This is a genomic window from Leptospira yasudae, from assembly GCF_003545925.1.
In the GTDB taxonomy this organism is placed as follows: domain Bacteria; phylum Spirochaetota; class Leptospiria; order Leptospirales; family Leptospiraceae; genus Leptospira; species Leptospira yasudae.
This window is the reverse complement of record NZ_QHCU01000004.1, coordinates 37,501-152,843: the sequence shown is the minus strand read 5'-3', so window position 1 is coordinate 152,843 and position 115,343 is coordinate 37,501. Positions and strand designations below refer to the sequence as shown.

110 protein-coding genes, 1 tRNA gene and 1 pseudogene (1 of these 112 running past the window's edge) are annotated in these 115,343 nt (G+C 46.7%); 59 read left to right on the top strand and 53 right to left on the bottom strand.

The features are described from left to right. The 4 genes and pseudogenes from DLM76_RS12340 to DLM76_RS12325 all read right to left on the bottom strand — a co-directional run. A protein-coding gene (locus tag DLM76_RS12340; protein ID WP_118965377.1) for a flagellar assembly protein A crosses the window boundary here: on the bottom strand, nucleotides 1-96 show its 5' portion. The gene continues 1,410 nt to the left of window position 1, outside the view; only the first 96 of its 1,506 coding nucleotides appear in the window; it begins with the start codon at nucleotides 94-96; its stop codon lies beyond the left edge, outside the window. A 299-nt stretch (nucleotides 97-395) separates the two neighbouring features. Next, nucleotides 396-1,436, bottom strand: coding sequence for an alpha/beta hydrolase family protein (locus DLM76_RS12335; protein ID WP_118965376.1), 1,041 nt, complete (start codon nucleotides 1,434-1,436; stop codon nucleotides 396-398). Between the two features lie 66 nt (nucleotides 1,437-1,502). Continuing rightward, nucleotides 1,503-2,015, bottom strand: a complete 513-nt coding sequence (locus DLM76_RS12330) for a chemotaxis protein CheX (RefSeq protein ID WP_118955990.1) — start codon at nucleotides 2,013-2,015, stop codon at nucleotides 1,503-1,505. Beyond that, nucleotides 2,006-2,791 (bottom strand): annotated as a pseudogene (locus DLM76_RS12325) (nucleotidyl cyclase domain-containing protein); the annotation flags it as partial. The pseudogene DLM76_RS12325 and the gene DLM76_RS12330, both read right to left, overlap by 10 nt. Before the next feature lie 447 nt (nucleotides 2,792-3,238). On the opposite strand from DLM76_RS12325, the gene DLM76_RS12320 reads away from it, so the two are divergent. Together DLM76_RS12320 and lpdA are read left to right on the top strand one after the other, a co-directional pair. Then, complete coding sequence (locus tag DLM76_RS12320; protein WP_118955992.1) at nucleotides 3,239-3,982, top strand: class I SAM-dependent DNA methyltransferase; 744 nt, start codon at nucleotides 3,239-3,241, stop codon at nucleotides 3,980-3,982. Between the two features lie 81 nt (nucleotides 3,983-4,063). After that, nucleotides 4,064-5,482: a dihydrolipoyl dehydrogenase gene (gene lpdA / locus DLM76_RS12315; protein WP_118965374.1), complete on the top strand. Its 1,419-nt coding sequence runs from the start codon at nucleotides 4,064-4,066 to the stop codon at nucleotides 5,480-5,482. Nucleotides 5,483-5,555: 73 nt separating this feature from the next. Here the strand turns inward: lpdA and perRB are convergent, their stop codons facing one another. Further along, complete coding sequence (gene perRB / locus DLM76_RS12310; protein ID WP_118955994.1) at nucleotides 5,556-6,005, bottom strand: peroxide-responsive transcriptional repressor PerRB; 450 nt, start codon at nucleotides 6,003-6,005, stop codon at nucleotides 5,556-5,558. A gap of 243 nt (nucleotides 6,006-6,248) precedes the next feature. On the opposite strand from perRB, the gene DLM76_RS12305 reads away from it, so the two are divergent. Beyond that, complete coding sequence (locus tag DLM76_RS12305) at nucleotides 6,249-7,721, top strand: sodium:proton antiporter (protein ID WP_118965592.1); 1,473 nt, start codon at nucleotides 6,249-6,251, stop codon at nucleotides 7,719-7,721. Between the two features lie 527 nt (nucleotides 7,722-8,248). Here the strand turns inward: DLM76_RS12305 and DLM76_RS12295 are convergent. Both DLM76_RS12295 and DLM76_RS12290 read right to left on the bottom strand, forming a co-directional pair. Next, complete coding sequence (locus DLM76_RS12295; protein WP_167450761.1) at nucleotides 8,249-9,286, bottom strand: hypothetical protein; 1,038 nt, start codon at nucleotides 9,284-9,286, stop codon at nucleotides 8,249-8,251. Between the two features lie 74 nt (nucleotides 9,287-9,360). Beyond that, nucleotides 9,361-9,975 carry a helix-turn-helix domain-containing protein gene (locus DLM76_RS12290; protein WP_118955996.1) on the bottom strand — a complete coding sequence of 205 codons (615 nt, stop codon included), beginning with the start codon at nucleotides 9,973-9,975 and terminating at the stop codon, nucleotides 9,361-9,363. 123 nt (nucleotides 9,976-10,098) lie between these two features. Between DLM76_RS12290 and DLM76_RS12285 the strand changes: the two genes are divergently transcribed. Continuing rightward, the gene (locus DLM76_RS12285) at nucleotides 10,099-10,515 is read left to right on the top strand and encodes an SRPBCC family protein (protein ID WP_118965372.1); all 417 of its coding nucleotides are present in this window, start codon (nucleotides 10,099-10,101) and stop codon (nucleotides 10,513-10,515) included. On the opposite strand, the gene DLM76_RS12280 is transcribed toward DLM76_RS12285, so the two are convergent. After that, nucleotides 10,512-11,678 carry a hypothetical protein gene (locus tag DLM76_RS12280; protein ID WP_135582194.1) on the bottom strand — a complete coding sequence of 389 codons (1,167 nt, stop codon included), beginning with the start codon at nucleotides 11,676-11,678 and terminating at the stop codon, nucleotides 10,512-10,514. The two genes, DLM76_RS12285 and DLM76_RS12280, sit on opposite strands and share 4 nt — an antisense overlap. 174 nt (nucleotides 11,679-11,852) lie before the next feature. Continuing rightward, on the bottom strand, nucleotides 11,853-13,040 hold the full coding sequence (locus tag DLM76_RS12275) for a hypothetical protein (RefSeq protein WP_118965370.1): 1,188 nt from the start codon (nucleotides 13,038-13,040) through the stop codon (nucleotides 11,853-11,855). 211 nt (nucleotides 13,041-13,251) lie between these two features. Between DLM76_RS12275 and DLM76_RS12265 the strand changes: the two genes are divergently transcribed. From DLM76_RS12265 to DLM76_RS12250, 4 genes are all read left to right on the top strand, one after another. Beyond that, nucleotides 13,252-13,704: a MarR family winged helix-turn-helix transcriptional regulator gene (locus DLM76_RS12265; RefSeq protein ID WP_118956001.1), complete on the top strand. Its 453-nt coding sequence runs from the start codon at nucleotides 13,252-13,254 to the stop codon at nucleotides 13,702-13,704. Beyond that, nucleotides 13,697-14,461 carry an RluA family pseudouridine synthase gene (locus DLM76_RS12260; protein ID WP_118965369.1) on the top strand — a complete coding sequence of 255 codons (765 nt, stop codon included), beginning with the start codon at nucleotides 13,697-13,699 and terminating at the stop codon, nucleotides 14,459-14,461. The genes DLM76_RS12265 and DLM76_RS12260 overlap by 8 nt, the downstream gene beginning before the upstream one ends. A gap of 52 nt (nucleotides 14,462-14,513) precedes the next feature. Then, nucleotides 14,514-15,362 carry an SDR family NAD(P)-dependent oxidoreductase gene (locus DLM76_RS12255; protein WP_118965368.1) on the top strand — a complete coding sequence of 283 codons (849 nt, stop codon included), beginning with the start codon at nucleotides 14,514-14,516 and terminating at the stop codon, nucleotides 15,360-15,362. A gap of 88 nt (nucleotides 15,363-15,450) precedes the next feature. Further along, nucleotides 15,451-16,476 carry a hypothetical protein gene (locus tag DLM76_RS12250; RefSeq protein WP_118965367.1) on the top strand — a complete coding sequence of 342 codons (1,026 nt, stop codon included), beginning with the start codon at nucleotides 15,451-15,453 and terminating at the stop codon, nucleotides 16,474-16,476. 133 nt (nucleotides 16,477-16,609) lie between these two features. Here the strand turns inward: DLM76_RS12250 and rsmI (DLM76_RS12245) are convergent, their stop codons facing one another. The 7 genes from rsmI (DLM76_RS12245) to DLM76_RS12215 form a co-directional block, all read right to left on the bottom strand. Beyond that, nucleotides 16,610-17,371, bottom strand: a complete 762-nt coding sequence (gene rsmI / locus DLM76_RS12245) for a 16S rRNA (cytidine(1402)-2'-O)-methyltransferase (RefSeq protein WP_118965366.1) — start codon at nucleotides 17,369-17,371, stop codon at nucleotides 16,610-16,612. Nucleotides 17,372-17,442: 71 nt separating this feature from the next. Then, nucleotides 17,443-18,264, bottom strand: coding sequence for an HAD family hydrolase (locus DLM76_RS12240; RefSeq protein WP_118965365.1), 822 nt, complete (start codon nucleotides 18,262-18,264; stop codon nucleotides 17,443-17,445). After that, a complete protein-coding gene (locus DLM76_RS12235) occupies nucleotides 18,265-19,053 on the bottom strand; it encodes a M23 family metallopeptidase (protein WP_118965364.1) in 789 nt (262 codons plus the stop codon). It abuts the gene before it with no gap. Nucleotides 19,054-19,541: 488 nt separating this feature from the next. After that, complete coding sequence (locus DLM76_RS12230; protein ID WP_118956008.1) at nucleotides 19,542-19,967, bottom strand: thiol-disulfide oxidoreductase DCC family protein; 426 nt, start codon at nucleotides 19,965-19,967, stop codon at nucleotides 19,542-19,544. 7 nt (nucleotides 19,968-19,974) lie between these two features. Beyond that, nucleotides 19,975-20,352, bottom strand: a complete 378-nt coding sequence (locus DLM76_RS12225) for a hypothetical protein (protein WP_206610257.1) — start codon at nucleotides 20,350-20,352, stop codon at nucleotides 19,975-19,977. A 96-nt stretch (nucleotides 20,353-20,448) separates the two neighbouring features. After that, nucleotides 20,449-22,608: an alpha-glucosidase gene (locus tag DLM76_RS12220; RefSeq protein WP_118965362.1), complete on the bottom strand. Its 2,160-nt coding sequence runs from the start codon at nucleotides 22,606-22,608 to the stop codon at nucleotides 20,449-20,451. Between the two features lie 87 nt (nucleotides 22,609-22,695). After that, nucleotides 22,696-23,544, bottom strand: coding sequence for a sulfurtransferase (locus DLM76_RS12215; RefSeq protein WP_118956011.1), 849 nt, complete (start codon nucleotides 23,542-23,544; stop codon nucleotides 22,696-22,698). 233 nt (nucleotides 23,545-23,777) lie between these two features. Here DLM76_RS12215 and DLM76_RS12210 point away from each other — a divergent pair, with 233 nt between their 5' ends. The 4 genes from DLM76_RS12210 to DLM76_RS12195 are packed head-to-tail and all read left to right on the top strand — an operon-like array spanning nucleotide 23,778 to nucleotide 28,536. Then, on the top strand, nucleotides 23,778-24,671 hold the full coding sequence (locus tag DLM76_RS12210; RefSeq protein ID WP_118956012.1) for an LIC11113 family protein: 894 nt from the start codon (nucleotides 23,778-23,780) through the stop codon (nucleotides 24,669-24,671). Then, nucleotides 24,664-26,136 (top strand): S1C family serine protease, encoded by a 1,473-nt coding sequence (locus DLM76_RS12205; RefSeq protein WP_118965361.1) that lies wholly within the window; start codon nucleotides 24,664-24,666, stop codon nucleotides 26,134-26,136. Before DLM76_RS12210 ends, DLM76_RS12205 begins: the two co-directional genes overlap by 8 nt. Beyond that, nucleotides 26,133-27,575, top strand: a complete 1,443-nt coding sequence (locus DLM76_RS12200; RefSeq protein WP_158586386.1) for a PDZ domain-containing protein — start codon at nucleotides 26,133-26,135, stop codon at nucleotides 27,573-27,575. The genes DLM76_RS12205 and DLM76_RS12200 overlap by 4 nt, the downstream gene beginning before the upstream one ends. A gap of 58 nt (nucleotides 27,576-27,633) precedes the next feature. Further along, on the top strand, nucleotides 27,634-28,536 hold the full coding sequence (locus DLM76_RS12195) for an ATP-binding response regulator (protein WP_118956014.1): 903 nt from the start codon (nucleotides 27,634-27,636) through the stop codon (nucleotides 28,534-28,536). On the opposite strand, the gene DLM76_RS12190 is transcribed toward DLM76_RS12195, so the two are convergent. From DLM76_RS12190 to DLM76_RS12180, 3 genes are all read right to left on the bottom strand, one after another. Beyond that, entirely contained in the window at nucleotides 28,527-30,119 is a 1,593-nt protein-coding gene (locus DLM76_RS12190; RefSeq protein ID WP_241548239.1) for a hypothetical protein, read from the bottom strand. The genes DLM76_RS12195 and DLM76_RS12190 overlap by 10 nt on opposite strands. A 198-nt stretch (nucleotides 30,120-30,317) precedes the next feature. Beyond that, a complete protein-coding gene (locus DLM76_RS12185) occupies nucleotides 30,318-31,604 on the bottom strand; it encodes an oligosaccharide flippase family protein (protein ID WP_118956015.1) in 1,287 nt (428 codons plus the stop codon). A gap of 14 nt (nucleotides 31,605-31,618) precedes the next feature. Then, nucleotides 31,619-32,578 carry a phosphatase PAP2 family protein gene (locus DLM76_RS12180; RefSeq protein ID WP_118956016.1) on the bottom strand — a complete coding sequence of 320 codons (960 nt, stop codon included), beginning with the start codon at nucleotides 32,576-32,578 and terminating at the stop codon, nucleotides 31,619-31,621. 218 nt (nucleotides 32,579-32,796) lie between these two features. On the opposite strand from DLM76_RS12180, the gene DLM76_RS12175 reads away from it, so the two are divergent. From DLM76_RS12175 to DLM76_RS12165, 3 genes are all read left to right on the top strand, one after another. Next, complete coding sequence (locus DLM76_RS12175; protein WP_118965360.1) at nucleotides 32,797-33,600, top strand: lysophospholipid acyltransferase family protein; 804 nt, start codon at nucleotides 32,797-32,799, stop codon at nucleotides 33,598-33,600. Between the two features lie 43 nt (nucleotides 33,601-33,643). Next, nucleotides 33,644-37,021, top strand: coding sequence for a methylmalonyl-CoA mutase family protein (locus tag DLM76_RS12170; protein ID WP_118965359.1), 3,378 nt, complete (start codon nucleotides 33,644-33,646; stop codon nucleotides 37,019-37,021). A gap of 170 nt (nucleotides 37,022-37,191) precedes the next feature. Next, the gene (locus tag DLM76_RS12165) at nucleotides 37,192-37,848 is read left to right on the top strand and encodes a toll/interleukin-1 receptor domain-containing protein (RefSeq protein ID WP_118965358.1); all 657 of its coding nucleotides are present in this window, start codon (nucleotides 37,192-37,194) and stop codon (nucleotides 37,846-37,848) included. Nucleotides 37,849-38,358: 510 nt separating this feature from the next. On the opposite strand, the gene DLM76_RS12160 is transcribed toward DLM76_RS12165, so the two are convergent. Next, complete coding sequence (locus tag DLM76_RS12160) at nucleotides 38,359-38,784, bottom strand: VOC family protein (protein ID WP_241548249.1); 426 nt, start codon at nucleotides 38,782-38,784, stop codon at nucleotides 38,359-38,361. Between the two features lie 454 nt (nucleotides 38,785-39,238). Between DLM76_RS12160 and DLM76_RS12155 the strand changes: the two genes are divergently transcribed. After that, nucleotides 39,239-39,835, top strand: coding sequence for a dihydrofolate reductase family protein (locus tag DLM76_RS12155; protein ID WP_118965356.1), 597 nt, complete (start codon nucleotides 39,239-39,241; stop codon nucleotides 39,833-39,835). Nucleotides 39,836-39,841: 6 nt separating this feature from the next. On the opposite strand, the gene DLM76_RS12150 is transcribed toward DLM76_RS12155, so the two are convergent. Then, entirely contained in the window at nucleotides 39,842-40,372 is a 531-nt protein-coding gene (locus DLM76_RS12150; protein ID WP_118965355.1) for a nucleoside 2-deoxyribosyltransferase, read from the bottom strand. Next, nucleotides 40,369-42,051 (bottom strand): dihydroxy-acid dehydratase, encoded by a 1,683-nt coding sequence (ilvD, locus tag DLM76_RS12145; RefSeq protein ID WP_118965354.1) that lies wholly within the window; start codon nucleotides 42,049-42,051, stop codon nucleotides 40,369-40,371. The genes DLM76_RS12150 and ilvD overlap by 4 nt, the downstream gene beginning before the upstream one ends. 215 nt (nucleotides 42,052-42,266) lie before the next feature. Between ilvD and DLM76_RS12140 the strand changes: the two genes are divergently transcribed. The 3 genes from DLM76_RS12140 (at nucleotide 42,267) to DLM76_RS12130 (ending at nucleotide 44,125) form a co-directional block, all read left to right on the top strand. After that, nucleotides 42,267-42,869: a glutathione S-transferase family protein gene (locus tag DLM76_RS12140; RefSeq protein WP_241548238.1), complete on the top strand. Its 603-nt coding sequence runs from the start codon at nucleotides 42,267-42,269 to the stop codon at nucleotides 42,867-42,869. A 52-nt stretch (nucleotides 42,870-42,921) separates the two neighbouring features. Further along, complete coding sequence (locus DLM76_RS12135) at nucleotides 42,922-43,491, top strand: metal-dependent hydrolase (RefSeq protein ID WP_118965352.1); 570 nt, start codon at nucleotides 42,922-42,924, stop codon at nucleotides 43,489-43,491. A gap of 343 nt (nucleotides 43,492-43,834) precedes the next feature. After that, nucleotides 43,835-44,125: a YciI family protein gene (locus DLM76_RS12130; RefSeq protein ID WP_118956026.1), complete on the top strand. Its 291-nt coding sequence runs from the start codon at nucleotides 43,835-43,837 to the stop codon at nucleotides 44,123-44,125. Nucleotides 44,126-44,131: 6 nt separating this feature from the next. Here the strand turns inward: DLM76_RS12130 and DLM76_RS12125 are convergent, their stop codons facing one another. The 3 genes from DLM76_RS12125 to DLM76_RS12115 form a co-directional block, all read right to left on the bottom strand. Continuing rightward, a complete protein-coding gene (locus DLM76_RS12125; RefSeq protein WP_118965351.1) occupies nucleotides 44,132-45,457 on the bottom strand; it encodes an adenylate/guanylate cyclase domain-containing protein in 1,326 nt (441 codons plus the stop codon). A gap of 131 nt (nucleotides 45,458-45,588) precedes the next feature. Further along, entirely contained in the window at nucleotides 45,589-46,503 is a 915-nt protein-coding gene (locus tag DLM76_RS12120; RefSeq protein WP_118965350.1) for a glycosyltransferase family 2 protein, read from the bottom strand. Further along, nucleotides 46,500-48,575 (bottom strand): O-antigen ligase family protein, encoded by a 2,076-nt coding sequence (locus tag DLM76_RS12115; protein WP_118965349.1) that lies wholly within the window; start codon nucleotides 48,573-48,575, stop codon nucleotides 46,500-46,502. Before DLM76_RS12115 ends, DLM76_RS12120 begins: the two co-directional genes overlap by 4 nt. 147 nt (nucleotides 48,576-48,722) lie before the next feature. Here DLM76_RS12115 and DLM76_RS12110 point away from each other — a divergent pair, with 147 nt between their 5' ends. The 6 genes from DLM76_RS12110 to DLM76_RS12085 all read left to right on the top strand — a co-directional run bounded on the left by DLM76_RS12110 (nucleotide 48,723) and on the right by DLM76_RS12085 (nucleotide 53,695). Continuing rightward, entirely contained in the window at nucleotides 48,723-49,025 is a 303-nt protein-coding gene (locus DLM76_RS12110; protein ID WP_118956030.1) for a sulfate transporter, read from the top strand. Then, entirely contained in the window at nucleotides 49,022-49,459 is a 438-nt protein-coding gene (locus DLM76_RS12105; RefSeq protein ID WP_118965348.1) for an LIC_11090 family protein, read from the top strand. Before DLM76_RS12110 ends, DLM76_RS12105 begins: the two co-directional genes overlap by 4 nt. A 142-nt stretch (nucleotides 49,460-49,601) precedes the next feature. Next, complete coding sequence (locus DLM76_RS12100; RefSeq protein WP_118965347.1) at nucleotides 49,602-50,549, top strand: MbnP family copper-binding protein; 948 nt, start codon at nucleotides 49,602-49,604, stop codon at nucleotides 50,547-50,549. Between the two features lie 56 nt (nucleotides 50,550-50,605). Further along, nucleotides 50,606-51,805 (top strand): MbnH family di-heme enzyme, encoded by a 1,200-nt coding sequence (locus DLM76_RS12095; RefSeq protein ID WP_118956033.1) that lies wholly within the window; start codon nucleotides 50,606-50,608, stop codon nucleotides 51,803-51,805. Then, nucleotides 51,777-52,667, top strand: a complete 891-nt coding sequence (gene lsa30, locus DLM76_RS12090; protein ID WP_118965346.1) for a laminin/fibronectin-binding adhesin Lsa30 — start codon at nucleotides 51,777-51,779, stop codon at nucleotides 52,665-52,667. Before DLM76_RS12095 ends, lsa30 begins: the two co-directional genes overlap by 29 nt. Continuing rightward, nucleotides 52,667-53,695, top strand: coding sequence for an LIC11086 family outer membrane transporter (locus tag DLM76_RS12085; protein ID WP_118965345.1), 1,029 nt, complete (start codon nucleotides 52,667-52,669; stop codon nucleotides 53,693-53,695). The genes lsa30 and DLM76_RS12085 overlap by 1 nt, the downstream gene beginning before the upstream one ends. Nucleotides 53,696-53,811: 116 nt before the next feature. Here DLM76_RS12085 and DLM76_RS12080 read toward each other — a convergent pair whose 3' ends face one another. From DLM76_RS12080 to DLM76_RS12070, 3 genes are all read right to left on the bottom strand, one after another. Continuing rightward, nucleotides 53,812-54,237, bottom strand: coding sequence for an SRPBCC family protein (locus DLM76_RS12080; RefSeq protein ID WP_118965344.1), 426 nt, complete (start codon nucleotides 54,235-54,237; stop codon nucleotides 53,812-53,814). 84 nt (nucleotides 54,238-54,321) lie between these two features. Then, complete coding sequence (locus DLM76_RS12075; RefSeq protein ID WP_118956037.1) at nucleotides 54,322-54,945, bottom strand: hypothetical protein; 624 nt, start codon at nucleotides 54,943-54,945, stop codon at nucleotides 54,322-54,324. Nucleotides 54,946-54,967: 22 nt separating this feature from the next. After that, nucleotides 54,968-55,984, bottom strand: a complete 1,017-nt coding sequence (locus tag DLM76_RS12070; RefSeq protein WP_118965343.1) for an adhesin OmpL37 family surface protein — start codon at nucleotides 55,982-55,984, stop codon at nucleotides 54,968-54,970. Nucleotides 55,985-56,216: 232 nt separating this feature from the next. Between DLM76_RS12070 and DLM76_RS22160 the strand changes: the two genes are divergently transcribed. Continuing rightward, nucleotides 56,217-56,951, top strand: coding sequence for a hypothetical protein (locus DLM76_RS22160; protein WP_241548237.1), 735 nt, complete (start codon nucleotides 56,217-56,219; stop codon nucleotides 56,949-56,951). A gap of 361 nt (nucleotides 56,952-57,312) precedes the next feature. Here the strand turns inward: DLM76_RS22160 and nhaC are convergent, their stop codons facing one another. From nhaC to DLM76_RS12020, 8 genes are all read right to left on the bottom strand, one after another. Next, complete coding sequence (gene nhaC / locus DLM76_RS12055) at nucleotides 57,313-58,710, bottom strand: Na+/H+ antiporter NhaC (protein ID WP_118956094.1); 1,398 nt, start codon at nucleotides 58,708-58,710, stop codon at nucleotides 57,313-57,315. Nucleotides 58,711-58,715: 5 nt separating this feature from the next. After that, a complete protein-coding gene (locus DLM76_RS12050) occupies nucleotides 58,716-59,795 on the bottom strand; it encodes a pseudouridine synthase (protein ID WP_118965341.1) in 1,080 nt (359 codons plus the stop codon). Between the two features lie 16 nt (nucleotides 59,796-59,811). Then, nucleotides 59,812-60,888, bottom strand: coding sequence for a PilZ domain-containing protein (locus DLM76_RS12045; protein WP_118956040.1), 1,077 nt, complete (start codon nucleotides 60,886-60,888; stop codon nucleotides 59,812-59,814). Nucleotides 60,889-60,990: 102 nt separating this feature from the next. Beyond that, nucleotides 60,991-63,273, bottom strand: a complete 2,283-nt coding sequence (locus DLM76_RS12040) for an alpha-hydroxy-acid oxidizing protein (protein ID WP_118965340.1) — start codon at nucleotides 63,271-63,273, stop codon at nucleotides 60,991-60,993. A gap of 15 nt (nucleotides 63,274-63,288) precedes the next feature. Further along, on the bottom strand, nucleotides 63,289-64,425 hold the full coding sequence (mnmA, locus tag DLM76_RS12035) for a tRNA 2-thiouridine(34) synthase MnmA (RefSeq protein ID WP_118956042.1): 1,137 nt from the start codon (nucleotides 64,423-64,425) through the stop codon (nucleotides 63,289-63,291). After that, on the bottom strand, nucleotides 64,426-65,385 hold the full coding sequence (locus DLM76_RS12030; RefSeq protein WP_118965339.1) for a pepsin/retropepsin-like aspartic protease family protein: 960 nt from the start codon (nucleotides 65,383-65,385) through the stop codon (nucleotides 64,426-64,428). Further along, complete coding sequence (locus DLM76_RS12025) at nucleotides 65,364-65,594, bottom strand: hypothetical protein (RefSeq protein WP_118956044.1); 231 nt, start codon at nucleotides 65,592-65,594, stop codon at nucleotides 65,364-65,366. The genes DLM76_RS12030 and DLM76_RS12025 overlap by 22 nt, the downstream gene beginning before the upstream one ends. 40 nt (nucleotides 65,595-65,634) lie before the next feature. Beyond that, nucleotides 65,635-66,693 carry a sensor domain-containing diguanylate cyclase gene (locus tag DLM76_RS12020; RefSeq protein ID WP_118956045.1) on the bottom strand — a complete coding sequence of 353 codons (1,059 nt, stop codon included), beginning with the start codon at nucleotides 66,691-66,693 and terminating at the stop codon, nucleotides 65,635-65,637. Between the two features lie 197 nt (nucleotides 66,694-66,890). On the opposite strand from DLM76_RS12020, the gene DLM76_RS12015 reads away from it, so the two are divergent. Beyond that, nucleotides 66,891-66,963 (top strand) — tRNA-Met (locus tag DLM76_RS12015). Nucleotides 66,964-67,273: 310 nt separating this feature from the next. On the opposite strand, the gene proC is transcribed toward DLM76_RS12015, so the two are convergent. From proC to DLM76_RS12000, 3 genes are read right to left on the bottom strand one after another with little or no spacing between them, the layout of a single operon-like run. Beyond that, nucleotides 67,274-68,047 (bottom strand): pyrroline-5-carboxylate reductase, encoded by a 774-nt coding sequence (proC, locus tag DLM76_RS12010; protein WP_118957836.1) that lies wholly within the window; start codon nucleotides 68,045-68,047, stop codon nucleotides 67,274-67,276. 1 nt (nucleotide 68,048) lies between these two features. After that, complete coding sequence (locus tag DLM76_RS12005) at nucleotides 68,049-68,717, bottom strand: YggS family pyridoxal phosphate-dependent enzyme (protein ID WP_118965338.1); 669 nt, start codon at nucleotides 68,715-68,717, stop codon at nucleotides 68,049-68,051. A 1-nt stretch (nucleotide 68,718) separates the two neighbouring features. Next, complete coding sequence (locus DLM76_RS12000; RefSeq protein WP_118965337.1) at nucleotides 68,719-69,456, bottom strand: hypothetical protein; 738 nt, start codon at nucleotides 69,454-69,456, stop codon at nucleotides 68,719-68,721. Between the two features lie 114 nt (nucleotides 69,457-69,570). On the opposite strand from DLM76_RS12000, the gene DLM76_RS11995 reads away from it, so the two are divergent. Next, a complete protein-coding gene (locus tag DLM76_RS11995; RefSeq protein WP_118965589.1) occupies nucleotides 69,571-70,296 on the top strand; it encodes a flagellar filament outer layer protein FlaA in 726 nt (241 codons plus the stop codon). On the opposite strand, the gene DLM76_RS11990 is transcribed toward DLM76_RS11995, so the two are convergent. Continuing rightward, nucleotides 70,268-70,885, bottom strand: coding sequence for an HAD-IA family hydrolase (locus tag DLM76_RS11990; RefSeq protein ID WP_118957833.1), 618 nt, complete (start codon nucleotides 70,883-70,885; stop codon nucleotides 70,268-70,270). The genes DLM76_RS11995 and DLM76_RS11990 overlap by 29 nt on opposite strands. Nucleotides 70,886-70,891: 6 nt before the next feature. Between DLM76_RS11990 and DLM76_RS11985 the strand changes: the two genes are divergently transcribed. Together DLM76_RS11985 and DLM76_RS21570 are read left to right on the top strand one after the other, a co-directional pair. Then, entirely contained in the window at nucleotides 70,892-72,151 is a 1,260-nt protein-coding gene (locus tag DLM76_RS11985) for a 3-deoxy-D-manno-octulosonic acid transferase (protein WP_118965336.1), read from the top strand. Nucleotides 72,152-72,904: 753 nt separating this feature from the next. Next, nucleotides 72,905-73,615 (top strand): hypothetical protein, encoded by a 711-nt coding sequence (locus DLM76_RS21570; RefSeq protein ID WP_118957831.1) that lies wholly within the window; start codon nucleotides 72,905-72,907, stop codon nucleotides 73,613-73,615. Between the two features lie 558 nt (nucleotides 73,616-74,173). On the opposite strand, the gene DLM76_RS11975 is transcribed toward DLM76_RS21570, so the two are convergent. After that, on the bottom strand, nucleotides 74,174-75,157 hold the full coding sequence (locus tag DLM76_RS11975; protein ID WP_246836102.1) for a hypothetical protein: 984 nt from the start codon (nucleotides 75,155-75,157) through the stop codon (nucleotides 74,174-74,176). Nucleotides 75,158-75,674: 517 nt separating this feature from the next. Beyond that, the gene (locus DLM76_RS11965) at nucleotides 75,675-77,792 is read right to left on the bottom strand and encodes a sodium-translocating pyrophosphatase (RefSeq protein WP_118957829.1); all 2,118 of its coding nucleotides are present in this window, start codon (nucleotides 77,790-77,792) and stop codon (nucleotides 75,675-75,677) included. A gap of 13 nt (nucleotides 77,793-77,805) precedes the next feature. Between DLM76_RS11965 and DLM76_RS11960 the strand changes: the two genes are divergently transcribed. The 12 genes from DLM76_RS11960 to DLM76_RS11905 all read left to right on the top strand — a co-directional run bounded on the left by DLM76_RS11960 (nucleotide 77,806) and on the right by DLM76_RS11905 (nucleotide 86,917). Further along, on the top strand, nucleotides 77,806-79,023 hold the full coding sequence (locus DLM76_RS11960) for a tetratricopeptide repeat protein (protein ID WP_118965335.1): 1,218 nt from the start codon (nucleotides 77,806-77,808) through the stop codon (nucleotides 79,021-79,023). A 140-nt stretch (nucleotides 79,024-79,163) separates the two neighbouring features. After that, nucleotides 79,164-79,709, top strand: a complete 546-nt coding sequence (gene lsa14 / locus DLM76_RS11955; RefSeq protein WP_118965334.1) for an adhesin Lsa14 — start codon at nucleotides 79,164-79,166, stop codon at nucleotides 79,707-79,709. Continuing rightward, a complete protein-coding gene (locus tag DLM76_RS11950; RefSeq protein WP_118965333.1) occupies nucleotides 79,706-80,032 on the top strand; it encodes a TRL-like family protein in 327 nt (108 codons plus the stop codon). Before lsa14 ends, DLM76_RS11950 begins: the two co-directional genes overlap by 4 nt. Then, nucleotides 80,029-80,391 carry a TRL domain-containing protein gene (locus DLM76_RS11945; RefSeq protein WP_118965332.1) on the top strand — a complete coding sequence of 121 codons (363 nt, stop codon included), beginning with the start codon at nucleotides 80,029-80,031 and terminating at the stop codon, nucleotides 80,389-80,391. Before DLM76_RS11950 ends, DLM76_RS11945 begins: the two co-directional genes overlap by 4 nt. 60 nt (nucleotides 80,392-80,451) lie before the next feature. Next, on the top strand, nucleotides 80,452-80,790 hold the full coding sequence (locus tag DLM76_RS11940) for a hypothetical protein (RefSeq protein WP_118965331.1): 339 nt from the start codon (nucleotides 80,452-80,454) through the stop codon (nucleotides 80,788-80,790). Further along, nucleotides 80,787-81,149, top strand: a complete 363-nt coding sequence (locus tag DLM76_RS21885) for a hypothetical protein (protein WP_241548236.1) — start codon at nucleotides 80,787-80,789, stop codon at nucleotides 81,147-81,149. Before DLM76_RS11940 ends, DLM76_RS21885 begins: the two co-directional genes overlap by 4 nt. After that, nucleotides 81,136-81,840: a hypothetical protein gene (locus DLM76_RS11930; RefSeq protein WP_118965330.1), complete on the top strand. Its 705-nt coding sequence runs from the start codon at nucleotides 81,136-81,138 to the stop codon at nucleotides 81,838-81,840. Before DLM76_RS21885 ends, DLM76_RS11930 begins: the two co-directional genes overlap by 14 nt. Beyond that, on the top strand, nucleotides 81,837-82,715 hold the full coding sequence (locus DLM76_RS11925; RefSeq protein ID WP_118957822.1) for a hypothetical protein: 879 nt from the start codon (nucleotides 81,837-81,839) through the stop codon (nucleotides 82,713-82,715). The genes DLM76_RS11930 and DLM76_RS11925 overlap by 4 nt, the downstream gene beginning before the upstream one ends. A 218-nt stretch (nucleotides 82,716-82,933) precedes the next feature. Then, nucleotides 82,934-83,422 carry a DUF3015 family protein gene (locus tag DLM76_RS11920; protein ID WP_118965329.1) on the top strand — a complete coding sequence of 163 codons (489 nt, stop codon included), beginning with the start codon at nucleotides 82,934-82,936 and terminating at the stop codon, nucleotides 83,420-83,422. Between the two features lie 14 nt (nucleotides 83,423-83,436). Then, nucleotides 83,437-83,922 (top strand): DUF3015 family protein, encoded by a 486-nt coding sequence (locus tag DLM76_RS11915; RefSeq protein WP_118965586.1) that lies wholly within the window; start codon nucleotides 83,437-83,439, stop codon nucleotides 83,920-83,922. A 102-nt stretch (nucleotides 83,923-84,024) separates the two neighbouring features. Next, entirely contained in the window at nucleotides 84,025-86,085 is a 2,061-nt protein-coding gene (locus DLM76_RS11910; protein WP_488165562.1) for an Lnb N-terminal periplasmic domain-containing protein, read from the top strand. Continuing rightward, nucleotides 86,048-86,917, top strand: a complete 870-nt coding sequence (locus tag DLM76_RS11905) for an alpha/beta hydrolase (protein ID WP_118965328.1) — start codon at nucleotides 86,048-86,050, stop codon at nucleotides 86,915-86,917. Before DLM76_RS11910 ends, DLM76_RS11905 begins: the two co-directional genes overlap by 38 nt. Here the strand turns inward: DLM76_RS11905 and DLM76_RS11900 are convergent. Continuing rightward, the gene (locus DLM76_RS11900; RefSeq protein ID WP_118965327.1) at nucleotides 86,907-87,380 is read right to left on the bottom strand and encodes a hypothetical protein; all 474 of its coding nucleotides are present in this window, start codon (nucleotides 87,378-87,380) and stop codon (nucleotides 86,907-86,909) included. The two genes, DLM76_RS11905 and DLM76_RS11900, sit on opposite strands and share 11 nt — an antisense overlap. A 121-nt stretch (nucleotides 87,381-87,501) precedes the next feature. Here DLM76_RS11900 and DLM76_RS11895 point away from each other — a divergent pair, with 121 nt between their 5' ends. Further along, nucleotides 87,502-87,963, top strand: coding sequence for a hypothetical protein (locus DLM76_RS11895; RefSeq protein WP_118957817.1), 462 nt, complete (start codon nucleotides 87,502-87,504; stop codon nucleotides 87,961-87,963). On the opposite strand, the gene DLM76_RS11890 is transcribed toward DLM76_RS11895, so the two are convergent. Genes DLM76_RS11890 through DLM76_RS11880 form a run of 3 tightly spaced genes read right to left on the bottom strand, consistent with a single transcriptional unit; the run spans nucleotide 87,964 to nucleotide 90,533 of the window. Then, nucleotides 87,964-88,770 carry an ABC transporter permease gene (locus tag DLM76_RS11890; RefSeq protein WP_118957816.1) on the bottom strand — a complete coding sequence of 269 codons (807 nt, stop codon included), beginning with the start codon at nucleotides 88,768-88,770 and terminating at the stop codon, nucleotides 87,964-87,966. After that, nucleotides 88,771-89,553, bottom strand: a complete 783-nt coding sequence (locus tag DLM76_RS11885; protein WP_118965326.1) for an ABC transporter permease — start codon at nucleotides 89,551-89,553, stop codon at nucleotides 88,771-88,773. Further along, entirely contained in the window at nucleotides 89,553-90,533 is a 981-nt protein-coding gene (locus DLM76_RS11880) for an ABC transporter ATP-binding protein (protein ID WP_118965325.1), read from the bottom strand. The genes DLM76_RS11885 and DLM76_RS11880 overlap by 1 nt, the downstream gene beginning before the upstream one ends. A 259-nt stretch (nucleotides 90,534-90,792) precedes the next feature. On the opposite strand from DLM76_RS11880, the gene rlmD reads away from it, so the two are divergent. The 5 genes from rlmD to DLM76_RS11855 all read left to right on the top strand — a co-directional run bounded on the left by rlmD (nucleotide 90,793) and on the right by DLM76_RS11855 (nucleotide 97,595). Then, entirely contained in the window at nucleotides 90,793-92,163 is a 1,371-nt protein-coding gene (gene rlmD, locus DLM76_RS11875) for a 23S rRNA (uracil(1939)-C(5))-methyltransferase RlmD (protein ID WP_118965324.1), read from the top strand. Nucleotides 92,164-92,241: 78 nt separating this feature from the next. Next, nucleotides 92,242-93,366: a SpoIID/LytB domain-containing protein gene (locus DLM76_RS11870; protein WP_118965323.1), complete on the top strand. Its 1,125-nt coding sequence runs from the start codon at nucleotides 92,242-92,244 to the stop codon at nucleotides 93,364-93,366. Between the two features lie 23 nt (nucleotides 93,367-93,389). Then, nucleotides 93,390-94,076 carry an ABC transporter ATP-binding protein gene (locus tag DLM76_RS11865; protein ID WP_118965322.1) on the top strand — a complete coding sequence of 229 codons (687 nt, stop codon included), beginning with the start codon at nucleotides 93,390-93,392 and terminating at the stop codon, nucleotides 94,074-94,076. 5 nt (nucleotides 94,077-94,081) lie between these two features. Continuing rightward, nucleotides 94,082-96,574, top strand: a complete 2,493-nt coding sequence (locus tag DLM76_RS11860; protein ID WP_118965321.1) for an ABC transporter permease — start codon at nucleotides 94,082-94,084, stop codon at nucleotides 96,572-96,574. Nucleotides 96,575-96,647: 73 nt separating this feature from the next. Next, nucleotides 96,648-97,595: a hypothetical protein gene (locus tag DLM76_RS11855; protein WP_118965320.1), complete on the top strand. Its 948-nt coding sequence runs from the start codon at nucleotides 96,648-96,650 to the stop codon at nucleotides 97,593-97,595. A gap of 30 nt (nucleotides 97,596-97,625) precedes the next feature. Here DLM76_RS11855 and DLM76_RS11850 read toward each other — a convergent pair whose 3' ends face one another. Both DLM76_RS11850 and pyrE read right to left on the bottom strand, forming a co-directional pair. Then, a complete protein-coding gene (locus DLM76_RS11850) occupies nucleotides 97,626-98,333 on the bottom strand; it encodes a hypothetical protein (protein ID WP_118965319.1) in 708 nt (235 codons plus the stop codon). Beyond that, nucleotides 98,326-98,889: an orotate phosphoribosyltransferase gene (gene pyrE, locus DLM76_RS11845; RefSeq protein ID WP_118957805.1), complete on the bottom strand. Its 564-nt coding sequence runs from the start codon at nucleotides 98,887-98,889 to the stop codon at nucleotides 98,326-98,328. The genes DLM76_RS11850 and pyrE overlap by 8 nt, the downstream gene beginning before the upstream one ends. A 159-nt stretch (nucleotides 98,890-99,048) precedes the next feature. Between pyrE and nadE the strand changes: the two genes are divergently transcribed. Continuing rightward, a complete protein-coding gene (gene nadE / locus DLM76_RS11835) occupies nucleotides 99,049-100,983 on the top strand; it encodes an NAD(+) synthase (protein WP_118965318.1) in 1,935 nt (644 codons plus the stop codon). Between the two features lie 2 nt (nucleotides 100,984-100,985). Here nadE and DLM76_RS11830 read toward each other — a convergent pair whose 3' ends face one another. The 3 genes from DLM76_RS11830 to DLM76_RS11820 all read right to left on the bottom strand — a co-directional run bounded on the left by DLM76_RS11830 (nucleotide 100,986) and on the right by DLM76_RS11820 (nucleotide 102,592). Continuing rightward, a complete protein-coding gene (locus tag DLM76_RS11830; RefSeq protein ID WP_118965317.1) occupies nucleotides 100,986-101,294 on the bottom strand; it encodes a HigA family addiction module antitoxin in 309 nt (102 codons plus the stop codon). A gap of 143 nt (nucleotides 101,295-101,437) precedes the next feature. Then, a complete protein-coding gene (locus DLM76_RS11825) occupies nucleotides 101,438-101,716 on the bottom strand; it encodes a type II toxin-antitoxin system RelE/ParE family toxin (protein WP_118957802.1) in 279 nt (92 codons plus the stop codon). Between the two features lie 177 nt (nucleotides 101,717-101,893). Beyond that, nucleotides 101,894-102,592, bottom strand: a complete 699-nt coding sequence (locus DLM76_RS11820) for an LIC_20245 family lipoprotein (RefSeq protein ID WP_118965316.1) — start codon at nucleotides 102,590-102,592, stop codon at nucleotides 101,894-101,896. 121 nt (nucleotides 102,593-102,713) lie between these two features. Here DLM76_RS11820 and DLM76_RS11815 point away from each other — a divergent pair, with 121 nt between their 5' ends. From DLM76_RS11815 to recJ, 8 genes are all read left to right on the top strand, one after another. Beyond that, the gene (locus DLM76_RS11815) at nucleotides 102,714-103,454 is read left to right on the top strand and encodes an LIC11073 family putative lipoprotein (RefSeq protein WP_118965584.1); all 741 of its coding nucleotides are present in this window, start codon (nucleotides 102,714-102,716) and stop codon (nucleotides 103,452-103,454) included. Then, nucleotides 103,451-104,215, top strand: coding sequence for a 16S rRNA (cytidine(1402)-2'-O)-methyltransferase (gene rsmI / locus DLM76_RS11810; RefSeq protein ID WP_118965315.1), 765 nt, complete (start codon nucleotides 103,451-103,453; stop codon nucleotides 104,213-104,215). Before DLM76_RS11815 ends, rsmI (DLM76_RS11810) begins: the two co-directional genes overlap by 4 nt. 15 nt (nucleotides 104,216-104,230) lie before the next feature. Beyond that, entirely contained in the window at nucleotides 104,231-104,554 is a 324-nt protein-coding gene (locus DLM76_RS11805) for a flagellar biosynthesis anti-sigma factor FlgM (RefSeq protein ID WP_118957799.1), read from the top strand. A gap of 84 nt (nucleotides 104,555-104,638) precedes the next feature. After that, nucleotides 104,639-105,805, top strand: coding sequence for an iron-containing alcohol dehydrogenase (locus DLM76_RS11800; protein ID WP_118957798.1), 1,167 nt, complete (start codon nucleotides 104,639-104,641; stop codon nucleotides 105,803-105,805). Between the two features lie 198 nt (nucleotides 105,806-106,003). Beyond that, on the top strand, nucleotides 106,004-106,732 hold the full coding sequence (locus tag DLM76_RS11795) for a glycoside hydrolase family 25 protein (protein ID WP_118965314.1): 729 nt from the start codon (nucleotides 106,004-106,006) through the stop codon (nucleotides 106,730-106,732). A 217-nt stretch (nucleotides 106,733-106,949) separates the two neighbouring features. Next, on the top strand, nucleotides 106,950-107,525 hold the full coding sequence (locus DLM76_RS11790) for a DUF1564 domain-containing protein (protein WP_118965313.1): 576 nt from the start codon (nucleotides 106,950-106,952) through the stop codon (nucleotides 107,523-107,525). A gap of 34 nt (nucleotides 107,526-107,559) precedes the next feature. Beyond that, nucleotides 107,560-107,880 (top strand): bactofilin family protein, encoded by a 321-nt coding sequence (locus DLM76_RS11785; protein ID WP_100763885.1) that lies wholly within the window; start codon nucleotides 107,560-107,562, stop codon nucleotides 107,878-107,880. 2 nt (nucleotides 107,881-107,882) lie between these two features. Continuing rightward, complete coding sequence (gene recJ / locus DLM76_RS11780; protein WP_118965312.1) at nucleotides 107,883-109,814, top strand: single-stranded-DNA-specific exonuclease RecJ; 1,932 nt, start codon at nucleotides 107,883-107,885, stop codon at nucleotides 109,812-109,814. Between the two features lie 158 nt (nucleotides 109,815-109,972). Here the strand turns inward: recJ and pcnB are convergent, their stop codons facing one another. After that, on the bottom strand, nucleotides 109,973-111,523 hold the full coding sequence (pcnB, locus tag DLM76_RS11775) for a polynucleotide adenylyltransferase PcnB (RefSeq protein ID WP_118957794.1): 1,551 nt from the start codon (nucleotides 111,521-111,523) through the stop codon (nucleotides 109,973-109,975). Nucleotides 111,524-111,576: 53 nt separating this feature from the next. On the opposite strand from pcnB, the gene DLM76_RS11770 reads away from it, so the two are divergent. After that, nucleotides 111,577-112,593, top strand: a complete 1,017-nt coding sequence (locus DLM76_RS11770) for a M23 family metallopeptidase (RefSeq protein WP_118957793.1) — start codon at nucleotides 111,577-111,579, stop codon at nucleotides 112,591-112,593. 125 nt (nucleotides 112,594-112,718) lie between these two features. Then, complete coding sequence (locus DLM76_RS11765; RefSeq protein ID WP_118957792.1) at nucleotides 112,719-113,654, top strand: prolipoprotein diacylglyceryl transferase; 936 nt, start codon at nucleotides 112,719-112,721, stop codon at nucleotides 113,652-113,654. 131 nt (nucleotides 113,655-113,785) lie between these two features. Here the strand turns inward: DLM76_RS11765 and DLM76_RS11760 are convergent, their stop codons facing one another. Beyond that, nucleotides 113,786-115,171, bottom strand: coding sequence for a protein-disulfide reductase DsbD family protein (locus tag DLM76_RS11760; protein WP_429946417.1), 1,386 nt, complete (start codon nucleotides 115,169-115,171; stop codon nucleotides 113,786-113,788). Nucleotides 115,172-115,343: the final 172 nt, after the last annotated feature.

Sequence of the window (115,343 nt, the reverse complement as noted above, 5' to 3'; positions counted from 1 at the left end):
AATTCCGATGCTGATCGCTGATTCAATGGAAATGGGAGATGGGGTGGTTTGAGATTCCGTTGCTGGTGTTTTCATAGGTTCGTCGTTCGCATTCATAGTATTTCAATCTTCAGGCCTAAACCGAAGTTCATTTCTCTTTCTAATTTCGACTTAAAGAGAAGGAACTTAAATGTAGTATATAAGGTTCCCTTGAAATGAAACTTTTTTTTACTTATATTACCGTGAAATTATAAATAAAAAAGAAGATCCTATTCTTTTCAACAACCGGTACGCCGAATTTCTTCCGGAATCCCGCCGATTTTTAGAACCTTGCAAACCGGCAAATTCCGGGAAACAAACGGATCAAAGCCTGGTTTGGCCGGCTATCAGACGAGGCGCTACGGATAAATCCACGCTCAGGAAGAATGATTCGAGGAAAAAAGATATTCTCCCCAGAAAGAAGCCATCGGCAAAATCTCCGTCAAACGCGTATAAAACGGAAGATGATCTCCGTGCGTCAAGAGACTGGTTTCCAGAAACGGAACCGTTCGGTTTCCATTCTTCAGAATCAACTCGCGAAGATCCTTGGATTCCTGCGGTGAGATCACGGGATCGTCGTCTCCGTGCAACAGAAAACAGGGTTTGATAAACTCATGCGCAAAGAAAGCGGGAGAAGTCGCTTCCACAAAGGGTTCGGCGACCGCCGTTTTGATCGCGACAGCGGATTCTTTTCGAAATTCCGCATTCTCCAAAAACTTTCGAACAAAAATTCGATCGTCTTCGCCCAAACCGGCAAGGATCTTAGGACCGCGGAGAGCATCGGGCGTTCGGGACAATCCGTTGTCCAAGGCGGACTCTAAGAAATATTCCTTTAAGCCTTCGTGTTTAGAACGGATCAGATGAATGTAGTTGTACATCATCACGTTCACCGCGTAACTTTCGATCTCGTAGTTTTTTAATACGAACGCGAAGGTCTGGCCGAAGTTCGCATAACCTCCGATCAAAAGCGCGGCCGTAAGAGCGCTCTGACATTCCGGATTTGCTAATGCGACAAAGCCCATTCCGGCGGAAAAACTCGCAGAAAGATAAGAAAGAGGACGGCCTTCCAAAGCATGAATCTGCAAAAACGCGGATCGGATATTCGAGATCGTTTCGGAACGGATCAGCAACCCTTTGACTTCGGGCAGTTCGGGAAGATACACTCGAAAGCCCCGGTTGGCGAGATTGTTTCCCAACGCGAGAATGCGCGGATCGTCGATTCCTTTAAAGCTCATCCCGTGCTGGAGATAAATGACCGGGGCCTTTATATTCTTTCCGCTTTCCAGAATCTTCGTTCTTAAGGAAACGGAGTTCGGAAGACTAAGACTCGTTTCCGTTATGCGCGCTTGCGGAGGAGTTTTGATTCCGGAATAGTCGAGTAGAAAGGGCAATCCCTTCCATACGTTGAAAGAATTCATCCGAATGAGGGTTTATTCTACGGGAAAAATCTCCACAAAAATTTTTCGGAGGACCGTTATTTTTGTCTAAAACTTCTTCATCAAAAGAATGAGATAAACCCTTCCGAGATATTCTTTGGCTTTCGAGTCCTTCAAAAAATAGATCAGGATGTATTGCCGATACGTTTCCAAATCGATCGGTATGAGTTTATGGTTGAGAATTTCGGGAGGAAGCTGTTCCGCTTCGAATCTTCCGAGCCTCATTTCGGAAATCAACATTCCGCAGATCTGATTGGCGAACTCCATCAGAATCGAAGGAGCGTCCGCTCGTACGGTAGGATCGATGTGAAAGGAGCGCGCGACCAAGGGGAGAAGTTTCAACTTCGTATATCCGTCCATGGCAAGAAATAGTTTCCCTTCGATTTCTCCCTTGAACTCGACCATCGTGCAGTTCTCGTAACAAAGACCCTCGTTTTTGGAAGGCCCGAACGCCTCGCGGATCGCGGTGACGTTCAACGTTTTATCCAGATATTCAGGAAAGATCTGAGAGATCGTCAGAATGAATTTTTCGTCGAGTAACGGATCGATGCTCACAGACAAATATACCTGTTCGGTCCTTGTTCGATCGATGCGGCCAGCGCCTTTCTCGCGTTGGAAACCCATTCTTCCTTCGTTTCTTCTAAAATCGAAACGCCCAAGTTGAGATCGACGCGATGATTTTCGTTTTGCAAAGATTCGATCAATTCCTTCAGATTCTTACTGAACGCATCCCATTCTTCCGCGTGAAGAAAGAACGCGACCCGATCCTTTCGGATTCTATAAAAGCGGATCGTTTTCCGAAGGATTTTGGAGGTCCAAAGGGAAATCCATTTTAAAACATACGGGTGCGAGGAATCGGTTTGAATACTTGCAAAAATTAGAATATTCTCGTCCGCGCGGAGTTTGTCCAACTCGAACGCGTGAAGATTGCCGAAACCCGTTTCGGGATCGGAAGATTCGAATTGAATCGAAACCTGTTCCTCGTATTCTTCCTTCCAGGATTGAAATTCTTTCGGGTTTACTAGATTCCATTCGTTTAACGATAGTTTGAGATATCCGAACGGTGCAGTTCCGGTCGAAAGCGGAATCAACACGAACGATTCGGAAAAGCTGATTCTCCCTTCCTGCAACTCGCGCAGACTTTTTTCGGTGAGTACGTTTTCTTCCGGACTTTCGGGAAGATGAAAGATCTTTCCCTTTCTCGAAGCGAGAAGCAAGGAAACTTCTCCGCTTAAAAAATAAATTTCGGCGGAACTCAAATAAGAACCGAGCTGTTTTAAAAACGTCTCATGAGCCAGTATGAGTTCCGGATGTGCGGGGACTTCCCTCTTCCAGACGAAACTTGCGTGCGCATTCGGATTCGTTCGTAGGTTCGAAACGTTTCGAACTCGACCTGTTGGTTCGAGCCGAGTCTGCGTTTCCGAAATCGAATCCCGCTTTGCGTTCGATTCGAAGTTCGTAAGAACGGAGTTCTCCGATCGCGGAAGAATTTCATTCTTGTGCGAATCGCCATTCTCCTCAAAGGACTTCGAGGAAGGATCGGGCGCCTTGTGAACGGTTTCCTTCAGAACCAGTCCGAAGAGAAACAAAAGAGAAACCGAAATTCCTCCTAAGATCAACGTATCGCCGCTCCAAAGACTTTTGTTAAGTCCGGTCTGCCTTTCGAGAGACACAAGAGAACAATTAAAAAAAAAGAAAATGATTCCGAAATATTGGATTTTCATAAGCGGACTGCCGTTAATATATTTAACGGGTAGATTCCAAGACCTCTAAACCGATTTTTTATGAAGTTGTACAACGAACTCGCAGAATTCTACTTCGATATCGAAAAGCCCGCGCGCAAGATCGATTCCGAAGCCAAGTTTTTGGATCGGCTTTTCCGAAAACATAGAATTATGACGATTCTCGACATGGGTTGCGGAACCGGAGAACACGTTCGTTATTTTCAATCCTTAGGCTATCGTCCGAAGGGAATCGATTCCTCTTCCCGTATGATCGACGTCGCCAAAAAGAGATATTCCCATTGTAAGTTCGACGTCGCTCCGATGCAGACGTATCAATCCGGCGTTCTTCTGGATTGTGTGATGAGTCTTTTCGGTTCGTTTAACTATCTTTTGACGAACGAAGAGATCGACTCCACTCTGAAACTCATGGAGCAGAATTTGAAACCGGCCGGTCTCGCGGTCCTCGAAGTTTGGAACGCCGAGCCGCTTCGAACGATCAAAAGAAAACCGATCACTCCAGTGGCCCAGATCAAATCCCAAAGCGCCACGATTCAAAGAAACCGGGGCTTTCGTTTGGTCAGGGCCGATACCTCCACGATGGTGGAAGTGAATTACATCTATCAGATCAATACGAAGGAAATTCGGGACAAACACGTTATGCGCGTTTTCTATCTTCCAGAAATCGAACGAATGATTCTCAGACATAAATTCGAGATCATGCACGTTTATTCCGGATTCAACGAGACGAAGTTTAAAAATTCGGCGGGAAGAATGATTCTCGTTCTAAAAAAGAAAAGCGCCTGATCCGGGCGATTCTTTCCATTTGTCCAAAATAATTCTTGCGGAACCGTTCCGAAAGGGACTCTAATAGTTCCGGAGAAATTTATGCCCGAATCCTACGATCTTACGGTAATCGGCGCGGGGCCAGGCGGTTACGTCGCGGCCATTAGAGGCGCTCAGTTGGGAATGAACGTCTGCGTCATCGAAAAGGAAAGACCCGGCGGTATCTGTCTAAATTGGGGTTGCATTCCGACCAAAGCCTTGCTCGAATCGGCTCACCTTTTGGAAAAGATGCATTCCGCTAAAGAATTCGGAATCGATCTTGCAAGCGCAAAGCCGGACTTCCCTTCCATCATCGCTCGTTCCAGAAAGGTCGCCGACGGAATGGCTTCCGGAGTGGAATTCTTATTGAACAAAAACAAGATCACACGTAAAAAAGGAACGGCAGTATTCAAAGATTCGAATACGATTTGGCTTCCCGATACTTCCAAAGAGGAAATCACTTCGAAATATTTCATTCTGGCGACGGGCGCAAGAGCCAGGGAACTTCCGGGTTTGCCCTTCGATCAAACGACGGTTCTTTCCTCCCGAAGCGCGATGGTTCAGGAAAAAATTCCGGAGTCGCTTTTGATCGTGGGAGCGGGAGCGATCGGAGTGGAATTCGCGGACTTTTACGCGGCGATGGGCACCAAAGTCACGTTAGTCGAAATGCTCGATCAGATTCTTCCCGTGGAAGACAAAGAGATCTCGACATTCTTAGAAAGGTCGTTCGCAAAACGGGGAATCCGAGTCTTAACGGGAGTCGGAGTTTCCGATCCGAAACTGGAAAACGGAAACGTGAAGGTTCTGCTCAAGGGAAAAAATCTTCCGCCAACGGGAGAAGTTTTGGAAGCGGAGAAGATCTTGGTTTCCATCGGATTGGTTCCGAACACCGACGCGATGAACCTTGAAGAGATCGGAGTCTTTTTACAAAAAGGTTTCGTAAAGACGGACACGAAATACAAAACAAGCGTGCCTCATATCTACGCGATCGGAGATTGCAACGGCCCTCCTCTTCTCGCGCATGTCGCTTCGATGGAAGGAATCAAAGCCGCGGAAGCGATTTCGATCCACGCGGGAAATCCACATCGCTTGAGCTATATTCCCATCGATTACAACGCGATACCGGGTTGTACGTATTGTCATCCCGAAGTCGCTTCGATCGGATTCACCGAAAAGAAAGCGACTGACATGGGTTATACGATCAGCGTAGGAAAATTTCCGTTTACCGCGAGCGGTAGGGCGCAGGCCATGGGAGACGCGGGAGGTTTTACCAAAGTGATCGTGGATAAGGCCACGGGAGAAATTTTAGGAGCGCATCTCATCGGCCCCGGCGTTACGGAACTTTTACCGGCGGTCGCACTCGGAATCACGCAGGAGTTGACCGCCAAAGAAATCGCGACTACGATCTTTGCGCACCCTACACTTTCAGAAACCGTAATGGAGTCTTTCGGCGCGGCTTTGGGAGAAGCGATCAATCTTTAAAGATTGAGTTTTCTTACTTTGTAAGAAAGCTGCTCGTTGGCTGACACGCTCTCTGAACTCAGCGTCTCGCTTCCTACTGGTCGCTCGACAGATCGCGTGTCAGATTTCCGGTTAACAAAATATCCGTTTTGTTGACCAGGAACTCGGCCGGAAGATTGGAGCTGAGGGAAAGAAGAGAAGGATCGATGTCATGAAACTTACCGCTCTTCTCGTCGAAGAAGTGATAGTGATCCACGATATTGCTGTCGTAAACGGATTTGCCCAAACAGGAGAATTTGAATTCTCTCAAAAGTCCGGCCGAAACAAGAATGTTCAACGTGTTGTATACGGTAGCCAAACTCATTTTGAAGGAACGGCTATCGACCCATTCTTTGACTTCTTCCGCGGTGGGATGATCGGCTTCGCAGAGAACGTACTGGCAGATCGAAATTCTCTGCATCGTGGGTTGAATGGAAACGGACTTCAATCGTTGTTCGATCTCCGCCGGAGTTAAACAGACTTTTTTTGCAAACAACGCTTCCATCTTCTTAGAATTCCTTGAGGGAAACCCTTCTATTCATCTGACATCCGTAAATCGCGTTTTCGCACAATTTTATTCGGGGACTTCTCAGGAAAGCATCTCTTTCTTGAAAAATTCTGCAATCTAAAAAAGTTCGCAAAATAGATTGTGTTAAACGGGGAAAAAAAAGGCAAAGAAAGTCTTTTTACTTTTACTCTTTCTTCCAAATCCCGAGAATGTCTAAAAATTCTTCAGATGATACGAGCAATGAAACAAAAACTTACATCCGTCCTTCTGGCGATCCTTCTTACCCTGCCCTCCGTTGCGCTTTTAGCGGACGAACCGGCGGGAGAAACACAACCGCCCGTGCAAACCACGGAGACCCATGATTCTTCCCATAGCGACGAAGCGGCTTCCGGCCATCACGAGGTGCAGGGAGAAGAGCTTCCGTATTGGAGCGTGCTTCCCTTCGTTCTCATGCTTTTGAGCATCGCACTTTTACCCATCGTTTCACACACGACCTCTCATTGGTGGGAAAGCAACACGAACAAACTGATTCTCGCGCTTGCGTTAGCGGCGGTTTCGTTTACCATTCTGGTTCTTCACGGATGGTTCGGAAAGATCGTACATACGCTCGTGTTCGAATACGTTCCGTTCATCATTCTTCTCGGCGCCCTCTTTTATATTTCGGGGGGAATCCGTTTGAAGGGAGATATAAACGCGACTCCTCTCAACAATACCATCTTCTTGATCATCGGAACGTTCCTCGCTTCCTTTATCGGAACGACCGGAGCATCCATGCTTCTGATTCGTCCGATATTAAAAACGAACTCCGAAAGAAAACACGTGGTTCATACCGTGATCTTTTTTATCTTTTTGGTTTCGAACATCGGCGGTTCCTTGACGCCTCTCGGAGATCCTCCTTTGTTCCTCGGATATTTGATCGGGGTTCCGTTTACCTGGACGTTTAAACTTTTACCGGAGCTGCTCGTTGCGGGGATTCTTCTTTTGATTCTGTATTTCATCTGGGATACGATCGCGTATAAAAAAGAAACGCGAACGGATCTCAACAAGGATCACAAGCGTCACGAAAAGATCAGCTTAGAAGGTCAGGTGAATTTCATTTGGCTTCTCGGAGTGGTCTTGTCCGTCGCGTTCTTAAATCAGAATTACATTCCCGCGATCGCGAAAAATCCGTACATCGCGTTTATCCGCGAAGGAGTTTTGATCGGTCTGATCGTACTTTCCAAAGTGACCACCAAAGGACACGTGCGGGAACACAACAAGTTCACACTGCATCCGATTCAGGAAGTCGCGTATCTGTTTATCGGAATCTTTATTACGATGATTCCCGCGCTCATTCTTTTGGAACACCACGGAAAAGAATTGGGTGTAACGGAAACATGGCAGTTCTTCTGGGTAACCGGTTTGTTCTCCGGAGTTTTGGATAACGCTCCAACGTATTTAACGTTCTTGTCATTGGCGAAAGGAACGTTGGGAATGAACGACGTCGCACAGATTTTAGCGGACCCACACGCGGAAAGTATTCTGAAAGCGATCTCGGTCGGTGCGGTGTTTATGGGTGCATTGACGTATATCGGAAATGCGCCAAACTTTATGGTAAAATCCGTCGCGGAAGAGAACAAGGTAAAGATGCCGAGTTTCGGAGGATACGTTGTGTATTCTTTCGCAATTCTGATTCCTACGTTTATTCTGCTTACGTTTATATTCTTCCGTTAAAAAGCAATCCGGCCTTTCCTTTGCGGGAAAGGTCGGGACCTTTTCCCAATTTCAAATCCTTTCTTCAAGTTTGATATAAAATTTCTGAAACTGTGTGAGTTCCCACAGTTCAAGATTCGATTGTAAAACCCGCATATTTGTATGAGTTCCCACACTTCTAAAAAAAAGAAATGTTCCGACAAGACGACCAATTGAGATTGTCGATTTTTGGGCGAGTTCCCGCAAAGCGGGAAACGCGCTGCTCCGGGTTCGCTGCTCGCTCATCTCTTCGCGCGGAAATCGAATATTCCCAAAAGCGCGCTTCGAGACAAGCCCTGCGCATCCCTCTCGCGGGTTGTGTGAGTTCCTACGCTTCAGGATTCGATCGTAAAACCCGGATTTTGTATGAGTTCCCACAGCTCTAAGAATCGAATTCTAAAATCGTGCGCATTGTATGAGTTCCCACAATTTCCGAAAAACCGAAATCTTCCGACAAGATCGACTAATTCGAATTTACTTTCTACCAAGCAAAACGGTAAAGCCCCGGTTCAATTCTTCGTCTCTTCCTCCGGAGGAAGAAAGATGATCGAATCGATTTGTTTGCCCTGCGGCGAATCGATATAATTCACTTCGATCTTCCGTTCCGTTGCGGGTTTGTATAAAATTAACGCGGAAATCAGATCATACACGGTCAGAGAATAATCGATCGCGGTAACGACTGCCTGAAACACAAGAAAGCGCGACTTGGTAACGGGTTTGACTTCCCTTTCCTTACCGGCAGCCATCCACTTATAAATGCGGGTCGAACGATTGACACCTTTCAAATATTCCAGATCGATCTTCGCTTCGGGAAGAAGCGCGGGAGTTTGACGAAAGGCGACCTTCACCGGAATCTTCTTTTCCTTCGATTCGCGCAAGGCTTGCGAAAGTTGAAGATCGAACGTATCGTCGTCCAGATATTCGATCTCGTTGCAGCTTGCAAAGACCGTGTTGCAGATATCTCCGTATTTCCGGTGAACGAAATAAACCAGAAAGATGTTCGTCGTTTCGGGATGATACAAAACCTTCGCGTGATATTCCGAAGTTCTACGGTAATAAACCTTCTTGTAGATTCTTTTGAAAACGTCCCAACCCACGAGACCGACGTCCTTTAAAAAAGGAGGATCCGGAATCTGAAACGAACGAATCGCAATATGCAGCTTTTCGATTGCGACCTTTCCGTCGCGTTTGGAAATTTCTTCCAGAAGGGTACGAACATCGTCCAAATCCTCGGAATCGATCTTGCGAGGCGCGTTCGATGTATCGATCAAAATCTTACCGGCGTTCTGGGCCATCAGATCGGAGATCTTGGACTTAACGCTTCCCTCCGCAAGAATGTCTTCGAGTTTTAAGGAAATACAATCGTTCGGATGACAGGAGATTTGTTCGGTGTAACGCGCGTCCGGATCGGGTGCGGTGATAGGCGGAAGACTCTCCGCGCTCAAAGCAAAGAACGCGGAAAACAAAATCAAAATCGCACCGATCGTCGACGGTATTCTGACAAACAAAACAAAAGGAAGAATCGTATGAGAAAGACGTTTCGGCATTCTTGGATATCCTAAAGGAAATATCCGAAGGATTCTCCGTTGCGGACAAAGAATGGAAAGATCTTTTTTAGGAATTAGTTGATTTCGTCTCTGTAATCCATGACCAGATACATCAGTGTTTCCTGATCGGTCGGGTTCGAATACTCGTGCGGAATATCGGCTCTGAAAAAAACGGAATCTTTCGGTTCCAATTCCACGACCTTCTCTCCGACTCGCAGACGGAGTTTTCCCGAAACGACCACGATGTTTTCGGTGGTTCCGGATTGGTGGGATTCGGCGACTTCGATCCCGCCCGGTTTTAAAATGAGTTCGTAAAATTCGGTTTTTCGATTTCCGTTATAAGGGAAAAGTGCGCGGCTTGAAAAGACTTTTGAACTGGAAAACAAAACCTTCGTGTTTTCCGCTTTCATCACGATCACGCCTTCGGTGCCTTTCTCTTTGAGAAGTTCGCTGAAAGGAACGTTTAAACCGTTTGCGATCTTCCAAAGAACGGAAATTGTCGGAACACTCTTTCCTTGCTCGATTTGCGAAAGCATTGCACGGCTTACACCGCAACGGGAGGCCAACTTATCCAAGGAGAATCCTTTCGTATGGCGAATCAGTTTGAGATTTTCTTTGACGACTTCCGTGATATGTTCACTGGAGGGGGATTCTTTACCTGCTTCCAATTCTTCCATGGATGGGTTCATTACACTTTTTTTGTCTAATATAGCAGAATTCTGTCAATCTAAAACTCCGGACCTGAAAAAAATAGACTTGATTAATAATCGCGATTATTATAAATATAGCTACAATCTTTACAGGATAAGAATATGAAACGCATCCAACACGAAGAAATCACCCAAGCCAACGCGGCCAAACTCTGGAAACTCTACCAAGACGTATCGAATTGGAAACGCTGGGATCACGAAGTCGAAGATTCTCTTTTAGAGGGAGAATTTAAAACGGGAAGCAAGGGAATGCTCAAACCCAAGGGCGGACCGAAAACCTGGTTTCGTCTTACGGAAGTGCGCGAGAAGGAATTCTTTTCCGATCTCACACAACTTCCCCTTTGCAAATTAGAATTCAAACACGAACTCATTCCCGTTCCTTCCGGAACGAAGTTCGTGCATACCGTAACGTTTACAGGTCCTCTTTCCTTCCTATTCTCCCGCGTAATCGGAAATAGAATCCGGGAAGAATTACCCAGCGCGATGAAAAATCTCGCCCAACTTGCGGAAGCCGCCTAACGTTGCTTAGATGCAACTCCGTTGACCGCTTGCGCCGACGCTCCTCCGAGATCGGGCGTAACCGCGGTCCACGCGGAAGGAAGTCCGCTCGTCGAATACGCAAAGAAGTTCGCAGTTCCCGCGACCACGTATCGATCCAAAGCGGAATTGTAAGCCGCTCCGAGAAGATTTTTTCCGGAACAACCCGAAACCACGCTTACATCCAAAGGATGCCAAACGTCCAATCCGAACTGATAGTAATCCATAGAACAGGAATTTCCGAATAAAACGATCTTGTCTTTTCCTTCCACCGCGATGCTTGCGTGAACTTGAATCGCCGTTGGTAACGGAATCGCGCTTCCTACATTCGCTATGGATGAAGCGATTTTTGCTTCCGTTCCGGGATTGTCCGCATCGCCGTAGATAAAAATGCTTCCGTTCTTCAAAGCCAAAACCTGATTTACGTTACTCGCCATTCCCACCGCAGGAAACGAGTTCGCAAGGGAAGGAATGTTAACGACCGAGAACTCTGGGTTTACGGAATGAACTCCGCTGAAATACAATTGGGATGCGACCTCGTTGTAAGAGACCGTGTTGTAATAGTCGGTCCCGATGTAGGAGGAACCGTCCGTGATTCCCATATACTGCCAAGCGATTCCGTCCGAAGAATGTTGCCCGAAATAATCGGTTCCGTTGGACGATTGATTTTTTTGCCCCACGGCCCAAAATTGTCCCGCACCGTAGGTAACGCCAAACAGCGGTTTGGTGGTAGGAGCCGATGCAATCATTACGGGATCGCACGCGCGCAATACCCAGGTTTCTCCGTCGTCCTTGCTCGACCAGATTCCGCAGTTGCCTCCTCCGTTGGTCGTTCCGACGGCGACCCAGGTTCCATTACCATAGGCTGCGTTCTTCAAAGAACCGCCGCTGCATCCCGGAAATCGGGAAGCGCTGAACTTCCATGAAATTCCGTCCTGGGAAGTCCAGGAAGTGCAATTGTCTCCGACGGCTACGAATTGTGTTCCGCTGATAGCAGAGGCGTTCGAGGGCGTAAGGCCGAGGCTCCAACCGATCTGCCCCAAAAGAGCCATCGGGTTGGAAGCGTCCAAGCTGAACTTATCGGCTTGAGCGCAGGAACATAGAATCATCGAAAGGATTACAAGGGAAGAATAACCGCGTCTCACTCGTTTTCTCCGAATCGATCGGCTCTGGGATTTTTTAAACCGACTTCGTTTTGGAAAACGGTTTCCGATCTCTAAACAAAACAACAAATGAGAATTTCGGAAAATACGAAAATTTGAATATTCGGAATGAACGTCATTCTCCCAGGAATGAACGACGACTCCGCTGATTCGACCTTACTTGGTGGCGATTCCTAAGACGGCCGGTCCAGGTGTTCCGGCCGACGCCTGCGTTACGACGGTCCAGGCGGAAGGAAGGCCGGTCGTTGAATACGCGAAGGCGGTCGGGGTGCTTCCGCTGACGCGCGCTCCTGCAACGTAAAGATCCAGAGTAGAATTGTAAGCCATCGAAGTCCAATCCAGACCGGAACAATTCGTCATGGTGGGCGCTGGCGCCGCAATCCCCGGATGCCAAACGTTTAAACCGAATTGATAATAATCGATCTTACATTGGTTCCCGAGAATGACGATCTTATCCTTTCCCTCCGCGGCGATATTGATATGACTTGTCACTCCCGTGTTCGAAGAACTTGCCGAACTTACGGTCGTGATCGAATTTCCGATCTTCACGACTCCCATCGTCGGAGAAGTATAGTTATCGTCCCCGTATACGAGAACCTGACCCGACTTCAAAGCTAACACACCGTAGCTGAAAGAAATCATCGAAACGGAAACGGAAGATTGGCCTAAACCGGGAAGCGCGACACTGATCACTTCGCTGTTCACGTTATGCACACCGCTGAAATACACTTCGGAAGTAACGGAATTATAGGAAGAAGAATAAAGATAATCCGAACCGATATAACTGGAGCCGTCCGTCAAAGAAAGATACTGCCACAAAGAACCGTCGCTCGAAACCTGACCGAAAAATCCCACGCCCGTAGTGGAACCGTTATGCGGTCCTCCCGCAAAAAAACGGGTTCCCGCATAGACGATCGTATATAACGGATGTAAAGCGGGAGTTCCGTTCGGCGGGCTCGGGTTCGAAGCGCAGGAAGAAGCGGTCCAAGTTTCCGCGTCCTTGCTCGACCAAATTCCGCAGCCTCCGTTCGCGTTCAAAGCGCCGACCGCCACCCAAGTCCCGTTGCCGTACGCGATCGCGGAAATAGAACCGTCCGTACAACCGGAGAATTTCGTATTGCTGTACGTCCAAGTCTTACCGTCCGAGCTGTTCCAAGAGGAACATTTCTCACCGACGGCAACGAAGTTGGTCGTGCCGGAGCCCGTATTCGGAACGGCATTGATGCTCCAGGAAATCTGCGCCAAAAGCGCCAAAGGATTCGAAGTATCGAAACTGAATTTATCGGCCTGCGCGCAAGCGGAAACCAGGAGAACAGAAAGCAGAATGGAAATAACTTTTTTCATGATCGCCTCTCTAGAATAACCCCTATTTCCGATTATTTTTTCAGAAAAAAATTATAAACCGGTAAATGCGAACGATTTTCAAAGAATCTTATATGAATTCTAACGTAAAGAAACGGAATTACAAACCCCAAAATCCGGATTTTACGGAACATTCCAACTTTACAATCGGGAATAAAAAAATAGAATGAAACCCTAACCGCGAGAAAAGGCCATGAAACCAAAATCGATATTCGCTGAATTACAGGCCGAAGAAAGCACGGGATTCCTTTTTTGGCAGATTACGAACCTTTGGCAAAAACGGATTCGGGAGAATCTTTTGGTTTTGGATCTGACGCACGTCCAATTCGTGCTTTTGGCGAGTTTGGCTTGGTTCGAAGAAACCGCTCAAAAAGCGACTCAAGTCCGTCTCGCCGAACACGCAAAAACGGACGTGATGATGACTTCCAAGGTTTTGCGCAGCCTCGAATCCAAGAAACTCCTTACAAGACAACCCGACCCCGAGGATTCCAGAGCGAATTGTTTGTTTCTCACTCCCGAAGGGAAAGAGCTGGTGGGAAAGGCCGTTCATATCGTGGAGTCCACGGATAAGCTCTTCTTTTCCATTCTCAAAGACGAAAAAAACTTCAGAAGTTCCCTTTTGGATCTAAGACAGCAGAATGCCTGAAAAACATTCGAATATTAGAATATTCTACGAAACTGAATCCTTTCTTTTTGCCGAAAAACCGCCCGGCATACCGGTTCACGCCACCAAAGATTCCCAACGGGAGAATTTTGCGGACCGTCTCCAAAAACAACTCTCGCTCGAATATCTGAGAACCGTAAACCGATTGGATCTGGATACGAGCGGTCTCGTCTTCTTCTGCAAAGATCCGGAGAAAAATCTCGAAGCTGATCGCATCTTAAAAACCTCGGAAAAGATTTATCTCTGCGTAGCGGACGGAATCCCGGAAGAGGAACGTTTTACAGAAACCTGTTATCTGAAAGACGGAAATAAAAAAGTCAGAAAGGTTTTTTCCGGAGGAGATAAGGCGATCACGGAGTTCTTCGTTTTAAAACGAGAAAGAAAAGAAAATTATACCGTTCTACTCGCGAAACTTCATACCGGACGAAGACACCAGATCCGATTTCATCTGAGCGAAAAAGGATTTCCGATCCTCGGCGATCGCGTTTATGGAAAATCAGAATTAGATGTTGCGTCCGCACAGAGGACTTCGAACAATCACAGCCGATCCTCCATCGCAAAACATAAACGGCAGGGGCCGATTGCAAAACGTTCCCTCTTACACGCGATGGGAGTTTCATTCGAAACCGCGGAAGGTAGGAAGGAAAAAATTTTTTGTCCCCCTCCTCGCGACTTTCAAAACTTTTTGGGCGATGTCGTATTGGATGATTCGATTTTTTCGAAATTCTCCCTAAAATAGAAAGACAAGGATCGGCGCTTAAGAGATGGTTTCTCCCCAACGGGAGAACTCCATGTCAAAAAAGAACGCACTCATCATCGGCACCAGCGGCGTTGCGGGGCAAAGCGCGGTCGCAGCGATTCGCGAATTCGCAAACAAACATAACGAAGAATGGAATGTAATCGCGACGACGAGCAAGAATTCTCCCCTGATCGAAGCCGATTTAACGATCACGGAAATCAATTTGGAAGCGGTGGATCATTCTCTTTCTCGTCTGTATCAAAGCCTTTCAGCTAACGGAATTCATACGATCGATCTTTTCGTTTATACTCCCGCAAGAGGCAATCTGGGTTATCCAGTTTCGGAAACGCCCGAAAGCGACGTTAAGGACGCGATGAAGTTTTGTATGGACCCGATGCTTGCGGTCGAAGCGAAACTCAAACCGACTTTGAGCGTCGGATATTCCGCATATTATTACAGACCGCACCTACAGCCCTTTTACGGATCGCTCGCGTTCGTAAAAAAGAAAATGGAAGAATGGGCTCTGCAAGATCCGGCTCGACGCAAAATCATCCGTGCGGGTTCTTTTTTCAGTCAGAGCGTTCGAGGGATCACGATTATCCTGCAACGAATGGGGAAAAAATCGCAGGACCCGGACTTGCAGAAGCTTTTGAAACTTCAAAAAGAATCCGGAAAAAGTTTTCCCGATTTCTTTTTGGAATACGTTGCCAAACAGGAAGAAGCCTCTTTCGGTTCGAAATTTCCGAACATTCCGTTTCGACTAACGTCGCAAGACGATTTAAAAAATGCGTTCATCCGAATCTTAGAAGGAGAATCGGCTCCGATCCTTTCGCTTGTGGGCGCTTGGACTTGGACCGAAACATCCCTTCCGGATATGCCCGAGTATTTGAAGAAGTTTTGAATTCCGAAGCGGAAAACATTTGAATCAAAACGAACATAAAAAGGCATTGGAACCTAAAGTTCTCGGATAAGAGATCGATACCCTTCTTATGAATCGACTTGCAAATTATCGCCCTCCTTTATTCTGCTTTCTATTTTTGATCGCCATCGGCGTTGCCGCTCAGGAAAATCCGAGCGATCCATCTTTAAGTCAGGAAGAAAGAAATCGAATCATCGCAAAACAAGAAGACCGTTGGGAAATTTCGAAATCCTCTTCAAACACAATTACTTTAGGTTTTTCTATTTTAAAACCCTTTGTCGAATCGTTTCTTTCGTACCGGGAAACTACTTTGGATGCGGGAGAATTAAGACTTAAAATTCCCGCGGGAGCGTTTTCTCATTCTCAAAAAGTGGAAGCGAGGATTACGATTCTGAAAAATCATGCGGATTTTCTGTTTGCGGGAATTCCAACGCAGATCGGTTCCCATCTCCTCTTGGAATCGACCGGAATGTTCTATCTCGCTTTTTATGACGAAGAAGGAAAACGAATCGAACCTAAAAAGTCCCTGAGCGTGGAAATCCAGCCCTTGACCGATCCGACGGATTCGAACGTGTATCGTTATTCGAAAGGAAACTGGGATTTAGTCTCTGCGGATAAAAATACGATTCAACAGAACAAGGAAGTCCGGGAACCATTCGAAGGAGGATTTCCGTTTCAAATTTATTCCAAAATTCAATCTTCGGGTTGGTGGAATTTCGACAAACCCAAACCGGAGTTCACTTGTCTGGAAGGAAAAGCGAATTTAAAGAAAAATGAGAACGTTTCGGTGCAAGCAATCGGACTCGATTACTATGGAACCAGTTATGCAAACGTGGATTCCAACGGAAATTTTAGAATCAACGTTTTAAAAGATAAAAAAGTGAAGCTCATCCTCACTAACTTTTTCAATGCAAAGGCCGGTTCCAGACAAGTGGGATTTTTACCCGCAATTCAAACACAAAACAAAACCGCGTTCGCTTCGAATCCTTCCGATAGTTGCCAAAGGATTGCGGACATTTCCCCGTTTCCGATCTCCGAATCCATCTTCAACGATCGATCCGCATTTTTAAAAACGATCGATATGCCGGATTTATAATATTCTAAAATTCAAACAGAGTGTAATCCGAAAGCAGCCGCAGAAAAAGCGATTTTTTCGAAAAACAACAGTCGAACTGCTCGATCCGAAACTACGGAGTTACCGAAAAAGGAATGAAAGCGATTGTAAACATTCATTTTCCAAAACGTTTCGAAGGAGATTTATGACTTCCCTTGGAAAAAGATTTTTGCTTTGCCTGCCCTTTTCTCTGTGAAACTACGATGACCGGATTTCCTTTTGGAAGCGTATCTAATAATTTCAAAAGATCGCCGAGTTTGCCGCGGAACTGAAATTCAGAATCCAAAGTAAGGTCCAGACAAAGAAAGACGTTTCGCTCTTCTCCCGTTTCTTTTAAGACGAAATCCAAGTCGTGAAGCACCGCCTTATAACGGTAAGGCGTTTCGTAAAATACGATCGTATGACCCGGTTTTAAATAACGGCTCAATTCGTTTTTACGGTCGGCGGATTCTCTGGATAAAAAACCGCAAAACGTAAACGGAGAAATCTTAAAACCGGAAATGCTCAAAGCCGCCCCGAAGGCGATCGGACCGGGCGCGCTGCGAACCGTTCCGCCTCTTCGCAAAACTTCCTGGACCAGTTCCCGTCCGGGATCTTCGATTCCCGGAGTTCCGGCATCCGATACCAAAACGCTGAGATTTGCGCCCATCACTTGATCGCCGAGCTCTTGGATTTGTTCCGGGGTTGTGTGTTCGTTGCAAAGAAGAAATTCTTTTTGCGCGCCTACGGATTTTAAAAGAGTGGAAGTCGTTCTGGATTCTTCGCCTATGAGTATATCGGAATTGATTAACAGTTCTTTGGCGCGTTGCGTAAGATCTCCCGGATTCCCGAGGGAAACCGATACCAAAATTAAGGTTCCTTTTTTCGAAGCTTCCATGATTCAATGATCGATTGTGAATATTCTAAAAAATTAATTTATTTCAAAAGCCGGAAACGGATGCCATCACGTTACGATTCAACGAGAACGCCTTCCAAAACGTTCCAATCGGCGATCGCCTGAATCTTCGCTTCGGAAGGAGGAACAACGCCCTTTCCGCGATCCAAAAAAATCCCGGCGCGCGCGGAAGAACGCAACAAAGGAAAGTCGTTGATCGAATCTCCGAACGCAAGATCGGCAAAACCTCCGGTCGCTGCGCGCAAACGTTCCACTTTGCCGTTTCCATACGTAAACGGTTCAAGGATCGTAGAAGAATGAATTCCGTTCGCAACCGCAAGGTTCATTCCTAAAACCCGCTCGGCTGGAATATCGAATAGATGAGAAACGGATTGAATGATCTCCTGAGGCGAAGCGGTCACGATCCAAACCTCCCAACCCATCTCGATGAGATGAGCGACGAGTTCCTTCATCGGTTCGTAAATTCTTACTGCCTGCGAACTCCGATCGATCGCGTGATCGTTCCAAACCCGCTTGGAAATTTCTTTCAATTCATCCGGAGAATGTCCTGAAAAAATCCAGGAACTCCAACGATACGAAGCCTCAAGCCCGGACTTCAACTGGATCGATTCGTATTCTTCAAGAACGAGAGAACGAAAGCGGGAAGGATCCTGAAAGCGCGCGGAAAGAATTTTGTCCGCATTCTCCCTTGGAAAAAATACGGAAATGTCGTCCTTATAAGCGGGTATCCCCTGAGAAAGAAAGAGTTCCATCACGGCTTCGCCGAAATCGTTTCTTACAAGAGTATTATCGAAATCGAATGCGGCTTTCCCGGGTTGATTCCGGGAAAGAATTTCATAGATCTGCGGATTCCAAAAATCCCGCGTTAAAGACACTTATTGTTCGATGGTCTCCCGGGCGATCGCCACACGAGCCTCGGAAGAAGATTGAAAAACCGGAAGATAATGTTCCGGATTTAATACGACATTCTGATAACGGACTTCGAAATGAAGATGCGGACCGGTCGTATGTCCCGTGTTCCCGGAAAGAGCGATGATCTGCCCCTTCTTCACCTTATCCCCTTCCTTTACGTAAAGAAGAGAGTTATGCGCGTAGAGCGTGTTGATCCCGTTGATCCCCGGATGAGAAAGAAGAACCTTGTTTCCGTAACCGCCGTCTTTTTTGGATTCAAGAACGACTCCGTCGGCCGCTGCGATCACGATCGAACCGGTCGGACAAGCGATATCGACTCCGGAATGCATCGCGTTCCATCTTCTTCCCAGACGAGACGTCACGAAAGAATGTTTGAAACTGATCGGCCAAATGAATTCTCTTTGATCGGTGCGGAGAATTTCGCGGCCCTTGTCTTCGAGCAAAAGACTTCTGGTAAAATTTTCGTTATAAGGAAAGAATACGGGCTCGTTTACGGGAATTCTTTCGTTGTCCGGAATTCCGTTGACCCGTTTGATTTCGTGTTCGGTGGTTCCGAAGTTGTGGATCAGATCTCCAACGGATTCTTTAACCCGATTCGGAACGATCCAAATTCCTTCCAGGCCTCGATAGGTCTGCAGGTATTGATTATCCAGTTTGATTTCTTCTAAATTGGTGTTGGCGAAGGATTTGATGCTAAAGAACAGCGCAACAAGGAGCAATCCTGCCAGAACGGTGCCGGTTTTTCTTTTCATATCGTTTATTCCAAAATATGTCGCCAACAAAACCTCGGAATCCCGAGACCTAAATTGAACGTCGGCAACGGAAAACAACTTCTGAAGTCAGTCTTCTCGTTTCGGGATTCCATTCAAGGATTTTTCGGTGGAATTCCTATAGGGAAAACACACGATATTAAAAGAATTTGAGTAGAATTCTTCTGTTTTTGGCGTTTATTTTTTGGTTTACTAGGATTTTTTCGTTTTTTAGGATATCGACGGTTTTTATTGAGAATAGATTCTTAGTAGAAGGAGTGGGAGTTCCCACACTTTGGTAAGAACGAGGGAAGTCGGAAGTACAAGTGCAGGAGTTCCCACAAATTTTCGATCCATTCCTGTTCGAAGATCGAAGTTGTATGAGTTCCCACACGATTTCAAAAAACTTCGGAAGAATTTCGATCGACTCAGAGCAAAATTTCAGTTCGTTCTTTTTGCAACGCAACATAAGCGAGTCGGTCGTTCTGTTTTTAGTCTTCTAAGAATCTGGATTTGAGTTTTGGATCGGGCATTCTGCACGCTTCCAATCGGCCGAACCACCGATAACGATTTCTTGCGATCCAATCATAGATCCAATCGCGCAAAAACGGAGGAACCCAGCCAAAAAATGGAAGCAGCTTCCAAGGATAGGAAAGATGTGCGCAGATTTTCAAGACGGCCGTCGACTTTTGATGGAGAATTCCTTCTTCTAAAAACAAAACCGAACCGGGAGAATCCTCGAATCCCACCTTCTTTCCAAGAATTCGTTCCGCTGCGTTCGATTGAAGACTGGCAAAGAGAAGATTTTGTTTTCGATTTCGATCCAAGAAGAAAAGAACGGCCGCGTTGCATAGATTACAAACACCGTCAAAGAAAACGATCGGTGATTTTTGCGGAGTCAAACCGGTTTCTTTCATTCTTTCTTTAGACTCCGCGTTTTCGGCGAGTCAACTTACCGTTTTCGATTACGATCGTCCGATTTTTTACCTCTTGGAGAGAAGTTCCATTTTCGATGGAAATGGAATTTAGATACAAACTCAGACAAGGAATTTCGGCTTTCGGTTCTAGAACCGCCTTGGTTTCCACTCGGAACGAAGCCTTGTCTTCCTTTCTCGAAAGAATTTTAAAACCGGGAACATCGCCGCGGATTGCAACTGGCGCCAATCCGTTCTTCCGAGTTTTACTCGGCTTTTCCACGAAACAAATTTTAGACGAAGGGCCGTTACTTTCGGAATAGACGATCGTATAGGCCTTATCGTCCCGATTGATCAGATGAACTCCGGTTTTAAAGTTTTGTGCCAAGAGCTGAACTCCCGGCAAAACAAGAAAAAGAATGTGGACCCATTGAAGTCCGTTCCGAAAAAACCATCTGCTCGTCATTCCGATGGCCGCCACCGTTTACCGTTTCAGCGGCAATAAAGCCACCTTTAACTTTTCATACCAAGTTCCGTTCCTTTTCAAAAAGATCGCCGGTTCGCCTAACGGCGCTTTGACGCTCACCGTCGTTTTTCCCGAATAGGATTTTCCGGTCCAAACATGTTCCCATTCTCCTTCGGGCAAATATCCGTCCACGGATGATTCTCCCTTTTCCAAAACGGGAAGAATCAATAGATCCTCTCCTAACAAAAATTCCCTTTGAATCGTATGAGTTTGGATGTCGTTCGGATAATGAAGATACAAGGGTCGCACGACCGGAAGTCCGGTAGCGGACGCTTCCTTTACGAGAGAACGAAGATATTCTTTCAGGGCAAGGTGCATCTTTCCGTATCTCGCAAACTCTCGGATCGTTTCCTCGTCCGTGTAGGGCTGATGATTTTTTTCGGGGCGGTTTCCTTCGTGGGTTCGAAATACGGGACTGAATACGTTGAGTTCCGCCCAACGCAAAAACAATTCCTTGGAACGATGGTAGTCTCGAATCGGATTGTTGATTGTCGTATATCCGCCGATGTCGCTGTGGTTGAGAGAGATCCCGCTGATTCCTCCGGACAATAATCCGGTCAACGCGGAGACGATTCCGTCGTGTTCTCCCCAGCTTACCATCTGATCGCCTTCCCAAAACAACGTGGAATGTTTCATGGATTCGCTGTATCCCGCTCTGGTAAAGAAGACGACCTGTCCTTCTTTGCCCGCTTTGCGGATCGCCTCGCGATTGATGCGCGCCCATTCGACCGGATATACGTTATGGTAAACCTCGGCTGAAATTCCGGAATGAAGCACCGCGTCGAGAGGGAGCCATTCTCCGAAATCGGCCATCCAACCCGACAAACCGGCGCCGATCAGATTTTTTTGTATGATTCCTTGAATCCAATCGACCGTTTGCGGATTGGTAAGATCCAATAAATAGGCGGGAAAACCCGCGGTTTGAATTTCGTAGTTCTTGCCGTTTTTGTCTTTTACGAGATATCCTTTTTTAACCGCTTCTTCGTAGAGAGGTCCTTCGTTGGCAAGAAACGGATTCAAATATCCTAATACATGAATTCCTTGTGCGTTCAGGTCGGCGCAGAATTTTCGAAACTCGGGATATGACTTCTCATCGGCGATCCATCTCCACCAAAGCTGGGAACCGAAGCTGGTCTTTCTTCTTCCCACCCAATCTTGAATCCAAAGGGCGGTGATCGGATTTCCTGCCTTCTTTGCGCTTTCGATATGTTTTAATACGACATCCTTTCCGCCCTGAATTCCGAGCCAGGTTCCATAGGCCCAATCCGGAAGTTCGGGAGCCCTTCCCGTTTTCGCGGTGAACTTCTGCACGAGTTTTACGGGAGAAGTTTCCTTCCAGATCGTTCCCTTCATTCCGTTCTCCCGAAACTCTACGGTGATTTCTTTCGGATCGGAAAAATCAAAACTGGAATAGGAGGAATTTTCAAAATACACGGATCTGTTTTTGGAGGTAAGAAAGAAAGGAATCGGCGTATAAGTCGAGTATTCGTTTCCTCCCGCGCCCGCGGTCAGGTTCGCTCCCGCGGTGATCGGTTGATCCCCTCTTCCGATTCCCTGTTCTTCGGTTAACAAAAACGGGGTTTTTCCCTTGAGATTGAAATGGGAGAATTGTTCCCCGAGCCCGAAGATGTTTTCGGTTTCGTCCGAGCCGATTCTGAAGTAAGTTCGGTTTAACGCAGAATCGGCTAAGCCGACTTGAAAGTACAAGGACGTTTCGTCTAACGGAGTAAAAACGATTTCGTAGCGGCTGGCGCAGCCCGCCCCTTCGAGATTGCCCGAAATTTTCAGATCGGCCGCGGAGGCGACTACGGTTTCTATACTCTGAGAATCGCAACGGCTTGCGATGCGATCCTCAATATGATAGGTTGCGAATTTGGATTTTACTTCCTGCGTTCCTTTGGCCGCGGATAAAAACGGCTTTGTCAGAGACAGTTCGAGAAAGATCCCTGCGTCCGAGCGAATCTCCAGGACGTTCTCCCTTTGAACCGCTTGAAAGCGTTTGCCGAACGTGAACTTTTGTTCAACGGGAAGAGTGATTTTTGTATAATTGGAAAACGGACCGGAACAAACGGAAAGCCCCGCGATGAGTAAAAATAAAAAAGCCCTTCTTAAGAACATTCAGTTCTCCTTATGAATCGGTTGATACCGAATATCAAGGAACTGTTTAAAAATCCAGTTCTTATTCGAAGGGCTTCGTGATTCTAGTTATTTGCGATCGGAGCCGCCGACTCTCGGTGCCGCGCCGCCCGCTCCGGTTTGTCCGTAAACCGAAACCGCTTGTTTCGGAAGACTGGATCTTCTCCATTCAAACCAAGAACCTTGGTAGGTATGAACGTCGAGATAACCGACTTCGCGTAACATCAGGGCGAGCAAAGAGGATCTTGCGCCGTTGTAATCGTAGATCACCGTGGTGCGTTCCGGCATAAACGGAAAGGATCTGAGTTTTTTGTTGAACTGGTTTTTTTCGATGAGATTTCCCTGACCGTCGTAAAGAATTCTCCAGTCCCAAAGAAACGCTCCCGGCAAACGACCACATAACGATCCGGGCTCGGGCGCGGTCAATCTTGGAAGTTTTCCTTCGTATTCTTCCTGGGTTCTTGTGTCGAAAATTTGAAGTCGGGTTAGATTCTTTTCCAAGAAGGCCTTGTCCACTACGCCTTCGAGTTTTTTCGGTTTATCTCCGGGGCCGAGTTCCATCTCTCTGGAACCTTTTTCCTGCGCGACTCCTTCCACGGGCCAACGGTTTCCGTAGAGAAACGCGTTTTGATAACCGGCCGCTCTCAAAAGATAAACCATTCTGGAAGCGAACATTCCCATTCCTTCGTCGAAGGCGATGACTCGAGCCGATCCGTCTTTTTGTACGAGCTTTAAAATTTCTTCCAAAGGTCCGGTCATTTTCTTTTGCGATTCCGGATCCGATGCGAACGCTTTTTTGATAAACGGAAAACTGTAAGCGCCTTTGAGAGTAGATTCCTGATAACCGGACGCGGAGCGACAATCGATTAAAAAATCCTTATCATTCAATTCAGTTTTTATAAAATTCCAGCTGGACAAGCAAACCTACCCTATCGATTCGAAATGAGTTATTCTTTGAATTTAACCATTATTTTCAGCCTGAGAATTCCGATGTACTTTTTTTTAAAAAACATCATAAATTTGGGACATAAGACTTCGTAAAAAAGAAAGGTAGAATTCTTCCCCAAACGAGAAACGAAAAATCGAATCGAGAATCTTCTTTGCGTTTGTGCATTTAACATCGGGGGGGCGCGAGGCCGATATTCTAAACAATGATACGAGAATTCAGAATCGTCCGTACTCGGATTCGTTTTTTTCCGGCGGCCCTTCGCAAGACGGGGGAATGGTTCGTCTGGATTCTCGCGGGTTTCGTTTTATTTTTGGGAAGCGTCGGCTCCGAATCCGAACCGGAACGAACTCCTTCGGAAAAATTCACGTCCTTCGTAAAAGAATTCCACAAACATCCTTCGGAATCGTTGGCTCGTTCGTTCCGCGCCCGCTATTCTTCCTTGGATGTCGCGCCTTGCGGCTTTGAAGAATCGGGAAGATTCGAGAAGGTCGTCTATCTCTCCTATAAATGTAAGGAAGAAAAATGGCCGGGCTTTATCTACTTAGGCGCCGGTTCCGAATTTTGGAAACAGTCCTCGACTCGGATTTCTTTGGGAGAAGTTTTGAAGATCGGAAAAAAAACCTATCTCGAAATCAAACCTTCCTTCGAAGATCGTTTTCCGGAAGAATCCGCTTGGGATTGGAAACGACACGGAAAGAAAGAATCGCATCCGATCCGACCGCAAGTCGTGAAAGAACCGAAGGACAATTTCGGTCTTCAGTATTTTTTGAGCGTGGCTAAACATCCGGCTAAACGCGATTTAAAAAGCGGCAAGGAAATCTTTTTCGATTCCACTTGTCCGTTGATCTTCTTGAAAAAGGACGCGGATTTTTATTGGGAAAAGTCGGTGTATTATTCCTTTCAAGCGAGCTGCATTTCCTCTTCTCCCTATTCCTACATCCGGGTTCGTTCCGATTTTTTGGGAAAAATCCGTCTGGATGATAAGGACACGGATCAAATCCAGGAAGGCGGAAGATATCTCGGCAAACTGAAAATCCATTCCATAGAAGCGGATAAAATCCTCTGGCAACAGGATGCGGAACTCTACAATGAATAATAAGGTATTTCAGAATATTCTAATTTTATGGAGCTTTGTCCTCGGCTCCTCGCTTTCCGCGCAGAACGGAAACTCCGCGGATCTCAAAGCGCTATTGGACAGCGTAGTCATCATCCGAAGCGATTCCTTTTCGGAAAAGGAAGAAGGTTCCGGTTATTCGGACAAATCCATCAACCGGGACGCAGGAACCGGAATGATCATTTCCGGAAACAGAATTTTAACGAACGCACACGTAGTTTCCAACTCGGGTTATCTCAAGGTAAAACACTTCAATTCGAGTAAGTTCTATAAGGCGAGCGTTCAATATCTAGGCTTCGACTGCGACCTCGCGATCCTCAAAGTGGAAGAGGAGGAATTTTTCAACGGAGTCGAACCTCTGGAAATTTCCGAATCCTCCCCTTCTCTCGGAAGCAATCTTCTGATCCTCGGTTATCCGGGCGGGGACGAAAACATCACATTAGAAAACGGGAATGTTTCCCGCGTGGAACGAATCCGTTATTCGTTTACGGGTTTGGACTACAGAAAGGCCATCCGCGTCACCGCGAACATCGTTCCCGGTTATTCGGGCGGGCCCGCGATCCAGAACGGAAAAGTGGCGGGGATCACGTTTCAAGTCAGCCAATCACAGGGGAACATCGCCTATCTCATTCCCCCGGAAATCATCAATCATTTCCTTAAGGACGTAGAGGACGAAACGTATCACGGCTTTCCGTTTCCCGGTTTCAGTTTTCAAAACGGACATTCCTCTTCCCTGAAGTCGTATTTAAAAATTCCGGACGGTTTAAACGGAATTCTCGTGAACACGGTTTATCCCGATTCTTCCTTTTCGGATCTTTTAAAACCGGAAGACTTCGTGTATAAGATCGACGAATCGTATCTTACGGACGAAGGCGGAATCATGGACCCGAGCGGCGGGGGTGGAATGTTCATCGGCGAGATGATCGAGAACAAGTTCATCGGAGATCCCATTAAGATTTTCTTTTATAGAAACGGGAAGAACTACAAACTCGAAGGAACGTTGAAGCGGGTTCCTAGTTTGGATCTTTACAGACAACAAGGAACGAACACGAGTTTTCTTTCGGGCGGGTTTCTGTTTCAACCAGTCAATCGCGCGTTGGCCGGAGGAGATTCCAAACGTCTGGAAAGTTCGCTTCGCTATCATTACAGTTATTACATCCAAGACGAACTCTATCGTTTTACGGACCGAGACATCATCCTTTCCGGCGTGTATCCCGATCCGTTGAACTCGAAATACGCGGGATATCGGTATAAGATCCTCGAATCGATCAACGATCGAACCCCGCTGAATCTGGAGGATTTCAAATCCCTTTGGAAGAAATTCTACGGAGGAACGATTAGTCTGAAATTCAGAGGGGTCAACCTTCCGATCATCCTGGATCAGGATACGATCGATAAGATCAATGTTCGCATTAAAAAACGCTTCGACGCGGAGGCGGACGAATGAAAACGATCTTACAAGAAAGAACCGTTTCGGCCGTGCGATCCGCATTCGTAAAACGGAGAGTTTCGCTTTTAAGATTCTCGTCTTTCCGACGTGCAGCTTCGTTATTACGACTTGCAATTTTTCTAATATTCTTTGCGGCTTCGGTTTCGTCCGAATTCGGATCTTTGCAGGCGGAGACGATTCTCGTCCACTTTCGAAAGTTTTCGCACCAGAATCCTTGGCAGAAGGGTTCGCACTATGAACGAAAAATACCCGCGGTTATCGCGGACAGCGACTTTATTCTGGCGCTTTTACCGCCGGGAGAAATGCCCTTGTTTTCGGAAATGAATCCGGAAACAAGACCGGGAACCCGTTTGTATATCTTCAAACACGATCCGGAAACCGGCTTGGCCCTTTTTTCGCACAGAGGAAAGTTCTCTTCCAAAAAGCAAGTTCACTTTGCCGGCGCCCATTCCCCCGCTTGTTCCCGATTTTTTTCGAAACTGGAATGGGGACATCCGGAATTTTCGAACGCGATCCTGCGGATGAGCAGACAATCCAGGGAAGAATCGAGCGAAAGGAAATTCTTATATTCCAAAAACGGAATCTGCGGTTATTCGGACGGACGCTGGAACGTTCCTTCGGAATACCTTTCCGCCTTCGTTCATTCCGCGTCTTCCAGTCCGATTGCGCATCCCGGCTTTTCCTTCGACGACGCTTTGACCGTTCCCGAAAAGAAATTCTACTTTCCGGACGCATCGTACGGGGTAGTCGTTTCGGAAGTGTTTCCGGGAGTCGGACCGGTCCATAACTTATTTCCGGGAGACGCCATCTACAGCGTCAACGGTCAGGGATTTTCCGCACCGCCCGATCGTCAGGAAATTCTTTCCAGAATTCTTACAAGAAATCATCAGATCGCTCTTCCGGGAACTTTGGTGACGCTCGGCGTATTTCGCGCAGGCAAACGAAGAGAAATCACGTATTCGCTAAAATCATACACGGAAGAATTCTTCTTTATTCCGTCCAAATCGGGCGTAAAAGCGCCTCGGTATCTGATCAGCGGAGGACTTTTCTTCACCGAATTGACCGGCGCCTATTTGAAAGAATCCGGGGACAAGTATCGCGAGAATTCGGATAAGAAGCTTTTGTATCTGTACGAATCCTTCAATAAGAAGATGCATCCCGAAAAGAATCGACTCGTGTTTATCAGCAGAGTGTTTCCAGACTCGTCCAACGAGGGCTTTCACGATTTTCAAGATCAGATCTTGGAATCGGTAAACGACAAACCGGTGCGTTCTCTTGCCGATCTTAAGGAAATTCTAAAAGAGAATCACGATTCTCATATCGTATTCCGTTTTTCAGGCAATCGAATTGCGACGTTTGAAAAGGAACAACTCCAAAGCCTCAATCAGAAAATAATCTCAAATTATAATCTGGATAAACTGGATAATTTAGACTGATAATATCTTGACGAATCCATTCCGAAAATGTAATTTTTGAATTCGGAATGGAATCGATATGCGAATTCTTTTTTTAGACGACGAAGAAGTGATCCGTGACTTGTTCCGTGAAATTTTCGGCACATTTCACGATCTCACTTTGGCGGGCACCGCGGAAGAAGCGCTCGAAATCTGCAAGGACAAGTCCTTCGATTTGATCGTGACCGACGTACGTCTTCCCAAGATGAGCGGAATCGACTTCATCTCCAAATTGAGAGACATAGGAGTCAACACTCCGTTCATCGTCATCACCGGAAATCAGGACATAGACGTTTCGATCCGCGCTCTTCGTTTAGGCGCCGTTGACTTTTTCATCAAACCGTTTCGCATGGATGCGATCCGGCATTCCCTGCAGAAGTTCGAGAATCTTTTTATCTCGAGTCAGGAGTTGATCGGCAAAAATCACTTTCAACTCACTCAATCCAAACAACAGTTTTCGATCAAACCTAGTTTAAAAAATTTGAATCAATACGTGAACCTCGTCATGCGTTCGATTTCCTTGATCCCCGGAATTCATACGGACGACGTTCTTGCGATCAAACTCGCGCTCTACGAACTGCTCGGCAACGCGATCGAACACGGTTCCGCCGGAATCAACTACGAAAACAAATCCAAACTTCTTTCCTCCGAAGTGAACTACTTCGATCACGTGGATCGGATCTGCGACGCGTTGAACGAATCGGTTCAACTCGATATCAGCTTTGAAAATCAAAAGATTTACGTTTGTCTGAAAGACCACGGAGCGGGCTTCGATCCTTCCAAAGTTCCCGATCCTGTGACGGATCCGAACGCGAGTCATCTTTCGGGCCGAGGGATTTTTTTGGTGAGAATGAACGTGGACGAACTGATCTACAACGAGATCGGGAACGAGGTCAGCTTTAGCAAAACCTTAAAGAAGGCGACTCCGGTTCTTCAGAAATAAATTCCCGCGGATAAATAGATTCTTGAGTATTCCCGGATCGGTTCCTTGGTTCTCCATTCGTCGATGAAGTTATTTCGTTCTCTTTGCGGATCGACGTATGCGTACGACAAGCTCATGAGAATGTACGAAAATTCGGATTGATACCCTGCGGTCGCGATCCCTTCCCAACCGCGGCCTAAGGACGACGACGAAGTCAAAATCATCCCTTGAGCGGTCCACGTTTCCCGCCATTTCTTTCGAACCCCGATCTGAAACAGGGAAAATCCTTTGTTTTCGTAATTCGGCTTGGACGCAGTTCCATCCTCTCGAAAGACCGTTCCTTCCTGAACCAAAAGACTTTCGGTCAACAGAAAAGAGGTCTTCCCTCCGTATCCCCGAAGATCGGTCCGAAGTCCAGCATATCCGTTCGAATTTCGATCCGTCCGCAGATCGGAATCCTTGGACGTATAGATTCCTCCGAGAAAATACGATGCTTCTTCCCTTTCCCAGACGATTCTTGCTCCCGCCAAACCGCCGTTTGTCGACTGTCGGGTTTGATAACTCTGAAAGGCGTCGATTCCGTATTCGCGCACACCCAGAACGCGGATCGCGTCCGCGTCCAAACGAAATCCGAAAAACTTCGCGGAAGAAAATTCCAGTCCGTAATACTGAAATTTTCCGTAGGGTCGAAACGGAGCCGCCTGCAAAAAGAAATCCCCTTTGACCGGCTCTTGTCTGGACTCTTGATACGAATAATAGAATATTCTAAAGTTCTGAACGAATTTGTTTTCGGAAAGCTGTAAACTTCCTCCGGAAATGCGTTGCGGAGATTCGGCCCGATCCCGCGTCGAAAACAAAGGCGAATTCCGGATCTGCGCTCCGACGAGATTGGCGGATAGACCGAGAGGTTTCCATTCGAATTGAAATTCTCCGTAATTCGCAAAACCCGCAAAGAAGAATCCGTTTCGGTCGAGCCTTTGGTATCCCCTTCCCGCTTCGATTCCGATCCGCAGCGAGGGAGAATCCCATCCGGTGATCCACAAGAATTCTCCGTCGGCTCCGCGTGTTACCGTTTTGGTTCCGAGAATACTTTCCTCGTATTGTAAAAAAGGAGAGATTAGAATTTTGGAATATAGCCGTTCACCCTTTGTCGTCCAACCGACTTCGGGAGAAAGTATTCCGCGGGAAAAACTTCGGTCGGCTTGTTCTTCCCGAGTTCCTCCGTTTTGCGTCATTCCCCGATACAAAACAAATCCGTTCGCGTAAAACTTTTGTTTTGAACCCGATGCCGGATTCGGATCGGAAGAAGTTTCTTTTCCGTCGTTCTCGTTTACGCCGTTATTCGAAACCGAAGTTTCCTTGGCCCCGAGCGATATTTGATTCGGGGAATTCGATTCTCCTTTTTTCTTTGCGTCGTTGATTTCGGTTTTGAAATCCGCAAACCTTCCCTTTCCGGTCAATTCGCGCTTTCCGTCTTCTAAGAGCAATCGATCGTCGAGCCGATACGAGGAATACGATTCGGCGGCCAAAGGAACTTGCAGGATTTGGAATATGCAAAAAACAAGGAGACTCAATCGCGCTGCCTGCTGTCGCGCAAAACTCAATCGCGCTGCCTGCTGTCGCGCAAAACTCAATCGCGCTGCCTGCTGTCGCGCGATAGGGATAGAAGCGGTGTCAATAAATTTCGGGTTAGGATTCAATCGTTTGTCGCTCAGTCGTTTTGAAATTTATTGACAGGAGCGGATAGCCCGGTCCGCGCAGCGGAATCGCCCCGAAACTTCCTCCTGGAACAAAGCATCGTTTCATCTTCGAAAGAACGCGAGAAAGTATCCCGTCAGGATCAGCCACGATACGATCTGGCCTAAGAAATAAGAAGAGGCAGCGCCCGTCGGTCCGTATTCCGGGATGAGCAGATTTGCCAACACGAGTCCGCAGACAAGTCGAAGCAACGCGAGAAAGGCGAGCATTCTCGGCTGACCAAGCGCGAATAACGCGATCCCGAGCGGCGAGAACACGAGCTGCAACATGTAATTCGGATACAGAATCTGAAAGACTCCGATCGAGTCCGCGTATTTTCCCCGGAACAATAAATTCAAGATCCATTCCGCCAAGAAAAATCCGGGCGATAATACGACCGCCATTCCCACCGCGAGTAATACGGACTTCCACAAAAACTTGGGAAATTCTTCCGAGTCGACGAGCCTGGACAATTTCGGATAAATGAGAGAGTTGATGACCGAAAACAAAATCACGAATCCGCTGAACAACTGTAAGGCGGTGCCGTAAACCGCCGCGGATTCCTGGGAATGATACCATTTCAAAAAGAAGATTTCCATCCGATCCGAGATCATCGCGAAGATCGACGCTAGGAAAGCGTATCCGTTGAACGAAGTCAGCGTGGAAGTCATCTCCTTGATTCCGTTTTTTTCTCCGCTCCAATACAATTGTTTTCTCGGAAACACGAAAAAGAACAACACCAACACGAACATCGGAGACGCGGTAAAGATCGCCAAAATATCGAGATGACCGAGCGCCCTTTCCGTGAGATGGTCCGCCGCATACAAAACGACAAGTCGGATTAAATTCGGAAGAGGATTCCAAAACGATAAGGAGATATAATTTCCGAAACAGATAAAGATACTTTCAAAAAAGGAATTGAAGGACAATACAAAACTTCCCAATACGAGAAGCGCGACGACGATCGAACTTTCTCGAAGCAGAACCGCGCCCACAAGACTGATCAGGGTCAAAGCCCCGAGCGCCCCGAGTTTGATGATCATCGAAGAGGATAAAAGAACTCCGATCTTTTGTTTGTCTCCGGTTACGGGCGCGAGAAATTTTACGAGCGCGGCCGGAAGTCCGAACTCCGCGATCGCGAGAAGCACTGGAAGAAATCCGGCGTAGTATTGAAAGAGTCCGTTTTCGCTCTTTGTGAGAATGTTTACGGAATAGACCATAAACACGAGATTGAGCAGGGATGAGATCGCTTTGGAGACGCTGACGAAGAGGGAAGATTTGAACATTCCGGATTTACGGAACTGGACCAAGAGGTCCGAAATTTTTCGCATCTTCCCCGAGAGACTCAACATTCTATTTTTTTAAATCAGCTTTTTCCCTTCCATCGATCCAAAATTTTTACGGAAAAAAAAGCGATGTAACTGCTAACGATCCCGTACCTGAGGTATCTTGCAACCGGATTTTCGGGAAAGAGCTTTTGAACGACAATTCCCGGTAGAATGTAAAACAATACGATCCCTAGGATCAACACTCCCGCTCGTTTCAAAACTTCCGCGAAAGAATCCGCCGGTTTCCAATCCAAAGAATGAAATTTGCAAAACAGAATTCCGATCGCGAATCCCGCCAAGGCCCCGCTCGCGGAAATCACGTTTTCATAGGACTTGAGTTTTTCCAACGCATCCGCGCTCGAATGCAATAGAACGGAAGGCAAGGTAAATACTACGATCACTAAAGAAAGAGTTTTGGTGTTCGAGAGAGTCTGTCCCTCAAAGCGTCCGGAGGATTCCAACTCGGAAAAAGACCGAAACAAAATTTCTACGAGTGCGAGTCCGAAAAGTCCGAGCGCAAATCCTCCGAGCGTATCACCCGCAAAGTGAACTCCCGCATACATTCTCGAAAAAGGCATAAACAAAATGATGAGAAGCGCGATCGTTCGGATCGTTTTGTTTTTGACGTGGAGAAAAATCAAACCCCAGATCACTACGCTCGTCTGCACATGCCCCGAAGGAAATCCGTACGAACCTTCCGCTAAATTTCCCGGACCGATCCAAGGCAAGGTCGGTCTTGGACTTTCCAAAAAAGCTTTGGTCAAACCGTTGAGAATTCCGGTCGTCAAGAGTCCGAAGGCCAGACGAATTCCGAGTTTTCGATTTACGAGAACATAGACGGAAGAAAGAAGAATCATAAAGAAGGTGTTACCGCCCAAATGATGAAAGACGAGCGTAACGATTCCGAGAACCGGATCGAACGCTCCTCCCCGCAAAGAAACTAAAAACGCTTCTCCGAACCAAAACGAATCTTGAAACCAACCGATGTTTCCGCTCATCTCACTGTATCTCCTAACTTCTTATAAGAAGCTGTCCCAATCCGTTTCGGGACAGCTTCTTGCAGCTTCATTTTTTAATGAAATCATAGTCAACCGTTGAACACGCCGTAAAGATCATTCCACACTTAAAAATCCAACTTGCGGGATTCGATTCCATTCGGTACAATGAATTCTAAATCCAATATTTATTGAACACTCGTTCGAAAAGCAGACTTTGAATGGAAACCCAAACAGAATCCGACATTCTTGACAGCCTCTTCCTCATTCCGAGAGAACCCGTAAAACAATTCTTAAAAACTCTTCTTCACCTCGTATATTCGGTGGAAGTCACGGGTTTGGAAAACGTTCCTGAAACCGGAGGAGCCGTCCTCATTTCCAATCACACGGACAACCTGGATGTAATCGTACAAGGAACCTCCGTTTTAAGAAAAGTGATTTATCTTGGAAAGTATGAATTGTTTCATCCTCAGGAAACGATTCTGGATTTTCTCAACAATCCATCCTCCCCTCTCAACACGTTTCCGCTGAGTTTGATGAAACAAACCCTCGTCACGACCTTAAACGCGCTCGGAGATCTGCAGGGAAAACAACTCATGCACTGGGGCGGTCATCCGATCCTAAGGGCGCATAACGTGAAAGACGCAAAATCCGCCGCGGCCTATTACGAAGACCTCGAAAATTATATGGTCGAACTCATCCAAACGGGAGAATTGATTTCGGTGTATCCGCAGGGAACCCGGACCGAACACGTCACGCCCGGATCGTTCAAGGCGCTTTCCGCAAAACTCGCGATCCGCGCAGGCGTTCCGATCATTCCGAGCGCGATCAACGGAGCCTGGAGAATGATGAAACCCGAAGCGTTTCTCACGGGAAAGGCGTTCGGAGCCAAGATCACGTACAACATCGGAAAGCCGATTTATCCGCACGAGTTCCCTAAGGAGCCTTTGAAAAAGGCCGCAAAAATCGTAACGGAAGAATTGGAAAACAGGGTGAGAAAGCTCATCGATGCTCCGGAAAGCTGAACGGAACTTTGGTATTTTAGAATATTAGAATAGAAGAATAACTATGGAAACGCAAATCTACACTCCCCAGCACAAGGTTCGCTTTATTACGGCCGCTTCCCTATTCGACGGGCACGACGCGTCGATCAATATTATGCGAAGAATTCTCCAGGCGTCCGGAGTGGAGGTCATTCATCTCGGACACAACCGTTCTGTCCGCGAAATCGTGGAATGCGCGATCCAAGAGGACGCGCAGGGAATCGCAATCACGAGTTACCAGGGCGGTCACGTCGAATATTTCAAATACATGATCGATCTGCTGAAGGAAAAAGGCGCGGGTCATATCAAAGTATTCGGAGGCGGAGGAGGAACCATTCTCCCGTCCGAGATCAAGGAACTCGAAGCCTACGGAGTGACTCGCATCTATTCTCCGGACGACGGAAGAGAACTTGGACTTCAGGGAATGATCAACGACCTCATTCGCAAATCCGACTTCATTCCCCCTTTGACGTTCAACGGCACGCTGCATTCTTCCTTAAAGGATAAGAATCCTCTCGCGATCGCGCAGACGATCACGCTCGTCGAAAACACGTTCGAAAGACAGGAACTCGAAAAATCGGCGTTAACCGAAAAACTGAATTTTCCGCCGGGAAATAAAACCGTTCCGATTTTGGGAATCACCGGAACCGGAGGAGCGGGAAAGTCCTCTCTTACGGACGAACTCGTCCGCAGATTTTTGATCGATTTTCCGGATAAGACGATCGCGATTCTTTCCGTCGACCCTTCCAAACGAAAAACGGGAGGAGCGCTCTTAGGCGACCGGATTCGAATGAATTCCATCTCGCACGAACGGGTTTATATGAGATCCTTCGCCACAAGAGAAGCAAACATTGCGCTTAACAAAAACGTTAAGCGAAGCATCGACGTCCTAAAAAGCGCGGGTTTCGATCTGATCGTCGTGGAAACGGCAGGGATCGGTCAGAGCGATTCCGAAATCACAGAGGTCGCGGACATCGCGCTGTATGTGATGACTCCCGAATACGGGGCCGCAACCCAGCTCGAAAAGATCGATATGATCGACTACGCCGATCTGATCGCGATCAACAAGTTCGACAAACGAGGTGCGCTCGACGCGCTTCGAGACGTCAAAAAACAATATCAAAGATCCAGACAACTCTTCGACAAGGACTTGGATTCCATGCCCGTGTTCGGGACGATCGCGTCTCAGTTCAACGATCCGGGAACCAACGGTCTTTACAGCAATGTGATCCGGGCCCTCTCCGATAAGATGAAGCTCGGATGGAATTCTTCCTATGGAAAAGAAGCGGGAATGAGCGAGAAGATCTTCATCATTCCTCCCGATCGAGTCCGTTATCTCGCCGAAATCCGCGAGGAATGCAACCGTTACGATCAAATCACCGAAAAAGAATCCGAAAAAGCGCGTAAACTCTTCCAACTCAAAGGAGCGATCGAGGTTCTAAAGTCTTCCGGGCAAGACATAAATATTCTAGAATCCGAATATTCTAAAATTGAAAACTCCCTGGCGCCCGAAACCAAAAAAATTCTCGCGGGCTGGGAAGCAAAGCTCGCCAACTATCGCGGAGAAAACTTCACGTATAAGGTTCGCGACAAGGAAATCAAGGTTTCCAATACGACGGAATCTCTGAGCAATCTCAAAATCCCGAAGGTCGCGACTCCTAAGTTCAAGGATTGGGGAGAAATCGTCCGCTGGTCCTTTCAGGAAAATTTTCCGGGAGAATTCCCGTTTACCGCAGGAGTATTTCCGTTTAAAAGAACGGGAGAAGATCCCACTCGGATGTTCGCGGGAGAAGGCGGACCCGAAAGAACGAACGCTCGCTTTCACTACGTAAGCCTTGGAATGCCCGCGCAACGTTTGTCCACTGCGTTCGACTCGGTCACGTTGTACGGGGAAGATCCGGGAGAAAGACCGGACATCTACGGAAAAATCGGAAACTCAGGTGTAAGCATCGCTACGTTGGACGACGCGAAAAAACTCTATTCCGGTTTCGATCTATCCAACCCTACTACGTCCGTATCGATGACGATCAACGGTCCCGCACCGATGGTGCTCGCGTTCTTTATGAACGCCGCGATCGATCAAGCCTGCGAGAAACATATCAAAGCGACCGGAATCGAAACGGAAGTCCGTCAAAAGATAGAATCCATCTACAAAGCGAAGAATCTTCCCGTACCGAAATACAACGCACCGATCCCGGAAGGAAACGACGGGCTCGGCTTATTGTTGTTAGGCGTAACGGGAGACGAGGTTCTCGAGAAGGAAGTTTACGAAAAGATCAAACGCGAAACCGTAAAGGTCGTTCGAGGAACGGTGCAAGCGGACATCCTCAAAGAGGATCAGGCGCAGAACACTTGTATCTTTTCCACCGAATTCGCGCTTAAGATGATGGGTGATATTCAGGAATACTTCATCACCAATCAGGTTCGAAACTTTTATTCGGTTTCGATCTCCGGGTATCATATCGCGGAAGCCGGGGCCAATCCGATCACTCAGGTTGCGTTCACACTTGCGAACGGACTCACCTACGTGGAATATTTCTTAAGCCGAGGAATGAAGATCGACGACTTCGCTCCGAATCTTTCCTTCTTCTTTTCGAATGGAATCGATCCCGAATATGCGGTGATCGGTCGAGTCGCGAGAAGAATCTGGGCCAAGGCGATGAAGAAGAAATACGGAGCGAACGACCGTTCGGCGATGCTCAAGTATCACATCCAGACTTCCGGAAGATCTTTGCACGCACAGGAGATCGCATTCAACGATATACGGACCACGCTCCAGGCGCTTTACGCGATCTATGACAATTGCAATTCTTTGCATACGAACGCATACGACGAGGCGATCACCACTCCGACCGAAGAATCCGTCCGCCGCGCGATGGCGATCCAGCTCATCATCAACCGGGAACTCGGACTGGCTAAAAACGAAAACCCGGGTCAAGGTTCGTTCCTTATCGAAGAGTTGACCGATCTCGTGGAACAGGCGATTCTCCAGGAATTCCATAGAATCTCCGAAAGAGGCGGAGTTCTCGGAGCTATGGAGATGATGTATCAGAGAAACAAGATCCAAGAGGAATCCCTATATTACGAATCTTTAAAGCATAACGGAGAATTTCCCGTGATCGGCGTAAACACGTTCTTAAGCAAAGAGGGTTCGCCCACTATCATACCGGAAGAAGTCATCCGGTCGACGGACGCGGAAAAACAGGCTCAAATCGGAGCGCTTCGGGAATTTCACAAACGAAACGAAACCGATCTCGCCGATCGTCTGCGTCAATTGAAGAACGTAAGTCTTTCCAACGGAAACATCTTCGAGGAATTGATGGAAACTTCCAAGAAGGTTTCCCTGGGACAAATGACCCACGCGCTCTACGAAGTGGGCGGTCAGTACCGCAGAAGCATGTAAGAAGTCAACCGTCTCCTTACGTCTCCTCGCATCGCTACGACCGTTTACGCATAGTTAGTCGAACCTAAACCAAATTCCGTTTTCCTGCATCCTTGTCTAAAAAGTAGGGAGACGGAATTTGTCGACTAACACGGTTATAATGAACGGATCGTTTCAATGGGTGGGCGTATATGAAAGCCTTTATCAGTTACTCCACGATCGACAAGCTTACGGCGGGTAAGATCCAAAACATTCTGGACCACTTCGGAATTCCTTCCTTTCTCGCGCATGAAGACATCAAGGTTTCCTCCGAATGGCAGACCGTAATATTAAACGAACTCGCCAAATCGGATCTTTTCGTTGCCCTTCTAAGCAGATATTACGAAGAGTCTCCTTGGTGCGTGCAGGAAGCGGGGATCGCGGCGTTTCGGGAAATGACGCTCGTATTTCTTTCGTTAGACGGTACGATTCCCAAGGGTTTTGTCGGCAAGACCCAATCCGCAAAAATCCGGGAAGATACGGTATCGATCAACGATCTAATCCCCGGAATTATCCGCTGCAATTTTAGATTCGGAACCAACATGATCATCGATCTGATCGGAAGATCCAGATCGTTTCGCCAAGCGGAACGGAATTTTCAATTGATTCTTCCCTATGTAGACCAAATGAAGAAGTCGCAGATCAAGGAACTTTTAAGAAGAGCCGCAAACAATCGACAGGTTTATGAAGCGGGTTTATGCAAAAATCGATATATTCCGTCTTTATTGAAGGATTATAAATATTTACTTACGAAAAAAACGCTGGTCGTATTGGAAGCGCCACCGATCTCTTTGCCGCAAGGTTTTTGATCCGGTTGCGGGAGAAAGACGGACGTGTGCGGGTGGTTGGTGTTATATGCGTTTATCGGAGGATCTCATCGGCGCGATTGCGTTATGAAATTTTTCGACGGACTTGGATTTACGCGCACGTCGCCTATAAATCGTAAAAGTTTAGGAGATGTAAAAACCGTCGTGTGCAAAACATTTGGAGATCGCGTTGTACGGAATCTTATAGGTGCGTGCAAGAACTGTTGGCTCTTGGCAGATTTATCCGTAGGTCGGATATATTCTGGTGTTAAGGCGACATTCAGAAAAGCGACGCTTATACGACTGTCGAATATCAGCAGAACCAAGGACGATTCTACATTTCACACATCATTTGTCGTTTAGGCGACATGCAGAAAAGCGACGCTCATTCGACTGTCGAATATCGACAGAATCAAACGAAGATTTTACAACTCACCTTTACTTATTTCCAAAAAACAAAAACATTCAATTAAATGAATATTCTTTTCTTTTAAAACAACCAAGGTCAAAACCTCATTTAAGCTCCTGAGCCAATGCGATCAAAAAACCTTCAGGACAACGGAGATAACAGAGCAGGTAGCTATCTTCATAGCGGGCCACCTTCCCGACGAGTTTGGCCCCGTGAGTTTGAAGACGAGCCAAGACCTCCTCGATGTCTTCTACTGCAAACATAATGCGACTGATTCCCAAAGTGTTCACCGGTGCGTTCTTCGGTTCCGGGCTCACAGCTTTCGGATTGAGAAACTTCACCAATTCGAGGCGGCTATGTCCGTCCGGAGTTCGCATCAGCGCCATATCGACTTGCATCCCTTTCAAACCCACAACGTCGTCCGCCCAAGGGCCTTCTACGCGAGCCTGTCCTTCCAGATCCATACCGAGCTCAGTGAAGAGAGCGATCGTGGCCGTGAGATCTTCGACGATAATACTCACATTGTCCATCCGTTTCAACGTCATCCGTTTGTATCCCCCGTTATTCCTATTCTATATTCTTTCGTTTATCGCTCGCAAAACGTTTTCCGGAACGTCTATGATTCTAAAATGTCGAAGAACATTCATCCCCTCGTTCTTCGAGACCTGAGACAATTCGTAAGCCTCTTGTGTTTTCTTCCAAGCGCCCGATCAATATGCAGATAAACAGCCTTATGTCCATACAAATTCTAAAGCGGATATCAACTTAGAGTAAAGTTCCCGTAAGCATCGTTTGAATTCTCGCCTTTAAAAAGAATATGGGACCCAAGGTTTTGAGCAAATTTCCGTTCCCACTTGAAGTTGAATTCCGAATACTCAAAATCGCAATCGCTCTTCCCATCGCCGACTGTGATTAAATGCTATTGACGCGTTTCAACTTTGATTCTAAACTTAGGCTCCTCATCCTTTCCTAAGGAGACCGATCATGAGAAGATTAATTGTACTTGAGTTTCTGACCTTGGACGGTGTCATCCAAGGCCCGGGCGGCCCCGAGGAAGATACAAGCGGCGGATTTACGTATGGCGGGTGGCAAGTTCCGTATTTCGACGATGCGGTCGGAGCGGCCATGAACAAGCAGATGAATCGACCCTTCGATCTGTTGTTAGGACGAAAGACCTTCGATATTTGGGCGCCTTATTGGCCGAAACATTCGGACTTCTGGCCTGCGGTTATGACGGTTACCAAATACGTCGCCTCGAACACGTTGACTTCTCACGAATGGGGACCCTCCGTATTTTTAAACGGAAACATCGCGGATAAAATCAAAAAACTCAAACAAGAAGAAGGACCGGATTTGCACGTATACGGAAGCGCCAATCTCGTTCAGACTCTCATGAAACAGGATCTGATCGACGAATTTTGGTTAAAGATATTTCCTCTGACGTTGGGCAGCGGAAAACGATTGTTCGTCGAAGGGACGATCCCTGCGGCGTTTCAAGTGACGGAAAGTGAAGTCACTCCGGGCGGAGTGATCATTGCGAATTACAAACGCGCGGGCGCGGTCGAAACCGGAAGTTTTTGAATCTTCTTACTTCTCCCGTTCGGCGAGGGATTTCAAACAAAGTTCAAAGTCTCCTTCGACGAGCAGACCGCCCGATTTTTCGATCGAATATTCCAACATCAGATTCAAGCAGTTTCCGAAGTCTTCGTTTAACAAATATCCGTCCTTATCGATCGCATAACCGGAGTTATGCGGAAGAACGGGAATGTTTCTTTTTACGATTTCGGGTAAGGGAAGAATCGTTTTCGTATAACCGTAGATTTTTTTGCCGAGAGAAAAACCGTAACCGATTTCGAAAGAGGTTCCGTCGTCTACGAGCGGACCTCGAAACGGGTTGCAGTTCGCAAGAATCAAGTCCGCTTTCTGAATGAGTTCGAGATTGCCGAAAAAAATTCTCCGCGCAAGCTCTACGTCTTTTTTCAGATCGGTCGGTATGTCGGAATCGAAAGGAGAAAGCGCGTTAAAGCCGAAGGAGGAACAAAGGGATTTTCTATCTTGCAGAACGGCAAACGCATCCGGTAAAAATACTTCCGGTCCTGCAAGATAGATCGTTTTCAAAGCAGATTCGTGATCGCTCCGTTCGTCGCCGATTGGACCAACTTCACGTATTTCGCGAGAACACCGGACTTATAACGGGGTTCAATCGGCTTCCAAGATTTCAGACGTCTGTCGATCTCTTCCTGAGAAATCTCGACTTGCAGAAGATTCTTAGGAGAATCGATCGTAACCATATCACCGTCTTGAACGATCGCGATCGGACCGCCTTCGAACGCTTCCGGAGAAATATGACCGACCACGAGACCGTGCGTTCCTCCGCTGAATCGGCCGTCCGTCATTAAACCGACATCCTCTCCGAGTCCTTTTCCTACGAGAGCCGAAGTCACCGCGAGCATCTCTCTCATTCCGGGACCGCCCTTCGGACCTTCGTAGCGGATGATGATCACGTCTCCCGCTTTGATCTTATCGGACATGATCGCATTGAAACAATCGTCTTCCGATTCGAACACTTTCGCGGGACCGGTGATGGAAATTTTTTTCAAACCGGAAATCTTCGCAACGGCTCCGTCGGGAGCGAGATTTCCTTTTAAGATTACGAGAGGACCGGAAGGATGAAGCGCTTCCGCACGTTTACGAACGATCGTCTGGTTCTCAACGAGATCCGGCATGTCCTTCAAGTTTTCCGCGATAGTTTTTCCGGTGACGGTAATACAATCTCCGTGAAGCATTCCTTCCTTCAAAAGATACTTCATTACGCCGTGAACTCCTCCGACTTTATCGAGGTCGGTCATCGCGTATTTTCCGCCCGGTTTCAAATCCGCGAGGTGAGGAGTTTTCTTGCTGATGCGGTCGAAGTCCTCCATCGTCAGATCGACTCCGATTTCTTTCGCGATCGCGATGAGGTGAAGCACCGCATTCGTGGAACCGCCTAACACGAGTACGACGGTGATCGCATTCTCGAACGCTTTCTTGGTAAGAATCTGTTTCGGAGTGATTCCTTTTTTGATGAGTTCCATCAAAGCCTTTCCGGCTTCGTAGCAGTCGTTCGCCTTTCTGGAACTGACCGCGGGCATGGATGCAGAACCGGGAAGACTCATTCCCAGAGCTTCGATCGCGGAAGACATCGTATTTGCGGTATACATTCCTCCGCAGCTTCCCGCACCCGGAATCGCGCTTTGTTCGATGCGGACGAATTCTTCTCTGGAGATTTTTCCGGCGTTGATCTGCCCGACCGCTTCGAAAACGGAAACGATGTCCACGTCGTGACCGTCGCAGTTTCCGGGAAGAATGGTTCCTCCGTAAACGAAGATGGAAGGAACGTCGATTCTGCAAAGGGCCATCAAACAACCCGGCATGTTTTTATCGCAACCGCCGATCGCGATCACGCCGTCGTGTCTCATCGCGTTGGAAACGATCTCGATCGAATCGGCGATGACTTCTCTGGAAGGAAGGGAGAAGTGCATCCCTTCGTGTCCCATCATGATCCCGTCGGAAACGGTGATGGTTCCGTAGATCTGCGGCATTCCACCGGCGGCACGGACTCCTTCTTTGACTTTTTCGGCGAGTTTATTGATATGAATATTGCAGGGGGTGATTTCGCTCCAAGTGGAAGCGATTCCGATCATCGGCTTGTGAAAGTCTTCTTCCGTAAAACCTACGGCGCGAAGCATCGCACGGTTCGGAGCGCGGTTGTCTCCGTCGGTCGTCATGGAACTTCTTTTTTTCAGGTTATCGCTCATCTTAGATTCCTACTTCTACCTTCCGAAATACAATCGAATCGGATCGGGTTTTGTAAGTACAATTTTGCGGACTCTTCTCCTAGTCAAATGGAAAAGTCCGGACATCTTCTAAGAATTTACGGAAAGCGGAGAATCCGTTTCAAAAAAAGAAATACAGCCCCGGTCTCGGTCAAAAAATCGATCCTCATATCTTATCCTTTAGAGGTTGAGCGATCGTGTATAAAGTCTTTGGAATGACGGTTTCCGGAAATTGTCACAAGATAAAATCCATTCTTACCCTTTTGGATCTTCCTTTCGAATGGATCGAAATCGATACGAGAAAGGGAGAAACGAAAACTCCCGAATTTTTGAAGATCAATCCGAACGGAAAAATTCCGGTGCTTCAGCTTGCGGACGGAACGAACATTCCCGAATCCAACGCGATCCTCTATTATTTGGCGCGGGACACGGAATTCTTTTCCAAGGATCTGCTCGAACAAACCCGAATCTTAGAATGGCTTTTTTTCGAACAATACAGCCACGAGCCCTATGTCGCGGTCAATCGCTGGTTGATGAAATACTCGGTCGATGGACGGGAGAATTCTTCCGTGCTTGAGAATAATCGCGTCAAGGGCAACAAGGCGTTCGCGGTTATGGACGATCATCTCCGGGATAAGAATTTTTTCGTCGGCGAACGGTTGACCATCGCGGACATCGCGTTATACGCCTATTCGCACGTCGCCGAGGACGGTGGGTTTTCGTTCGAAACCTTTCCGAACGTTCGAAGATGGCTGGAAAACGTCCGCAGTTCTCCGAAAATGATCTCGATCCAAAGATGAAGTTTTCGTTCAACTAAATTCGCCCGCATCGAAAACATTCAGGAAATATAATATGCCTACGATTATGACCCATACCGCGGTTCCGATCTCTTTCTGGATCGCATTCGGAAATAAATTCATTCCATGGCGATTGCTTTTGGCGGGAATCCTGTTTTCGATTCTTCCCGACGCGGATGTGATCGCGTTTAAATTCGGAATTCCGTATGAAGACGATTGGGGTCATCGGGGTTTCAGCCACTCGATTTTATTCGGATTCTCCCTTTCCCTCTTAGCCTGCGTGTTGGTGCGATGGTTTCGCGCGAGAATCGAGGTTGTTCTTTTGTTTTTATGTGTCTCGATCGTTTCGCACGGAGTTCTGGACGCGATGACGAGCGGAGGACTCGGGGTCGGATTTTTAATCCCCTATTCTTCCGAACGTTTCTTTTTCGATCAAAGACCGATCCGTGTTTCTCCGATCGGAATCAAAAACTTTTTGACCGAACGAGGACTTTCCGTTTTGAAATCGGAGTGGAGCACTGTGTGGATTCCTCTTTTATCGATTTCCGTTTCGTTCTTTTTTCTGAGAACCTTGGCGCGTTGGATCGCGACTCGTGTCGGCGGAAACAAAAACGGCAAGAAGTAAATCGGAATCGGATTGTGGGAGTTCCCACAAAAACCACGGCTGATTCTTTTCGAAAAACGGGAAAGGTTCCGACAAGATTATCAATTTTGAATTGCAAACCGGAAATGTTTCTGATAGAGAGAAAAATCTGCCGCTTCTTCCCACCGCCTCTCCCCCCACCCAAACCAGGGTGGGGCGCGCGTTGGTTTTACGGGAAATTGTAGGAGTTCCCACAATTTCTCAAAATCAATCCAATTTTAAATAACCTTGTGGAAAGCTGTGATACGGTTCAATTTTATGGAACCAATCAAAGTTATCAGCGGGTTGTTTTCGAAAGATTAGAACCTGGAAGGTAAAATTTTAAATGAAACAATTTATCGTAGTTCTTCGTTATCTTACACCGATCGAAACGGTCGACCAATACGTAACCGTACACAGAGAACATTTGTCCAAAGGATACGAACAGAAAATTCTACTCGCATCCGGCCCTCAAGAACCGAGAACCGGAGGAATTCTCATCGCGAGATCCAATTCCCGCAAAGAGTTGGAAGCTTTCTGTCATCAAGATCCGTTCTACACGAACGGAGTCGCAGAATTCCAAATCATAGAATGGAATCCCGTCAAACATCAGAAAGAATTTGAGTTCTGGCTTTAATTCTTTTTAGACCTTGCCCAACTCGTAGATGTCTACGGGTTGTTCCCTTCCCTTGACTTGGATCGAGGAAAGATGTCTTCCCGGAATACCGGCTTTGATATCTTCGTAAACGGCGTGCGTCACTAAAAGTTTCGTTCCGAATTCCTTGTTCAACTGCTCCACTCGGGAAGCGAGATTGACCACGTCTCCGATGATCGTGTATTCTTTTCTGGCTTCGGAACCCACGTTACCCGTCATCGCTTCTCCGGAATGAAGACCGATTCCGATTTGAGTTTCCGGAATTTTTCCTTCCTGATTCAAAAACTCGATCTTTTTCAAAAGTTCCAAGGATGCGTTTACGGCGTTCTTCACATCGTTTCCTCCGTCCGAAATCGGAGCGCCGAACACGGCCATAAAACCGTCGCCTAGAAATTTGTTAATCATCCCGTTGTGCATGTTCACGATGTCGATGAGATGAGAAAAGATATAATTGAGATAATCGATGACTTCTCCCGGAGATCGTTTTTCGGAGAATCTCGTAAAGTTGCGGATGTCCAAAAACATCACGCAGACGTGTTTGAACTCGGAAAAACTTTCGTTCTTCTGTTCGAGAAGACGATCGACGACGTCCGGAGAAACATACTGGCCGAACATGCCGACCACCTTATTCTTCTCTTGAACCGCATCCATCGCGGAAATCAAGGATCTTCGGAGTTGAAGTCCCACAAGACCGGCGGCGACACCGCCGAACGTAAATAAAAGTCCTTTGGAAAGAAACGGCGCGACCGAATTGAAGAAATTGATCGGCATGAGGATTTGGTTTTTCGGAATATAATAAATCGCTAAACCCAATAATTGCGCCCCCGCGACAAAACCGGTAAACGCGCTCAGCCAAAATTCGAGACGCAAAACCGACAGGATGATAAACGCAAAGAAGGTCAAAACCGCGGGAGAATACAACGGAATCAGAGGAGATTGAAACGCTTCGATATTCAGCCAAATAAGCAAAGACACGGAAGAAACTTCGATAAACGCGTTTCCAAATCTCGCGATCGGGAATACCACTTTTCTCTTCTTCAGGTATCGATTGAAGATTCGGTTCGCGAGCAATTCGTAGAGCGCGGTACCCACGTTGACTCCGACAACCGCCACGTATGGGAAATGACCGCCCGTTTCCTTGTCGATCCATTCGTGAAAGAGACTAAACACGATTACCATTAAAGCGGAAGAAAACGTAAAAAAACCGCAGAGAATTTTCGTTCGAACGATTTCGCTTTTTAGAATTTCATAAGAAAGCGGATCCATCGTTTGCTTCTTAAATTTCTTGGTCAATTCTTGAATTGGGTTGGCCATGATTCGATCAGCTCCGATAATTTTTTGACCTTCCGATTATAACAGTAAAGGTCGAGATTGGAAATAACTTTCGGACGGGTTCAAAAAAGAAAACTACAAATCCCGTTTGAGGAAAAAAAGATTTCAAACGATTAAATCTTACTCCAATTCTCGTGATTCAAAAGGAACTCTTTGATACGCTTTCCAAAGGAAGAATTCAATCCTTCTTTCAACACGGATGCAAAAAGAATATCCAACTCTTCGTTCCAAGAGTCTCTTTTGACTTTTCCCTGCCTTAAAACATTCCATTTTATAAAGAGGATTTTTTTGCAAAGTATGGATTGAGATTCATCGAGTAGATGAGAACTTAATAATTTTAGAATAGAGTAAATTCGAAATCGATCCATGACCGGAAATCGAAACGACAATTGATCTTCGTGACCTCCATACCGAACGAGCAAGGGTTCGTCCAACAAGGCAACCGGATAACGAGCAGCAATCCTCAACCAAAGATCGTAGTCTTCACAAGCGGGAAGGTCCTCGTCCATTCCACCCGAACTTTGATAGAGATCTTTTTTCAACAAAACGGAAGAAGGAGTAACGCTGCAAAAATCCAAACTCTGTTCAAAGATCCATCCGTCCTTTTTAGCAAGATACGCCGGGGGATTGACTCGCTTTCCATGACGGACCCAAATCTCTTGCGACTGAAGAATCGATGTCTGCGGATGGTTTTGGATAAAACTCCATTGACGTTCCAATTTTTCGGGAAGCCATTCGTCGTCCGAGTCCAAAAATGCGATCCAATCGTTGCGTGCGCTTTCGACGCCCTTGTTTCTTGCGTGACTGACTCCTTTGTGTTCTAACGGGAGAATGACGATGCGGTTTTGTTCCTCTCCAAATTCATGTTTGAGTTTTGATACCGTGGAATCGGTGGAACCGTCGTCTACGACGATGATCTCTTCGGGAAGAAGCGTTTGCGCAAGAACCGTGGAGATCGCCTTGAAAACCTTTGTTTCCCGGTTGAAGGTAGGAATGACGACGGAGATCGGGGCCAAGTTTTGACTCATAATAAACTTTTTTGAATGCGAAACCGGGCACACAACTTTCTCGGTTCGGGATCGATCGCTTCCTTCTTCCAAAAAACCAAAGTCCTCAGCGGACCCGGAACATCGCGCGACGTACATTCCGTTTTCAGAATATTCTTGCCTTCGATCGCGCGAAGCGTGAACGAGTCGAGAACGCCCAGGCTCTTGTCCTGCATATTCGGAACGAACTCCGCTCCTTCCGTAGAAAAAGAAAGATCTACGATTCCGAAACCCCTGGCCGGAGATACCTCATAGATATCCGGTTTGGAAACAAGAACGAGTTCCCCCTTTCCTTCCAAGATCAACGCCTCGTATGGATCAGGGTTTCCGGGAGGAAAATAAATTCCCGAACGATACAAGGTTGTAGGAAACAAAACCCAGGAACCCAAAAGAAGAAGCGAACCTCCCAGTATAAAAACGTGAATCTTCTTACATTCAAAATTTCGAATAGAACACACGGTTTGTGAGAGGGCGAGTTTGATCCGCGCGGCGTTTTTTTCCGCGAAAGATTTTTGTCCTTCTTCCCCGGAGGAAGAGAACACGACGAACAAAGCGATCCACTGAAAATACACCGCTCTCAAATAGAACCATTCCTGGAAAAAAGAATATACGAAAACCGCGAATACGGATCCGAACACAAGGGAGGTTCCCGCAAACGATCGGCCTCTTCGTTTCCCGGCAAAGAATTCATAAAAAAGAAATCCCCAAAGCGCGGCGTAAACCGCCGCCCCGAACACGCCGATTCCGGAAAGAATCTGTAAAAACTGATTGTGAGTTGTATGATACGGACTTTGTCTTCCCGCAAGATTCAAACAACATTCGTTGTACCATCCGAAACTTTCGAAACCGCCGCCAAACAACGGTTTTGCGAAAAAGAGTTTCGTGCCCGCTAAAAAATGGGAAAGACGTTCTACATCGCCCGTTCCCGCATTCGTCGCGATTACGACAAAAGGAAATGCGATTCCGGCGATCACGAACAGAAACGGGAAGAACGCCGAAAAAACGGAAATGATTGTTTGCTTCTTCCCCCATCGAAAGAAGGCAAATGCAAATCCGCTCATTCCCAAAAACGCAAGAAACGAAAGAACCCCTCCTCTCGCACCGATCCAAAAAAAAGTTACCGCTAAAACGCAGACAAAGGCGATCCAAAACGGAACCGTAAGTTTTCGAATACGATCCGCAGCGCCGGAAAACAACCAGTAGAATAAAAACGGAAGACTCGCGACCAAATGGATCGCAAACCAGCTTCGGTTCCAATACAAGGATTGGATCGCCGACTCGGGCAAATAACGTTCCAAAGAAGGAATCAAAGAATGCGGAAGCGCGACGAGCTTATATCCGTCCAACCAACGATGATACCCGTCTAACGTTGATTTTGCGAATGGGAAAAAATATTCCATCCATCCCGCAAAAACGGCGATCAAAACTCCGAACGAAATTCCGGCCGCATAATCCAAAAAAACGGAATTTTGTTTCGTTCGATCCGTCGATTGCCCCGCGAGTTCGGCTCTCGAAAGCAAACCGAATACGAACAAAATTCCCAAGAACAAAAGTTTCCAAGGATAACTCGGTTCCAACTCCGTGGAATGCAAAAACCAAAACCAGCCTTTGTGATAAAAGCGCAGATCCAAAAGCAGATCGGGATTCGCCAAAAGGCTCGAAAAAGCCGCTCCGAAAAATAAAAGCAAAAGAATTCCGAGCGGGCGTTTCCAGAATTCGTTTTGCAGAATTCGATTTCCATGCAAACGATTTTCCACGATTCCGCGCAGGGACCAAACGATCCAAAGACAATCCTGAAGTTCCAAAAATCTTCCGCCCGGATGATTTCCGAAAAACACGCCGCTCGCCGCGAGAACAAGGGTCGCGATCCTCGGAACGAACGAATCTAAAACCGCAAATAAAATAAAAAGGACGGCAAACCCGATTCTAAACTTCCAAGGATAAAAAGACAATAAGGGAAGAAGGATCAAAATCGAAACGAAAACCCAAAGCAAGGACCGAATGTTCCCGCCTTCGTTCGCATCCAAGATTCGATGGAGAATCCGATTTTTCATAGGGGATACACTGTTCCGAAGGACTTTTTAAGAAACGATAAAATCAAATGCAGTCCGCGCATCGCACCGTTTCCGCGGGAATTCCCCGGATTTTTTTGTTTCCAGCAGAGCGAGGTTTCTGAAATAGTTGTACTTGCGTTCTCATTTATGCAGCAATTGGAAGAATCCACAATCTATCCCGATAAGAATTCGTTTCGAGTCGTGTTCCGCAAGAATATCTGTTCCGTGGAATCCGATGAGATCGACGTGATTCTTTCCCAAATCCGCGAGGTTCGTCCTGCGGAAGTGGTTCTGGATATGACTCCCGTAGTAGCCATTCCTTCCATGGTTTTAAACCGTATTCTAAAATTTATTTCCGAATTGAAAAAGGATGAAATCCGGATTTCGGAAGTGAAACTGAGCGAAGGACTGCAGCTCGTGCTTTCCAAACTCAAGATCAATCTGGGATGAAATCCTTCCTTTCCATCTTCGTTTCCGTTTCGATTCTTTTCCAAGCCGTAGTTTTTTCCAGCGGATTGTTCGGTTGCGTTCTCGCAGAAAAGGCGAAACTCTGCGAATGCAACCACGGAAGCAAGGCCCAGAAACACGCAAACAGGGAAGACAAACGTTTTTCGAAAAAGCTGCGTTCCGAGGGAAAATCGACCGTTGCGCAAAAACTTCCCGATTGTCATTCGGCGGCGTCCGGCGAAATCCATTCCTGTTCCTGTAAAAAAACCGAAAATAAACTTTCTCAGCTGAGTGCGTTCTATTCGGCGCTTTCCTCCCCCGAAAACGCGTCCGATCTCAACCACAAGCCCGGCTTGATCCAAATTATTACTTTAGAATATTCTAATTCCGGAATTCACTCCGACTTCTCCCTTTTAAAACCCCCTCGAATCTCCTAAGTTCGACTTTTTCAAACATCTTCGTTCCGATCGGATTTTAAATCCGGCGGATCTTTCCGTTTCGAAACGCGGCGCGTACGATCGTGTATTCGCGGCCTGCTTCGTTTCAGAAATGTGCTTATAACTTTAGGAGATTTTTATCATGAATCGAAAATTATTCACATTCGGTTTTCTCGTTTTACTCGGTTTGACCTTTACCCATTGTCCTTGGGATAAAAAGAAGGACGATTCCGACCTGACTACGATCGCTTCCCTGATCGTTCTTACAGCCAACCAAGGCATTCAATTTTCTGCATATGCAGGAACTCAAAAGTTGGAATGCGGCGCGACCCTCAGAGGACACGCGAGCGTTCTCGAAACGGCGCCCTTTATTCCCAACGCGCATATCGCGGAAAGCACGACTTTTCAGCTGCACGACTTTCGTCTTTATGTGCACGATGTGACTTTGATCAAAACTTCGGGAGAAGAAGTCGGCCTTACCCTCAATCAAGACGGGAAGTTTCAATCCGGAAACATCGCCCTTCTCGACTTTGAAAACAAAACCGGCAAATGCAACGGAACTCCAGAAACGAACAACCTCGTCGCAGCGGCCATTCCCGCAGGAACCTACAAAGGAATCAAATTCACCGTGGGAGTTCCCGAAAACAAAAATCACTTGGACGCGGACAATCAAGCCGCTCCGATGAACACGACCGGCATGTTTTGGAGTTGGACGAGCGGTTATAAATTCTTAAAACTCGATTTTGAAACCGTGGAAACGGGAAGCGCCGGAACCTCGGTTCACATCGGCTCGGGAGATTGCACCGGAACCGGAAGCGCGAGCACTTGTGTAAGAGCCAATCGAATTCCCGTAACTCTTACACCCGACGGAGGATTCGATCCATCGACTCAGGAAATCAAGATCAACGTCCAGGCTCTTTTACAAGGAATCGACCTGACCGCAAGCGCGGGCGCGGCGATGTGTATGTCCGGAACGAGCGGTATGATGAGCGCGGGCTGTCCTACGATCTTCCCGAACATCGGTTTGAACCTGGCGACGGGCGTTCCCACGACTCCGACTCAAATCGTATTTTCCGTTAAGACGAAGTGATTCGACTCGATCGTTTTACTAAGGCTCGGGAATTCTCGAGCCAAGGAGAAAGAAACATGAAATCATTCCTTCTTTGTTTTTGCGCGTTTTTTATGATCGGTTGCGGATCTGGAATTCTTCCCTTCGCTCCGTTTGAAAAAAAAGAATCGGATCAAAACGAAGCCCTGCTTCTTTTGCTTTTGCCGCAGAGCTCCTATGTGTGGAATCTTCCTCCCGGATTTCCGGTTCCGGTCGTTCCGGCTTCCAACCCGATGACGCAGGAGAAAGTCGATCTCGGAAGATTCTTATTCTTTGATAAGAAACTTTCGGGAAATCAAACTCAGTCCTGCGGCTCTTGTCACAAACAAGCAAAGGCGTTTACGGACGGTTTGACGACAGGCATCGGTTCCACCGGAGACGTTCATCCGAGAAACTCGCAGGGAATCATCAACGTGGCGTATAACGTGCGTCAGACGTGGGTCAATCCCAATCTGAAGAATCTCGAAGATCAGATGCTCGTTCCGATATTCGGCGAACATCCCGTGGAACTCGGTCTCGCCAATCGGGAAAACGAAATGCTCGATCGTCTCCGCGCGGACAATCGATATCAAGGTCTTTTCGCAAAGGCGTTTCCGGGAGGAGATCCCTTCACTACGTCTAACGTCATTAAGGCGATCGCAAGCTTCGAACGGACGTTGATCTCGGGACGCGCTCCTTACGATAAATACCTATATGACGGAAACATAGCCGCACTCGGAAACTCCACGCAAAGGGCTTCGATCCTAAGAGGAGCGCAGATCTTCTTTTCGGAAAAGGGAGAATGTTTTCATTGTCACGGCGGTTTCAATCTCGCGGCCACGAGCCTTCATACCGGAACCGTAACGGAAGAGATCGTGTTTCACAACAACGGTCTTTATAATATCGGCGGCAACGGAAGTTATCCTTCCGGCAATCAAGGTTTGTTCGAGTTCACGGCCAATGCGGCGGACAAGGGAAAATTTCGCGCTCCTTCCATTCGAAATATTGAATTAACCGCGCCGTATATGCACGACGGTTCGATCGATACTCTGGAGAACGTCGTGGAACACTACAACGCCGGAGGAAGAAACATCACGACCGGTCCGAATACCGGCGACGGAAGACTCAATCCGAACAAGAACCCGTTCGTGTTTGCGATCGGATTGACCGCCGCCGAAAAAACGGACCTCGTGAATTTCTTGAAAAGTTTAACGGATACGGACTTCGTAAATGACCCGAAACACAGCGATCCTTTTTAGGATTCTCTTTTTATCCGCCTTCTTCCTTTTCGGATGCACCTTCGGCTCCGTGGGAGATTCAAGAAAGGAAGAAGCGAAGACGTTGCAGAGACTGTTGACCTTGTACGGAGAAAGACCGGCCACGTTCAAAACGAATCTGTATTATACGGACGATCAGCAAGATTCGAATATTGGAAACTTTGACGCGGTTTCCGGTGCGACTACATACAGCCTTCAACTGCAAACGGGTTCTAAGATCGTTTGGGACGGAATTTCCATTCGGGTCAATCCGAACCCGGTTCCCACCGTTCCGGGCCAAACAAGAACGTTAGACGAAACTTCTCCGGAAGAACATTCGACCCATTCCCACACTCCTTATACGGTGCCTCTGGATCTTCCGGTCACTTCTCCCTATGGACAGGAATACGGAACGACTTCGTTTAACGATACCAACTTGGAAACGATCACGGAGACGATTTTAACCGGAGACGTTCATACTTCCGCGGCTCCTTTGATCTCCGGAATTCCTTCGGGATATTTGGCTTCGGTGAAATACAAGGTTCAATCGATGACTCTTACGTTTCAGATGACGGCCCCGGTCGCAAGAACGATCCGGCTTCAGACCTCGTCCTTTACGGTGGAATTATTTCCGAGATGCAGATTCGACATCGTCCCTGAAAAACAAGGAAGTTTTCCGGTCACCTGGAAAGGGAACGGACTTTTTCAGGATCAAAGCGGAACTTCGATCCTAGGTTCGATCGCGGCGTTGACAAGTCCGGTCGATATCAATCCATATCAAAACGCAAATCTCTACAATCTGATTCTTGCCAACTTTCAGCAGCAGGATCGGATCCTGTATCAAACGGGTTGCAGTCTATTTTAATGAAACAGAAAATTCTAATATTCTCCTTTTTTATTCTTTTCGTTTTCGTCCTTTCTCTCGAAGCGCATCATACGGGCATGGGAGGAAGCGAACAATCCTCCACCCGATTCGTGGATCCGTTTACCGGAAAGCGGGAAAAACCGGCGAACTACGTCGTAATCACGCAGGATTTTTATAAACAGACAAACGAAAACAACAACATCCACACGACCACGTTTTACGGAGAGATGAATCTGAAAAACGGAATGTTCGCGCTAAACCTCAGCACTCCGTACACGTATTACGAACAGAAAGACCGTTCGGACGCAGCTAGAATCGGAAAGACGTATATCGGAATCAAATATCTTCCGTTGATCGACTTTCAGAAAAACTATTTCGTCGTGTTAAGCGCCAACGTGGGTTTTCCTTCCGGTCCCGATACGGATCGTTTTACGGGCGGAAATTATTATTCCGGAATTCCGGGACTTACGCTCGGTTATCTTTTGGGTAAGTTCAGTTTTGTGGGAAGAATCAGCGGAATCTTTCCTCTTTCCAGATCGCAGCCGAACAATCTTCAGGACAACGACGGAATCGCCTACTGGCTCCGAACTCCTTCTTCCGCGGCTCCGGAGGAAACCTACCTTTTAAAAAAGACGAGTCTCTTTTCCGGATACGTAACGTATCTTTGGAAACCGGGTCTTTCGTTCTTTACGGGTTTCTTATATAGAACTCCGTACGAAGGAGTGGATTTAAAACGAACGGACCAGGGAAAAATTCCGGCGATCTTTCGGGAAGTCAGCGTGGGTTTTTCTGCGAACGTTTCCGAAAAACTCAACTTCAACCTTTCGTATCGCTATCCTTTGTATCGGGGAGACGACTATCGTTTGTACGACTACGCTCTTACCGCCGCCGTTTCGATCGAAATCTCCGAATTGGAAAATGCAAATGGATCGGAGTCTAAGAAAACGTCCGAATCGAAAGAACAGAACGATACGAACGAAACATCGTCTTCGGAAACGAATTCGGATAACAAAAAAACGACGGAGTAAAACTACATTCAAAAATCAGAAAGTTCAGAATCGGGGTTTTATCGTTTCCGCTCGCAGTCGCCGATCGCCGAACAATCTCGGCGTTTCGATTCAAGCCGAGAAAACATTCGCGCCGTTCAATCGCCCACGCTGATCTTCACATCATACGGAGCGGGACGGCCTTCATCATGTTCCAAATAGGATTTCAGACTCAACAGAAAGGTAGCCCACTTCGTGCTGCAGTGATACATAAACTCGACCGGTTCTTTCCAATCCGTATGACGAAATAAAACGTAGGTCTGATGGTCCTTGAATTCAAGATCGAATGAAACGTGCGTTCCGAACCATTCGTGAGGACCGGCGATACATTCCCAACGAACCGTATTCGGATGGGATTCGATCACCTTCATCGTGCAGAAACCGAAGTCGATCAAACCTCCGAGAGAAGCGTCTCCTTTCGTTTCCGCGACCCACCAATGCTGAAGACCTTCGATCGTGGAGATCGCTTCAAAAACCCGTGCAGAAGGAAGGCCAATTCCCACTCTGTGCAGAATGTCCGGCATAAAAAAACCTCCAAGAAGGCGAATCGAATCCGACCATTCTAGAGGGTTTTTCGGACAATGGCAAACAATAAAGTCCGCGTTTGTTTATGGTTTTATTTTCTTTTTGAGAATTCCCTCAAAACCCGCCGGAGTTTCGAGTCCGATGATTTCCATCGCGCTTAAGGAATATTGAATGGATCTTCCGTAGAGAACGATCGCGTAAAAATCGTTCCGGTCCCGATCGAACTTCTCGGCTTGGCCCAATTCCTCTTTTGCCATCCGAAAATAGTTCGCCGCTTTTTCTTCCCGGCTCGCGGAGAGAGGCGCGTCTTCTGGATGATTTTTAACGCGGAGATATCCTTCCGAATAGGATACGATCAGATTCTTTGCGAACGATTTTCCTTCTTGAGCGAAGTCCGCGGTCACTTGCGGAACGGCTCTTTCCAAAAGAAGCAAGGCTTCTTCCCTTTCCCGGGCGGAACCCGAACGATACGAGGTTTGAAAACGGTCTCTCAAATCGACAAGACGATTCCAGTTTTCGGTTTGTTTTTGAAACGGGATCGCCTTTTTCGATTCTTCCAGAATTCGGATCTTTCGTTCGATCGATTTTTTCTTTTCGCGAAACGAAAGAGTTCCCGCGCTTCCATCCTGAACCAACAATACAAATCCGAAAAGAAAGGAAAGAAGGCTGATGCCGATTTTCGTCACGCTGATTCTCTTCGAATTCATACTTTCCAAGTTTAGAATATTCTTAATTGGTCGGAGCCGGTTTTGCGGGAATCGGAGGAAGAGTTTCCTTCTGAATCATATCGTCCGTCCGAATCTCGTCGTTGCTCATATCCATCAGGGAAATTCTTCCCGAGGTGATGATGGAATAATTGTCGTCGTGGATTTCCAAAATGTCGATCGGTTTGTCCTTCGCTTCTCCCGGAGGAACGATCTTTCTTTGAATCAGATCGTTGTCTATGTAGTTGATCAGGGTGTTTCTGATCCGTTCGTAATCGGTGATGTTTTCTTTTTCCGCGGCGGTTCTGATATCGTCGAGATTTACGAATTGATATTCCGGTTTATCCTCCGCCGGAGTTTTGGAAGCGATCATCGCAAGGAGCGCGAATCTTCTCGCCCTTCTCGCGATCTTAATCCCTTCGCTATGAAGAAGCAATTTATAACGGAACTGATACGGAGCGGAATTGTAAGCCGTGGTGAAATGATCCTCGGAACTTTTGAGATCACGAAAACCGAGTCTTAAAAGATGTTGCGCAATCTTATCGTTGCTTCGAACGATCAATGGAGAAGCGAATTCCAAAATCACTCTCGAGTTTTGGAGATATTGTTCGTGAGTCGCCTGATAGAGATCCTTCATTTCCCCTTGAGCGCCTCGAAGGTTTTTAAAAGAAAGACTGTAATTGCTCTGGAAATACCACATGTTCCCGTTGAAGTCGAACTGATTCGCCTTTTTCAGACTTCCATACGAAGGAACACCGGCCAGTTTTTTATAGAGTTCTTCCTTTCCCGCCGTAGTCGGCGCGGGTGCGGAAGCGGAAGCTGCCTCCGTCTTCGTGCTGTTAGGCGGAGTTTTATCCTGAGCCGCTGCGCCTTCATCCAGAATCGGAGCCAGATTGCTCACGCAGATGTTGATGAACTTAAGATTGACCTTATTCTCACCAATTAAAATCCCGAGGTTGGTTTGATCCGGCGAAACGGCCCAAAGCAGTTCTACGGATACGAGGATGATTGCGATCAGTATTATTTGAATTCTGGAAACCATGGCTTTCTCTCTTATCAATATCGGCCTTCCCTACTTTTTCCAAGGAAAAAAAGAGACCCGATTCCGGCAAAAACGGAAGCTTTCCGGTCCGTTTCGACTCCGCAACCGTTAAGACGAACGATTCAGGGAAGAATTTCGATTTTTCCCGTTTGGAAAGAAATTTACGGCTTGTCCGCAGATTGGATTCCTCCTATATGGAAGCGCAAGAATTCAGCTTCGGGGAATAAAGATTATGAAACTAGACACGGTCTCTTTACTCAAATCCACGGCACGGACCTCGTTTACGATCTTGGTCAATACCGTCTTCTTCTCGCTGATCGGCTGGACCCTCAACTGGATTCTGCTCGCGTTCTTATTTCCCGAAATGAAAGCGTTGGCTTCGGGGCTCGGAGGAATTCCCGCGGCGAGAGCGGGAGGAATCGGAGCGATTCTCGCGCTCATCATCATCGTAATCGAGCTTTGGCCGATCACCTTAATGGTGTTAACCTTCGGAATCGCGTTTCCCTTTCTTCATTTTCTGTTCGGAAAAAAATTCGCGGTTTCCAAAGCGTTGCAGATGTTGATCACCGATCATCTGGAACCCGTAAGCATGTATCTTTCCGAAAAATTGGAAGCGTCGATCCGCAAAAAAGCGGAAGCGGATAAGTCCGCCGGAAAGAAATTCTCCGTCTCGGAACAGATTCAAAACCTTCCCTACTATCTCGGCAAACTCGAAGATCTCCCTTCACCCATCCGCTTTCTCGTCAAACGAATGACGGATAAATTCGGAATCGAAACGCTTCTGAAGGAAATTTCGGGTAGAATTCCCGATTCTGAAAATCCGAATCCGGAAGATCTGCAAAAGGCTCTAAAACGCGCGATCGAATTCGCGATCCAAGAAACGTTTCTTCCTCCCAACTTGAATTGGTTTTTTATCCTGGGGGGAATCAACTTGGGAATTTTCTTGATTTTAAAAATACTTTTTTAAGTATTTTCAGACCTTAGAATATTCTTTTTTTATAATGTATCTCGGAATTCGCAGAGAGAAAATACGATTTTTCTAAAAGGAAATCGAAGTTCCAATCCTTTTAGAAATCGAAAAAACGTCCCAAAACGGTCCATCGCATTTGTTCCTGGAACGTTCAAAGACAATTCATTTTCATTATTTGTTCCGACAAACCATCTGCAAAAAAATCGTTTTTTTGCAGAGTTCTTCCCTGTAAAATTAGCGTAAGAGTTCCCACAAATTCCGCCTCGAAAGATCGTCCGAATCCCCTATCGACTTTTTTTAGTCCGAATTTTGCAGGAGTTCCCACACTTTAGGACAACGGCACATTTACACCGACGACCTAAACCTTCTTCCGGATGGTCCAGCCCGTCCAAGCACAAACGAGCGAAATGATCGGACTGCTCAGATTTAAGACGGCGTAGGGAAGAAACACGACGACGGGGACTCCGAGCGCGGCCGCCATAAAGGAACCGCAGGTATTCCAAGGAACCAGAGCCGAAGTCATCGTTCCCGAATCCTCCAAAGCGCGGGACAGATTTTTAGAATCCAACCCGTGTTCTTCATACGATTTTTTGAACATCTTACCGGGAACCAAAATCGAAAGATACTGATCCGAGGAAAGCAAGTTCGCGGAAACGCTCGTAAGGATGGTTCCGGTCAAAAGAGAACGGTCCGTATTCGCAAATCTTAATATTCCTTTCGTAATTTTTTGGATAAAACCGGCTCCCTCCATCGCCCCCGCAAAAAACATCGCCGAAAAAATCAGCCAAACGGTCGGGAGCATCGAAGCCATTCCTCCTCTCGAAAGAAGAGCGTCGGTCAGAACGTTCCCCGTTTTGGAAGCGTTTCCTTTCGACGCGGCGTTCAAAACCTGTTTGTAGACTTCCTGAAAACTCAGATCCGGATGTTGTAGAAAAATTCCCGATAAAACTCCGGAAAGAATTCCGGCAAGGATCGAAGGGATCGCCGGAATCTTAAAGTAGATCAACACGAAGGTAAGCACGGGAGGAATCAAAAGCAAAGGATGAATTCGAAACGAATTCTCGAGCAAAGAGATGACTTCGTTCACCTTGTGGTCCACGTCTTCCGATCCGCTATATCCCAATCCGATCCACGTGAAAAACACGAGAGCGATTCCCATCGCGGGCAAAGTCGTATATAACATATGTTGAATATGAGTAAACAAAGGAGTTCCCGCGATCGAGGAAGCGAGATTGGTCGTTTCCGAAAACGGAGAAAGTTTATCTCCGAAATACGCTCCCGATACGATGGCGCCCGCCGCGACACCTGGCGGAATTTCGAGCGTGGTTCCGATTCCCATCAATGCGACTCCGACCGTTCCCGCTGTGGACCAAGAACTTCCCGTTATCAGCGAAACGACGGAAGACAACAAACAAGCGATCACCAGAAAAAAGGACGGCTTGAGAATTTTCAATCCCCATACGATCATCGAAGGAACGATCCCCGACCAAATCCAAACTCCGATGAGAGAACCGATGAGCAGAAGAATCAACACCGGCTTTAAAACGTTCTTCAAAGATTCGAGAATCTGTTCTTCCAAAACGTCCCATTTGACTCCGAGACGGATTCCGAGCAAGCTCGCAACGGTTCCCGATAAGATCAAAAGCATCTGCGCGGGTCCGTCCACGGTTCCGTTTCCGAACACGACTCCTGCGTAACCGAGTCCCATCACAAGAACGATCACCGGGATCAAAGATTCAAAAAGTCCGGGAGTGATCATCTTCACGAAAAATCCTCCGGAAGCGGAGCTACGATTTTTAGTTTCTTCTTCGTAACCGGATGTACGAATCGAACCGCGTATGCGTGGAGGGCCTGCCGTTCCATTCCGAGTCTCGCAATCAGGTCCGGATTTTTGCCGTCGATAAAATCCAAAAACGTATCCTCGTCCCTTCCGTAGAGTTTATCACCCCAAAGAGGAAATCCCAAACCGTAAAGTGTAGCGCGGATTTGGTGCATACGCCCCGTCACCGGCCTGCACAAAACAAGAGAATGAGTCGGTTTAGTCGATCCGTTGTTCGGAAGCGGCGGATTCGTCTTATCGACCGCGGAAGAACGCGCGCTCCGATCGGATTCAATTTTTTGAAAGTAGGTCAAACAGATTTCCTCGTTCGGCTCCGAGGAGGAATTTTCTAAAACGACATTCTTTTTTTTGGAAAAAACGTTTCGGTTCCACGGAAGTTCCACAAAGGCCCGTTTCTTTCGGATCTTTGAGGAAGAATCCGGTTTCAAAACGCCGTACGCGGTTTTTCGAGCCGGAAAATCCCCGTACACTTTGCTAATATAGAATTTCTGAATATTCCCGGAACTGAATAAGGACGAAAGCGAAGAAGCGACCCCGGAATTCTTCGCGAATAAAACCGCGCCCGAAGTCTCCCGATCGAGTCTATGAATCGTAAACAACGTTCCGAAACGGCCGGATTCATTCAACAATGTAAGAAGGTTTCCCTTCCGATACACTCCCGCGGGATGAACGGGCAAGTCCCCGGGCTTGTTCACGGCTAGGATCCAATCATCCTCGAACAGAATCGTATAATCGGTTCGAACCGGAGGTTCTTCCTTTTCCGCGGGTTGATAAACGACAATCTCCCCTTCTCGGATCAATACGCCCGGTTTTACTTTCCTGCCGGAAACCAAAATTCTTCCTTCGGAGATTTCCTTTTGCCAAGCCGTTCTGGAATGATACGTGAATTTTTTGGAAAGAAAGTGATCGAGTCTCGTACCGGATTCTTCCTTGGAGATCACGATCTGTAGAATTTCGGAATCTCGTTCCGAGCTTGAGGATACGTCCGGGTTGTCGATCAAAACTGCGCTCAGAGATTTAGTGTTCCTTGGAATCGACGTAGGTCTGAATCATATTCTCTTCGCGTTCGTTCAAGTTGAAGAACTCGCAACCGATGCGGAACATCTTATCCGTGTTGTTGATGTTTCGGATAACGGCCCGAAACGTTCCCTTGCTTTCCGCGGAAAGATTCAGATCGAACAGGATCGTTTCCCCCACGGCAAAACTTCTCGAAAAGAAAATCGACTGCGGATGAAAAAAACCGACCCCTTGCATGGAGATGTTGTCCACGTTGCATTTTTCCTTGGATTCCTGAAAGAAACCGGAAGCGATCACTTCCTTGGAAACCGCGTTGGCCGCGATGTTCGCCGCGTTGAAGTCGTTCGTGTTCAGTTCCTTGTCCGAAAGAATCTGAACGTAACCGAGAGGAGTATAACCCTTATAACGAATCATGATCGAAATTTCGGAAATGATCCCGGCGTCTAGTTTGTTGACCGCGATCAGTTTTAGATATTCGGGAAAGGGAAGAAACTGAAATCCTCCGCTTCCGTCTCCTTTGGAGTTTCGATCTAGAACGTAGATCGCCTGATCGAAGTTATACATCAATCGCAGGCGGTTATCCATGCGGTCCGAAAAGAAAACGTTGGAATGAGGATACGTTTCCCTGAGTTGTTTGGCGTGTTTTTTTACGATCTCGTCGATCTTTTTATCAGCAAATCCTAATGTTTTTCTCAGATTCCCCTGATTGATGATGTTGGTAAGAGTGATCTGCGATCCGTTCGAGTTGGAATCCACGTGAATCCGTTCTTCCGTCCTTTGAGCGACAGTAACTTGGATCGCTGTCGCAAGAAGAAGTTCGACTCCGTTGGCGGGATTGTGCATCTCGACCGTGAACAATGCGGCAAATCTGTGATTGTTGTGAACGAGAAAAAGTTTTCGATGCGGTTCAGTCGGAGTTCCGGGCGGAAGAGTGACCACGATGCGAACCGCATCCTTGAGACCGACGATTCGTACCGGTAAAGGACGATTGTCTACGAGGATCACAACCGGAAGTCTGGTAAAAAGAGACTGAAGAATCTTGTGAATCCCTTCCGGGTCATTGATGATTTTATCCATGAATTTGGTTGAGATCCGTTATTCCCGTTTCCATCGAGGATAAAACCCCGATTTGCGGTTTGAATATTGAATCGGAAATGCCGAGTTAGTAAAACGATTTTCTTATTCTGAAACCGAATTTTCTTCGTCGTTTTTTTTCCGAAACAGAAGTTCCATTCCGATTCCTCGGAGAGTTTCCACTCCGGTCACGTTCATGGATTGCAGAAGATGTTCGGTATATTGCGAAATTAAAAAACGAATTCCGGCTACTCCGCCTCCGACCGCAAAAATAGCCATCGGCCTTCCCACAAGAACGGTGTCCGCACCGAGAGCGATCATCTTGAAGACGTCCATCCCGCTTCGAACTCCTCCGTCCACTGCGATCGGAATTTTATCTCCGACCGCTTTGCGGATTCCCGAAAGAACTCTTGCGGTTCCGGGCATATCGTCCAACACCCTTCCGCCGTGATTGGAAACTACGATACAGTCCGCACCCGCGTCGATCGCGAGTTGCGCGTCTTCGGGAGTCATGATTCCCTTCACGATAAAGGGTAGTTTCGTAAGAGAGCGGATCTTTCCAAGTTTGGAAACGTTGCGGGTTACGGAAGAAATGTTCTTCAAAGTCATCGTCTTGAAGTTCACCGCGTCCACGTCCATTCCGAGCGCGAACAAACCCGCGGTTTCGGATTCTTGAAACCGTTCCTTTAAAAGACCTTCATCCTCTCTCGGTTTGCAGATAAGAATCGCGTCCGCTTTGGTTTTGCGGACCGCTTCGAGCATGATGAGATATTTGTCCGGACTCGCTCCGTCGCCTAACCACGCTAAGGTGCCTGAAGTCTGACAACCTTCCAGAAGAGTGGCTGCGAACGTGAATTCGTCCATGGCCCCGTTCATGTTGGTGACGGCTCCGGTCATAGGCGCGGCCATCAACGGAGTTTTGATCTTTTTTCCCAAGAAAGAAGTTTCCACCGAACCTTGCGTGTGTTCGCGGATGTATCTAGGAAGAATGGAATATTCCTGCAAGGCTTTGACGTTGTCCTGAAACGTGAGCATTCTTCCCAAACCGCCCATGCCGGGAACGCCCGAAGCGCAATCGGTTCCGTCGCATACTTTACAAACCCAGCATATATCCTTTCCGAAGCGGATTCTCGCGTTCTGTTGGATTTCTTTTTCGGAAACGGAATAGAGTTCGTCGCAGGTAAAACGGATCGTATTTTTTACCGTATCGAATACGGCTTCCGCTTTTTCGAGAGTGTCCGCGCTGATGATGACGTGTCCCGTCTTTTCGATGTTATTCGTCGGCTCTTGGATGATATCGCCGATCTTGTTCATAAAGAAGAGGTCGTTGACGCCTTCGATTTTGCGCGTTTCTTCGATCCCGTCGATCGCAAGAAGTTTTCCTCTCGGAGCCAAAAGGCAGCGTTCGATCGAAACGCGTTTTACGGTGGGAGTCAAGTTATCCGGTTCTTCGCCGAGCGCAATCAAGATGGCCGCGCGGTTCAGATTGATCCCGGAGGAAAGAGGAAAGGTGAACGCAGACATAAAACCGCCGGAAAGACGCGCCGCAATCTCCCCCACTTTCACGCCGTCCGGAGTGACCTTGATATCGCCCTTACCGGCGCCGAGAGTGATTCCGAGGGCTTTCATGCTCCGAAACATTACGTCTTCCACTTCTTTCAAAACGGAAGGACTTAACGCGGAAGGCATGTTGTGACCCATCTCGATAAAGAACGGTTCTCGTTCGATGATTCGATCCGCGATTCCGGTGATCACGAAATTTCCGTTCCAAGTCAACGCATCGACGGAAACTTCCGGACCGGGCATGTATTCTTCTAAGATCATTTCTCCCGTGGGAGAATATTTTTTCGCGTGTTTGAAGGCCGCTTGTAATTCTTCCCTGTTTTCGACCTTGATCACTCCGCGCGCACCCATGTTGTCCGCCGGTTTCATCACGAGAGGAAATTTCAAAAATTCTAATGCTTCTCGCGTGTCCGCAAGGCTCCAAACGGGAGCGAAACCGGGAAGAGGAATCCCCGCTTTTTTCAGACGTTCGCGCATCTTCACTTTGTTGGAAGCCGCTTCCGCGTCCACGTAACGAATTCCGGGAAGATCCAGCGCGTTTGCTACGGCGGCAACCGTCATACTCGCGTCGGTTCCGGCGGTGATCACTCCGTCGATCTTGATCTTGGTCGCGAGCTTTTTGGATTCGCGCACCATTCCCTCGATGTCCTTGGTGCTCATCACCATCGGAATGTCGCAGATCTTCATCCCGGGTGCGTCGCCGTTCATATCGGCTACGACGGTCGTGAGTTTCATCATTCTCGCAGTCTGGATGATGGGCACCTGGAGAAGTCCTCCGCCCACGATGAGAATCGTCTTTCCTGTGATTTTATGACTCAGTGACAAAAAGAAAAGTCCTTGTTAACCTTGTACGGAAACGGCGGGTTCCGCGACTTCCCGGATCTGCATTTGAATGCTTCCCTTACGGATGATTCCGCCTAACAAAAGATAGTCGGAATCCAGAGGATAAAACACCGCCGATTGTCCCGGGGTCACGCCGCGCACGTCTTCCAAAGGAAAAACGACGAGATCTTCTCCTTGGCGGGTGATTCTGCAGCGGATCGGAGTATGTCTGTAACGAACTTGAACGCGGCATTCCAAAGATTCTCCTTCGCGGATCGGAGCGATTCCTTGGTAATTCGCGTCGATCACGGAGAAGGAACCCGTATAGGTTTCATTCTCTTCTCCTAATATTACGGAACCGTCATCTTCGATCGCGATGACGTAAAGAGGATTTCTCCAAGCGATGCCGAGGCCTTTTCTCTGGCCGATCGTGAAATTCTCGCGGCCCTTGTGTTTGCCGATGATGCGGCCGTCTCTGAGTTTGAAAAAACCCGGAGTGAATTCGACATTCTTCTTTTCCAAAAACTTTCTGTAGTCGTTTTCGGGAATAAAACAGATTTCTTGCGACTCCGCTTTTTCGGCGACGGGAAGTCCCATTCTTCTCGCGATCTCGCGCACTTCGGGTTTGGTCATTTCTCCCAGAGGAAAGATTACGTTTTTTAAATTCTCTTGGGAAAGTCCGTATAAATAATAAGCCTGATTTTTACCCGCGTCGATTCCGTTCGCGATCGCGTAACGATCTCCGTTCTGAGCGATGCGCGCGTAATGGCCCGTCGCGATCTTATCGATTCCGAGCGCCTTCGCCTTTTCAAACAACGCGCCGAACTTTACGAAGGTATTGCATTCCACACAAGGGTTCGGAGTTTTTCCGTGTTGATAGTCGTCGATAAAACGGTCGATCACCTTCTCTTGAAAAACCTTTTCCATCTTCACGACGTAAAAAGGAATCTTGAGAGAAAGACCCACGTCTCTCGCGTCGCGGATATCCTCGGGAGAACAACAGGATTTTTTGGTGGTATCGCAGGCGGGCGCTTCGTATTCCCAGGTTCTGAGATTGACGCCGATGACTTCGTAGCCTTCTTCCATGAGCAAGCCCGCGGTCACCGCGCTGTCCACCCCGCCGCTCATCGCCACTATGATTTTACCCTTGCTCATCTACTTTCCGCCGTCTTTCCCTACTATACCTATAAGACTCCGTTTCATGTCCAAAAGAATTCTATGCTCGTTCAGCCAGTTTACGCCCAGAATTCCCTGGATTCGGACTCCCGTGGGAACTCCCGAAAAATCCACCGGAAGGCCGGAAGGAAGAATTTCGAGATTCTCTACACAAATAGACGTGGTTACGATACAAAGTTTCCGAATAAAGCGGGTTCTTACGTTCAAAACCTTGCCTTGAAAGTTGAGAATTTGGACCGGCCGGCTCGAAGAAGTTTCCTCCACAAAACCGGGAACCGGTTTGGGAAGTTCCAAAAGACTCAGGTCCGCTCCCGTATCCATCAAAAGAAGAGCCTTTTCATCCGGGCTGTAATTCATTTCCAAAACCGGATGACCGGAAAAGAATCGGAGCGGTTCCGTGTTCTGCGTAAGCCCCGGAAATTCGGAAACCATCGATTCGGCGAATTCTCCGCCGGCGGTTTCGAGAAAACGGATCTGATTCGGATATTCTAATATTATAATTTTCTCATATAGAGCGTCCATACCGATGATCCCGTCCAGTTCCAGACTTCCGGAAAAACCGTGGGAATGAACCGTCATTTCCTTAAAAACGGGATGGCTTTTGTGAAAGAGCCGGATCGTGCGGATTTTTCGAATCGAATCGTCCTTTCCTCCGGGGTAAGTCACGGCGATTCTCCGTTTGGTGTCCTGTTCGGAAAAATATTTCTCATCCAAAAAGGAGAATCTCGAACCGGTATCCACAAGAAAGCGAAGCGGTTTTTCATCGGGTGAAAGGGAAAGTTGAATAAAACGGAATCCGCTTCGTTCCTGAAACGGAAGAATAATTTCGATTCCCCCGGAAACGGAAGCGATCCGCGCCTGCGAGGGAATCAGAGAACAGGAAAGAAAAAAGAAAACTACGAAAGGAAGAAGTATCCTCAGATAAGTTTTTTGATACATTTCTGATTGGAACATCGTGTGTAGTCGATCACGCAGTCCCGATACTGAATTCCCGTGATCGGGTCTGCGGGTTTGTATTCTATGAAACACGAATACGGGGAAAAATCAAATTTTTCTTTCCCGAGGGCACGATCCTGAATCCGTTTTGTAAGTTCTGTTTCCTCGAGTCCGCTCAGAGGAATCTGGTACAGCAGGAGATTCTTTTCCATACCGTACTCATCGGCAGATTCCGAAAAAAGAAAAGTTTTTCTAGTTCTCTTTGTAACAAATGGTCTGATTTTTACCGGAATGTTTGGCCGTATACAGGGCCTTATCCGCTCTTTCGATCAGATCTCGGTTGTTTTTGTCTTTCGGCCAAAACTCGGAAACTCCCACGGAAAGAGTGACTTTTAGGTCCGGTCCTCCGTTCGGGTTTTTGACGGAACTCGCTTCCACAGCTTTGCGGATCTTTTCTCCCATCTCGTAACCGCGTTCGAGGTCGGCCCCCGGCATTACAAGACAGAACTCCTCGCCGCCGTAACGCGCGGGTGTATCGTGTTTGCCCGCGTGACGAATGAGTTGTTTTGCGACTTCGATCAAAACCTGATCCCCCGCCTGGTGTCCGTGCGTGTCGTTGAACTTCTTGAAGTTGTCAACGTCCGTGAACAACAGAGTGAGATGAGACTTCTTCTTTCTGCAGCGATCCATCTCTTCTTTGAGTTTGGTTTGAAAGTAGTGATGCACTTTGAGACCGGTCATCATATCCACGGTCGCGAGTTCGTAGAGTCGAGAGTTTTCGACTGCGATTCCCGCGAGAGTGGAAAGAGTGGTCAAGAAGTCTCTGTCTTCTTCCTGGACCTCGTTCATGGTCATCTTTTCTCCGAGAACGAGAAGACCGTTCACCTTTCCTTTCGCGTTGAGAGGAATGATGAGATCGGCTCCGATTCCGCGTAAGAAGTCGACTTCGTTCACGGATCTTCCCATGCTCTCTTCGATCTGATTGATGGTCATCGCCTTCATTCTCGTTTCGAGGAACTGGATCAGCGCGGCGTTCGTTTTAATGCGAAATGACTTCTCGTTTTCGGAAAGATCGAATCCTTTATAGCTCGGATCGAGTTCGAAAAAGTCCGAATCCGCTTCGGGACTGACGTAAATCGCCGCCTGAAGGGTTTGGAGCTGAGCGAGACAGATATTCAAAATTGCATCCATTAGATATTTGTAATCTAATGTGGAATTCAGGGCCTTGCTGATTTCTAATAATTGCTTTTGATCATAGATTTTCTTTTCCAGATACTCTATCATCAAGGGATCATTTTCTTTACTGATCAAACGGTTGGTTCTCCGGTCTCTGTAGATGCTAAGGGAGTGTTTTCCAATTGAGTGCCGAGTTTGATTCGACGTTCTTTTTCATTCGAAATGATTCTCTTTAAGAGGTTATCAGATACAATTTTTCTTTAAAAATCAATTCTTTTTGCCGATTTCTTGTTGCTTTCGAAGCTTCCAAGCAAATACTGACCTATAGACACCGCGCGGTGGAGCAGCTGGTAGCTCGTTGGGCTCATAACCCAAAGGTCATAGGTTCGAATCCTGTCCGCGCTAGTGTTTTAATCCTTCCCTCTTTCTTTTCAAGATAAATTTTAACTCTAAGAATTGTTTTCCTGTATAACTTTGTATTATAAGAAGTTTGCGCTCTTTTTTGCAATCAGAACATGAATATTTACTCACAGGAAACCGTTAGGCTATTTGCGTTAAACGAACTAACCAAAAAGAACTATCGCTTTTCTTCGCATTGGATTTCACTTTCAGAAGAAGATTCGTATAACAAAGAGAATCGAGTCTATGTAAGGACCGTTATTTATAGCAAATCGTGATTTCGGAATCCTTTCCTATAGAACGAGAAAGGAATCGTTCAACCGCCTAACTCTTGAGAACGTTTGGTGGCCGCTTTGACCGCTTGCAGAATCGAATCCGTAAATCCGTTCTTTTCCAACTCCGCAAGTCCTGCAATCGTCGTTCCTCCGGGAGAAGTCACCTTATTCTTCCAAACTTCCGGATGAGTGGAAGGATCTTTTTTTCTTTCTTTGCGTAGAAGTTCCGCAGAACCGATCACGGTTTGAATGCTAAGATCCAAAGCCTCTTGATAACCCAAACCGGAAAGAACTCCGCCTTCGGCTAAGGCTTGAATGAATTTAAAAACGAACGCCGGCCCCGATCCGGATAATCCCGTAACCGCATCCAGCAAAGATTCTGAACCGAGTTCTACCGAATGACCGAGGGATTGAAAGATTTCGGTTACGGTTTCATACAAATCCCTATCACCAAAGTAACCGATCGCGCCTTCCGATACGAGCAAAGGAAGATTCGGCATAACGCGTACGACTTGCGATCCGTTCGGAAGATTTTTTCGAAGCGTTTCCGTGCCGATCCCCGCCGCGACGGATATGATTTTTTTGGACGTTTTGATTTGTCCGAGCAACTCCGCAACCTTGCCGGGTTTTACGCAGACGATGATCACGTCGGACTTTGCGGAGAATTCTTCCCAAGAAGAAACGAGTTCGATTTTTTGATTCGAGGTCATATAAGGGTCGTAACCCAAAACCTGTTTCGGATAACGTTCTTTGAGGGAGAGGTAGATCGCTCCTCCCATATTTCCGCAGCCTGCGATACCGATCGTATGTTTCATTTCAGTTCCTTTCTCCAAAAATAGCGCTTCCGATTCGGACGAAGTCGCTTCCTTCTTCGATCGCGATTTTATAATCTCCGGACATACCCATGGAAAGTTTTCCTTCGGGCATATACTTCTTTCGGATGTCCGCGAGTTCGCGAAAGACTTCTCTCGTACGGATCGGATCTCCGTCCGAGGGTCCCATCACCATCATTCCTTCGAGTTTGCAAAACGCATTGGATAGACTTTCTTTTTTCATCAGCGTTTCGATCAGTTCTTTTTTTCCGAAACCGTGTTTCGTATCTTCCTCGGTCAGGTTCGCCTGTAGAAAATAACGGATCGGTTTCTGTTCCTTATCCGCGCGCGCGAGAAGTTCCTGCACCGTCGAGATCGCCCCCACTCCGTGCGCGTACGAATATCCGGCGAATAACTTGCGTAAGGTGCCGCTCTGAACGGGGCCGATATGGTGCAGAACCAAGGGAGAATTCTTCGTTTGGATCCATTCGGAAAATTTTTCGAGTCCTTCTTGGATTCGATTTTCTCCGAAATGAAAAACCCCGCCCGCGACCGCTTCTTTCACTTTGGAGAGAGGTTGGAATTTGGAAACCGCGATGAGGACCGGCGGATTTGCGGGCCTCAGTTTTCGAATCTCTTCGTTGATTTCCTGATAACGCTCTGCGATCCCCATGTCATTCTTTGGTTTTTAATTTTTCCATTTCCCGTTCCAACTTGCGAACCCGTTTTTCCAGGCTTCGTTTATCGGACTTTTGCGTTTTGTGTTTCTTTTTAGAAGGCGATATACCGAGTTTTTTCTCGAGCCGATCCACTCTCGTTTCCAACGAACGAATCCGTTTTCCGGTTTTCGAGGCGGAATGTTTTTTGAGTTTCGATTTCTTGGAAGAACGCTTTTTAGAAGTTCGATCGGCTTTTGTTTCCCAATCGTCGCGATCGCGGGATTCGCGGACTTTTTCCTTTTTGGATTCTTCGTCCTTGTAGGCTGGGGAATTTTCGTCTTTCGGCGGAGTCCATTTGTCTTCGGGAAATTTTTCACGCTCTGCTTTTTCGGAAGAACGGGATTTCTTTTCTTCCGGCCATTCTTCCTTGAGAGATTTGTTTTCCTTTTCTTTGGATGGCGCGGTTTCACGCTGCATCGATTCCCGTTCTCCGGAGAATTCTCCACTTGTAGGAGCTTTTTTTTCTTCGGTCGGGAGAGTATTTAGATCGTTGGGAGAAATCGGCGGTTCCGAATTCATCTCCGGGCTGAGAATGACCCGATCGGTTTTGGAGTTGTTCGAGACTTCCTCGCTTTCCTTCTTTTTGAGAAATCGGGAGATATCTTCCCGAAAGAGATAGCTGTAAACGATCAAAGATCCCAACAGCAATACTAAGATTCCGGAAAGTATGATTTTCAACTGGTCTCGTCTCATGATTGTACCTGATTCAAATATCGGTTTTTTCTCTCTGTTTTTAGTCTCATTTTCTCCGAATAGAATCCTGTGAGAGAGTTCTTTTCCGTGCGAACCCGATTCTTTTTCTGCCTTTTGGGGGCTTGTCTCGCGCTCGAGTTCGCTGCGGGTCCGCTTTCCTCCGCGCCGGTAAAACGGGACGAAGACGAAATCAGCCGTGTTTTGATTTTAGAAAAGATACTCGCGGATTGGAAACAATACAATCTTTTTCTGGTGGACGCGTTCGACGGCGCGAGGCCTTGGGAAATTTACAGAGGGGTTTCGTTTTTAAACGAGATCCGTTTCAATTCTCAGATTCCGTCCAACCAAGCGTTTCTCAAAGAAAGGGAATCATACCCTTCCCTTTCTCCCGCAAACGATTATCGTTCGATGATGGTGCAGACCTTTTTTGAAAACCCGAAACACGCCCATCTGGAAATCCGTCCGAAAGAAAAGATACGCCTTCCGATCGGAACTCCCACGAGAATCTTTTTTTGGATGTATGCTTCTTCGCAAAACGCGAGATTGGAACTCGTTCTGCATCAGCACAAGTCCAAGGAAATCGTAATCGACCTGGGCGATTTGGCCTTTGACGGTTGGAAACGAATCGAAAAGAAGTTGGAGATTCCCGGAAGAAACATTCGGTTAAACCGAAGTCTGCGTTATCCGTTCGAGATCGCCGAACTTCGTCTGATCCCCGGACCGTTTCAGCAAAAGGGAGAATTCGTTTTTTATCTGGATCGTATGGGAATCCTCGTGGATACGAGAGACGAAGCGTATCCCGGCGCGGAGATCAAAGATAATTGGGGTACTGGTTTCTGAAGAATTCCGTCAGCTCGGTCGGCGTCTTCGGATTAAACTGAAACGTATCCCATCCCATATATCCGGCGGCTTCCACGTTAGTCGCATTGTCGTCGATCAACACGTAGCGCATATCCGGAAAATCCGTTTGAATCCACTGAAAGTATTCTTCCGCAGGTTTGCGGGTTCCGAGTTCGCAGGAGAAGTAGAGCTGATCGAAGTGGGAGAAGAGTTCCTGCATTTCGGGGAATTTATGAAATTCCTTATACCATACCGAGTAATTGCTCGCGAGTACGAGTTTATTTCCGTTCGCCTTGAGAAGTTGAACGATCTTAACGGTTTCTCCGATCAAACGGACCTTATTGAACATGAGCGCCTTGATTTCTTTCGGATCGGGCAGATCCCCGTTTCTATATTCGGGCAGATAAAATCGTTCGAAAAATTCCGCCTCTTCGATCCGGCCTTTTTCGAATTCCACGAATGCTTCTCTTTCCCTTCCCTGGATGAATTTTTCTCTCGATCCGCTAGGAAGTATTTTATAAAGTGCAGAATGAAAGGGATCCTTGATTAGGGTGTCCATCAGATCAAAAGCAAATAAAACTCCGCTCATAAACCTATGATTTTTCTCTACCAAATCCTGACGATCTTTCTTCTCGTCTTCCTCGTTCCGTTCCTTCTCTTATTTCCGTCCGCCCGGCTTTTTTTTGCCAAACGTTCGGCGGATAAGAAACGAATTCTATCCAAAAACTTGGATCTTTCGGGAAAGCATACGATCTGGTTGCACGCTGCTTCGGTAGGAGAATTGGATCAGTGTCGCGCTCTCGCTTTGGAATTTAGAAAGAAGGACGCATCGACGTATTTGATCCAATCCGTTTTTTCGGAAAGCGTGCGCGATTCTCAATTGGAAGCGTTTCCCGCAGACGAAACCTTTCGTCTTCCGATCGATACTCCGTTCGGATACGACTGGATTTTTTCCCGTTTTCAACCGAAGGTTCTCGTGTTGATGGCCTGGGACACTTGGCCGAATCTGATCTTGTCCGCAAAACGTTTCGGCGCCAAAGTCGTGTTAGGTTCCGCAGTAATCGGCGCACGCAAACAAGGATTGACGGGACGATTGACCAAGGCGGTCTTTCGTCATCTCGACGGAATTTATCCTTCGCACGAATCGTTTTACGAAGCGTTTCGCGCGTTGGTTCCGAAAAACGTTCCGGTCAAGGTCTTGGGCGACACAAGATTCGACTCGGTCTTGAAGAAGATCGAAGATAATAAAAAGGAATTCAAAAAACCGAAGAATTATCCGTATTCAAAAATCATACTATTCGCATCCACCTACGAACCTTGCGAAGAATTGATCGTCTCTTTATACGAACTTCTGCGCGAAAAAAATCCCGGATTGTTAAACGAATTCGCGTTTTGGATCTTTCCCCACAAAACCTCGCCCGATCGAATCGTTTCGATCGAACATCGTCTGCAGGACGCGAAGATGGAATATCAAACCTGGACTTCCACTCCGTACGAGACGATGACCGCGCAGACGATCGTATTCGACGTGTTAGGCGTTTTAGCGTTTGCGTATCAAGCGGCGGAATTCGCCTATGTCGGAGGCGCGCTTCACAATCGGGTTCATAACGTTTTGGAACCTGCCACGTTCGGTTTACCCTTGATGACCGGTCCGAAAATCTACAATTCTCCCGAGGCGATGATTTTGCAAAAGACCGGCGGCTTGTTCATCGTTTCCAACCCGGAAGACATATTCCAAGTTTTGAATCTTGCGGAATCGGATTTAGAAACGATACGAAAACGAAACCGAGATTTCGTCCAAAGCGGACGCGGTGCGGCAGAAAGGTTGTTTGCGGAAATCAAGGGATTGTTGTAGGGGAATTTGGTCGGAGTTCCGACGATTTTTTCGTGAAACGACTGCCCCACCCGGATTTTGGGTGGTGGGGTGCGGTGGTGGGAAGATTTCCGAATTTTCTCCCTATCAGAAAATCATACATTTTGCAAGTAAAATCCGCCTCAACGAAAATGTAGGAACTCCCACGTTCTAAGTAAAACAGCGCCGCTACTGAATTTGAAGGAGGCTTCTGCGAAACGCAAAGAAAGTTCCGATAATCCATCGTATCGTATGTTATATACAGCGCATATACGCTATTTACAATATCCGCACATACTTTACAAAAGAAATTTAAACTCTTACTCGACTCTGTAAACAAATTGTACTTGAAGCAGAGTAAAATTTAACGATTGTTCCCCTGTCAATGAAGGACAAATAAAAATATTTTCTATCTCCGAGCGAAAACGAAAAGTAACCCATAAAATATGCAGAAAAAAAGATATAACTTATGATTATTTATCATTTATGGGCAAATCTAAAATCAGGAATTCGCGATATCGATTGTGTTAAAAGCCCTAGGCATATTTATATCAATTAAAAAAAACGATGGCTTGTCGAATCTTATAGAATTGCACGGTTAGTACGAAGAAACTCAGGATTAGGAAATCCTAAGTTTTTTGAATTCCTTGTCACCATAGAATTTTTTCTAAAACGTTGAATTGATCCTGAAATCTAAAATTTATTTCCTAAATTCAGTTTTCCAGTCTAAGAAATGAAATTCAGGAATACAAAAAAATGAAGAAGTTAATCCCATTCTTAATTTTAATTAAATCTTTTTCAATGTACGGGGAAACTAAAAAGGTGCGATTTTTCGGAACAGCAACGGATCTAAATTCAGGAAAAATTCTTTATTACGATCATCACGAAGAGGTTTGGGAAAATGGAAACCATTCCTTTTCAACAATCCAATATAAGGACCCGAACGGAAGAGTCTTTGCGAAAAAGAAAATCGAATTTTCCAAAAATAATATGATTCCGGATTTTCAATTGGACGATCTCCGTGACGGTTACTTGGAGGGAGGCTCTTTTTTAAAAACGGGAACCGCTCGACTATTTGCTCGAAGGTCCTTCGAAAAACCTTTGGAAGAAAAGTTAGTATCTTTTTCGGAGCCGGCATCGATGGACGGGGGGTTCGATTATTTTATTAAAGTCTATTGGGATGCACTTTTAGAAGGCAAAACGATTCGTTTTCGCTTTTTAGTCCCCGTAGAAAAGGACTCCTTTGCATTTTCCGTTTCCAAAACCAAAATTGGAGATTACAAAGGCAAACCTGCCCTTTTTTTAAGGATGAAAATCGACAACGCACTCTTTTCCGTTTTCGTGAAGCCGATCGACATGGTCTACGATATGGATTCGAAAAGGATTATGGAATACAGAGGAACCTCAAACATAAATAACGAACAAGGAAAAAGTCTCAACGTGAAAATTGTATACGATTTTCGATAATGTCCGCTTTCTAAAAAGATTTTCTTCGGTTTCAGCCCAAATGAATCGTTTCAGGAGGACTTCTGTTTTTTCAGAATTCTTCTACAATCGTATTGAGAAGTATCCAAAGACAAAAATCTACGATAATTTAAAAGATCTTAAGATACGTTTTCACTCCAACGCCGGTTCTCATAAATTCTAACCGCCATTTTTAGATGGAGAAATATAATCACCAACAGAGGAATAAAAAACCTTTCCAGGCCCCTTTGTTACCATATCTAAGAATACCGATTCCAATAGGATGCTGCGCCAATTCAAATCGGTGCGAAGAAATAACACATTCACTTTTTTGAAAATCCCTGAAAAAACATTAAGTATTCATAATGTAAAATTTTTAACATAAAAGGCGAGACGCTTTTCATATTTTTCGAGATCCTACTTCTGAATCAAAACGAAATCCGCACGTAGCCGAGGAAATTTTGTCTCTTGAGGTCAATAGTCTCCCTTCCCTATTTTCAATAACGTATATTTCAGTCACCGAACGCGCGCAGGTTGACCATATCTTTCCGATCAAGATCATCATTCAATTCCGTCCCCTTCGATCCTTCTCTTCAAGATTCGTAAAATCGAATTTTGAATGTCCCGCATCAAAAAATCTCCCCAGAGGGACGCGTAAAAATTGAAGCGCGTAGACAAACGATACTTGCTTCGCAGATGAAGAACGACGCTACGTTTCTTCGAGTTCTTTAAAATTTTATCGTATTCTAATTCATATTCTCCCTGCAAAGCGTCGAAATACGCGCCTCCGGGAACGACGTGAGGGTCAAGCGTAGTGATCGGAGTCAGATTGGGATCGGCTTTGATCTCGAATTGTAATTTGTGATTCGGATTCCACTGAGTGATCGTCTCGTAAAAAACGAGTCCTCTTTCGAACCTGGCCTCTCTGACTCCTCCGATTCCTTCGCGAGAAAGAGTCGCTTCGATCGGTCTTGGAAATCCCATCGTATAAAAAAATCCGTCCTCCGTTTTTTCGAGCTCCGGAATCCGAATGATATTTTTCCAAATCGTTTCCGGTTCGGATTCGATCACGATCTTCGTTTCCACGAAGCGGATTTCGTTCGGTAATTCCCAATAGGATTCAAAATAACCGGACACAAGAGGTAAGGAAAGAAGTGCGAACGCGGCAATGAGATTTACTCTATTCTCGGGAAAGACGTAAAACCAAATTCCAACCGCAATCCCTCCGATGCTTGCAAGCACAAGATAGATCGGCAATCCCATGATCAGACAAATCAATCCTTCCCAGTCGACGAGGATCGCAAACAACAGGGAGAGAACCGTAGGAATCCACGGGAAAAAGATATGATACAGAATCGATCGCGGCTTTTCCCTTTCGGCTCCGTAAACCGCAAGCACCCCGATCACGAAAGGGAGAACGAACACTCCTCCATACGCCATCGTTAAACCGAAGTCCTTCAACGATTCGATTCGGAGAATCCATTGGATTCCTAAGGCATACAACGCGGGAAGAACGGCAGGAAGGAGAATCGATCGTAACTTCATCGTTAAAGAAGAACAGATCCGATCCGGATCGACAAGGAAAAAAGTGTTATGACTTTGTAGAAGTTCCTACAAAGTCCCCCGTAAACGAGCCCCACCCTAATTTTGGGTGGAGGGGAGAGGCGGTGGGAAAAAATGGGAGATTTACCTATAACAGAAAATTCAACTCTTGTAAAGTGAAATAAACTCGCACGGGCATTGTAGGAACTCCTACGAATCCGCATTCACCGAAAAATTCCGCGCCAGGGATCAAAGCGATGCATTCACGAACGACCCAGTTTGAGTGAATGCAGTCGGAACGACTGGAGCGAAGCGGAATCGCGGCGAGCCCGGTCTTTCCGATTGAAAAATCGGAAAGAGGCGCCCATAGCCCAAAATTACGATCTATAGGAGGCAATTTACCGAACCCTTTCCCGCATAAGAACTCGAATACCGATTCCATTCGGAATTCGCAAAATAAAAAAGGCCCTCCCGCTTTCGCGGAAGAGCCCGATTTCAAGAAATTCTAATTTAGAAATTCTTAATGGTGAAACAGTCTCATCAAAAGTCCGCCTTGCTGAACGAAAAATTCCGCAAACACGAGGCTCGTGATCGCCATCAATTTGATGAGGATGTTGATCGAAGGTCCGGAAGTATCCTTGAACGGATCCCCGACGGTATCGCCCACTACGGCAGCCTTGTGTTGATCGGAACCTTTTCCACCGGCTTTCTTCTCGATGTATTTCTTCGCGTTGTCCCATCCCCCGCCGGAATTTGCCGCGGAAATCGCAAGAACCACACCCGCAACGAGTGCGCCCGCGAGAACACCCGCGAGAGTTTTCACTCCGAAAAGATATCCAACGAGGATCGGAGTCAAAAGAACGAGTAATCCCGGAAGAATCATTTCACGCAGAGCCGCAGTCGTGGATATATCCACACAACGTTTGTAATCCGGCTTGTTCTTTCCTTCCATGATGCCCGGGATCTCGCGGAATTGTTTACGAACCTCTTCCACCATGTCGACCGCAGCCTTACCTACGGACTTCATCGTCATCGCGGTAAAGAGGAAAGGCAACATCGCTCCGAACATCAATCCACCGAACACTTCCGCGTTCAGAATTTCGAGACTGGTCGTATGAGTTCTCGTGATAAACGCCGCAAAGAGCGCGAGAGAAGTCAAAGCCGCGGAACCGATCGCGAATCCTTTTCCGATCGCCGCAGTCGTATTTCCCGCCGCATCGAGCGTATCGGTTCTATCACGAACTTCTTTTCCGAGTTCCGCCATTTCAGCGATCCCGCCCGCGTTATCCGAAACAGGACCGTAAGCGTCGATGGTCAACCCGATCGCGATCGTGGAAATCATTCCAAGAGCCGCAATCGCGATTCCATACATTCCCGCAAGTAGGTTCGCGGTCACGATCGTGATTACAAGAAGAATCACGGGAATCACGGACGAATGATATCCGAGAGCCAATCCGTAAATGATGTTGGTCGCCGCACCGGTGTTAGACGCTTCGGCAACTTCTCTTACGGGTTTGTAAGAATGAGAAGTATAATACTCGGTTACGATTCCGATGAACATCCCGGAAAAAAGACCGACTACCATGGAAATATAAACATCCCATTTCGTGATCGTCTTTCCAGCGATTTCAAAAGAATCCACCATGAATGTGTTCGTTACGAAATACATGATTCCCGCAACGAGAAGAGTGGAAACCCAAAGCTGAACCTTGAGAGCCGATTCTACGTTTCCGCCTTCCTTCACTCTTGCGAGAAAGCTGGTCAAAAGAGAAGCGGGAATTCCGAACGCGGAAATCAGAAGAGGATACAAAAGCGCGTCCACGGAACCGGAAAGCGCCGATGCGGTCGCACCGATCACGAGAGCCGCGCAAGTCGCTTCCGCACAAGAACCGAATAAGTCGGCTCCCATTCCGGCAACGTCGCCCACGTTGTCTCCCACGTTATCCGCAATCGTTGCGGGGTTTCTCGGATCATCTTCCGGAATTCCTTTTTCCACCTTACCGACTAAGTCCGCTCCCACGTCCGCGGCCTTGGTATAAATCCCGCCGCCTACGCGACCGAAAAGAGCCACGGCGGAACCGCCCAGACCGAAACCGGCCAGAGATTCCATAAGAAAGTGTTTTTCAATATTCGGGTGCATTCCCGTAAAAACGAGGAAAAGAACGATCATTCCGAGGATCGCAAGACCCACGAGACCGAATCCCATCACCGCTCCGGAGTCGAACGCGACACGGAACGCTTTGGACATGGATGTCTTTGCGGCTTCTGCGGTTCGAACGTTCCCTGCGGTCGCGATTTTCATCCCGATAAAACCGGAAAGACAGGAGATCAAAGCCCCGGAAACAAACGCGATTGCGGTATGAACTCCGTCGTTAAAGCCTTCCGTGATCGGATTGTCCAAAAGAAGGACGATCAAAACCGCCATAAAAGCGATGAATAGGGAAATGACTTTGTATTCCCGAACGAGGAAGGCCATTGCGCCTTCGGAGATGGCGGAGGAAATTTCTAAAAGTTTTTTCGTTTCTTTTTCGTTACCGCCTGCGGCGCCGACTTGGATGCGGACGACCTTCAGGGCATACACTACCGCAGTAACGATCGCCAAAATAGACATGGCGATAATAATCGTAACTGAATTCATTCAGTGAAACCTCTTGTTTTTTTTCAATGTTCCGATGTTTAAAAAGATGGGAAGAATTCTACCTGACAGACTGCCTGGGAAACTACTATCCACTTGTTTCTTTTTTTTACTTTGCACAGGTTATTCAACGCTCTATGGGAATTCAACCTTTTCTTACGGGGAGTTGCTCCGGCAGGCCAGGGAAGAACTCGGCCGCCTCCGCTACGACGAAGCCCTGCAAAAACTCGAAATCGCAAATTCCCTTGGAAACAAAAAAACGGCGACCTACTACGAGATCGAAGGAAGAGCCTGGATCGGCAAAGGTGATCTCACAACGGCGATGGAGAGTTTTGAAAAGAGCCTCGCCATCGAACCGGACAATTCGGTCCTTTGGATCGAAATCGTAAGCGGTTATGAAGAATTAAAAAAGCCCGCAAAAGCCTATCATTTCGCAAGACTCAGCCTTTCTCAGAATCAGGAGAATCCCATTCTTCGTTACAAGATTCTCGTGTTGAGTTCGAGACTGGGAAATTTAGAATATTACAAAGAAACGTTGCGCTGGATCGAGGACAACAATCCGTATCAGAACGATCTGTCCGCGATCGAAGCCGAAGTGAACACTTCGTACGAAACCGGAAAAATCGACGAAAGCATCGTAAAATGCAAAAAGTTCCTCCTCTACTTTCCCGAAAATCGATTCCTGCACAGGATTCTTCTTTTATGTCTGAAGAAAAAAAAATCGGCCGGGCTCGAACAAGCGCTCTTGGATCGGGCGGCGATCTTTCGAAACGAACCGATCTTCGCTTACGAATCGGCGCTTGAATTTTTGCAGAACCGGAGATTCGTGGAATCGCTTTCTATGTCCAGACGAGCCTACTATCTAACCTTGAAAAAGAACGGACAACCTTCCAAAGAAATTCTTTATCCTCTTCATAGAATTTACAGACAACAGGGATCGGTCGTAGATATACAGGCGATCGAGATTCTTCAAGAAATCGTAGAGACCGGGAAAGAAGCGAACGAAACGTTCCTCGACGCCAAACTCAAACAAACTGGATTCAACCGCGAACTCTTGTTATACGCTCTTTTTCAACTGCGAAAAAAACCGAGCAAAACTTCCGAACAACGATCGAACGAATGGAAATCCTTTTTCGCAAAACTCCGAAAACAACAAGAGGAAGAAGACTTATCCAACATCATATCTCCGTTCACATACGATACGGAAGAATCCGATTTTTTATCCGAACGTTAAATTCTAAAACTCGATTGTCAGACTATTGTCAGCGTTTGATTCTTTTATAAAGAATCAAATCGGATATTTTTTCCTAAAAAAGGGAATTTACTGTCGTGGAATCAAGGTCTTTCGGGATATAATTTCGCGGAGGATTCAAGATGGCTCGATTCCAACTATTTTCAGATCCGAGGATTCCGATTCGAGTCCCGATCCTATTTCTTCTTTTGTTCGTCTTCCAATGCACCGGAGTCAACATACTCAATTCTCCCGTGGGATCGGAAGAGATGAACACGAATCCGACCCCCGCTTACGGAAGACCTTCCCTCGAGCTCTGGTATAAGGGAGGATTGATCTTTCACAACGAGTCCATTCCGCACACGATCAACGGAAACGCGCGAAGCCTGGAACGCGGAGAATCCTGTTCGAGATCGGCGCTCGCCCTTTTCGCCTGGGGCGACTCCTCCATCCGAAACGCATCCCGCAAAGCGAATATTCAAAAAATTGCACATATTGAATACGAACACACTGCGATCTTAGGAATCGTCTATCATAGTTTTTGCACGATCGTAACGGGAGAATCCGCGACCGCTCCGGCGGTAAAGGTTAGGGAAGAAGTGAAAGAAAAACGGATCAAACAAAAAACTCCGACCATCACCGAAATCAAACCCGAAGGAGACAAATCGGACGAGGAGGAAAACAAATGAAAACGATCGTAAGAATTCTTTTCTGTCTTTTCCTTTCCTCCGTTTTCGTTCAATGCGCTTCCGGACCCGTGGGCGGCTTGTTATTCACGCACAACTTATATCCGGGAGAAATCAATCCGACGAATGAAGTGCGACAAGACGCAACTGCGGAAGGTTGTATTCACAACATTCTCGGCGTGTTCAGTTTCGGAGATGCAGGCGCCGGTTCGGTCGCCAAAAAGAACGGAATCCAAAGAATCGCGATCGTTGATTACAGCGTTCTTCACATTCTCGCGTTCGTTTACAGAAACCACTGCGTGATCGTAACGGGAGAAAAAGAATGAAACGGATTTTGAATATTCAAAAAACAGCGATTCTTTCCTGTCTCGTTTTCGCCGCCTCTTTCACGGGTTGTATTTCCACTTCGGAACCGGCTGCGGTCTTTTCATACAACACGCAGCACCTTCTCTCCAAAACGAACGGAAACATGATCTCCTCGGCCAAAATTTTGAAAAAGGGAGAAAGCTGCGCCTATGCGATTTCCCTTTTTTATTACAGCACAACGTATCGAGGACCGAAAAACAGCGTCGCCGACATCGCGAAAGAATTCAACATCGAGAAGATCGCCGTCGTAGATTATTCTTCCTTCAGTTTTTTGGGACCGGTCTTTTACAAAAACTGCATCGTCGTCTGGGGTGAATGAAGTTTAAAAAACACTTTACGCCTCAAGTCGATCGCGGATAACATCGACGCGGATTCTTTTATGAAACGCGTCCTTGTCGTCCTCCTCTCAATCGGATTGTTATCCGCTGCGTTAGGCTGCTCTTCCGAATATGTGGTCATACAGCCCTCTTTGAACGGAGAGGAAAAATCCATCGGCAGAGTACAGGGAACCGCCTGCGGTTTTTTGGGTTTTATCGTACCTTGGTATACGTTCTTCCCGATGACACAAAACTCGAAACTCAATCGAGCTTATTTCGAGGCGGTCAAACAAGCCCCCGGCGCTAAAGGACTCAAGAACATTCAAATCGAAGAATACTGGTTTTGGGCGGTAGCGGGAATGGTCCAGTGTATGACGATTTCGGGAGACGCGGTCCGATGAAGCTACGCCCCCTGCTCTTTTGTTTTACGTCGGTTTTACTCTGCTCCTTCTTTTTTGTTTCCTGTTTTGCGGAACCTCTTCTGATTCCGGAAAATAAAATCGTTAAACCGACATCCGTAAACAGCATCACCTATCCCGTATATGCGAAAGAATGCGGATTCGTTCTCTTGTTGGTGATTCCGATCGGGATCAACGGTCGTTTTGTCCGAGCTTACGCAAAACTCTCCGCCCAAGCAAAGGACGGTTTTCTTTCCGAGATAACTCTGCAAGAATCCTGGTATTTCGGTCTGATCGGAACGGGATATTGTACAACGATGACGGGTATGGTCACGAAAGAGGTCGTCGATGAAAAAAAATAGTTCATTCGGTTTGCGGCTTCTTACATTCGCGCTGTTGATTTCGTTTTCCGGTTGTATCGCGATCCGAGTCTACATTCCGAAACAAGGGACGGATGCGTTCGACATAGGAAATCTGGATACCATTCCTCATTTGGCGATTCCGCATCCCAATCCGCATTTCGAAATCAGCGAAGCTCCGCATCTCGGCAATGCAACCTTTGCGCGTCGCTTACCTTCTCTTTTCTTTTTAGCTCCTGAAAAATTGGAAAACGAATACGGTTCCATCGGAGTACTTCTCCGCCGCGAACTGGATCGAAATCGAAACGACTACAAAACGGACGGCAAATACAAAATTTTCGTCAAAGACTTCGAACTCAAAACGGACGATCATTGTTTTTCGGGAAGCGTGACCGAGGTAAAACTCGCGATAGAGGTGACCGATCTTTCCAAGAATGCGAGCGTCTTGGATTTTCAATATGTCGATTCCATAGAATCGAATGTGACCGATTGTAATTTTACGTTGGCGACGGCCACCATCGTCGGCTGGCTGATCTATATGCCGTATTTGGGATTTCGAGGAAACAGAGAAGATCAGCTCAACCAACTCGGAAGAACCGCCTTATTAGAATTTTCTGAAAAACTAAAATTCTCCCTGCGGAAAAAAACGGAACCCGCGACTTCCGAAACTAAAAAAGGGATTCCGACACGATGAATCCGATCTTAAAATTTTTGAGCGCCTTTGTTCTTTTAACCTCGCTGTTCGCTTCGATCGGCTGCACCTATTCGATCGAAAAAAAATACGTCTACGCAAAACCGTATTATCCGAATCAGAATTACTTCGATGAAAACAATCCTCAGTTCGAAGAGGGCGAGCCTTACTGGCTTTTGGACTTTTTAGGAAACGTTTTCGGCGTTCTTTCCAAACTCATTCTTTGGAACCGCAAGATGAGCAATCACCGTCTTTCCGAAGAGACTAAAAATTATCTGAAAGATTATATTCGGGAAAACAATCTGAAGGACGTCAAGGTTCGTTTCAATCAGTACGCGCCGATCGACGACTTGGTCCAACTTTGGAAATCGGATTCCGTTCATCCGATTTTGAAATATACGGTGGGAATTTTTAACTGGGCCATCGGCGTGATTCTTCCCGGAAGACTTTTTGCCGGATTGTTCAACGGAGATCATTACAACCCCTATTCGAATACGATCAACCTCTACAGCGATCTTCCTTCCGTCGTTCTTCATGAGGGTGGACATTCGAAGGATTTTGCGCTTCGGAAATACAAGTCCTTATACAGCATCGGCTATTCGATTCCGTTTTTCGGTCCCTTATATGCGGAAGCACGTGCTTCGGATGATGCACTTCGTTATCTGAGGAACAAATGCGATCTGAAAAACGAGCTCATCGCCTATCGGACGTTATATCCCGCCTACGCGACGTATGCAGCCGGACCGATTCTCGATTCGGTCGGCGAGCTTGTAGGTTTGGCGGCTTCGATTCCCGGACATATCGTAGGTTATCGAAAACAAAAGAAAGTGGAGCAGGAAGAAATTCCGGAGTGTAAGATTTTGGAAGAGATGCGGTGATTTTTGGGACCGCGAAAGAAAATTTCTGCCGTCGATCTAAAAGATTTCTTCCGAAGCGAACTCGAATTCCGTTTTAAATCATCCATTTATTTTGGTTTCGTTTCGAATTTTCAAAAGTATTTCATTCTATAAATCCGGTGTCCGAAATCTTTTCGAAAACAAATTGACAGCTCCGCTAAAAAGAGGGATCATCCTTTTTCGCACAAAGGAGTAAAATCGTGAAAAAAAGAATCTCCTGGACCCTTCTAGCACTATCTTGCGCTGCTTTGCTGAGTCCGCTCTCAGCCAAAGATTATCACGTTGCAGGCTGCGGATTAGGTTCCTTAATTTTTAAAGAGAATAAAATGTTACACCAGATTCTCGCGTTGACTACGAACGTAACCGGCTTTCAAACGATCGGCATTACGATCGGAACTTCCAATTGTAAAACCGACGGACTTGTGAAAACCGAAAAAGTTCAAGAAGTTTTCGTAGCGGTCAATTATTCTTCCTTGGAACAGGAAATGGTAAGCGGGAAAGGAGAGAAGTTAGACGCTCTTTCCTTGCTCCTCGGTTGCCCGTCCGAGATGAACGAAAGATTTTCAACGCTCGCACAGAATCGTTATTCGAAGTTATTCGTTCCGAACGGAACTCCTGCAACCCTTCTTGACGGAGTCAAAAACGAAATTCGACAAGACGAAGTGTTGGCTTCGGCTTGCAAAATCTAAAGGGAGAAACAAGAATGAAATCGAATCAGAAAATCATATTAATTCTTCTTGCCATCCTTTCCCTTTCCTTTGCAAAAAAGGTGGAAGCGTACGGAGCCGCCGGATGCGGGTTAGGATCGGTCGTCATCACCGAAAATAAGGTGGTTCACCAAGTGATCGCGGCGACGGTAAACGGATTATTCTCTGGAAATCAACTTTTCGGAATCACCACCGGAACCTTAAACTGCAAAACCGACGGAGTAACCCAAAAGGAAAAAGAACGGGAAATCTTCGTTCACTTAAATTACGATTCTTTAATGTTAGAATCGGCTCAGGGTAAAGGAGAAAAATTGGAAGCATTCGCCTCTCTAATGGAATGCAAGGATACAAAGGCGCTCCTGGATCTTACAAAAAAGAACCATTCTTCCTTGTTTGCGAACGCGGACCCTTCCGATTTTCTCGTTAAAATCAAATTAGAAATGAGCAAGGATACGATCTTATCCAAAAGCTGTAAAATCTAATCGACTCAGGCTTCCGGAAACCACGGAAGCCTGTACAATAAATTCTAATTCTTGAATATTCTAAAACCTTTCCATTTTATTCCATTCTCAAACGACGTCCCAATTCTAAAAAACCGAAACAGATTCGTATTTTTTCTTCTTTCTTTTCTGTTTTCATTCTTCGCAATTTCTCCGGTTCTTTTTTCGCAGGAATCTGGAACCGCAACGCAGGCTCGACAAGAAACGATCGATTCTTATATTCAAAACGCGGAAACAAAAAAACTTCATTCCGAACGGTATTGGCTCCTGTTGCTGCATTACCGCAAATCGATCTTCGGAAACGAAAAAAGCGAGGTCGACGGACAAGATTTTTTTCTTTCAACCAACGGCAAATGGAACTCGAAAGATGAACTCACGGAAACCATTCGAGGATTTTTTAGAACACCGACACCGGAGGAAGTCGAAGAAAAAGTCTTACACCCTATGTGCAAATATCCGGAACGGTTTCGATGGCTGGATTCTCATTTGCATTTCGACAAAAACATACTCCCGCCTCTTCCCTGCACTCGATTCAACAACTGGATTACCGCGTTGAATCCTACGTCGATTCAGGTAATCTTCGCGTCCTTTTACTTAAACAATCCCGCGTCCTTATTCGGGCACAATCTCCTCAAAATCGGAAGTAAGAATCCCAATCGATCGGAAATCTTGGATTACGCGGTCAATTTTGCCGCGAATCATTCGCCGGAGGACGGAAGTCTTACGTATGCGGCCCGCGGACTTTTCGGCGGATATCCCGGCGCATTCAGCATCTTTCCCTATTACTTTAAAATAAATGAATATAATGATATGGAAAGCAGGGATCTTTGGGAATATGAACTTGAAATCGGGGAATCGGACGCAAGAAGAGTCGTGTCCCATGTATGGGAGTTAGGCGCTACCTACTTTGATTATTACTTTCTGGATGAGAATTGTTCGTATCACCTTCTTTCCTTATTGGAAATCGCAAGAAGCGATCTGCGCCTCCGAGAAGAATTCAATCTCTATACGATCCCTTCCGATACTGTGAAGTTGATTCTCGAAAAGGAAGGTTTTATCCGGAAGAAAAGCCACAGACCTTCTCTTTCATCCAAGATGGAACAGAAAATCCGGGAACTTTCCCCCGAGGAAAGGACGCGATTTTACGATTATATCTCTTCCAAAATTTCCCTCAAAGATTTGTTAAACGAATTCGAAGGAGAAAGATTATCGCGGATCTTCGACGCGGCTTTGGACGCAAAACGATTCCAAAAGACGTTGGAAAAACAGAGCCTCGACCAAGAACAGGAATATAAGAATCTACTGATAGAACGTAGCCGCCTCCCGTTTCCTCCGCTCCCGAATCAACCGCCCGTCTCCGCTCCTCCCGAGGAAGGACATGGAAGCGGAAGAATCAAACTCAACCGCGGCGCATCCGCGTTAGGCGGCTATACCGATCTTTCGGTCCGGGCCGCATATCACGATTTCATGAACTACGATAAGGGATTTGTTCCTTTTTCCACGGTCGAATATTTTTCGATGAATCTGAGACAATACGACCTACAAAAAAATCCGCACTTAGAAGAATCCAGTTTAATCAAAGTTCTTTCCTTAGCTCCGGTAACACCCATTCAAACGCCGTTTTCTTTTTTGATCGACGTGGGAAGCGATTCGTCCATGATCCGATCCGCATATTCGCCGAGAAATCAGATCGTGTTTCTCCCTTTCTTATCGGACCCGACGTCTTTGAGCGTTCTCCATTCCGTATACGAAGACAAAAAAGAAAAACGGGAAACAGCAACCCGAGTTGCAAACTTCAACACGGACGCTACCCTCGGTTATTCCTTTTCGAACGCGGATCGGGAAAATTCGTTCTCTTGGGTCGTATCGTTTCAAGCGGGAGGAAAGGCAAGAGGGAACGGCTATTACCGCGAAGGACTTTTGGTCGCGCCTCAGATCGCGTTTTTCGGAGCGGTCGCTTATCAAAAGTGGAAGTTCGGTTTAACGGCGCAGTATTTCGCGTTCTCGATCTACGGTTACTTGGACGACTTCAAAGTCGCACCGATGTTCGCTTATGCACTCTCCCAAAACTGGGAAATTCGATTGGAAGGAAAATTACAAAGATATTATGAAGAATTTCAAGTTTCCGCGGCGTTCTTTTTTTAAAACGATTCCGTTTTCCGTTCTTCTTTTCCTTTCCTGTTCCTCCTTGTTTTATCAACCCACGCAGGAACGATACTGGAATCCGGACGCATTCGGTTTTTCTTATAAAGAAGAGGACTTTCATACGATGGACGGAGAAACTCTCAAGCTCTGGAGGATCAGTCCGAAACACGAAAAACCGAAAGGCGTCATTCTTCAATTTCACGGAAACGGAGAGAATCGAACGAGTCACTTTATCAGTCTCGTCTGGCTCGTAAACCAAGGGTATCAACTCGTTACCTTCGATTACAGAGGATATTTGGATTCCACAGGATCGGCGGAGCGCGAAAAAATCCACGAGGATTCGGTCGCTCTGATTCGAAAAGAATTAGAATTTTCTAAATTACGGAATCTTCCTCTCATCGTTTACGGGCAAAGTTTGGGAGGCGCGATCGCGGCTCGGGCCGTATCCGAAATCGAAAACAAATCCGGAATTCTTCTTTTAGTTTTGGACGGAAGTTTTGCAAGTTACCGTCAGGCGTTTCGAGGAGTTCTTAAAAACATATTCTTCACTCCGATCGATTTAATTTTCGGAATCTTTATGAACGACGACTTAAGTCCCGGGGAGACAATTCATAGAATTTCGCCCGTTCCCATCTTGATCGTCCATGGAACGGCCGATCCGATCGTTCAATACGAAAACGGCTTGGAATTGTTTCGACTTGCGAAAGACCCGAAATGGTTTTGGGAAGTCCGGGGCGGCGGTCACGTGGATTGGATGGCATTGGGAAACTCGAGAGAATCTAAGAATTTTCTAATATTCTTGGATTCTTTCGTTCGGAATTTCAATCCGTAGAATCCGGATGTCGATCCATATGATCCGCTTCGATTAAAAATTCGAGGGCTTGTTTCGCGCTCAATTCCTTAAAATAAAGTTCGGGGAAGGAAAAAAAGGATTCGTTAAAAAGATAATAGTCCACAAAACAGATTTTATTCTTTTCCAAAAAAAGAATCTTCTCCTCGCCTCTGGATTCCAAACGGTAATAACCTTCCTCCATATCCAACCGGATATATTCGCCTTCGTCTAACGCAATTTCACGATACGGACTCGGAACGGAATTCTGAAACGAACCTTCGTATTTGGAAATAAGTATTTTCTGTTTCCAAAAAGCCAAAGGAACTCTCGAAGGTCTGAGCAAATACAGAACCGCAGCCGTCGGAGATTCTTTTTTCAATCGGATGAATTTGGATTTCTGAGATCCGCAGCCGCTCGCGAACATCAACAAAATCACCGCAAAAAGCGGAAGCGTTCTTTTCATCACGCATCCACAGAATCCGTTTGAAAGAACGGATCAAGGACTATTTTGATCGGGGACAATCCGACAAATTCGGAGAAATAGATTTGGCAATCCGGGCCTCTCTTCTGAAATGGGAATTGCAATGAATATCGAACTTACGCGCGAACAATACGAAGCTCTTTTGAAATCCTTAGCGATCACCCGCTTTCTCTATCATTCCATCTTAGAGGAAGAAGAGCCCGCTCCCGATCGATTGGATTCGTATGACGCTTATGAAGATATGGAACAGCAGATTCTCTCTTATGCAAAGGCATTGGAAGTTTCTCACCTGGTCGCGTACGATAGCGAAGAAGAACTTCATTATCTCACAAGAGAGTTCGAAGAAAAGACGGATATCTCCGATCTGATCACCGAATATCAGGACAGCATCTTCTGGGATGAGTTGGTTCAGAGACTCGCGGCAAGAGATTTTATGAGAACCTACAGCGAATCCGAAATCAAGGGAATGGCGATCGAAGAGAGAATCGAAAAAGAAGCTCCTTTCATTTCCAAATACGAGGAGATCTTCACCGAGTCGGGTATCGAAACTCTCGAACTCAAGTAATCAAGTTCCGGTGGATTCGTAACGACGTTGTCCCTTCTTCCAGATAAACAAAGATCCGAAGAACAACAGGAAGCCCACGGGAAAATTCAAGTATATAAAGAAAGGATGAAATAGAGATTCGGAATTCTTCGCTAAAAAATAGTGAGCCGGATAAAAGTTCACGAAACCGAGAGGCAATAAAAAGGTAAGAAGGATCCGAATCGAAACGTTGTAGATATTCATCGGATACATCATAAACTCTCTGCTCGAAAATATGAATAGATGCACCAGAGAATAATTCTGGACCGCATAAAACGCGATCGACGCGATCGCGATCCGAATTCCCGCCAAAATCATCGCGCTCCCGAATACGGAAAGAAACAGCATACAGACCTTCCAAAAAGTCCATTCAATATTCGTAAACTGATTTGCGACCAGGAAGGTGACGATTCCCAACACGAGGTGCAAAAGCCCCGTGATGTCGAAGTGATTCATCAGCACCTGACCGATCGGAGAAAGAGGGCGTAAAAGATAACGATCATAACTTCCGTCCCTCACCAAGGAACCGAACTCGACCATTCCCGAAAAAACCGAGGCTACGATTCCCTGCGCGAAGATAAGTAAGCTGTATAAAAACGCGATTTCTCCCCGACTCCATCCGCCGATCGAGGAAAATCGGGAAAGAAGTATGAAAATCGTTCCCGCCTGCGCGGAATAATATACGAGTAATGTTACAAGATAAATCCAAAAACTCGCCTTATATTCCATGTGCGATTGAATGGAGGAAAGCGCGAGTTTGAAATATGTTTTGATCGATGAGATAGACATCTAACCTCCCGCTAGCTCCAGACGCTTCAAACCGGAAAGATAAACCGCGGAGGAAAGAGCGGTTAACGTTCCGATCATCAGACAATAACGAAACATCAGTTCCGAAAAGGACATTCCGTATTCTCCCGAAGTTAAGATCTGAGTCGGGTAATAATACATATATGGAAACGGCAGCCAGGAAGAAATGTTCCTCAAGAATTCAGGAAAGAGATCCAAAGGAATCACCGCTCCCGAAAACAAAGTAATCAACGCAAAATACAAAAGAAAGAAGGAGAAGATCTCCGTAAAATAGAACGAAAGGGACGAGATCATAAATCCGATCAAAAAGAAAATCAGAAACGCAAGGATATAAACGACGGCAAAGAGTAAGAATGCGTTCGGATCGGGAACAAAGCTGAGATCCAAAACGAAATAGGCAAGCAGCAGCAAAGGAAGCGCCCTCGAAAACAAATGATACAAACTGACTCCAATCGTATCCGCAAAAACGATCAACGGAAATCGGATCGGCTTTAAGAGATCAAAAAGAATCGTTCCGTTCTTGATCTTAGAAGAGATAAGTCCGTCCTGTCTTCCGAAAGAAACCTTGATCAGAGTGGAAAGAACCGCGTACAGCACGAGAGAATTCCGGTCCCTTCCTGCGCCGAATTCATTCGACGCAACCGATTGCCAAACGGAAGTGAGAATCGCAAGATACAGCACCGCGTTCAAAACTCCTGTAAAGTATTCGAGACGATACGTGGCCGATCTTTGGAACGCCTTGGAGATGACCTTTAAATACAGCATCAGGCTTTCCTTTCGCCGTACATCTGTTTGATGACCGCCGCGAGATCCGGTTTCTTATGTTTTACTTCCAGGATTTCGAAACCGGATTCTCCCAAAAACGATAGAAGTCGGTTTAACGATTCTCCTTCCTTTACGGTAACTTGAATCGAATTCGGGTTCCCGTTTTGGATCGAGTGAAATTCGGAAGGAAGTTTCAATGTCCCGTTTCCCTTATATCCTATTTCGACTACGTTATCCGTTCCTCCTAAATTGCGAAACGAATCCAGATCTCCGTCGAAATGAATCTTTCCGTGATCGATCAGCACGATTCGTTTCGCGAGCGTTTCGATGTCCTGAACGTCGTGTGTCGTCAACAGAATCGTAACCTTCTCTTCTCGATTGATCGTACGGATAAATTCCCGAACGCGTTCCTTTACAAGAACGTCCAAGCCGATCGTGGGTTCGTCCAAAAACAACACTTTCGGGAAATGCAGCAGACTTGCGCCGATCTCCGCCTTCATTCTTTGTCCCAAACTCAATTTGCGGACCTGCTGATGAAAGAATTCGTCGAGTCCTAAAAGATCGCGAAACATCTCCATTCGTTTTTTATAATCTTTGGAGTCGATTTTGTAGATGGACCGAAGCAGATCGAAGGATTCTCCCACGGGAAGATCCCACCAAAGCTGAGTCTTTTGTCCGAAAACAACTCCGATCTGTTTGGAATTTTCTCTTCGGTCCTTGGAAGGATCCAAACCGAAAATCGAGATCGATCCGGAATCCGGGGTCAACACGCCAGTCAATAATTTAATGGTCGTGGACTTCCCCGCCCCGTTCGGGCCGATATAACCGATAAATTCTCCCGGTTGAATCGAAAAAGAGATATCATTCACGGCATGAATGGTTTCCGGATTGGAATAAAATAACGATCCGAGGGCTCCGAGGAATCCCGGCTTTCGTTTCGATATGATAAAATTCTTTTTGAGGTTTTTAACTGTGATCAATGATAAAAAAGCTCCGCATTACAGATCTAAAAAATCAAACGTCGGTTTGGAAGGAAATCTAAAACCGCAATCGCATATATCAGACTGGATTCCTTCCGAAATAGAATAAAAAATACGACTCTGAAAATAAAAATGAAACTTCAACCTGACTTGAGCTTCAATTGAATCCGTTGATCGATTGAAACCGATCGGAAAAATTTCAACCCCCCGCTCCAAACAAGCGATTTACAGAGGCCTACGCGATTCTATCGTGACATTCATGGAAAACGATTCAAAGCCGCGGCCGCAACCCCCGACTCATGCCGCTTCCGTAGAAAGAATCGCTTCCAATCTTCGCGGAATTCTAATCGTAGAAAAAAACAAAATCGAAGTTCCCTATTCTCTTCCCGGCGACGCATACAACGTAACGCTTTTTAAAAAGAAACGGCGCAAACCGTCCGCCAAACTCGAATTGATCTCCCAGGTTCCGAGAGCCGTAGAACCGCGTTGTCCCGTTTTTACTCGTTGCGGAGGATGTTCCGCACAGCACATTCCTTATGAAGAACAATTCATTCTCAAAACGGCGAGTTTAGCGGAAAGTTATCGGCGCGATTTCGGAATCGAACCGATTCTTCTTCCCGCGAAAGAAATCTATCATTACAGAAATCGAATGGACTTTGCGGTGTTTCCGGGTCCGATCGTAGGTCAGAGAGAATCCGGTTCTTTTCGTCATATCGTGGACATCGATTCCTGTTTTATACAAAGCTCCGAATCCAACGCGGAACTCCAAAGATTTCGCGATTTGATTTCCCGATTTCCGCAACTGCCGTATGACAGAAAATCGGATGCAGGATTTCTAAAATACATAACTCTTCGAAAAGCGAAGAACACTTCCGAGCTGATGACGATTCTTACGTTCGTGGAAGAATTTCAAAATACGCAAGAGGAACAAGAATTCTCCGAAGCTTGTCTCGAAACGTTACGTGCCGATCACATTCTCTTTTGCTACAACCGCAGAAAGGGAGAGGTTTCGGCGATCGGAGAAGTAAAGGTTCTCCGCGGCAGGGAATCCTATTTGGAACTCGTTTCCGAAAAAGAATTCAGGGTTCCGTTCGATTCTTTCTTTCAACCGAATCCGAACGGTTTCCAACCGATTTTGGATTTTATCCGCGAAGAAATTCCATCCTCGTCCGAACATCTCATCGATCTATTTTGCGGCTCCGGTTTTTTCAGCAGGATCTTTGCGGATCGATTTAAGAAGATCACCGGAATCGATTCGATCGAAAGTTCTCTGGAAATTGCACGCAAACAAATGTCCTCCGATTTTCCGAATGTGGAGTTTTCCTATCTCCGTGAGGACTTATTCGCAAAAAAAGCTTCTCCCGGCTTGGACGCTCTCTTCCAAACGCAAGAAAAGAATTTTCTGATCGCAGATCCTCCGCGAGCCGGTCTGGGCGAATTCGTAATCGAGGCTTTACGAAATTCTAAGATTGCTTCGTTTCTGTATGTTTCGTGCAATCCCACCTCTCAAAAAGAGGATCTTTGGAAATTAAAAGATACGTTTCAGATTCGAAAAATTCTCATCACGGACCCGTATCCGCAGACTCCGCATCTCGAATCCGCCGCGCTTCTTACTTCCAGAACGGCATAAAACCCAAAAATCTCTGCAGGGATTTTCGAATCCCTTCGATATTCAAGAAGAGAGATAGACGTATCTCCGGGAATTCTTATGACCAGAAAACTAGTTTTACTTTTGATTCTTTCCGTCATTCTTTTGGAAGTCGGTTGTAATACCGTCATCATTCGTCCTTGGACTCCGCCCTACAAAAGCCGTTCGGTTCACGAAGTACGGGTTCTTCTCGGCAAGGCAGAAGGCGATCTTCAGATCCGCGGAGAAGGAATCATTTCCGTCTACGACGCGAATGATCTTCTCATTAAAAAAGGAATCGATATCATCTCTCTCGACGCTTCCCGTTTGAAAGCGCCGATTCGTTTTACGGGAGAAAACCCGGGTTTGGAATTCAAATCTCTAAAAGTAAGAGGTTCGATTCATCTGATTCCTCAAGGCCAAGGTCCGGCTCTTGTGGTGAACGTTCTTCCTTTAGAGGAATATTTGTACGCGGTCGTCCCTTCCGAAGTTCCGTACAGCTGGCCGATGGAAGCGTTGAAGGCGCAGGCGATCTGCGCGAGAACGTATGCGGTCCGTGAAATATTAAATAAAAAGAATGCACTCTACGACGTGGAAGCGACCACCAATTCCCAAGTATACGGCGGTTATGAAAAGGAACATCCATCCACGACAAAAGCAGTGCAGGACACGACCGGGGTAATGGCGGTTTACGAAGAAACTCCGATCCAAGCATTCTTTCATTCCAACAGCGGCGGTAAAACCGAAACGCCTGAGAACGTATGGGGCGGCAAAAGAATTCCGTATCTTTCCACGGTCGCATCCGAGTTCGACCGCGCGGGTGATAACTTTTATTGGAAGGAAACGATTTCAGCGGATCTCATCAATTCCAAATTCTCGAACTTAAAACTCGGTGAAATTCAATCGATTCAAGTTCTTTCCAGAACCGCTTCGGGAAGAGTAGATCTCATGGAACTTTCCGGAACCGAAGGAAATTCCAGAATCCGAGGTAAAGAATTCAGACAAGCCCTTGGAACTCCGGTTCGCTCCCTGCGTTTCGGAATTCAGAAAGAAGGAAACGGTTATCTCGTGAAAGGAATGGGTTCCGGTCACGGCGTGGGTTTGAGTCAATGGGGAAGTTTCGGAATGGCGAAAGAGAATTACAACTACGTCGAAATTCTCAGACACTATTATCCGGGAACCGAGCTGGCAAGAATCACCCGTTAAACCGTGGGAACTCCCGCCAAACAATGACAACGCCCGACTTGAAACGAATCAAAATCGCGAATCTTCGCAAGTCCTATCAAAGCGGAAAACTCAAAACGGAAGTTCTCAAAGGATTGGAATTGGACATTCCCAGTTCTTCCGTCATCACCTTGATGGGACCTTCGGGCTCCGGAAAATCAACTTTTTTGAATATACTTTCCGGCATCGATACGCCCGATCAGGGAGAAGTCATCGTCAACGGAAAGTCTCTTCATTCGATGAACGAACGGGAGCTCACGCGTTATCGAAGAGAGGACACGGGAATCATATTCCAATTCTTTCATCTACTTCCCTATTTAAACGCTCTGGAGAACGTCGCCGTTCCCTTATACATCTCCGGCATCGGCAAAGCCCAAGCCCGCAAAACCGCGGAAGAAGCCCTTGCAAAAGTCGGATTGACCGACCGAAAACTCCACAAACCGGACGAACTTTCCGGGGGGGAACAACAAAGGGTAGCGATCGCAAGAGCCGTTTGCAAAAATCCTTCCCTCATTTTGGCGGACGAACCAACGGGAAACTTGGATACGAAAAACGCGGAGAACGTCATTCGTCTTCTCGTGGATTTACAAAAACAAAACGGCTTCACTTTGTTCATCGTCACGCACGATCAAAAACTCGGTTCCCTCGGAGAATACCGTCTGAAAATGGCGGACGGAATTCTTACGGATTGAGACCGATGTCCTTTCGGATTTATATCCTTTTTCTCTTCGAATACTTTCGCAGCCACAAAACGGCCGCCTTCTTTGCGTTAGCCGGAATCTCTCTCGGAGTCGGGCTTTTCATATCGACGACCGCAAACGGAATGAAGGCGGAAAAAAGCCTCACCGACTTTGCGATGGGATACTTTCAGGGAGAATACAAGATCAAAATTTCTTCCGCTCTCGGAGAACAGAATCTTCCCGTTTCTCTCATTCGAACGTTGTCTTCCGATCCTTCCCTGCCTTGGATCGTAAAGATCACGCCTCGTTTTCAAAAAGAAGTCATCTTAAACGATTCGATCCGAGCCGTATATATCGGTTTGGATTTTTTAAAAGAAACGTCCGAGTTCCGTTTCGATCCGAATTCTTCCCTTGCAAAGAAGGAAACGAATCCGCTCGCCCGCGTTTGGATTAGCCGTTCTCTTTCGGAAAAGATCGCGTCTCGCGTTGCGAACGTTCGCAACGGTTCTCAAATTTTTTCCCTCGAAAATCCGATCCCATTCGATACGGAAGGCGGAAGCATTCTGATGGAAGACATAGAATCCGCGATGGAACGTTTCGAAACGAACGGAAACGTTAGTTTTCTTCTCGTTCAACCGAACGAGTTTCGATCGGAACAAAAAAGAATTCTCGAGCAAAAATTAGGATCCGATTATCGAATCGAAACGATCGAAGACATCCGCGAAAAATCGGGAAACGCTTTGCGTTCGTTTCAACTCAATCTTTTGGTGATCTCTTTTATCTCTTTGATCATCGCCTTCTTTATGGTTTCCAACACGATGTCCGGTTTATACGTCAGTCGTGAAAAGGAACTCGGAATTTTAAAGACGATGGGGCTGAGCCCGGGTCACACGTTTTTGCTCTTCGTTTCGCAAGCGATGCTGCTCGGAGTTGTGGGAAGCGTTCTCGGACTCGGTTTAGGATTTCTATTTTCCAGATTGGATTTTTTCAGTCCGGAAGCGGCCTCCGCCGATCTTTCTTATCTCAAAACGTACAAGTCGATTCCCTCCTCCACTTGGATGTTCGGTTTAGCGATCGGGATCGCGGGTTCGTTTATCTCCGCTGCCTTTCCTTCGTTCCGTGCGGGAAGAATTTCACCGATTGCAATTTTGCGGGAATCCGCTTCGGGCACGGTTCGCGTTCGAGACACTCGTCTTTTTGCGATCGGACTTTTGCTTCTTCTGATCTTTTCCTTTGTCGCCTTTTTGCCGGTTCGTTCCAAGTTTCCTTGGGCCGGTCTTTTGGGGATCGGAGGAATCGTGATCGGAGTCACACTTTGTTTTCCCTGGGTGTTTAAGATTCTTACCGCGTTCTTTTTTCGGCTCAGCGAACGATCCGATCGTTCCTTCGTGTTTATGAAAGTAGGCTTGGAAGAAACGAGAAACCAGCCTTTTCGAAACACTCTAACCTCCGCGACGTTGATGCTCGCCACGGCCCTGGTCGTTTGTCTTTCGATCCTGACCGACAGTTACCGCAGATCCTTAAACGACTGGGTCGAAGCGGAATTTCCCGCCGAGCTTACGATCATCAACACGGCGAACTTGGCGGCGGGAATTCACGGAGGAGTTCCGATCTCTTTGTTAAGCGAACTCCGTAAGATTCCCGAAGTCGCTTCGTTGGACGGCTTCTGCGTCAACACGAGAATTTCAACGAACCGGGGAAACTTTACGATTCATGCATATACTTTTTCCGCATACGATCGGGAACATTCTCCCGAACGTAGGATCGTCAACGAGAACGAACTTCTGATTTCCTCGAATATGGCGTATCTTCAAAACTTCCAAGTCGGAGACAGGATTACGATCGAAACCAAACTCGGCCCGAAGGAATTTCTGATCCGCGGAATCAAGGAACACTTTTTTTCCGAACGCGGAACGATCATGATGGATATCGGAAACTACGAAAAATTTTTCGGAATCCAAGGATACAATTCGATTAAGATTTTTCTAAAGAAGAACGCGGATCAGCGACAAGCGGAACGTTCTATCGCCGAAATTCTTACACAAAATTCTTCCCTGAAATTGTTAAATTCGAAGGAACTACGGGAACTCTACACCGATGGTGTGGATAAGGTGTTCGGAATTTTAGGAACCCTCAAAACCACCGCGTTTATCATCGCTATGATTTCGTTGATCTCTTCCTTGCTTCACAATCTGATTTCGAAAAAAACGACTCTTGGAATTTTGAAATATCTCGGCGCGGATCAAAGACAACTCGGAAGTATTCTGTTGACTGAGAGCGTTTTTATCACGGTCGTTTCCACTTTTTGGGGAATTCTCCTCGCATTCGTTCTTTCCCCCGTCGTCTTGTATGTCATCAATAAGAACGCGTTCGGTTGGACCTTGAAGTTCACCGTGTCCCCCGAAGTGCCTCTCTTTTTTCTCGTGTTGTCGCCGATCCTCGGAATTCTTTCCTGCGCCGTCCCCTTGTATACTTTGAGAAAACTCGGATTCCGAATCAGCCGGGAATAGGCGAGGATCGTTCCGCTTTCGCGATGAAAACCAACTTGATTTACAACCTGAATCCACGTAGGATGTTCAACCTATGAGTGCCTTGAGCGAAGTTTCGCTGGAAATCGCTTCCGAAATCAAAAGAGTCAATCTTCAGGAGGACGATAAAATTCCGACTTCGGATACGTTTATCAAGGAACTGATGTCCCTCTTTTCGAGGGAGCCCGACGATATACGAAACATCCTCGAAGCGCTTCGCGAAGCGAAGATCATCTTCATCATCAAGATCGTATTGCCCGATGAAAAAGCGAGTAAGATGAACGATCCCGGCGTGGACGCGTATGCGTACGCGGATCTCAAAATTCTGCACGACCTCAAATACTACGCCGAGAAAAAACTCGAACGTCTCTACGAGGCGACGTATTACAAAAAGAAATCCCCTTCTCTCATCACGAGAGAACTCTTTCCGAAAATCCGGGAACTGAACAACACTCCGATCGGAAGAATCGTCAACATCGCCGTGATGCTCGAAGAATTCATCCGAATGATGAACAACAACCCGAACGATTTCCAGGAAGAATTCCGCGTTCAGGCCATGGAAGAAATTCTCATTTCGAAAGGGGACGTGGCTCCGACGGAAGGAAAGGATATCGCCGACGAACCTTCCCGGTCCAAAACTTCCTTTTCGAATTCCTTCGGTCCCGTTCCTTCGCAAAGGGCAGCCGATCGAATCGAAGCGCAGGCGCAAGCGGCCAATCTCAATCCGAACAGTCCTTGGGGAAGAATGGTCTCTAAATTTTCGGTGGAATTTTTACTGCGCGTGCATCTTCGCAAATGCGAGTTCGAGACCGTCAAAAAACTGATCGTATCGGGGAAAGTGACCGACGGTGAAAATCTGAAACTGATCCGGGACAATCTTGTCAAGATGGAAAAGAACATCAACGTCGACAAGGTTCTCGCTTCCTATCTGGAAGAAATGACCGAGCTAAGAAGACTCGTGCAGAGAAAGCTGAACGCCCTCTCCAAACCGAGAATGCTCTAAAAAACCGGACAATATCCGATTTTTAAAATATTACAGAACCTTTAAGTAGATCAAACACTGCGCGATCAAAAGCGCTCCCAAAAGAAAAATCCATCTCCGTTTGGCGGAATAGACGAGTTTGACCTTGTCTTCCGGAAAATAGACCGCAACCAACAATGCGTTTACGTTTGCGATCAGATAAAAGGATTCGATCCGGAGATGGAACGCGGGATATAAAACGACTCCCAACGCGACAAAGGAAGGAAGAAAATACAAAAGAGTTTTCGGATGCAGAAAACCGGCCTTGGATTCCTGAAGTACGACCTTCTTCCCCGAATTCTTTTCCAACTCTTCCTGAAAACGATCCGGTTCCAGAAGATTCAAAACGGGAATTTGATCTTCCTTGGTTGCGATCAAAAAACGAACGTAGGAACGGAACACATCCCTTTCGATCGAAACGATGGACTTCAATCTGGTTTCGAGAGATTGTCCCTTGGAATTAAAAAGCCGTAATGCGTTGGAAGTCAGTTCCACCTTCGCGCCCTTCAACACCTTGATCTGTCTGGAAAAATTCCGATAGAGAAGAAATCCGAGAACCAAAGAAAGAAGACCGAAAATCCGCACGAAGTCTTCTCGGTTTTCCTCGGGAACTTTGAGAAAGTTCCACGCGATAAACGCGAGATACAAAAGAATCACCGCGGCCGAACGGAGAATCAGATTCTTCCGAAACTTATTAAAATCGTACGCGAATTCAGTCATGCTGCAGGTTTCCAAAATCACTTTTTTTGAATATAGGAAACATCTGAACTCCTTCCGCGAGAATCGCTTCCATTCCGCCTTCCTGACGATCGAGAATGCAGATCCCCTGCGTCACTTCGATTCCCGAATCGCGCATCGAACGGATCGCTTGGATCGTGGAGCCGCCGGTGGTAATCACGTCGTCCACGATGACGCAGGTTTTGACCGCGTGAACCGCTCCTTCCACGAGTTTTTTGGTTCCGTGGTCCTTGGAAAGTTTACGCACGATCAAAGGATAAACGTTCAACTTTTGTTTTCTGAATTCCAAACTGATTCCGTAGCAGATCGGATCGGCGCCCATCGTCAAACCGCCGAAGGCTTCCGGTTTTAAAATTCCGGAATCCTTTAAGTGCTGTTCTACAATGAACTTACAGAGGAGTTCCAATCGATCGGGAACGAGAGTGATCTCTTTGCAATTGAAATAATGTCTGGATTGTTTTCCCGATGCGAGCGTAAAGGGTTGTTCCGAATAACGATAAGCGTGCGAACGGATGAGTTCGAGAAGTTCTTGTTTCATCTTGTTGTAGGATTCCGGTGCGGTAGGATTTAACCAGTGAATTTCTAAAAAAAAATCTGAAAACCGTTTTAGCAAAAGATCCGAATTTCTCAAGTTCCATTTCTATTCTCTTAACAAAAAACACTTTCAAAACGGATTCGAGCCTGAATCCTGTAAAACATGCAGTCAGTCAGGCTTACGTCCGTTTCTCTCAAAACGAGAGTCTTCGATTTTGAAGGGAACTTCGCGAAGATCAAAAAAGTTCTCGAACTCGAAACGAATTCGGACCTCATCCTATTCCCGGAACTTTGCATTTCCGGGTACGGATGCGAGGATTCTTTTTTCTTTCCGCGCATTTGGAAAGAATCCTGGAACACTCTGACTCGAATTCTTCCTCTGACTGAAAACAAGATCGTAGTCGTCGGACTTCCCGTTTTTCAAAATCCGTATTTATTCAACTGCGCGGCCGTTCTTTGCAACGGAGCCGTCGCCGGAATCGTTCCCAAATCGAACCTCGCCACCACGGGAGTTCATTACGAAAACCGTTGGTTTGCAAGAGGGGAAGAAGCGCAGGAGAATTTCGTGGCGCCGGACGGTTCCGCGGTTCCGTTCGGTTCCCTCGTTTTCGAAACCGATCATTTCTCCTTCGGTGTGGAAATCTGCGAGGATTCCTGGGTTTTGCAAAAGCCTTCGATTCCTCTCGCGGAAGCGGGAACCGATCTGATCCTTTCGCCGGGCGCGTCCCATTTCGCGTTCGGAAAACAAAGAACGCGCAGACAGATCTTCCGCGAAAGTTCTAGAAGAGAGTCTAACGTGTATCTTTTTTCCAATCTTTGCGGAAACGAATCCGGAAGATTGATCTTCGAAGGCGGTTCTATGATCGTTCAAAACGGAAAGTCGATCGCGGAATCGGAACGGCTTTTCTTCGGAGATTTTAATCTTTGTTCCTCGGAAATCGACTTTGACGCGTCCAGAGCCGACCGCGCCAAAAACTTTCGCCCGTCCGGAAATCGTTTCGGCCAAAAAAAATCGAACGAAGAAAACAAAATCTATCTGGGAATCGAATTCCCGAAACGAATTCCCAAAGTCAACCAACCGATCCCCGAACTTCCGATCACAAAGGAAGAAGAATCCTATCGCGATTTTACGCGGGCCGTTGCATTAGGACTTTTTGATTATCTAATCCAATCCAAAACCAAGGGATATACGCTTTCTCTTTCGGGCGGAGCCGACAGTTCCACCTGCGCCCTGCTCGTGACCGCGATGAAAAAGATCGCCAAACAGGAACTCGGCGAAGACTTCTTCTCATCGAAAGGAATTTCGGAAGAATCCCTTCTCTACACCTTGTATCAGGCCACGGAAAACAATTCGGATCGCACGAGAAGTCTCGCCCAAGCTTTGGCGAACGACGTGGGTTCCCTCCACGGAGATCTTACGATCGATTCGGAAGTAAAAACCATCTCCGAAAAAATTTCCAAGATCACCGGAGTTTCGCTGAATTGGGACCAACACAATCTTGTTCTGCAAAACATACAGGCGCGGGTCCGTTCTCCGATCATCTGGATGCTCGCGAATTTAAACGGACATCTTCTTCTTTCCACCGGCAATCGGAGCGAGGCGGGTGCGGGCTATACTACGATGGACGGAGATTCTTCCGGTTCGGTTGCGCCGTTGACCGGGGTCAGCAAAGAATTCATTCTGCGCTGGATGCGTTTTATCGCGGAAGGAAGAGATCCGATTCTTCCCGCATACGAATCCGTAAAGGAAATCGTGTTATCTCCTCCGAGCGCGGAACTCAAACCCCTCGAAGACAAACAGGAAGACGAAAAGGATTTAATGCCCTATCCTTTGTTACAGAAGATCGAAGAATTGTTTGTGGTACGGGGCGCCGGTTATTCGGAAATCGTTCAACTTTTGAGCGGAGATCCCGAGGTTCAGAAATTGGCGCCCGGCTTTTTGGAAGATGCAGTTCGAAAATACATCGGATTGTTTCACAGAAATCAATGGAAACGGGAAAGGCTGCCGCCTTCGTTTCATCTGGACGAGTACGGACTCGATCCTAAATCGAGTTTCCGTTTCCCGATCCTTTCGGAAGAAAAGGGATCGGGAATTTAAAATCAACCGACCTTTAAATTTGTCGGTTTGATTTTGTTATATTCTTTTTGTTTGGTTCGTTCCAACTCTTCCAAATCAAAAGCCATTTGATAATTGAGCCAGAAATCGGGAGTCATTTTGAAATACCTCGCGAGTCGTAGAGCGGTATCCGGTGTAATCGATTTTTTACGATTGATGATCTGAGAAATCAAACTTTCGGAAATGCCAATATCCTTGGACAAACGATAGGCGGATAAGGACATCGGTTCTAAAAAATCGTATTTCAATACGTCGCCGGGATGTGGGTTTAAAGAGGTTCTTCTTACTTTCATAATTACAAACTCAAAAAAGGTAAATTTTACTAATTTTTCGTAGACCGAAAGATATCTTTCCTATCTCCGTAAGACTAAATATTACAAAAACCAAATATTCGCTTTTTTTAATTTTTCGCTTATAAAAGTCATACTATCAAAATTCAATGATAGTCTACGATCTTAACTGCATGCGGACCGTTGTCTTTCCATAGAAAACAAATTCTCCACTGATCGTTAATCCGAATCGAATACGTTCCCTTTCGATCTCCTTTTAAGGATTCCAAACGATTACCCGGAGGACTTTTCAAATCTTGAAGTATCTTCGCCGAATCGAGCGAACGTAGCTTTCTTCTAGCCACGTCCGCAAAAGCACGGTATTCATTGGGAGATAACCCATTGTGGACGTTTTCGGTGAGCTTGTCCCCAAAAGATTGAATCATCCTTCTTCACCTTACGTAAAGCAATACATACGTCAAGCTCTTTCCAGAAGAATTTTTAGTTTGGTAGGTAATCGTTGGGCGAGGTTGATTCCTAAATTGGAATGTATTTCGGAATTGAAATGGGAGGAGTCAAACGACAACCGCAAAATCAGATCGACGTTTGACTTAATTCGAGTTCTACAACCCCGCTTGTTTAAACGCGTTTTCCTTGTCGCGTTGCACTTGCTGGAGTTGATTCTTGATCGAATCCTGAATGTTCTGGAGTTTCTTTTCGGTTTCCTCTTCTCCCGAACCCTTTTGAAGATCCACGAGATAATTGATGATGTCCATCCGATCCTGGGTTTGTTTTTCCATGTGCGTATAATACGAACGGATCTGAGCGGGAGAAGCAGTTCTCGCATACACGTTACGCGCCGCTTCGGCGATCTGACCTTCTTCCTGCTTCTTCGCTTCCTTTTCCGCGGGAGATAATTTTTTAGGAATCAAAGAGTTATTCGGAAACCGTTCGCGCAACTGACTGAAACGTTCCATCTCTTCGTTGGTGTATGGCTTATTGGTTTGAGGATTGAGCGGGTTATCCGCGTCCGCCGCGTTCGGATCGGCTTCCTTTTGTTCTCCGGTGGGGTTTTCGATATATTCTCCCTTACCGGCTTTGTAAAAAGAAGAATCAAAGATGGAATCGTTGGTGCGTCCGCCGGAGGAGCCGGAAGACGAAGAACCGGAGGAACTTCCGCCGCCCAAAAGAAGGGCCACGCTGTCCGCTTCTCTGCTTTTTCGTTCGCGTTCGCTCGGATCATCGGAAGAAAACAGAATCCAAATCAAAGCGATGAGTGCGACGCCGATGCCGGAATAAAGAACGAGTTTACGAATGCTCATGACATAGCTCCGAAGAAAAGGGGGAAATTTTGATTGTAAGACCGCCGAACTAGGAAATTCTATCCTGAAGAGCGGAATCCTTCTCTAATTTTTGAGAAATTCAATCCTGCGCAAGATAAAAATGTTTCTGAAAATTTTCCGTCCAGCGATTCTCCCGATTCTATTTTGTATAGGAATCACATTCGGTTGCGGTACGAATACGGACGTGGCTCAATCCCCATTCGTTTTTATTTCTCCGGTCGGAGTTCCTCAGTTTTTGAGCGTCATCGCGGTCAACGAAGGAATCACCGATACGGCTACGAAAGACACGGACTTCTTTTCCGAGCCGAATAGCTATAAACCGGAATTCTTAATTCGTTATTTTGTGACAAACGCCGAACCGCAGTTTGTCGGTTACAATTTGTATATCACCACGGCCGCTCCTTCCGTAGCGGAAACCTTGGCCGGTGGAAATATTTATCTGGAGAACGGGGTTCAACCTTCTTTCCCGCATCTCGCTTCCGAAGCGTCCACGAGTTCCGCAAAACTGCAAACGCATCGTATCTTAAATCAGATTCCTCCTCCCGGAGTATTTCCGTTTATCAAATGCGAGGTTTATACGTTCACGTTGCGGGCGCTGATGAACAGCGGGATTTTTTCGAATCCTTCCACTCCCGTGAGAATGTGCGCGTCCTCCCGTCCTTATCTTTGTCCGGTCGGTTCGAGCTGCAATCCTTCCGAGTGCAACAACGCCGCTTGTTCGACGACCGTAAAACAAAACTGTCCCGTGGGAACTCTTTGCAATCCGTGTACGGTCGCAGGCGCGGAAGAAACCGGTTGCGTTTGTCCTTCGGGTTCTTCTCCACCGGGCTGTAATCTATGAGTGTAGAGGAAGAATCGGCGGAACAAACTTCGACCGAAATTCCTCTCGAACCGGGAACGTTGTATGTGGTCTCCACTCCGATCGGAAACTTGGAAGACCTAACCTTTCGAGCGCTTCGCATCTTAAAAAACACGGATCGAATTCTCTGCGAAAACGCGGGTCATTCCAGAAGACTGTTTCAATCCTATTCGATCACGACCCCGGCTTCCACCTTATATCGGGATCAATCGGAAACTCCGTATCAAGGTATATTAGAAGAATTGAAAGCGGGAAAAACGTTCGCCCTTGTTTCGGACGCGGGAACTCCGGGCGTTTCCGATCCGGGTTCTCACCTGATTCGGATCGTCCGCGAAGCCGGTTTTAAAATCACTCCGGTTCCCGGCGCGAGCGCCCTCACTGCGTTGCTCGGAATTTCCGGGTGGCAGGCCAATCCGTTTTTGTTCCTGGGATTCTTATCCGAAAAGAAGGGTAAAAAAAGAAATCAACTTACCGAATGGAAGGAATTTGAAGGGCTGATTATGATCTTTGAATCCGTTCACAGAATCGGAGATACGCTCGCGGCGGTGCAGGAAGTGTTCCCCGATTGTGAATATTTGATGGGCCGGGAAATGACCAAAATTCACGAGGAAATTCTTCATTTTTCCCCGATTCTACCCGGAAAACCCAAGGAATTTGCTCATAAGGGCGAATTTGTGGTTTTAATCAATACCAATAGGAAAAAAATGCTTAAAGGCTCTCTTGGATCGGTCGATACAAATTAGTAGAGGTAACAAATCATGACTATCGATAAAATCGGTGGGATCGGTGGAAGCGGATACGAACCGAAAAGAACCACTCCGGTGAGAAAAGCTGAGTCAAAAGAATCTTTTGACAACGTTTCTATTTCCGATACCGCGAAACAAAAAGCATCCGAAGCAAAACTTCAAGCAGAAGTTCAAACTATAGCACGCAAAATTCTTTCTACTCCGGACGACCAAGACCGTTCCGTTAAACTCAAAGAAGTTAAGGAAAAATTAAAGAACGGGGACTACGACAATCTGAGCGCGGACGTATTGAATACGATCGCTGATCGAATCTCAGAAACCATGTTAGGACAATAAGAACCGTTCCGGATAAACTGATTTTTACCTCTATTTAAATTAGAAGAATTCCGATTCACCAGATAACTCTGGGGGACGACGACGATGCCGATACTCCCCGATTGGGTTAACTACACATTTCCTCCCAAGATCCACTTTGAAGCCGACTGCGGTTACAAAGTGGGTAACTTCGTAAAAAACATAGGCTCGCGAACCGTTATTTTCTCCACGCAGCAAGAGCTGGAGAATATGGACGAACTTTCCATCATCAAAACCAGTTTGGAAAAGCATATCGACGGAGTGATTCTTTACGACGACATCGTGAAAGAACCCACTCCCGAAGAATTGGATACGGCCGCCTATTTCGCCAAGATCGCGAATGCGGACTGCATCATCGGTTACGGTTCCTACGAATCCATCTCGATGGCGAAGATCATCGCGCTCCTCGTAACGAACGACATCTTCGCCGAAGAGATGTTAAACGACAAGAAGGCGAAACTCAAAAAACCTCTTCCGTTGATTCTGATTCCCACTCATCCCGTTTTCGGTTTGGAATGTTCTCCGATTTCCACGATTCTTCTCGGAGAAGAAAGAATCACGAAATACTTCTCCCACGAACTTCTATTTCCCGAGTTGATCATCGCGGACCCGAAGATTTCCTCCTTTATGAGTTCCACGGATATTTCCAAGGTCGGAGTGGGAATTCTTGCGGCGGCGGTGGACACGATTCTTTCCAAGTTTTCCACGGAACTTACGATTTCATCCGCGCTTCGGGCGATCGAACTTCTGCAAAAGAACCTGATTCCTTCCATCCGCGATCCGAAAAACATCAACTACAAAAACGGCCTTTATGCGGCGAGTCTTTTGACCGGAATCGCTCAGTCCTCCAGTTCCTTGGGACTTTGTTTCGCCCTTTCATTAGCAAGTGCGAATATTACGAATTTGGATATTTTCCAGTCCATGTCGATCCTTCTTCCCCACGTCATGGAATACAACCTCACCTCCTCCGCCGGTAAATACGTGATGATCGCGAGAGCCTTGGACGAGGATATCACGAATATCTCCGTGATCGAGGCGGCGATCAAAGCCGTGGAAGGAATCCGTAAGATTTTTATCGAACTTAAAATTCCGCAGAGACTTTCGGAATATGAGGTGAGAAAGATCGATCTTCCGTTGATCGCCAATCTTGCGGCTTCGTTTCCGTTTTTGGATTCTCTTCCGAGAGAACTTCCTAAGAACGAGATCGAGACGATCTTAGTCGCCGCGTTCTAATCGGATCGGCGCGATTACAGCCGTTGGTGCGCGAAAGTGTGCGACTTGATTCGAAAAAAGCGGATTCTTTTTTAAATTGTGGGAACTCATACATAACCGCGCCGTAATCTCAGGTTTCATTCTTATCGAATTGTGGGAACTCCTTCAAGATTGCAGGATTATCCTAAAATGTAGGATCTCACACAAAAAGGAACCGCCATGAAATCCAAAAGATTCTTCACTTTCCTATTCTTACTTTCATTCTTTCTGAGCGGCTTTGGATTGTATGAGGCTTTGGATCGGGGTTGGATCTGGTTTGTCAGTCCTTCTCCGGAAATCTATCCGATTCGAGGGATCGACGTTTCCAATCATCAGGGAAAAATCGATTGGGATGCGGTTCCGAAATCGGAAATTTCTTTCGTATTCATCAAAGCGACCGAAGGCGGAGATTTTGTGGATCGCTCCTTTGCATTCAATTGGAAGGAAGCGAAACGCAACGGGTTTCCCGCAGGTGCGTATCATTTTTTCACCCTCTGCAAATCCGGAAAGGAACAGGCGGAGAATTTTATTCGAACCGTTCCCAAAGAAGTCGATTCTTTGCCTCCCGTCGTCGATTTGGAATTCGTCGGGAATTGTAAGGAAAGGCCTCCTGTGGAAAACGTTTCCTCAGAGATCGCGGATTTTTTGAAGGCGGTCGACTCGCATTACGGTAAGAAGGCGATTTTATATCTTACATACGAGTTCATCGATCTTTATATCGGTTCCAACTTTCAAGATCGTCCCGTTTGGATTCGGGATATATTTAAACATCCGAATACGTTTTCGGATATTAGGTGGATTCTTTGGCAGTATCATAGCCGGGGGCGGGTTCGTGGAATTGACGGTCCGGTGGATCTGAACGTTCTCCAAGTAGATTTGAAGAGTTTTGCCGAACCTTCTTCTTTGTAAGAGTCGTCCTTTATGTTGGAACGATGGATGCGTTTTTATTGAGCTGGATCCTCCGGTTCGGATGAAAGAGCGAAATTCAAAAGCCCGGTGCAATCTGAATTCGTTTGTTCTTTGAAGGATATTTTTGGATGAAACTTTTTTCGGGGTCGGCCGTGGTTTCCGTCGAAAAAATCCAATTTTTAGGAACCGTTCTGTTTTTTCGAGAACCGTTTACTGTATGGGTTATTTACTGGTAAGTTCCGATTTTCAACTTTCCTCACGGCTGCAAGAATCGCATTCCGAAACCGTCACCCTTTTGATTCCGGAAGAAACCTGGAATCGTTACTCAAAGAAAGAAGCCGGAAAATTACCGCTTCGAATTCCTTATTTGCTGCAGAGATATGGAAAGTATCTTTCCGCAATGCCTCGTCTCGGCAAGAAAACCGGTCGAACTTTGTATCAACCGAGCGTGGGTCCAAGAAGGATGAAGCGTGTGAATGCTCGTTTGAGTACCGGGAGTTGGACGTTCTTGGGAACGCTTGCACAGGCTCATGGGGTCTCCCGTTGTTTTCTGTTTAATTATCTTTTGTGGTTGGAAGCCGTGGGGGTCGGGGATTCTATCGAGAGAACGATGAATGAGGGAGTTCCCACATTCCACCGGTATTACAGTTACATCCTGACCCTAGATCTACTCAACAACCGAGTGACCCGACGCCTCCACTGCAAACCGGCGTCCCATTTTTACGCGTTAAACTATACGGACTGGTATCCTGAATTCCGTAATTCCCCGACAAACCCTCAAAAAAACATTTGAAACCGGCTCTCTAGAACTAAAACTTGGAGCCAGAATGAGCGACGAACATATCGATACAATCATCGGAGACGATATTCATTTCCGAGGAAAACTGAAATTCAGCAACTCCCTCAAAATCAAGGGCAACTTTAAAGGAACGATCGAAACGACCGGAAAACTCGTCGTAGGTGATACCGGCGAAGTCGAAGCGGACATCGAAACCGGAACCCTCGAAGTCGAAGGAAATCTGAAAGGAAACGTTTCCGCAAACGAAAAAGTCTCCATTCGTAAAACAGGCAAAGTGATCGGCGACATCCGCACCCCCGATTTAGAAATCGAATCCGGAGCGAGATTCAGCGGAAACAGCGCTATGTAAGAATGCCTAAACTCTCCCCTTTTTCACACGGCCCGGGTTTAAAGGACTTAGTTCCTTCCGGGTTCCGTCAACATCTCAGCCCGCTTCAACATCGATTCTACGAAACACACCTTCGGGATAAATCCCATCCGGAACATCTTCTCTACCACGGGCTTCGCGAACTTCCATCTCCGTTTTTACTTCCCGATCTCGAACCGGCCCTCGAACTTCTCAAAGAATTCGTTCGTGCGGAAAAGAAAATTCTTCTCTTCGGCGACAGGGACTGCGACGGGGTTTCCTCCACGAGCCTACTCGGAGGATTTCTAAAAAAGATTCATAGGGGAGAATTGATTCTCAAGACTTCGAACGAAGAAGACTACGGACTCTGCCCCGCCGCTCTCGATTTCGTAAAAAAGAATCAACCCGATCTGCTGATCACCCTCGACTTTGGAACGACCAATCACGTTCAAATCGACGAACTTGCTTCCCTCGGAATCAAGGTCATCGTTCTCGATCACCACGAAATCCCGGAACGGATTCCCGATTGTTATTTGATTTCTCCGAAACGACAGGATTCGCAATATCCGAACGAAAAGATTTGCACCTCCGTTCTCTCTCTCAAATTCATACAGGCTTATCTGTATTCTTCTTTGGAAGAATACAACCGCGCGGTTTGGATTCCCGACGGAAATTCCCTATTTTCAGGTTATCTAATCTACAGGGGCAAACTTCTCTTTCAAGGAGATCGCCAGGAAGCGGAATCGAAATTCTCCTTATCCATAGTGGACGAAACGTTCGCGTTCAAATCCTCTTACCCCGAAAGAGAATGGTTCTATCATGAATTTCTAAACTACCCAGCGATCCTCGAACAATATCTTCAGAACTTCGATCTGGCCTCGATCGGAACCGTTTCCGACATGATGCCTCTCTATGGAGAAAACCGGATCATCGTCCGCGAAGGCTGCAAGATTCTTTTCAAACTCTATCGCAAGGAAACGCGTCACAGAGAAGGGCTCTTTCAACTCCTTCAGTTGATGGAACTCGCCGACAAACACGTTACTTCCAAAGACTTAGGCTGGGGACTCGGCCCGATGATCAATTCAGCGGGAAGAATGAATCGGACCGAAGTCGCATTAAATTTACTCTTAGAAGAAGATCCTGCGCGCGCGCAGATCGGCGCGAAAGAACTCCAAAAGCTCAACGAAGAACGAAGAGAAAGGACGAAACGCAACTTATTCAAGGTGGACGGTTTTCTGAAACGGAAAAAAGAAAGAACGGAAAAACCCGTGCTCTTCTGCTACGAACCCGACTTCGAACCGGGAGTTTCCGGAATCGTCGCCACAAGACTCGTGGAAGAATACAAACGTCCGGTTCTTTTCATAACTCCGGATCACGGTCATGCAAAAGGAAGCATTCGTTCCTACGGTAAGGAGAATGTCCTTAATCTTTTGAAAAAAGCGGAACCGCTTTTCTTTCAATTCGGAGGCCACAAGGAAGCCGGCGGATTTTCCCTGGAAATCGAAAAGATTCCCGAACTTGCAAAGGTCGTTTTTGAACACGCGGACCATTGGCTCGAAGAAGAACAAAAGCAAGCCGCGCTCGATCAAACGCCGAGTTTAATTACCCTCCAACCGGAAGAATTGAACGCAAAACTCTTTCAAGAGCTTTCGATCTTCGAGCCGTTCGGTCATGAGAATCCGGTTCCTCTTTATTCCATCAAGAACGCGAAGATCTATCATACGAAACCGATGACCGACGGCAAACACGTTCGTTTTAGAATCTTAGGTGCGCCCGAATCGATTCAATGCCTGATCTGGAATCGTGGAAAAGATTTTTTGGATTTATTAAGCAAAGCGGGAAGTTTGGATCTCTGGGGTTCTTTGGAAGAATCCACTTTCCGATCCAAAACCTCTCTTCAATTTGTGGTGAGTTATTTCCAAGAATCGGAAAACTGAAAACGGATTCAAAGAAATCACGTCTTTCGCGTTAGGGATCGATGCGAGGTCAAGTTATTGGATGAAAGAAAAAGATATTCACTTTCTTTAATATACAATAACTTGACCAGAGCGGAGAGCCCGGCCGCAAATGCGGCAACGCCAAAGATTACGTCGACTTAAGACTCGTCTTCGGGATAATTTTCGGCACGGTTTCCCCTGGAATCGTCGTCCATTCCGGCATTTCTGGAATTTTCGTTTCCGCCGCCGGAGGATTCTTCTCTTCGATTGCCGCGTTCTCCCCGAGACTGTTGTCCCTGGTCCTGGCCTTGCTGACCTTGACCGCCGCCTTCTCGATTGCGATTCCGGAAATTCTTATTCCGATTTTTGTTTTGGCGCTGGCCTCCTTGTTGTTGGCCGCCGCCTCCACCACCGCCCCCGCCGTTAAACTTCTTAACCGGGATCGGCCTTTTACGAACGGAAATTTCCCAAAAGAAAGCGCTCTGAATCGATTGTTCGTCGTTTTCCGCGATCGCTCCGATCTTAAAAACCATAAACGCATCGTAGAAATAATCCTTCATTCTAAAGAAATTATTCTGGGACGACTTTTCGTCTTCGGTGCTTAAGAATCTTTGCTGGCTCGCAAAAATCTTTATCAAACGGTCCTTGTCCTTCTTCGGGGTTTCCAGACGTTTGAAGATCGGTTCCAAACTGTTTTTGATGGCAGGAACCAGATGCATATTCTCTTTTTGTAATGCTTCCGAAGCGAGGTCCGAAAAGATCAGAGAATAAAAGATATGAGGAGTCATCTCCTCCCGTTCGGTCAGAAGTTTGTCCGCAATCGCAAGACGTTTTCCGATATTGGTTTCGAGAAACTTTTCGCCGAAATTGGAATTCTTCTTCCTTTCCTTTTCAAAGGCTTCCTTAAAAAGAACTTCGAGAAGTCCGTGTTCCGCCATTCCCTGAAAGATCAGGGAGGTTTTCCAAGTGCGGAAGATTTTGTTGTATTCTTCCAACATTCTCGAGCTGGAAGCTTTTTCCAATTCGATCTTGTGTTTACGGATCGCCTTAGCGGTCGTCTTTTCAATATTCAATCCGAGAATCTCCGCGAACTTAACCGCGCGCAGCATTCTCACCGGATCTTCGCGAAAGGAGATGTCGGGATCTCCGATCACTCGCAAAACCTTATTCTGAATGTCTTCAAAACCGCCGACGTAGTCTATGATGGAATCGTTTCTTACATCATAATATAAGGAATTGATTGTAAAGTCTCTGCGGGCCGCGTCTTCCTGTGGCGTCCCGAATTTGTTGTCTCTCTTGATGAGGTAATCTTGATCCTCCACGGCTTTCCCGAGTCTGTAGTCAGGCAGGGAACGAAAGGTACTGACTTCGATCACTTTTCCACGGAAAAGTATATGCACGATTTTGAATCTTCTTCCGATGATACGGCAGTTATTGAAGATCTTTTTGATCTGATTCGGTGTCGCGTTAGTGACAACGTCGAAGTCTTTCGGCTTTCTTCCGAGAAGAAGGTCGCGAACCCCTCCTCCCACGATATAAGCCTTGAAGCCGAATTTATTCAGCCTGTGGATGATTTTGACCGCGTCCTCATCTATCATGTTTTTGCGGATCAGGTGGGCATCCCGATAGTAGCGTTTGCCGTCCGGGTGAGAGAGAATATCCTCAACTGATCCTATTTTTTTCTTGAACAGATTGGACAGGAATTTCATATAAAGAATGGGTCTATAATCCCTTCGATCCCCCTACCTGCAAGTAAAAATCTATGACAAGCCCTGCAAAGTACGATCTCAAATTGACTCATTCCGAGCGCTTGCAGGTCAAAATTCTCAAATTCAAAAATCGGTTCAAAAAGTTCAAAGAATCCGGCTCCAAAAAGATCTCCTTTTTGCTCGTTCCGCACAGTCATGAGAATGTGATTCGTATCGAACTCAACGTCTTTATGGCTTGGTTCCTCGGAATCCTCTCCAGTCTGATTCTCGTGTTGGCGTTCGTGTTTCTTTCCTATCTGAACTTCTTCTATCGTCCCGACGAAGACCTCTTTCAGAAGAGCGATGAGAACGTCAGTCAATATCTTTACTACGATATGCTTCTCCAGGACGCCAAAAAGGAGATTCGCGGCTTGGAAAGAAAGACGGAACAGCTCAATCTCGTCGCTTGGGACGAGGTTCCTTGGAAACGGATTCTGACATACGAAGTCATCCCCGAGTTCCGTCTCAAAAAGGAAATCCCGGATTCGGAAACGAACCTGGAACTCTACAAAAACACGGTCGAAGGTTTTGCCGCGCAGAACATAGAACTCTTTCGGATTCGTCAGGCGTTTGAAAACGCGTTCGATTATCTCGAAGAAAGGGAATCCATTCTCTACGCGCTTCCGAGAGGCCGTCCGTTAAAACCCGGAGTGGGTTTCGTTTCCTCCACGTTCGGCGGAAGGGTCGATCCGTTCGGTCTCGTCGTCTTAGGAGAACATCACTCGGGTGTGGACTTCGCTTCCTCCGAAGGAACTCCGATCTATGCGACTGCTCCGGGAATCGTCGTCGAATCCGGCCAGTCTTCGGGCGGGTTGGGAAAGAACATTCGGATCAATCACTTAAACGGAATCTTTACCGTATACGGTCACTGTTCTCAGATTCTCGTGGAAAAAAATCAGATCGTAAAACGCGGAGATCTGATCGGACTTGTGGGTTCCACCGGTAAAGCGACCGGGCCTCACGTTCACTACGAGGTTCACATGGGACAAGATCCTCCCGTCGATCCTGCGGAATTCATCAACATCGAGTGACCTCGACTTCTTTCTCTTCGTTCCTTTTGCACGAAAAGAATTCACTGTCTCGGAATCACATTTGCCTTTTTCAAAAAAGGATTATGGGTTGATCCAATCCTGCGATCGTTAGTATTGGTTACACTATGATCGATAGAATTCCAGTTCCGTTTCTCAAACAATTCTTCAATTGGGACGGACCTTCCACGTTCAGCATCCTGATGATGTTGGGTTTTTTAGCCGCGTCTTATCTTCTTCCAAAGGAATTAAAACGAAGAGGTCTTGAACCGGAGCATTCCGATTGGCTTCTTCTTTTGGGAATCTTAGGCACCTTGGTCGGCGCGAAGATTTTCTTCGTCTTTGAAATCTGGGATCAAATCTTCGTGGAAACTCCCGGCTTTGACGGAAAGTATCTCTATCCCCTAACACATTGGTACGGTTTTCCGGGAAGAATGGCCCTCTGGGACAATTTGTTTTCCGGAAGCGGTCTCGTGTTTTACGGCGGGTTTCTGTTCGGAATTCTTTTCATCTCTCTTTATATGAAATACTTCAAACTCGACGTGCCTGCGTATCTCGACGCTGCCGTTCCGAGTATGGCGATCGGTTATGCGATCGGAAGATTGGGCTGTTGGGTTTCGGGCGACGGCTGTTACGGATTTGCGACCGACGTGCGGATTCCTCTTTTGGTTTTCGACTATCACGGCGCTCATCCTTCCGGCGTTCCCGTTTGGAACACTCCTCTCATCGAATCCATCGTTTCGTTTTTGTTCTTCTTTTACTTTCAATATTGGGCGAAGAATCAGAACTTCAAAAAGTTTTCCATCGGGGCTCAATACCTGATCCTGCACGGATTTGCGAGATTGATGGTGGAATTTTTAAGAGTGAACAAGGCGGTGTTTCCGTTTATCGATCCTCCTTCGATCGTGAACATTCCGAACGCGGAACAGAACCCTGCGTTCTTAAACCAATACTATTGGCACGGGTTTTCTCAGTCTCAGTGGGTTTCGATCGCGATCATCGCGGTAGGAGCCTTCTTTATCATCAAGGGGAAGCTCTGGCAGAAAGAAGGTGCGGCCGCCTAAAACGGCGAGTCGCGCGCGTTCAATCGCTTTCAGAACTCGACGCAGAGCTTTCCTGAACTCAAGCATCTCACTCCCATAACTCAGCGGAGCCTCTCTACGGATCGGCATCCAGGTCGTTCTGCGGGGCGCGTTTAAAGCGAACGCTTTAACGTTTGGATCATCGTGGTCGTGTCCTGATAATCCGTATTCTTATACAAAAGATTTCCGTTTTCATCCAGGATCACGAAGAAGGGAAGACCGATCTTGAGTTCTTCAAAGCGCGGATCGTTCGCATAGGTTTCAAAAATCGGGTCCTGATCTTTGATCTTAAGAAGAATCGCACCGCGCAACGCCTCGTTCAAAGCAGGATCGTTTTGTGTGAGTTCCTCAAAAGCCTTGCAGTTCGTACACCAGTCCGCATAGAAATCGATAAAAACTTTTTTACCTTCTTCCTTTCCTGCCGTGTACGCCTTTCCCGGAGTTCGAAACCAGGAAAGATTTCCTTTCGTTTCGATTTCCGCTGCGGAAGCAGAATAAGAACCGCCTAAGTTCGGTGCGAGAAGAATGACAAGCCCGGTCGCGGACAAAACGACTCCGCCGAGAAACAAAGCTTTCTTCATTCTTACGTAGCGGTTCCAATCTTCCGGAAGAAAGAAGTAGAGGCAAGCGAGCAAAAACAAAATCCCGAGCGCCGCCAACGGAATCGCCGAATCGGCGATCCCCCAACCGCTCAATGACTTTTGAAAATACGTATAAGAAAAGTATAATACGAAAATACCGAGAACCCACTGAATCCAACGCATCCATTTTCCGGATTTGGGAAGACTCAGACCGAATACCCCGATTATCAAAAACGGAAGACCGAGTCCGACTCCGAATAAAAACATTTTAAACGAAGCGAGAAGGACCGAACCGGCCATGATCGCACCCGCACCCGCAGTGATTTGCAGAAGGATCGCGACGACCACCGGCCCGACGCAGGGAGAAGAAAGAAGTCCCGCGCCCATTCCTAAAAGGAACGTTCCTCCGCAACCTTGTGCGGTTTTCACTTCTTTCGATTGGAAAAACGGAAGATGGATCAGATCCAAAGAACCCAAGGCCAAAAGAAAAATCAAAATCGCAAGTCCGAGATTTACGATCGGATATCGTAAAATGACGTTAAACGCACCGCCCGAAAAACCGGCGATCACGCCGAAGGACGCATATACGACGACCAGTCCGAGATAATAAATCGAAGGATGAAGAATGCGGGGGGCGCCTTCTCCCCTGGCCCGAACGATTCCCACTGTGATCGGATACAAGGGATAAACGCACGGCAAAAGGCTCGCGAGAACTCCACCGGAAATCAGAACGAATCCGGTCGTCCAGTCAAAGGCGCCGCTGGAAACTCCCTCGGAGACGGATTTTTGAATTTCGGAAAACCAAGAAGCGGATGACGTTTGGGCGGATACGGAAAGAGAAACGGCGAAAAAAGACAGGAATCCCCAAACTGCAAAACTGCGTCGAAAAATCTTGTATAGGGCGGTTCTTAGTAACACGGATCAAACGACCAAAAAAACACGAAATCGTTTCGAGAACTATGTTGCGGCTCAAAAATCAGGGGTCAACCCGATTCTAAACGCACCATGCCCGAACTCGTAGTTTAGACTGGATGCGTTTTCAAAAGATTCTTTTTTTGCGGAAAGGGAGAAGGCGCTACCCCGTTTTTTC

Coding starts and splice junctions, on each gene's coding strand:
- DLM76_RS12335 (WP_118965376.1), bottom strand. CDS start 1,436: ATGAATTCTTTCAACGTATGGAAGGGATTGCCCTTTCTACTCGACTAT.
- DLM76_RS12320 (WP_118955992.1), top strand. CDS start 3,239: ATGAAGTTGTACAACGAACTCGCAGAATTCTACTTCGATATCGAAAAG.
- lpdA (WP_118965374.1), top strand. CDS start 4,064: ATGCCCGAATCCTACGATCTTACGGTAATCGGCGCGGGGCCAGGCGGT.
- perRB (WP_118955994.1), bottom strand. CDS start 6,005: ATGGAAGCGTTGTTTGCAAAAAAAGTCTGTTTAACTCCGGCGGAGATC.
- DLM76_RS12305 (WP_118965592.1), top strand. CDS start 6,249: ATGAAACAAAAACTTACATCCGTCCTTCTGGCGATCCTTCTTACCCTG.
- DLM76_RS12295 (WP_167450761.1), bottom strand. CDS start 9,286: ATGCCGAAACGTCTTTCTCATACGATTCTTCCTTTTGTTTTGTTTGTC.
- DLM76_RS12290 (WP_118955996.1), bottom strand. CDS start 9,975: ATGAACCCATCCATGGAAGAATTGGAAGCAGGTAAAGAATCCCCCTCC.
- DLM76_RS12285 (WP_118965372.1), top strand. CDS start 10,099: ATGAAACGCATCCAACACGAAGAAATCACCCAAGCCAACGCGGCCAAA.
- DLM76_RS12275 (WP_118965370.1), bottom strand. CDS start 13,040: ATGAAAAAAGTTATTTCCATTCTGCTTTCTGTTCTCCTGGTTTCCGCT.
- DLM76_RS12265 (WP_118956001.1), top strand. CDS start 13,252: ATGAAACCAAAATCGATATTCGCTGAATTACAGGCCGAAGAAAGCACG.
- DLM76_RS12260 (WP_118965369.1), top strand. CDS start 13,697: ATGCCTGAAAAACATTCGAATATTAGAATATTCTACGAAACTGAATCC.
- DLM76_RS12255 (WP_118965368.1), top strand. CDS start 14,514: ATGTCAAAAAAGAACGCACTCATCATCGGCACCAGCGGCGTTGCGGGG.
- DLM76_RS12250 (WP_118965367.1), top strand. CDS start 15,451: ATGAATCGACTTGCAAATTATCGCCCTCCTTTATTCTGCTTTCTATTT.
- rsmI (WP_118965366.1), bottom strand. CDS start 17,371: ATGGAAGCTTCGAAAAAAGGAACCTTAATTTTGGTATCGGTTTCCCTC.
- DLM76_RS12235 (WP_118965364.1), bottom strand. CDS start 19,053: ATGAAAAGAAAAACCGGCACCGTTCTGGCAGGATTGCTCCTTGTTGCG.
- DLM76_RS12230 (WP_118956008.1), bottom strand. CDS start 19,967: ATGAAAGAAACCGGTTTGACTCCGCAAAAATCACCGATCGTTTTCTTT.
- DLM76_RS12220 (WP_118965362.1), bottom strand. CDS start 22,608: ATGTTCTTAAGAAGGGCTTTTTTATTTTTACTCATCGCGGGGCTTTCC.
- DLM76_RS12210 (WP_118956012.1), top strand. CDS start 23,778: ATGATACGAGAATTCAGAATCGTCCGTACTCGGATTCGTTTTTTTCCG.
- DLM76_RS12205 (WP_118965361.1), top strand. CDS start 24,664: ATGAATAATAAGGTATTTCAGAATATTCTAATTTTATGGAGCTTTGTC.
- DLM76_RS12200 (WP_158586386.1), top strand. CDS start 26,133: ATGAAAACGATCTTACAAGAAAGAACCGTTTCGGCCGTGCGATCCGCA.
- DLM76_RS12195 (WP_118956014.1), top strand. CDS start 27,634: ATGCGAATTCTTTTTTTAGACGACGAAGAAGTGATCCGTGACTTGTTC.
- DLM76_RS12185 (WP_118956015.1), bottom strand. CDS start 31,604: ATGTTGAGTCTCTCGGGGAAGATGCGAAAAATTTCGGACCTCTTGGTC.
- DLM76_RS12180 (WP_118956016.1), bottom strand. CDS start 32,578: ATGAGCGGAAACATCGGTTGGTTTCAAGATTCGTTTTGGTTCGGAGAA.
- DLM76_RS12175 (WP_118965360.1), top strand. CDS start 32,797: ATGGAAACCCAAACAGAATCCGACATTCTTGACAGCCTCTTCCTCATT.
- DLM76_RS12170 (WP_118965359.1), top strand. CDS start 33,644: ATGGAAACGCAAATCTACACTCCCCAGCACAAGGTTCGCTTTATTACG.
- DLM76_RS12165 (WP_118965358.1), top strand. CDS start 37,192: ATGAAAGCCTTTATCAGTTACTCCACGATCGACAAGCTTACGGCGGGT.
- DLM76_RS12160 (WP_241548249.1), bottom strand. CDS start 38,784: ATGGACAATGTGAGTATTATCGTCGAAGATCTCACGGCCACGATCGCT.
- DLM76_RS12155 (WP_118965356.1), top strand. CDS start 39,239: ATGAGAAGATTAATTGTACTTGAGTTTCTGACCTTGGACGGTGTCATC.
- ilvD (WP_118965354.1), bottom strand. CDS start 42,051: ATGAGCGATAACCTGAAAAAAAGAAGTTCCATGACGACCGACGGAGAC.
- DLM76_RS12135 (WP_118965352.1), top strand. CDS start 42,922: ATGCCTACGATTATGACCCATACCGCGGTTCCGATCTCTTTCTGGATC.
- DLM76_RS12130 (WP_118956026.1), top strand. CDS start 43,835: ATGAAACAATTTATCGTAGTTCTTCGTTATCTTACACCGATCGAAACG.
- DLM76_RS12125 (WP_118965351.1), bottom strand. CDS start 45,457: ATGGCCAACCCAATTCAAGAATTGACCAAGAAATTTAAGAAGCAAACG.
- DLM76_RS12120 (WP_118965350.1), bottom strand. CDS start 46,503: ATGAGTCAAAACTTGGCCCCGATCTCCGTCGTCATTCCTACCTTCAAC.
- DLM76_RS12115 (WP_118965349.1), bottom strand. CDS start 48,575: ATGAAAAATCGGATTCTCCATCGAATCTTGGATGCGAACGAAGGCGGG.
- DLM76_RS12110 (WP_118956030.1), top strand. CDS start 48,723: ATGCAGCAATTGGAAGAATCCACAATCTATCCCGATAAGAATTCGTTT.
- DLM76_RS12105 (WP_118965348.1), top strand. CDS start 49,022: ATGAAATCCTTCCTTTCCATCTTCGTTTCCGTTTCGATTCTTTTCCAA.
- DLM76_RS12100 (WP_118965347.1), top strand. CDS start 49,602: ATGAATCGAAAATTATTCACATTCGGTTTTCTCGTTTTACTCGGTTTG.
- DLM76_RS12095 (WP_118956033.1), top strand. CDS start 50,606: ATGAAATCATTCCTTCTTTGTTTTTGCGCGTTTTTTATGATCGGTTGC.
- lsa30 (WP_118965346.1), top strand. CDS start 51,777: ATGACCCGAAACACAGCGATCCTTTTTAGGATTCTCTTTTTATCCGCC.
- DLM76_RS12085 (WP_118965345.1), top strand. CDS start 52,667: ATGAAACAGAAAATTCTAATATTCTCCTTTTTTATTCTTTTCGTTTTC.
- DLM76_RS12080 (WP_118965344.1), bottom strand. CDS start 54,237: ATGCCGGACATTCTGCACAGAGTGGGAATTGGCCTTCCTTCTGCACGG.
- DLM76_RS12075 (WP_118956037.1), bottom strand. CDS start 54,945: ATGAATTCGAAGAGAATCAGCGTGACGAAAATCGGCATCAGCCTTCTT.
- DLM76_RS12070 (WP_118965343.1), bottom strand. CDS start 55,984: ATGGTTTCCAGAATTCAAATAATACTGATCGCAATCATCCTCGTATCC.
- DLM76_RS22160 (WP_241548237.1), top strand. CDS start 56,217: ATGAAACTAGACACGGTCTCTTTACTCAAATCCACGGCACGGACCTCG.
- DLM76_RS12045 (WP_118956040.1), bottom strand. CDS start 60,888: ATGGATAAAATCATCAATGACCCGGAAGGGATTCACAAGATTCTTCAG.
- mnmA (WP_118956042.1), bottom strand. CDS start 64,425: ATGAGCAAGGGTAAAATCATAGTGGCGATGAGCGGCGGGGTGGACAGC.
- DLM76_RS12030 (WP_118965339.1), bottom strand. CDS start 65,385: ATGTATCAAAAAACTTATCTGAGGATACTTCTTCCTTTCGTAGTTTTC.
- DLM76_RS12025 (WP_118956044.1), bottom strand. CDS start 65,594: ATGGAAAAGAATCTCCTGCTGTACCAGATTCCTCTGAGCGGACTCGAG.
- proC (WP_118957836.1), bottom strand. CDS start 68,047: ATGAAACATACGATCGGTATCGCAGGCTGCGGAAATATGGGAGGAGCG.
- DLM76_RS12005 (WP_118965338.1), bottom strand. CDS start 68,717: ATGGGGATCGCAGAGCGTTATCAGGAAATCAACGAAGAGATTCGAAAA.
- DLM76_RS12000 (WP_118965337.1), bottom strand. CDS start 69,456: ATGAGACGAGACCAGTTGAAAATCATACTTTCCGGAATCTTAGTATTG.
- DLM76_RS11990 (WP_118957833.1), bottom strand. CDS start 70,885: ATGAGCGGAGTTTTATTTGCTTTTGATCTGATGGACACCCTAATCAAG.
- DLM76_RS11985 (WP_118965336.1), top strand. CDS start 70,892: ATGATTTTTCTCTACCAAATCCTGACGATCTTTCTTCTCGTCTTCCTC.
- DLM76_RS21570 (WP_118957831.1), top strand. CDS start 72,905: ATGAAGAAGTTAATCCCATTCTTAATTTTAATTAAATCTTTTTCAATG.
- DLM76_RS11975 (WP_246836102.1), bottom strand. CDS start 75,157: ATGAAGTTACGATCGATTCTCCTTCCTGCCGTTCTTCCCGCGTTGTAT.
- DLM76_RS11965 (WP_118957829.1), bottom strand. CDS start 77,792: ATGAATTCAGTTACGATTATTATCGCCATGTCTATTTTGGCGATCGTT.
- lsa14 (WP_118965334.1), top strand. CDS start 79,164: ATGGCTCGATTCCAACTATTTTCAGATCCGAGGATTCCGATTCGAGTC.
- DLM76_RS11950 (WP_118965333.1), top strand. CDS start 79,706: ATGAAAACGATCGTAAGAATTCTTTTCTGTCTTTTCCTTTCCTCCGTT.
- DLM76_RS11945 (WP_118965332.1), top strand. CDS start 80,029: ATGAAACGGATTTTGAATATTCAAAAAACAGCGATTCTTTCCTGTCTC.
- DLM76_RS11940 (WP_118965331.1), top strand. CDS start 80,452: ATGAAACGCGTCCTTGTCGTCCTCCTCTCAATCGGATTGTTATCCGCT.
- DLM76_RS21885 (WP_241548236.1), top strand. CDS start 80,787: ATGAAGCTACGCCCCCTGCTCTTTTGTTTTACGTCGGTTTTACTCTGC.
- DLM76_RS11930 (WP_118965330.1), top strand. CDS start 81,136: ATGAAAAAAAATAGTTCATTCGGTTTGCGGCTTCTTACATTCGCGCTG.
- DLM76_RS11925 (WP_118957822.1), top strand. CDS start 81,837: ATGAATCCGATCTTAAAATTTTTGAGCGCCTTTGTTCTTTTAACCTCG.
- DLM76_RS11915 (WP_118965586.1), top strand. CDS start 83,437: ATGAAATCGAATCAGAAAATCATATTAATTCTTCTTGCCATCCTTTCC.
- DLM76_RS11905 (WP_118965328.1), top strand. CDS start 86,048: ATGAAGAATTTCAAGTTTCCGCGGCGTTCTTTTTTTAAAACGATTCCG.
- DLM76_RS11900 (WP_118965327.1), bottom strand. CDS start 87,380: ATGAAAAGAACGCTTCCGCTTTTTGCGGTGATTTTGTTGATGTTCGCG.
- DLM76_RS11895 (WP_118957817.1), top strand. CDS start 87,502: ATGAATATCGAACTTACGCGCGAACAATACGAAGCTCTTTTGAAATCC.
- DLM76_RS11890 (WP_118957816.1), bottom strand. CDS start 88,770: ATGTCTATCTCATCGATCAAAACATATTTCAAACTCGCGCTTTCCTCC.
- DLM76_RS11885 (WP_118965326.1), bottom strand. CDS start 89,553: ATGCTGTATTTAAAGGTCATCTCCAAGGCGTTCCAAAGATCGGCCACG.
- rlmD (WP_118965324.1), top strand. CDS start 90,793: ATGGAAAACGATTCAAAGCCGCGGCCGCAACCCCCGACTCATGCCGCT.
- DLM76_RS11870 (WP_118965323.1), top strand. CDS start 92,242: ATGACCAGAAAACTAGTTTTACTTTTGATTCTTTCCGTCATTCTTTTG.
- DLM76_RS11865 (WP_118965322.1), top strand. CDS start 93,390: ATGACAACGCCCGACTTGAAACGAATCAAAATCGCGAATCTTCGCAAG.
- DLM76_RS11860 (WP_118965321.1), top strand. CDS start 94,082: ATGTCCTTTCGGATTTATATCCTTTTTCTCTTCGAATACTTTCGCAGC.
- DLM76_RS11855 (WP_118965320.1), top strand. CDS start 96,648: ATGAGTGCCTTGAGCGAAGTTTCGCTGGAAATCGCTTCCGAAATCAAA.
- DLM76_RS11850 (WP_118965319.1), bottom strand. CDS start 98,333: ATGACTGAATTCGCGTACGATTTTAATAAGTTTCGGAAGAATCTGATT.
- pyrE (WP_118957805.1), bottom strand. CDS start 98,889: ATGAAACAAGAACTTCTCGAACTCATCCGTTCGCACGCTTATCGTTAT.
- nadE (WP_118965318.1), top strand. CDS start 99,049: ATGCAGTCAGTCAGGCTTACGTCCGTTTCTCTCAAAACGAGAGTCTTC.
- DLM76_RS11830 (WP_118965317.1), bottom strand. CDS start 101,294: ATGAAAGTAAGAAGAACCTCTTTAAACCCACATCCCGGCGACGTATTG.
- DLM76_RS11825 (WP_118957802.1), bottom strand. CDS start 101,716: ATGATTCAATCTTTTGGGGACAAGCTCACCGAAAACGTCCACAATGGG.
- DLM76_RS11820 (WP_118965316.1), bottom strand. CDS start 102,592: ATGAGCATTCGTAAACTCGTTCTTTATTCCGGCATCGGCGTCGCACTC.
- DLM76_RS11815 (WP_118965584.1), top strand. CDS start 102,714: ATGTTTCTGAAAATTTTCCGTCCAGCGATTCTCCCGATTCTATTTTGT.
- rsmI (WP_118965315.1), top strand. CDS start 103,451: ATGAGTGTAGAGGAAGAATCGGCGGAACAAACTTCGACCGAAATTCCT.
- DLM76_RS11805 (WP_118957799.1), top strand. CDS start 104,231: ATGACTATCGATAAAATCGGTGGGATCGGTGGAAGCGGATACGAACCG.
- DLM76_RS11800 (WP_118957798.1), top strand. CDS start 104,639: ATGCCGATACTCCCCGATTGGGTTAACTACACATTTCCTCCCAAGATC.
- DLM76_RS11795 (WP_118965314.1), top strand. CDS start 106,004: ATGAAATCCAAAAGATTCTTCACTTTCCTATTCTTACTTTCATTCTTT.
- DLM76_RS11790 (WP_118965313.1), top strand. CDS start 106,950: ATGGGTTATTTACTGGTAAGTTCCGATTTTCAACTTTCCTCACGGCTG.
- DLM76_RS11785 (WP_100763885.1), top strand. CDS start 107,560: ATGAGCGACGAACATATCGATACAATCATCGGAGACGATATTCATTTC.
- recJ (WP_118965312.1), top strand. CDS start 107,883: ATGCCTAAACTCTCCCCTTTTTCACACGGCCCGGGTTTAAAGGACTTA.
- pcnB (WP_118957794.1), bottom strand. CDS start 111,523: ATGAAATTCCTGTCCAATCTGTTCAAGAAAAAAATAGGATCAGTTGAG.
- DLM76_RS11770 (WP_118957793.1), top strand. CDS start 111,577: ATGACAAGCCCTGCAAAGTACGATCTCAAATTGACTCATTCCGAGCGC.
- DLM76_RS11765 (WP_118957792.1), top strand. CDS start 112,719: ATGATCGATAGAATTCCAGTTCCGTTTCTCAAACAATTCTTCAATTGG.